The 109,628-nt window shown below is 46.4% G+C and carries 112 protein-coding genes and 3 riboswitches (1 of these 115 only partly in view); of the genes, 55 read left to right on the plus strand and 57 right to left on the minus strand.

Annotation, left to right across the window (positions count from 1 at the left end):
* Positions 1-1,020, plus strand: partial view of an SDR family oxidoreductase gene (locus Q9R23_RS09595; protein WP_251138013.1) — the 3' portion only. Its footprint begins 45 nt before the window's first position; the window shows 1,020 of its 1,065 coding nt (coding positions 46-1,065); its start codon lies off the left edge, out of view; the stop codon is at positions 1,018-1,020.
* Positions 1,021-1,071: 51 nt separating this feature from the next.
* Here the strand turns inward: Q9R23_RS09595 and Q9R23_RS09600 are convergent, their stop codons facing one another.
* On the minus strand, positions 1,072-2,463 hold the full coding sequence (locus tag Q9R23_RS09600) for a TrkH family potassium uptake protein (RefSeq protein WP_290755368.1): 1,392 nt from the start codon (positions 2,461-2,463) through the stop codon (positions 1,072-1,074).
* Between the two features lie 159 nt (positions 2,464-2,622).
* Here Q9R23_RS09600 and Q9R23_RS09605 point away from each other — a divergent pair, with 159 nt between their 5' ends.
* From Q9R23_RS09605 to Q9R23_RS09615, 3 genes are all read left to right on the plus strand, one after another.
* Positions 2,623-2,862 carry a hypothetical protein gene (locus Q9R23_RS09605; protein WP_214856674.1) on the plus strand — a complete coding sequence of 80 codons (240 nt, stop codon included), beginning with the start codon at positions 2,623-2,625 and terminating at the stop codon, positions 2,860-2,862.
* 98 nt (positions 2,863-2,960) lie between these two features.
* Positions 2,961-3,746 (plus strand): flagellar motor stator protein MotA, encoded by a 786-nt coding sequence (gene motA, locus Q9R23_RS09610; protein WP_035412066.1) that lies wholly within the window; start codon positions 2,961-2,963, stop codon positions 3,744-3,746.
* Positions 3,721-4,494 (plus strand): flagellar motor protein MotB, encoded by a 774-nt coding sequence (locus Q9R23_RS09615; RefSeq protein ID WP_035412064.1) that lies wholly within the window; start codon positions 3,721-3,723, stop codon positions 4,492-4,494. The genes motA and Q9R23_RS09615 overlap by 26 nt, the downstream gene beginning before the upstream one ends.
* Positions 4,495-4,533: 39 nt before the next feature.
* Here Q9R23_RS09615 and Q9R23_RS09620 read toward each other — a convergent pair whose 3' ends face one another.
* From Q9R23_RS09620 to Q9R23_RS09645, 6 genes are all read right to left on the minus strand, one after another.
* A complete protein-coding gene (locus Q9R23_RS09620) occupies positions 4,534-5,067 on the minus strand; it encodes a DUF420 domain-containing protein (RefSeq protein ID WP_056064864.1) in 534 nt (177 codons plus the stop codon).
* Between the two features lie 3 nt (positions 5,068-5,070).
* Positions 5,071-6,498, minus strand: coding sequence for a dihydrolipoyl dehydrogenase family protein (locus tag Q9R23_RS09625; protein WP_311246962.1), 1,428 nt, complete (start codon positions 6,496-6,498; stop codon positions 5,071-5,073).
* Positions 6,495-6,872, minus strand: coding sequence for a DUF1499 domain-containing protein (locus Q9R23_RS09630; RefSeq protein WP_056064860.1), 378 nt, complete (start codon positions 6,870-6,872; stop codon positions 6,495-6,497). The genes Q9R23_RS09625 and Q9R23_RS09630 overlap by 4 nt, the downstream gene beginning before the upstream one ends.
* 93 nt (positions 6,873-6,965) lie before the next feature.
* The gene (locus Q9R23_RS09635; protein WP_311246963.1) at positions 6,966-8,351 is read right to left on the minus strand and encodes a sensor histidine kinase; all 1,386 of its coding nucleotides are present in this window, start codon (positions 8,349-8,351) and stop codon (positions 6,966-6,968) included.
* Positions 8,348-9,040, minus strand: coding sequence for a response regulator transcription factor (locus Q9R23_RS09640; RefSeq protein WP_035412051.1), 693 nt, complete (start codon positions 9,038-9,040; stop codon positions 8,348-8,350). The genes Q9R23_RS09635 and Q9R23_RS09640 overlap by 4 nt, the downstream gene beginning before the upstream one ends.
* 20 nt (positions 9,041-9,060) lie before the next feature.
* Positions 9,061-10,266, minus strand: coding sequence for a hypothetical protein (locus Q9R23_RS09645; RefSeq protein WP_311246964.1), 1,206 nt, complete (start codon positions 10,264-10,266; stop codon positions 9,061-9,063).
* Between the two features lie 178 nt (positions 10,267-10,444).
* Between Q9R23_RS09645 and Q9R23_RS09650 the strand changes: the two genes are divergently transcribed.
* Entirely contained in the window at positions 10,445-11,275 is an 831-nt protein-coding gene (locus Q9R23_RS09650; RefSeq protein WP_290755363.1) for a Cof-type HAD-IIB family hydrolase, read from the plus strand.
* A 49-nt stretch (positions 11,276-11,324) separates the two neighbouring features.
* On the opposite strand, the gene ung is transcribed toward Q9R23_RS09650, so the two are convergent.
* Positions 11,325-11,984 (minus strand): uracil-DNA glycosylase, encoded by a 660-nt coding sequence (ung, locus tag Q9R23_RS09655; protein WP_197026245.1) that lies wholly within the window; start codon positions 11,982-11,984, stop codon positions 11,325-11,327.
* A gap of 80 nt (positions 11,985-12,064) precedes the next feature.
* Between ung and Q9R23_RS09660 the strand changes: the two genes are divergently transcribed.
* Positions 12,065-12,790 (plus strand): WecB/TagA/CpsF family glycosyltransferase, encoded by a 726-nt coding sequence (locus tag Q9R23_RS09660; RefSeq protein WP_214856679.1) that lies wholly within the window; start codon positions 12,065-12,067, stop codon positions 12,788-12,790.
* 55 nt (positions 12,791-12,845) lie between these two features.
* Here Q9R23_RS09660 and Q9R23_RS09665 read toward each other — a convergent pair whose 3' ends face one another.
* Both Q9R23_RS09665 and Q9R23_RS09670 read right to left on the minus strand, forming a co-directional pair.
* Positions 12,846-13,478: an NAD(P)H-dependent oxidoreductase gene (locus tag Q9R23_RS09665; protein ID WP_023469709.1), complete on the minus strand. Its 633-nt coding sequence runs from the start codon at positions 13,476-13,478 to the stop codon at positions 12,846-12,848.
* Positions 13,479-13,624: 146 nt separating this feature from the next.
* The gene (locus tag Q9R23_RS09670; protein ID WP_029342913.1) at positions 13,625-14,083 is read right to left on the minus strand and encodes a MarR family winged helix-turn-helix transcriptional regulator; all 459 of its coding nucleotides are present in this window, start codon (positions 14,081-14,083) and stop codon (positions 13,625-13,627) included.
* Between the two features lie 171 nt (positions 14,084-14,254).
* On the opposite strand from Q9R23_RS09670, the gene Q9R23_RS09675 reads away from it, so the two are divergent.
* Both Q9R23_RS09675 and Q9R23_RS09680 read left to right on the plus strand, forming a co-directional pair.
* On the plus strand, positions 14,255-14,515 hold the full coding sequence (locus tag Q9R23_RS09675) for a hypothetical protein (protein WP_035412036.1): 261 nt from the start codon (positions 14,255-14,257) through the stop codon (positions 14,513-14,515).
* A gap of 14 nt (positions 14,516-14,529) precedes the next feature.
* Positions 14,530-15,483, plus strand: coding sequence for a LacI family DNA-binding transcriptional regulator (locus tag Q9R23_RS09680; RefSeq protein WP_214856680.1), 954 nt, complete (start codon positions 14,530-14,532; stop codon positions 15,481-15,483).
* A gap of 54 nt (positions 15,484-15,537) precedes the next feature.
* Here Q9R23_RS09680 and Q9R23_RS09685 read toward each other — a convergent pair whose 3' ends face one another.
* The 5 genes from Q9R23_RS09685 to cbpA form a co-directional block, all read right to left on the minus strand.
* Positions 15,538-16,191 carry a C40 family peptidase gene (locus Q9R23_RS09685; RefSeq protein ID WP_214856681.1) on the minus strand — a complete coding sequence of 218 codons (654 nt, stop codon included), beginning with the start codon at positions 16,189-16,191 and terminating at the stop codon, positions 15,538-15,540.
* Between the two features lie 220 nt (positions 16,192-16,411).
* Positions 16,412-19,609, minus strand: coding sequence for an efflux RND transporter permease subunit (locus Q9R23_RS09690; protein ID WP_311246965.1), 3,198 nt, complete (start codon positions 19,607-19,609; stop codon positions 16,412-16,414).
* Between the two features lie 14 nt (positions 19,610-19,623).
* On the minus strand, positions 19,624-20,181 hold the full coding sequence (locus tag Q9R23_RS09695; RefSeq protein WP_290755353.1) for a TetR/AcrR family transcriptional regulator: 558 nt from the start codon (positions 20,179-20,181) through the stop codon (positions 19,624-19,626).
* A 171-nt stretch (positions 20,182-20,352) separates the two neighbouring features.
* Positions 20,353-21,123, minus strand: a complete 771-nt coding sequence (locus tag Q9R23_RS09700) for a pyrroline-5-carboxylate reductase family protein (RefSeq protein WP_290755351.1) — start codon at positions 21,121-21,123, stop codon at positions 20,353-20,355.
* 59 nt (positions 21,124-21,182) lie between these two features.
* The gene (gene cbpA / locus Q9R23_RS09705) at positions 21,183-21,821 is read right to left on the minus strand and encodes a cyclic di-AMP binding protein CbpA (protein ID WP_023469717.1); all 639 of its coding nucleotides are present in this window, start codon (positions 21,819-21,821) and stop codon (positions 21,183-21,185) included.
* Between the two features lie 341 nt (positions 21,822-22,162).
* Between cbpA and Q9R23_RS09710 the strand changes: the two genes are divergently transcribed.
* The 9 genes from Q9R23_RS09710 (at position 22,163) to queF (ending at position 28,320) form a co-directional block, all read left to right on the plus strand.
* The gene (locus Q9R23_RS09710) at positions 22,163-22,780 is read left to right on the plus strand and encodes a DUF47 domain-containing protein (protein WP_035412018.1); all 618 of its coding nucleotides are present in this window, start codon (positions 22,163-22,165) and stop codon (positions 22,778-22,780) included.
* Between the two features lie 16 nt (positions 22,781-22,796).
* Positions 22,797-23,801, plus strand: coding sequence for an inorganic phosphate transporter (locus Q9R23_RS09715; protein WP_035412015.1), 1,005 nt, complete (start codon positions 22,797-22,799; stop codon positions 23,799-23,801).
* A gap of 131 nt (positions 23,802-23,932) precedes the next feature.
* Positions 23,933-24,748 (plus strand): pyridoxine/pyridoxal/pyridoxamine kinase, encoded by an 816-nt coding sequence (gene pdxK / locus Q9R23_RS09720; protein WP_311246966.1) that lies wholly within the window; start codon positions 23,933-23,935, stop codon positions 24,746-24,748.
* Between the two features lie 61 nt (positions 24,749-24,809).
* Positions 24,810-25,178 carry a YojF family protein gene (locus Q9R23_RS09725; protein WP_035412012.1) on the plus strand — a complete coding sequence of 123 codons (369 nt, stop codon included), beginning with the start codon at positions 24,810-24,812 and terminating at the stop codon, positions 25,176-25,178.
* A complete protein-coding gene (bshB2, locus tag Q9R23_RS09730) occupies positions 25,175-25,825 on the plus strand; it encodes a bacillithiol biosynthesis deacetylase BshB2 (protein ID WP_214856686.1) in 651 nt (216 codons plus the stop codon). Before Q9R23_RS09725 ends, bshB2 begins: the two co-directional genes overlap by 4 nt.
* A gap of 171 nt (positions 25,826-25,996) precedes the next feature.
* Positions 25,997-26,653, plus strand: coding sequence for a 7-cyano-7-deazaguanine synthase QueC (gene queC, locus Q9R23_RS09735; protein ID WP_053452086.1), 657 nt, complete (start codon positions 25,997-25,999; stop codon positions 26,651-26,653).
* Positions 26,650-27,105 (plus strand): 6-carboxytetrahydropterin synthase QueD, encoded by a 456-nt coding sequence (gene queD / locus Q9R23_RS09740; protein WP_023469724.1) that lies wholly within the window; start codon positions 26,650-26,652, stop codon positions 27,103-27,105. Before queC ends, queD begins: the two co-directional genes overlap by 4 nt.
* Complete coding sequence (queE, locus tag Q9R23_RS09745) at positions 27,102-27,818, plus strand: 7-carboxy-7-deazaguanine synthase QueE (protein ID WP_214856687.1); 717 nt, start codon at positions 27,102-27,104, stop codon at positions 27,816-27,818. The genes queD and queE overlap by 4 nt, the downstream gene beginning before the upstream one ends.
* Positions 27,819-27,831: 13 nt before the next feature.
* Positions 27,832-28,320 carry a preQ(1) synthase gene (gene queF / locus Q9R23_RS09750; protein ID WP_035412002.1) on the plus strand — a complete coding sequence of 163 codons (489 nt, stop codon included), beginning with the start codon at positions 27,832-27,834 and terminating at the stop codon, positions 28,318-28,320.
* A 53-nt stretch (positions 28,321-28,373) separates the two neighbouring features.
* Here the strand turns inward: queF and Q9R23_RS09755 are convergent, their stop codons facing one another.
* Positions 28,374-28,661 carry a helix-turn-helix domain-containing protein gene (locus Q9R23_RS09755; RefSeq protein ID WP_214856688.1) on the minus strand — a complete coding sequence of 96 codons (288 nt, stop codon included), beginning with the start codon at positions 28,659-28,661 and terminating at the stop codon, positions 28,374-28,376.
* A gap of 251 nt (positions 28,662-28,912) precedes the next feature.
* Between Q9R23_RS09755 and Q9R23_RS09760 the strand changes: the two genes are divergently transcribed.
* The 5 genes from Q9R23_RS09760 to Q9R23_RS09780 all read left to right on the plus strand — a co-directional run bounded on the left by Q9R23_RS09760 (position 28,913) and on the right by Q9R23_RS09780 (position 34,943).
* Entirely contained in the window at positions 28,913-30,580 is a 1,668-nt protein-coding gene (locus Q9R23_RS09760) for a PTS transporter subunit IIBC (RefSeq protein WP_311246967.1), read from the plus strand.
* An 86-nt stretch (positions 30,581-30,666) separates the two neighbouring features.
* Positions 30,667-31,470 (plus strand): endonuclease/exonuclease/phosphatase family protein, encoded by an 804-nt coding sequence (locus tag Q9R23_RS09765; protein ID WP_214856691.1) that lies wholly within the window; start codon positions 30,667-30,669, stop codon positions 31,468-31,470.
* A gap of 169 nt (positions 31,471-31,639) precedes the next feature.
* Positions 31,640-33,052 carry a sucrose-specific PTS transporter subunit IIBC gene (locus tag Q9R23_RS09770; protein WP_214856692.1) on the plus strand — a complete coding sequence of 471 codons (1,413 nt, stop codon included), beginning with the start codon at positions 31,640-31,642 and terminating at the stop codon, positions 33,050-33,052.
* 126 nt (positions 33,053-33,178) lie between these two features.
* Positions 33,179-34,021: a PRD domain-containing protein gene (locus Q9R23_RS09775; RefSeq protein ID WP_231681717.1), complete on the plus strand. Its 843-nt coding sequence runs from the start codon at positions 33,179-33,181 to the stop codon at positions 34,019-34,021.
* Complete coding sequence (locus tag Q9R23_RS09780; RefSeq protein WP_214856693.1) at positions 34,008-34,943, plus strand: carbohydrate kinase family protein; 936 nt, start codon at positions 34,008-34,010, stop codon at positions 34,941-34,943. The genes Q9R23_RS09775 and Q9R23_RS09780 overlap by 14 nt, the downstream gene beginning before the upstream one ends.
* Before the next feature lie 87 nt (positions 34,944-35,030).
* On the opposite strand, the gene Q9R23_RS09785 is transcribed toward Q9R23_RS09780, so the two are convergent.
* Positions 35,031-35,726 carry an alpha/beta hydrolase gene (locus Q9R23_RS09785; protein ID WP_311246968.1) on the minus strand — a complete coding sequence of 232 codons (696 nt, stop codon included), beginning with the start codon at positions 35,724-35,726 and terminating at the stop codon, positions 35,031-35,033.
* A 158-nt stretch (positions 35,727-35,884) separates the two neighbouring features.
* Here Q9R23_RS09785 and Q9R23_RS09790 point away from each other — a divergent pair, with 158 nt between their 5' ends.
* Complete coding sequence (locus Q9R23_RS09790) at positions 35,885-37,156, plus strand: purine/pyrimidine permease (protein WP_023469734.1); 1,272 nt, start codon at positions 35,885-35,887, stop codon at positions 37,154-37,156.
* 44 nt (positions 37,157-37,200) lie between these two features.
* Here Q9R23_RS09790 and Q9R23_RS09795 read toward each other — a convergent pair whose 3' ends face one another.
* The 4 genes from Q9R23_RS09795 to Q9R23_RS09810 form a co-directional block, all read right to left on the minus strand.
* Positions 37,201-38,694, minus strand: coding sequence for a peptide MFS transporter (locus Q9R23_RS09795; RefSeq protein ID WP_023469735.1), 1,494 nt, complete (start codon positions 38,692-38,694; stop codon positions 37,201-37,203).
* Between the two features lie 239 nt (positions 38,695-38,933).
* On the minus strand, positions 38,934-39,569 hold the full coding sequence (locus Q9R23_RS09800) for a Rossmann-fold NAD(P)-binding domain-containing protein (protein ID WP_058704374.1): 636 nt from the start codon (positions 39,567-39,569) through the stop codon (positions 38,934-38,936).
* A 20-nt stretch (positions 39,570-39,589) separates the two neighbouring features.
* The gene (locus Q9R23_RS09805; protein WP_214856695.1) at positions 39,590-40,789 is read right to left on the minus strand and encodes a glutathionylspermidine synthase family protein; all 1,200 of its coding nucleotides are present in this window, start codon (positions 40,787-40,789) and stop codon (positions 39,590-39,592) included.
* Entirely contained in the window at positions 40,786-41,115 is a 330-nt protein-coding gene (locus tag Q9R23_RS09810) for a hypothetical protein (protein ID WP_035395686.1), read from the minus strand. Before Q9R23_RS09810 ends, Q9R23_RS09805 begins: the two co-directional genes overlap by 4 nt.
* A 147-nt stretch (positions 41,116-41,262) precedes the next feature.
* Here Q9R23_RS09810 and Q9R23_RS09815 point away from each other — a divergent pair, with 147 nt between their 5' ends.
* The 4 genes from Q9R23_RS09815 to Q9R23_RS09830 all read left to right on the plus strand — a co-directional run bounded on the left by Q9R23_RS09815 (position 41,263) and on the right by Q9R23_RS09830 (position 44,472).
* Positions 41,263-41,706 carry a hypothetical protein gene (locus Q9R23_RS09815; RefSeq protein WP_214856696.1) on the plus strand — a complete coding sequence of 148 codons (444 nt, stop codon included), beginning with the start codon at positions 41,263-41,265 and terminating at the stop codon, positions 41,704-41,706.
* 86 nt (positions 41,707-41,792) lie between these two features.
* On the plus strand, positions 41,793-41,966 hold the full coding sequence (locus Q9R23_RS09820) for a hypothetical protein (protein WP_023469740.1): 174 nt from the start codon (positions 41,793-41,795) through the stop codon (positions 41,964-41,966).
* A 31-nt stretch (positions 41,967-41,997) separates the two neighbouring features.
* A complete protein-coding gene (locus Q9R23_RS09825; RefSeq protein ID WP_023469741.1) occupies positions 41,998-43,554 on the plus strand; it encodes an ABC-F family ATP-binding cassette domain-containing protein in 1,557 nt (518 codons plus the stop codon).
* Between the two features lie 132 nt (positions 43,555-43,686).
* Positions 43,687-44,472 carry an alpha/beta hydrolase family protein gene (locus Q9R23_RS09830; RefSeq protein WP_311246969.1) on the plus strand — a complete coding sequence of 262 codons (786 nt, stop codon included), beginning with the start codon at positions 43,687-43,689 and terminating at the stop codon, positions 44,470-44,472.
* Positions 44,473-44,481: 9 nt separating this feature from the next.
* Here the strand turns inward: Q9R23_RS09830 and Q9R23_RS09835 are convergent, their stop codons facing one another.
* From Q9R23_RS09835 to Q9R23_RS09845, 3 genes are read right to left on the minus strand one after another with little or no spacing between them, the layout of a single operon-like run.
* Complete coding sequence (locus tag Q9R23_RS09835) at positions 44,482-45,060, minus strand: ferric reductase-like transmembrane domain-containing protein (RefSeq protein WP_290755328.1); 579 nt, start codon at positions 45,058-45,060, stop codon at positions 44,482-44,484.
* Positions 45,048-45,938 (minus strand): FAD:protein FMN transferase, encoded by an 891-nt coding sequence (locus Q9R23_RS09840; RefSeq protein WP_311246970.1) that lies wholly within the window; start codon positions 45,936-45,938, stop codon positions 45,048-45,050. Before Q9R23_RS09840 ends, Q9R23_RS09835 begins: the two co-directional genes overlap by 13 nt.
* Positions 45,939-45,949: 11 nt before the next feature.
* Complete coding sequence (locus tag Q9R23_RS09845; RefSeq protein ID WP_214856701.1) at positions 45,950-46,255, minus strand: hypothetical protein; 306 nt, start codon at positions 46,253-46,255, stop codon at positions 45,950-45,952.
* A 101-nt stretch (positions 46,256-46,356) separates the two neighbouring features.
* Between Q9R23_RS09845 and Q9R23_RS09850 the strand changes: the two genes are divergently transcribed.
* From Q9R23_RS09850 to Q9R23_RS09860, 3 genes are all read left to right on the plus strand, one after another.
* Positions 46,357-47,034: a response regulator transcription factor gene (locus tag Q9R23_RS09850; protein WP_290755321.1), complete on the plus strand. Its 678-nt coding sequence runs from the start codon at positions 46,357-46,359 to the stop codon at positions 47,032-47,034.
* Complete coding sequence (locus tag Q9R23_RS09855) at positions 47,027-48,196, plus strand: sensor histidine kinase (RefSeq protein WP_311246971.1); 1,170 nt, start codon at positions 47,027-47,029, stop codon at positions 48,194-48,196. Before Q9R23_RS09850 ends, Q9R23_RS09855 begins: the two co-directional genes overlap by 8 nt.
* Before the next feature lie 79 nt (positions 48,197-48,275).
* On the plus strand, positions 48,276-48,689 hold the full coding sequence (locus tag Q9R23_RS09860) for a DUF2231 domain-containing protein (RefSeq protein WP_311246972.1): 414 nt from the start codon (positions 48,276-48,278) through the stop codon (positions 48,687-48,689).
* 66 nt (positions 48,690-48,755) lie between these two features.
* Here Q9R23_RS09860 and Q9R23_RS09865 read toward each other — a convergent pair whose 3' ends face one another.
* The 5 genes from Q9R23_RS09865 to Q9R23_RS09885 form a co-directional block, all read right to left on the minus strand.
* The gene (locus Q9R23_RS09865; RefSeq protein WP_311246973.1) at positions 48,756-49,988 is read right to left on the minus strand and encodes a DEAD/DEAH box helicase; all 1,233 of its coding nucleotides are present in this window, start codon (positions 49,986-49,988) and stop codon (positions 48,756-48,758) included.
* A 104-nt stretch (positions 49,989-50,092) separates the two neighbouring features.
* Positions 50,093-50,392, minus strand: coding sequence for a DUF3817 domain-containing protein (locus Q9R23_RS09870; protein WP_035411945.1), 300 nt, complete (start codon positions 50,390-50,392; stop codon positions 50,093-50,095).
* Between the two features lie 78 nt (positions 50,393-50,470).
* The gene (locus Q9R23_RS09875; RefSeq protein WP_311246974.1) at positions 50,471-51,436 is read right to left on the minus strand and encodes a ring-cleaving dioxygenase; all 966 of its coding nucleotides are present in this window, start codon (positions 51,434-51,436) and stop codon (positions 50,471-50,473) included.
* A 119-nt stretch (positions 51,437-51,555) separates the two neighbouring features.
* On the minus strand, positions 51,556-51,756 hold the full coding sequence (locus tag Q9R23_RS09880; protein WP_023469752.1) for a cold-shock protein: 201 nt from the start codon (positions 51,754-51,756) through the stop codon (positions 51,556-51,558).
* Positions 51,757-52,031: 275 nt separating this feature from the next.
* Entirely contained in the window at positions 52,032-54,419 is a 2,388-nt protein-coding gene (locus Q9R23_RS09885) for an immune inhibitor A domain-containing protein (protein ID WP_290782983.1), read from the minus strand.
* A 255-nt stretch (positions 54,420-54,674) separates the two neighbouring features.
* Between Q9R23_RS09885 and Q9R23_RS09890 the strand changes: the two genes are divergently transcribed.
* From Q9R23_RS09890 to Q9R23_RS09900, 3 genes are all read left to right on the plus strand, one after another.
* Positions 54,675-56,162 (plus strand): HD domain-containing phosphohydrolase, encoded by a 1,488-nt coding sequence (locus Q9R23_RS09890; RefSeq protein WP_311246975.1) that lies wholly within the window; start codon positions 54,675-54,677, stop codon positions 56,160-56,162.
* Positions 56,163-56,181: 19 nt separating this feature from the next.
* Entirely contained in the window at positions 56,182-56,613 is a 432-nt protein-coding gene (locus Q9R23_RS09895) for a GyrI-like domain-containing protein (RefSeq protein ID WP_214856605.1), read from the plus strand.
* A gap of 173 nt (positions 56,614-56,786) precedes the next feature.
* Positions 56,787-58,322: a M4 family metallopeptidase gene (locus Q9R23_RS09900; protein WP_311246976.1), complete on the plus strand. Its 1,536-nt coding sequence runs from the start codon at positions 56,787-56,789 to the stop codon at positions 58,320-58,322.
* A 106-nt stretch (positions 58,323-58,428) separates the two neighbouring features.
* Here the strand turns inward: Q9R23_RS09900 and Q9R23_RS09905 are convergent, their stop codons facing one another.
* From Q9R23_RS09905 to Q9R23_RS09920, 4 genes are all read right to left on the minus strand, one after another.
* A complete protein-coding gene (locus tag Q9R23_RS09905; protein WP_311246977.1) occupies positions 58,429-59,289 on the minus strand; it encodes a hypothetical protein in 861 nt (286 codons plus the stop codon).
* Positions 59,290-59,356: 67 nt separating this feature from the next.
* Entirely contained in the window at positions 59,357-60,340 is a 984-nt protein-coding gene (locus Q9R23_RS09910) for a YhdH/YhfP family quinone oxidoreductase (RefSeq protein ID WP_311246978.1), read from the minus strand.
* 254 nt (positions 60,341-60,594) lie between these two features.
* Positions 60,595-61,101, minus strand: coding sequence for a hypothetical protein (locus Q9R23_RS09915; protein ID WP_214856617.1), 507 nt, complete (start codon positions 61,099-61,101; stop codon positions 60,595-60,597).
* A 49-nt stretch (positions 61,102-61,150) separates the two neighbouring features.
* Positions 61,151-61,918, minus strand: coding sequence for a hypothetical protein (locus Q9R23_RS09920; protein ID WP_311246979.1), 768 nt, complete (start codon positions 61,916-61,918; stop codon positions 61,151-61,153).
* Between the two features lie 141 nt (positions 61,919-62,059).
* Here Q9R23_RS09920 and Q9R23_RS09925 point away from each other — a divergent pair, with 141 nt between their 5' ends.
* Positions 62,060-63,697 (plus strand): glycosyl hydrolase family 28-related protein, encoded by a 1,638-nt coding sequence (locus Q9R23_RS09925; RefSeq protein ID WP_311246980.1) that lies wholly within the window; start codon positions 62,060-62,062, stop codon positions 63,695-63,697.
* A 39-nt stretch (positions 63,698-63,736) separates the two neighbouring features.
* Here Q9R23_RS09925 and Q9R23_RS09930 read toward each other — a convergent pair whose 3' ends face one another.
* From Q9R23_RS09930 to Q9R23_RS09940, 3 genes are all read right to left on the minus strand, one after another.
* On the minus strand, positions 63,737-64,558 hold the full coding sequence (locus Q9R23_RS09930) for a DUF1028 domain-containing protein (RefSeq protein WP_214856598.1): 822 nt from the start codon (positions 64,556-64,558) through the stop codon (positions 63,737-63,739).
* A gap of 99 nt (positions 64,559-64,657) precedes the next feature.
* Entirely contained in the window at positions 64,658-66,061 is a 1,404-nt protein-coding gene (locus Q9R23_RS09935; RefSeq protein WP_069940101.1) for a YfcC family protein, read from the minus strand.
* Positions 66,062-66,292: 231 nt separating this feature from the next.
* Positions 66,293-66,574, minus strand: coding sequence for a putative quinol monooxygenase (locus Q9R23_RS09940; protein WP_029342949.1), 282 nt, complete (start codon positions 66,572-66,574; stop codon positions 66,293-66,295).
* 156 nt (positions 66,575-66,730) lie between these two features.
* Here Q9R23_RS09940 and Q9R23_RS09945 point away from each other — a divergent pair, with 156 nt between their 5' ends.
* The 5 genes from Q9R23_RS09945 to Q9R23_RS09965 all read left to right on the plus strand — a co-directional run bounded on the left by Q9R23_RS09945 (position 66,731) and on the right by Q9R23_RS09965 (position 72,963).
* A complete protein-coding gene (locus Q9R23_RS09945) occupies positions 66,731-67,216 on the plus strand; it encodes a cupin domain-containing protein (RefSeq protein WP_023469764.1) in 486 nt (161 codons plus the stop codon).
* 86 nt (positions 67,217-67,302) lie between these two features.
* On the plus strand, positions 67,303-68,193 hold the full coding sequence (locus Q9R23_RS09950; protein ID WP_311246981.1) for an aldo/keto reductase: 891 nt from the start codon (positions 67,303-67,305) through the stop codon (positions 68,191-68,193).
* A 13-nt stretch (positions 68,194-68,206) separates the two neighbouring features.
* Entirely contained in the window at positions 68,207-69,139 is a 933-nt protein-coding gene (locus tag Q9R23_RS09955) for an aldo/keto reductase (RefSeq protein ID WP_133208435.1), read from the plus strand.
* Between the two features lie 80 nt (positions 69,140-69,219).
* Entirely contained in the window at positions 69,220-69,672 is a 453-nt protein-coding gene (locus Q9R23_RS09960; protein ID WP_133208492.1) for an OsmC family protein, read from the plus strand.
* A 126-nt stretch (positions 69,673-69,798) separates the two neighbouring features.
* Positions 69,799-72,963, plus strand: coding sequence for a DEAD/DEAH box helicase (locus Q9R23_RS09965; RefSeq protein WP_311246982.1), 3,165 nt, complete (start codon positions 69,799-69,801; stop codon positions 72,961-72,963).
* Here the strand turns inward: Q9R23_RS09965 and mutT are convergent.
* Positions 72,938-73,342 carry an 8-oxo-dGTP diphosphatase MutT gene (mutT, locus tag Q9R23_RS09970; protein WP_064300723.1) on the minus strand — a complete coding sequence of 135 codons (405 nt, stop codon included), beginning with the start codon at positions 73,340-73,342 and terminating at the stop codon, positions 72,938-72,940. The two genes, Q9R23_RS09965 and mutT, sit on opposite strands and share 26 nt — an antisense overlap.
* A 186-nt stretch (positions 73,343-73,528) precedes the next feature.
* On the opposite strand from mutT, the gene Q9R23_RS09975 reads away from it, so the two are divergent.
* On the plus strand, positions 73,529-74,713 hold the full coding sequence (locus tag Q9R23_RS09975; protein ID WP_064300724.1) for a class I SAM-dependent rRNA methyltransferase: 1,185 nt from the start codon (positions 73,529-73,531) through the stop codon (positions 74,711-74,713).
* Between the two features lie 84 nt (positions 74,714-74,797).
* Here Q9R23_RS09975 and Q9R23_RS09980 read toward each other — a convergent pair whose 3' ends face one another.
* Positions 74,798-75,796: a zinc-binding dehydrogenase gene (locus Q9R23_RS09980; RefSeq protein WP_311246983.1), complete on the minus strand. Its 999-nt coding sequence runs from the start codon at positions 75,794-75,796 to the stop codon at positions 74,798-74,800.
* Positions 75,797-75,905: 109 nt separating this feature from the next.
* Between Q9R23_RS09980 and pepT the strand changes: the two genes are divergently transcribed.
* Positions 75,906-77,141 carry a peptidase T gene (gene pepT / locus Q9R23_RS09985; protein ID WP_311246984.1) on the plus strand — a complete coding sequence of 412 codons (1,236 nt, stop codon included), beginning with the start codon at positions 75,906-75,908 and terminating at the stop codon, positions 77,139-77,141.
* Between the two features lie 89 nt (positions 77,142-77,230).
* Here the strand turns inward: pepT and Q9R23_RS09990 are convergent, their stop codons facing one another.
* Positions 77,231-78,100, minus strand: coding sequence for a prohibitin family protein (locus tag Q9R23_RS09990; protein WP_058713675.1), 870 nt, complete (start codon positions 78,098-78,100; stop codon positions 77,231-77,233).
* Positions 78,101-78,399: 299 nt separating this feature from the next.
* Between Q9R23_RS09990 and Q9R23_RS09995 the strand changes: the two genes are divergently transcribed.
* Together Q9R23_RS09995 and Q9R23_RS10000 are read left to right on the plus strand one after the other, a co-directional pair.
* Positions 78,400-80,022, plus strand: a complete 1,623-nt coding sequence (locus Q9R23_RS09995) for an ABC-F family ATP-binding cassette domain-containing protein (RefSeq protein WP_023469778.1) — start codon at positions 78,400-78,402, stop codon at positions 80,020-80,022.
* A 66-nt stretch (positions 80,023-80,088) separates the two neighbouring features.
* Complete coding sequence (locus Q9R23_RS10000; protein ID WP_311246985.1) at positions 80,089-80,469, plus strand: NUDIX domain-containing protein; 381 nt, start codon at positions 80,089-80,091, stop codon at positions 80,467-80,469.
* Between the two features lie 226 nt (positions 80,470-80,695).
* Here the strand turns inward: Q9R23_RS10000 and Q9R23_RS10005 are convergent, their stop codons facing one another.
* From Q9R23_RS10005 to Q9R23_RS10025, 5 genes are all read right to left on the minus strand, one after another.
* Positions 80,696-81,163, minus strand: a complete 468-nt coding sequence (locus tag Q9R23_RS10005; protein WP_214748837.1) for an SRPBCC family protein — start codon at positions 81,161-81,163, stop codon at positions 80,696-80,698.
* 76 nt (positions 81,164-81,239) lie between these two features.
* The gene (locus Q9R23_RS10010; RefSeq protein ID WP_290756043.1) at positions 81,240-82,187 is read right to left on the minus strand and encodes an ATP-grasp domain-containing protein; all 948 of its coding nucleotides are present in this window, start codon (positions 82,185-82,187) and stop codon (positions 81,240-81,242) included.
* The gene (locus Q9R23_RS10015; RefSeq protein ID WP_311246986.1) at positions 82,184-83,242 is read right to left on the minus strand and encodes an LLM class flavin-dependent oxidoreductase; all 1,059 of its coding nucleotides are present in this window, start codon (positions 83,240-83,242) and stop codon (positions 82,184-82,186) included. Before Q9R23_RS10015 ends, Q9R23_RS10010 begins: the two co-directional genes overlap by 4 nt.
* 74 nt (positions 83,243-83,316) lie before the next feature.
* A riboswitch (SAM riboswitch) is annotated at positions 83,317-83,419 on the minus strand.
* 109 nt (positions 83,420-83,528) lie between these two features.
* Positions 83,529-84,167, minus strand: coding sequence for a DUF975 family protein (locus Q9R23_RS10020; protein ID WP_311246987.1), 639 nt, complete (start codon positions 84,165-84,167; stop codon positions 83,529-83,531).
* Positions 84,168-84,360: 193 nt separating this feature from the next.
* Complete coding sequence (locus Q9R23_RS10025) at positions 84,361-85,146, minus strand: DUF817 domain-containing protein (RefSeq protein WP_214856585.1); 786 nt, start codon at positions 85,144-85,146, stop codon at positions 84,361-84,363.
* A gap of 153 nt (positions 85,147-85,299) precedes the next feature.
* Here Q9R23_RS10025 and Q9R23_RS10030 point away from each other — a divergent pair, with 153 nt between their 5' ends.
* The 5 genes from Q9R23_RS10030 to Q9R23_RS10050 all read left to right on the plus strand — a co-directional run bounded on the left by Q9R23_RS10030 (position 85,300) and on the right by Q9R23_RS10050 (position 89,294).
* Positions 85,300-85,965, plus strand: a complete 666-nt coding sequence (locus Q9R23_RS10030; protein ID WP_290780672.1) for a YczE/YyaS/YitT family protein — start codon at positions 85,300-85,302, stop codon at positions 85,963-85,965.
* A 154-nt stretch (positions 85,966-86,119) separates the two neighbouring features.
* On the plus strand, positions 86,120-86,575 hold the full coding sequence (locus Q9R23_RS10035) for a MarR family winged helix-turn-helix transcriptional regulator (RefSeq protein WP_214856583.1): 456 nt from the start codon (positions 86,120-86,122) through the stop codon (positions 86,573-86,575).
* Position 86,576: 1 nt separating this feature from the next.
* Positions 86,577-87,212: a nitroreductase family protein gene (locus Q9R23_RS10040; protein WP_023469789.1), complete on the plus strand. Its 636-nt coding sequence runs from the start codon at positions 86,577-86,579 to the stop codon at positions 87,210-87,212.
* A gap of 53 nt (positions 87,213-87,265) precedes the next feature.
* A complete protein-coding gene (locus Q9R23_RS10045) occupies positions 87,266-87,901 on the plus strand; it encodes a nitroreductase family protein (protein ID WP_023469790.1) in 636 nt (211 codons plus the stop codon).
* Between the two features lie 76 nt (positions 87,902-87,977).
* Positions 87,978-89,294: an NAD(P)/FAD-dependent oxidoreductase gene (locus Q9R23_RS10050; protein ID WP_311246988.1), complete on the plus strand. Its 1,317-nt coding sequence runs from the start codon at positions 87,978-87,980 to the stop codon at positions 89,292-89,294.
* 21 nt (positions 89,295-89,315) lie between these two features.
* Here Q9R23_RS10050 and Q9R23_RS10055 read toward each other — a convergent pair whose 3' ends face one another.
* From Q9R23_RS10055 to Q9R23_RS10075, 5 genes are all read right to left on the minus strand, one after another.
* The gene (locus Q9R23_RS10055) at positions 89,316-90,752 is read right to left on the minus strand and encodes a DEAD/DEAH box helicase (RefSeq protein ID WP_311246989.1); all 1,437 of its coding nucleotides are present in this window, start codon (positions 90,750-90,752) and stop codon (positions 89,316-89,318) included.
* 63 nt (positions 90,753-90,815) lie between these two features.
* Positions 90,816-91,889, minus strand: coding sequence for a dual-specificity RNA methyltransferase RlmN (rlmN, locus tag Q9R23_RS10060; RefSeq protein ID WP_023469793.1), 1,074 nt, complete (start codon positions 91,887-91,889; stop codon positions 90,816-90,818).
* A gap of 124 nt (positions 91,890-92,013) precedes the next feature.
* Entirely contained in the window at positions 92,014-92,820 is an 807-nt protein-coding gene (locus tag Q9R23_RS10065; protein ID WP_311246990.1) for an ABC transporter permease subunit, read from the minus strand.
* Positions 92,817-93,698, minus strand: coding sequence for an ABC transporter ATP-binding protein (locus tag Q9R23_RS10070; RefSeq protein ID WP_290780660.1), 882 nt, complete (start codon positions 93,696-93,698; stop codon positions 92,817-92,819). The genes Q9R23_RS10065 and Q9R23_RS10070 overlap by 4 nt, the downstream gene beginning before the upstream one ends.
* Before the next feature lie 12 nt (positions 93,699-93,710).
* A complete protein-coding gene (locus Q9R23_RS10075) occupies positions 93,711-94,370 on the minus strand; it encodes a methyltransferase (protein ID WP_290782962.1) in 660 nt (219 codons plus the stop codon).
* Between the two features lie 88 nt (positions 94,371-94,458).
* On the opposite strand from Q9R23_RS10075, the gene Q9R23_RS10080 reads away from it, so the two are divergent.
* From Q9R23_RS10080 to Q9R23_RS10090, 3 genes are all read left to right on the plus strand, one after another.
* Complete coding sequence (locus tag Q9R23_RS10080) at positions 94,459-94,779, plus strand: heme oxygenase (RefSeq protein ID WP_023469797.1); 321 nt, start codon at positions 94,459-94,461, stop codon at positions 94,777-94,779.
* Positions 94,780-94,903: 124 nt separating this feature from the next.
* Positions 94,904-95,641 carry a hypothetical protein gene (locus Q9R23_RS10085; protein WP_311246991.1) on the plus strand — a complete coding sequence of 246 codons (738 nt, stop codon included), beginning with the start codon at positions 94,904-94,906 and terminating at the stop codon, positions 95,639-95,641.
* 92 nt (positions 95,642-95,733) lie between these two features.
* A riboswitch (Lysine riboswitch) is annotated at positions 95,734-95,912 on the plus strand.
* Between the two features lie 111 nt (positions 95,913-96,023).
* A complete protein-coding gene (locus tag Q9R23_RS10090) occupies positions 96,024-97,607 on the plus strand; it encodes a Na+/H+ antiporter NhaC family protein (protein WP_311246992.1) in 1,584 nt (527 codons plus the stop codon).
* Positions 97,608-97,672: 65 nt separating this feature from the next.
* Here Q9R23_RS10090 and htpG read toward each other — a convergent pair whose 3' ends face one another.
* Positions 97,673-99,535, minus strand: a complete 1,863-nt coding sequence (htpG, locus tag Q9R23_RS10095) for a molecular chaperone HtpG (RefSeq protein WP_133208455.1) — start codon at positions 99,533-99,535, stop codon at positions 97,673-97,675.
* Positions 99,536-99,618: 83 nt separating this feature from the next.
* A complete protein-coding gene (locus tag Q9R23_RS10100) occupies positions 99,619-100,488 on the minus strand; it encodes a PDZ domain-containing protein (RefSeq protein WP_311246993.1) in 870 nt (289 codons plus the stop codon).
* Positions 100,489-100,623: 135 nt separating this feature from the next.
* Between Q9R23_RS10100 and Q9R23_RS10105 the strand changes: the two genes are divergently transcribed.
* Positions 100,624-101,454 (plus strand): SDR family oxidoreductase, encoded by an 831-nt coding sequence (locus Q9R23_RS10105; protein ID WP_035411826.1) that lies wholly within the window; start codon positions 100,624-100,626, stop codon positions 101,452-101,454.
* A gap of 140 nt (positions 101,455-101,594) precedes the next feature.
* A complete protein-coding gene (locus Q9R23_RS10110; protein ID WP_290756019.1) occupies positions 101,595-102,797 on the plus strand; it encodes a M20 family metallopeptidase in 1,203 nt (400 codons plus the stop codon).
* A 47-nt stretch (positions 102,798-102,844) separates the two neighbouring features.
* Here Q9R23_RS10110 and Q9R23_RS10115 read toward each other — a convergent pair whose 3' ends face one another.
* Complete coding sequence (locus Q9R23_RS10115; protein ID WP_290756017.1) at positions 102,845-103,192, minus strand: hypothetical protein; 348 nt, start codon at positions 103,190-103,192, stop codon at positions 102,845-102,847.
* Positions 103,193-103,277: 85 nt separating this feature from the next.
* On the opposite strand from Q9R23_RS10115, the gene Q9R23_RS10120 reads away from it, so the two are divergent.
* Positions 103,278-103,703, plus strand: a complete 426-nt coding sequence (locus Q9R23_RS10120; RefSeq protein WP_290756015.1) for a DUF1801 domain-containing protein — start codon at positions 103,278-103,280, stop codon at positions 103,701-103,703.
* A gap of 52 nt (positions 103,704-103,755) precedes the next feature.
* On the opposite strand, the gene Q9R23_RS10125 is transcribed toward Q9R23_RS10120, so the two are convergent.
* Together Q9R23_RS10125 and Q9R23_RS10130 are read right to left on the minus strand one after the other, a co-directional pair.
* Positions 103,756-104,994 (minus strand): MFS transporter, encoded by a 1,239-nt coding sequence (locus tag Q9R23_RS10125; protein ID WP_290780645.1) that lies wholly within the window; start codon positions 104,992-104,994, stop codon positions 103,756-103,758.
* A 26-nt stretch (positions 104,995-105,020) separates the two neighbouring features.
* Positions 105,021-105,476: a CBS domain-containing protein gene (locus tag Q9R23_RS10130; protein ID WP_035395501.1), complete on the minus strand. Its 456-nt coding sequence runs from the start codon at positions 105,474-105,476 to the stop codon at positions 105,021-105,023.
* A gap of 182 nt (positions 105,477-105,658) precedes the next feature.
* Between Q9R23_RS10130 and Q9R23_RS10135 the strand changes: the two genes are divergently transcribed.
* Positions 105,659-106,081, plus strand: a complete 423-nt coding sequence (locus tag Q9R23_RS10135; protein ID WP_035411811.1) for a MarR family winged helix-turn-helix transcriptional regulator — start codon at positions 105,659-105,661, stop codon at positions 106,079-106,081.
* A gap of 71 nt (positions 106,082-106,152) precedes the next feature.
* Here Q9R23_RS10135 and mmuM read toward each other — a convergent pair whose 3' ends face one another.
* The 3 genes from mmuM to Q9R23_RS10150 form a co-directional block, all read right to left on the minus strand.
* Positions 106,153-107,088, minus strand: a complete 936-nt coding sequence (gene mmuM / locus Q9R23_RS10140; RefSeq protein WP_311246994.1) for a homocysteine S-methyltransferase — start codon at positions 107,086-107,088, stop codon at positions 106,153-106,155.
* Positions 107,063-108,466 carry an amino acid permease gene (locus Q9R23_RS10145; protein WP_290780639.1) on the minus strand — a complete coding sequence of 468 codons (1,404 nt, stop codon included), beginning with the start codon at positions 108,464-108,466 and terminating at the stop codon, positions 107,063-107,065. The genes mmuM and Q9R23_RS10145 overlap by 26 nt, the downstream gene beginning before the upstream one ends.
* 77 nt (positions 108,467-108,543) lie before the next feature.
* Positions 108,544-108,645, minus strand: a riboswitch (SAM riboswitch).
* A gap of 117 nt (positions 108,646-108,762) precedes the next feature.
* Positions 108,763-109,628: IS3 family transposase (locus tag Q9R23_RS10150; protein ID WP_311246995.1), on the minus strand; the 866-nt coding region annotated here is incomplete at its 5' end.

The raw sequence follows: 109,628 nt of genomic DNA on the forward strand, positions 1-109,628 counted from the left end.
AAACTAATCGAACAACTAGCACGAATTCCAAATCAAATCGCTTGTTTTCATGTGCTTCATTTATCGTCAGAACGAAACGCAGCTGTTAAGCGACGCGATGACCTTTTAGAACGCACATCTTTACGACCCGAGCAACTCGTGTTGCACGAAGGCGATATCACGGTCGAACAACTTGCTTTATCGTCTGATATACGGATGATCCTGCAACAAGAGGTCACACATATTTTTCATCTTGCTGCGCTATACGATTTAGCTACGGCATATGAACCTGCCTTTCGGATCAATGTCATCGGTACCGCGAACGTGACACAGTTTGCCCACACGTGCCGTGCTTTAGAACGCTACATCTACTTCAGTACAGCGTATGTCTCCGGTCTGCGCTCCGGCACGATTCTCGAAGAGGAATTACAGGCAAGTCGCTTTAAAAATGCTTACGAAGAAACAAAATACCTTGCTGAAGTGCGCTTACGCAAAGAACTCGGAACGATTCCCTATACAATCATCCGCCCCGGCATCGTCGTCGGACATTCTGAAACAGGTGAAACACCGAAATGGGATGGTGTTTATTTTGTTTTGAACGCGATGCGTTTCCTGCAATCCTTTGCTCCTCTTCCGTATCCTGGTCGAGCAAACGCGCTCGTCAATCTCGTGCCATATGATTATGTCATTGAAGCGACTGCTTATCTCAGTCATGCACCCGTCGGAAAAAATAAGACATATCATCTGACGGATCCATTTCCACATGGCGCACGCGCGATTTTCGAGATGTTACATGTCGCCTATTATGGACGTTACCCGCGTGGTATCGTACCATTTCGGCTCATCAGTACAGCGTTGACACCCACCGTCGCAAAACGACTCCAGATGCAACGTCAGACACTCGATTATTTCATCCATCCCGTTCAATACGATACAACACAGGTCTTACGTGATTTACGAGATACCGGAATCATTTGTCCGGACCTAACAGAAACGATGCCTCGGCTCGTCCATTATTACCAAACACACGCGACACACTAAAAAAGTCCAATCGTTCTTCCTCAAGGGAAGTCGATTGGACTTTTTCATCGGTTACCCGATCAACATATTCTCTTTTGGATAACGAATCGTTCGATCTCGTTGCGTCGCGAACGTGAACAGAATCGTTAAGGAGCCGACACGTCCGAGTAACATCATGAACATGATCAAAAACTTCCCAAAGCTGTTTAACTCTGGTGTCACATTCAATGATAGACCGACCGTCCCGAATGCGGAGACGGTCTCAAAGAATAGACCGATGAACGAGAGGTTCGGCTGAGTCAACGCCAGGAACGTCGTAATTAAAGCAATGAACAGTAAACTGAAGACAGCAATCGCGTACGCTTTTTGGATTGCCTGTGCTTGCACCGTCCGTCGCATCAGCACAGTCTCACGCTGTCCGCGTAGATACGTCCAGACATTCTTTAAGATAACTGCCGCCGTCGTGACCTTGATCCCGGAGCCTGTCGACGCGGAACCTGCTCCGATGTACATCAAGACCATCATCAAGCCGATCGAGAGCGGCACCATCGTCGTTAAGTCGATTGTCTGGAAACCAGCCGTCCGTGTCGTGACGACTTGGAAGAATACGATATGAAGTGCATGAAAGAACGACTCGTCGCGTAATGAACCTAAGTGAGACACCCATTCATAGAGCATCATCGCTAAGACACCCAGTCCATTGATGACGAATAACGACAGCACCATCAATTTCGAGTGCAGAGAGATTTTTTTGAAGCTTCGTTTTCCCGCGATGTCAGCAATGACCGTAAAGCCTAATCCACCAATCATCAAGAGCGCCGCGATCGTCAGGATGAACGTCGTATCTTGTTGGAAACCAATCAAGTTATCGCCCCAAAGTGCGAATCCTGCATTGTTAAAGGCAGATACGGCGTGGAACAAACCGTAGTAAAGTGCTTTCCCAAAGCTATATTTGTATTGAATGAACAAATCGAGCGCAATCAAGAACATACCAACGATTTCGACAAGGACTGTCGTGACGATGATATTTCGAACAAGACGAATCGTTCCCCCTGGGCTATCGAGGTTGAACATCTCTTGGATGATGATGCGCTGACGAATTCCGATCTTTCGCCCTGTCACGCTCAGTAAGACGAGCGCAATCGTCATGAAGCCGAGCCCTCCTACCTGAATCAAGAGCATCATGATAAGTTGCCCGAACAGATTAAAGGCTTCCGCGATATTAATCGTCGAGAGACCGGTAACGGTTCCGGCAGAAGTCGCGACGAACAAACAATCGATGAAGGAGATATCTTGCCCCTCCTGTTGCGAAATAGGCAACCACAACAAAAAACCACCTAGCAAAATCGTCAATGTGAAACCCGTCGCGATGAAGCGTGCCGGTTTATCGAACAACTGATGGTACATCAATTCACCCACACGACCAAAACGTGCCAGTGGTGAACGTCTTTTATGCGAGAACATCTTACTCCCCCTAGATTTTTTCAGACAGAATTGTCTTTATCATACTCCCTCGAATTAAGAAGTTCTATCGAAATATGCAATCGACTAAACGTTTTCTTATTTTTTTGGTAAACTAGATAAAAGTGGACGTGTAATCATTAAAGGAGGTTGAGGGAAACAGTGGACCCTAAGATGGCTGATCATTCGATTGAGGATGTCTGGCGAAGGCTGGAACGGCAATCACAATGGATGCCTGCGCAATTGTATTATCAATTTGAGGAACTCTTGTCACTACATTTGGAGCAACCGATTCTAAATGAATTGTATCAAGTGTTAAAAAAATACGACGTACTGACCGATATAGAGCGTGACGAACGAAACGAAAGCATTCAAATGCTAATCGATGAAAACGGCGCTTGATTCTCGGTTTTTGGATTTCCGAGCAGAAGAAGTGTCTTCTGCTCTTTTATTTTTCGTTCTTATACGCATTACATACAGAAAGGTGGCACACATCAATCATGGATATCGTGTCGATAATCGGGATCATACTAGGTCTTATCACATTGATCGGAGGAATGATCTTAAAAGGTGCGCCTCCAGTCGCCCTACTTAACCCTGCAGCCCTCGTCATCATCTTCGTCGGGACAGCCGCTGCCATCATGATTTCCTTCCCGAAGGAACGCCTAAAGGTACTACCGGCACTGTTTAAAGTCATCTTTTTCGAACAAAAATTAATGACGAAACAAGTCTTACTCGGACAGTTTCTGACACTTTCGACGCAAGCACGGAAAGAAGGACTGCTGTCATTAGAAGCAGCTTTAGAAGAAGTCGACAATGCGTTCATGAAGCGTGGTGTCATGATGGTCATCGATGGGCAGCCATCTGAATATGTCGAGGACGTCATGACGCGCGACCTCGAAAACATGACGGAACGGCATCATGCCAATGCAAACATCTTCACGCAAGCTGGAACTTACGCTCCGACCCTTGGGGTTCTCGGTGCCGTCGTCGGTCTTGTTGCCGCTTTATCCGATCTGTCGGATATTGAAAAATTAGGTCATGCGATCTCAGGTGCCTTCATCGCGACGCTGTTCGGGATTTTCACCGGGTATGTCCTTTGGTTCCCGTTCGCAACGAAACTGAAGCAAAAATCAGCGAGCGAGATTCAACTGTACGAGATGATGATCGAAGGCATTCTGTCGATCCAAAACGGTGAATCACCAAAAAACTTAGAAGATAAGCTACTCGTGTACCTGACACCGAAGGAGCGTGCGAACTATGAAGCGGAAAAAGAAGCCGCATGACGAACATATCTCCGAAGGCTGGTTGATTCCCTACGCCGACTTATTGACCTTACTTCTAGCACTCTTCATCGTTCTTTTTGCTTCGAGTAATGTCGATGCCGTCAAGCTAAAAGCGATGTCCCAGTCGTTTAGCTCCGTCTTCAATGGTGGTTCAGGGATGATTACGAACAGCTCGCTCTCCACTCAAGAAGAAGAGGATTCGAAAAAACTCGACGCGCGAACGAAGGCACAAAGCTATGAAATCGCAGAACTCGAGAAGATTAAAGACGAAGCAAACAAATATATCAAAAATGAACAGCTCGAAAAAGACATCAAGGTGGAAATTACAAATGAAGGACTTGTCTTCACGATTCGTGACCGAGCCCTCTTCTCGCCAGCTCAAGCAGAAGTAAGAGGACGCTCGCTTCAAATCGCAGAAGGCATGAGTGCACTACTCGTCAAGGCAGGACAACGTCAGATTCAAGTCTCCGGTCATACGGATAATATCCCAATCAATACGGCACAGTATCCATCAAACTGGGAACTCAGTGCAGACCGGGCGATCAGTTTCATGCGTGCCTTACAACGCAATCCAAAGCTCGAACCAAAACGGTTTACTGTCAGCGGTTACGGAGAGTTCCAACCGATTGCGTCCAATCAAACAGAAGCCGGTCGTAGTCAGAATCGACGTGTCGAGGTATTGATTCGACCATTGATCGACTTAAAAGCAAACGTACTCGACGAAACGAAAGTTAAGTCCGGCACGTAAAAAAAGATCCTTCGTGGTTGGTTACCACGAAGGATCTTTTCAATAATACGGACGAATCATGATATAGACGATGACGCCAGTGAAGCTGACGTATAACCAAAGCGGCATCGTAAAGCGTGTCCATTTTTTATGCTTCTCGAAATTTTGATTCACAGCATGCGCGAGTGACATCAAGACGAGCGGGACGATGACTGCAGCTAGAATGATGTGCGTAATCAAGATGAAGAAATAGATCGGACGAACAAATCCTTCTCCACCGAACTTCGTCGATTCACTGACTGCATGGTACGTGACGTATGAAATCAAGAATAGCGTTGTCGTCGTCATCGCACCACCAATGAAGCGGCGATGATTCACACGGTTACCGCGACGAATCGAAATCCATGCCCCGAGCAACAGCATGAAGGTAAAACTATTAAAGATGGCGTTCAAAAAAGGAAGTAACGTCCAATCGAATCCTGAGTCGACTTGTACAGGTGGCGCAAAAAATAAGAGAGCCACGAGTAGGTTGATGACAAGAGTCAACAGGATGACGAGTGGGACAAAATTCCGTTTAGTAGCAGGTTGTTGCATGAATCATTCTCCTTGTTTCCAGTCGAAATAACGTTTCAACCATTTTGGGATCGGACCAGCGAATAAACGCTCACGCCAGTAGACATCAGCAGCACGCTGAACGGCAGCACCACGAATCGGATACGGATGCACGACACGTGACAGTTGACCGACCTTATCTTTACGTGCCATTGCATAGACGACTTCTTGCATCCACTCGCCGGCTTGTTCTCCGATCGCATGTGCCCCGATCAATTTCCCGCGTTTATCGGCGATGAGCTTGACGCGCCCTTCCGTCTGACCATTGATGACGAAACGATCCACTTCATCGAGACCCGTCTGGTAGACTTTGATGTCACCGTGTTTCTTACGTGCTTCTTCTTCTGTCAAACCGAGATGGAACAATTCAGGCGTTGTGAATGTTACCCACGGGACCGCTCGATAATTAGGTTTCGTCCGTAAACCAAACAAAGCATTTGTGACGACGGTTTTTCCTTCTAGTCCTGCGACGTGCGTAAACGGTAAGGAATCAATCGTATCTCCGACGGCAAAGATATGCCGCTGACTTGTCCGGAGCGAACCGTCGACTTGAACGAATCCTTTTTCGACATGAACACCAGCCCGATCAAGACGTAACGCCTCGATGCGTGGCTTACGACCGACCGCGACAAGAACGGCATCCGTTTCGATGACACGTGATTCCCCATTTGCTTCGACCGTCACTTCGATGCCTCCAGCTGACTTGCGGACATGCGTGACCTTCGTATCGAGATGCAACGTCAATTCTTGCTCGAGCTGACGTTGAATGACTTCGACCATATCACGATCTTCTTTTCCGAGCAGCGTCTTCATGCCCTCGATAACTGTGACTTCCGTTCCGAGGTGCGCGTAAGCTTGCGACAGCTCAAGACCGATCGCCCCACCACCAATAACGAGCAGCCGCTCAGGACGCTCTGTTAATTCAAAGATCGTCTCGTTCGTTAAATAATCGATCGTATCTAGCCCATCAATCGGTGGAATGATCGGTTGGGATCCTGTTGAGATCGCAAACTTTTCACCAACGACAAGCTGTCCCGCTACTTCGACTTCATGTGCACTAAGGAATGTCGCTTCTCCGATATAGACATCGACACCAAGATCTTCAAATCGTTTCGTTCCATCATGGGATTGAATGATGTTACGCGCACGATCAACGCTTGCTTTCGTTTTAGAATAGACCGCGTCTCCGTTCAGCGTCACGTTGTATTTTTCAGCCGTCCGCTTCATGACGTGCACGTCGTGTGCGGCTTCAATCAAAGCCTTTGAAGGAACACAACCATAATGGAGACAATCTCCACCTAGATGTGCATGACGTTCAATCAGGGCAACATGTGCACCAAGACTTGCTGCACCGGCAGCAATCGTCATTCCGGCTGCACCACCACCGATGACAACTAATTGATAGGTCTTCATCGCAAACCCTCCTCATACCGACGTGTGATGTCTTCCATCCGTTTACGGTTGACGCCCCAGTCAGAGTATCCGACACGTGATGCCGAACGGAAATGAATCACTTGTGCGGCTTCATCGAAGTAAAATTCGACGTCATCCTTGAAGCGAAAGACTTTACTCGTGAAGATGGCATGGATGTATGTTCCTTCCTCCTTAACGATTTTGACTCGGTCGAGGCTTTGTAGAATACGTAAGAGGTGGAACTTCGAATCCGCAAGCGTTCCTTTGAACGGGAGCGGACGCATTTTCATATCCTGTAGATCGGTTTGAGTAGATACCGCATTCGGTTTTCCGGAGAGCGGTTGAAGCGTACCATTTGAAACACCAAGTGCCATGACTGATTCCTCCGTTTCCTATCATCTGATCCATTTCGTACTATAATCCACTTTACTTTACCAGTTTCTGTTTCACTCTGCCTGTCTGAGTGTTTACGCTTTCGTGACAGGGAGCAGAATCGTCGCGATGACGCCGCCTTCTGGCTGATTGTCGATGAATAGCTTGCCTTCATGTGCTTCAACAAGCTCTCGACAAATCGATAGCCCGAGTCCCGTTCCGCCCTTTCCTTTTTGCACTTGATAAAACTTTTCCGTGACATGACGTAGGTGTTCTTTCGGAATACCAGGTCCTTCGTCACTGAAAGAAAGGAATAACACACGCTCGGAACGAACGAGTCGAACCGTAATCGCTCCTCCAATTGGTGAAAAACGGATTGCATTATCAAGCAGGTTCAAGAAGACTTGTTTCAATCGGTTTTCGTCGTATAGACCAATGACTTGCGCCGGTAACTTTTGCACGATCTGAACATTTTTCTCTTCCAGCTTTTGACGTAGTTGCGCTGCGACGGTCTCGATGATTTCCGTTAAGTTGACTTCCTGACGGTATAGGACGAGACGACTCGTCTCGAGTTTTGAGAAATCGAGTAACTGTTCAACGAGCGAAATCAAACGCTCCGTCTCTGAATGAATGATGCCCATCCCAAGCGACGCCTCTTCCGGCAACTGATCCTGTTCGACGAGTAACGTCTCACTCCAGCCTTTGATCGATGTCAACGGTGTCCGTAACTCGTGGGAGATACCCGAAATGAATTCATCTTTCAATGTTTCCTGTTGTTTGATCTGTTGCCCCATATAATTGATCGTCCGTGCTAGTTCTCCAAGTTCGAACGAATACTCCTCGTTCACCTTAACGTCGTAATGTTGTTTCGCGATTTGGTCCGACGCACCGATGACCTCTTGGATAGGTCGAACGATCGAAGACACCAGACGTGAGGAATAAATGAAGGCAAGTCCCCAAACTACTGTACCCAAGAGGACGATTGCTAAACAAATTTCAATCACACGTCGGTCGATTCGTTCAAGCGATGTCGTATAACGGAGCGCTCCCGTCGTCTGACCGAATGACACGACAGGTTCCGTCACTTCCAGCAAATGCTCTCCCGTCGCCTCATCGTCATATCGTTTCGTGACGGTTTGACCCGCTCTTACTTGATTGACTGCCTCTCGCGTCAATTTACGTTGCGAAATGAACCCTGTCGAGGAATAACGCGGAATGCCTGTCGCATCCAACACTTCGATTTCTGCATCTGGATAGGCATAAGAATCGAGTACATCATGAATCGTCGCTTCTGAATCCGTGTAATCATAAGCGAGACCACTATTTGCAAACAACACCGCACTCGCATTCGCATGACGTTTCAAGACATCCGTCGCCGTCACGTAATAATAGTTATAGGTCACGAATGAGAGAATCCCGATGACAAGTAGGACCGTCACCGTGATGATCGTCATGAATCGAATCAATATCTGGCGCTTCATTCTTCGTTACGCCACTTGTATCCATGTCCCCACAGTGTCTCGATGAACTTCGGTTCCGCTGGATTTTCTTCGATTTTTTGACGAAGACGGCGAATGTTGACATCGACTGTCTTTCGATCGCCGAAATAGTTCTCGCCCCATACCGCATCGAGTAGTTCATCTCGCGACATGACTTGATCCTCATTTTTAATGAAATGACAAAGTAAATCATATTCAGTCGGCGTCACTTCGACGTCAATGCCGTCTTTTTGAACACGCTTCGCTCCTAAATCAATTCGGAACGGTCCAGAAACAAGTTCACGCGGCTGTTTTCTGCGGCGTAATGTCTCTACCCGTCGCAGGAGCGACTGGATACGTGCGAGTAATTCTGCTGGACTGAACGGCTTCGCGATGTAGTCATCCGCCCCTACGCTTAGTCCCATGACTTTATCTTCTTCTCGCGTCCGTGCCGTCAGCATGATAATCCCGACCACTTCATCCTTCGCCCGCGCCTGTTCACAGACAGCGAAACCATCGACTTCCGGCATCATGATATCCAGTAACAGAATATCAAAGGTTTGTTGATCAAATTGCGCGAGTGCCTCTTTTCCGTTTTCTGCTTCAATGACGTCATAGCCTGCCCGTTTCAAATTGATGACGATGAAACTGCGAATCGCGTGTTCATCCTCGGCTACTAGTATTTTGGTCATTCTTTTCTCCCCCTGATTCTTTATTCCACGAGTGTGACACGATTGACGAACATTTCATAATCCTTCGTCGCATCGATCACATAGACATAATCGATGCCCTCTTTAATTTTTCGTTTTTGGTCACTAGCAATGTATTGATTCTTTGGAATGATCTCTAATTCAAAATCAACCTGCTTCGTATCCCGATTGATGAAACGAACGCGATTTTCACGTTTTTCGATCGTTTCCCGTGTCGCCCAATTGGCCGGGAAACGCATAACGAAATTGTATTCCTGATCAATGTACTGCTCTTCCCGTAGTTCGAATCCACTCTCAAGAAATGGCGGATTGTCCGATCCATTCCATGTGTAGTACGCGGTAATACGTGGTTTCGGCTCACCTTCACGCCCTTCACTACCGCCCGGCGTATATTGATGACCGAACTCGACGATTCCGTCTTGATCGACATCCTTCGGAAACGTATACATTGGTTCAACGATCTCATCGACTTGACCGAAGCGCACTTGTTCCAACGTATCGTTCGCTAAACGGAATAATGCGATGTGCATCTTAGCATCACGTGTATAAGAGACAATCAAGCCTTTATTGCGCGCAGCATTGATCGTATCGACTTCAAATAAATCATGTTCTGCGAATAAATCGCCATCTTTTGTCGCTAGCGTCGTCTCTTGACGCTTTTCCGACAAGATATCCTTATAATAGATCAAACGAGATGGACTTCCCTTTTGTAGAAGCACCATATCTCGCTCGCGATCTTGATTCAAATCATTCACCGACAGGCGGTCATACCGATCCACCTTCGTGACATCTCGTTGCTTCGACAACAGCTGTTCAATGATATATAACGTGTTTTCACCATGACTGGTAATCCCGATGACTAAATGGTTTTGTTTATGTTGCGCGTCAGATACGACTTCGAGTCGATCGATGGCTCGCCCATCAGCAACTGTCTGCCGTGTCACAAGTCGCCATTTTTCACCTTGTCGTTCATGAACGAGAAGATGAATCGTGAAACGTCCATCCTGCTCACTACGGTAGAAGGTGATCGCCTCATCCTTACCGTTTCGATCTAAATCAACGAGTTCGTATAGACGGGATACTGCTTGATTTCGTGGCGCCACGATTTCTGCCTGTTTCGGCAAATCGCGGTCAATCCGCTCTTTCAACGACTGCTCCCATGCCGGAAGGGACGGATGTTCGAGTAGAGAGGCGGGATGCGGAAACATCGTACTGCATCCTGCTAATAATAGACTTGATATGATCATGAAGAGATATTTCATAAAGTTGGAATCCTTTCCGTACGGGCTCTGTTTCCACTTTATCATACTCTCTCAATGGAGAGTATATTGTCGAATGGGACACAAGTTGTTACGATATACAGATAATTGAAAGGGGTTTGAATGTATGACGTACAAAATGATTGTTCTCGATTTAGATGATACCTTGTTGACAAGTGATCATACGATTTCACCACGTACGAAAGAAGCCTTACTTGCTGCGCAACGTCGCGGGAAGAAAGTCGTTCTTGCAAGCGGTCGTCCGACATATGCGATGCTTGATCTTGCAGAAGAACTAGAACTCGCACGATACGGAAGCTACATCCTGAGCTTCAACGGAGCTTCGATCATCGATTGCAAAACGAACGAATCACTTTTCCTCAGTACCCTCTCTCCGGAGACGGTCCATCGTCTTTATGATGTAAGTAAACGGGAGGATGTCTACATTCACACGTATGTCGGACATGAGATTCTGACAGAACAACCGAACGAGTATACGACACTCGAAGGACAATTGACTGGTATGGACGTCATTCCCGTCGCTGATTTTAAAACAGCGATTCAAACACCTGTCGTCAAGTGTTTAATGATGGCAGAAGAGACACACCTCGCGCGGGTCGAGCAGACGCTTCAACAAGAGCTTGCAGGGGAACTCGCGGTTGCTCGCTCAAAGCCATTTTTCCTTGAATTCACGGAAGACGGTGTCACAAAAGGCACAAGCCTTGCCTTACTGTCTGAGAAGCTTGGTATCGCTCAGGAAGAAGTCATTGCTTGTGGAGACGGCAACAACGATCTATCGATGATCGAATGGGCAGGTCTTGGCGTCGCGATGGCGAATGCAGCCGATACCGTTAAAGAAAAAGCCCAGTATATGACCGCTTCGAATGATGAAGATGGTGTCGCCCTCGTCGTCGAAAAGTTCATGATGGATGAAGAACCGACTATCTCAAGTCACTGAGTAAATCAAAAGCGTGTGTTCCGCATTCAACGGAACACACGCTTTTGATTTACGATAAACACCAGTCAATTGGCTCTCTTCCCTGCTCTTTCAGCCAAGCATTCGTTTGCGAATAAGGTTTGCTACCGAAAAATCCTCGGCTCGCTGATAAGGGACTTGGATGAACGGCTTCGAGAACAAGATGACGATTCGTATCAATCAGCACCTTTTTACTCTTCGCGTGATTTCCCCATAGGATGAACACGATCGGTTGTGTCTGTGTTCCTAGGACTTCAATGACCCGATCCGTGAATGATGCCCAGCCTTTTTTAGCATGCGATCCCGCTTTTCCTTCTTCAACCGTGAGCGACGTATTCAGTAAAAAGACACCTTGTCGTGACCAAGCTTCGAGATTTCCGGATGTCGGAGCCGGACAACCGATATCCGCGACGAGTTCCTTATACATGTTTCGAAGGGACGGCGGGATCGGAACTCCGTCATGGACAGAAAAGCTGAGTCCGTTCGCTTGTCGTGGACCATGGTAGGGATCTTGTCCTAAAATGACGCACCGGACGTCTTCCGGTGCGACCGCATCAAACGCATGAAAGATCCGCTCTTTCGGAGGATAGACGGTCGTCGTTTGATAGGCTTCCTTCAAAAAAGCCCACAGCTCCTGAAAATAAGGTTTTTCCTTTTCTTCTTTTAACACCGTTTGCCAAGATGGATGCACGTGGATCCGCTCCTTTTTCAGTCTCAAGTCGCTGTTCGTACGTCTTGATTCTGCTATGATGGATGATGAGGTGGGAAACTATGATTCAGACAAAACAATTATTTGGACTACCATTCGTCGATGCGACACCTTCGCAATGGTATACCCATATTAAAACAATCTTACACGACCGCGGAAAAGCCTTTCTTGTCACGGCGAATCCTGAGCTCGTGTTGCGTGCATTGCGCGAACCTTCTTACGAAGCCATTTTGCGGCAGGCGACGTTTATCACACCAGATGGTATTGGTGTGACCGCTGCCAGTAAACGAATGGGAGCGCCCCTCACTGCGACATTGCCAGGGATCGAGACGGCACGTGAACTATTGCGGACGGCAGATGCACTGAAGAAGCGTGTCTTTTTGCTTGGTGGACGCCCGGAAGTTATGAAATCGTTGATCCATCAGTTATCGATTCGTTTTCCGAACATCCGCTTCGTCGGTACGTTTCACGGTTTTGGAAAGACAGAGGAAGCAACGCGAGCGATCGCAGAAGTACAAGCTGATCTTATCCTCGTCGCACTCGGTGCGCCAAAACAGGAGGAATGGATCGCTTCTGTTTATGATCAAGTCGATCACGGCATCTTCATCGGTGTCGGTGGTGCATTCGATGTCTGGTCCGGACATAGTAAGCGTGCTCCAAAATTATTCCGTCGCCTCAAGCTAGAGTGGCTCTATCGTATCTCGACGCATCCCCGCGGCTTTGAGAAATTAAAAGATTTGTTGCTCTTCCTGACGCTTGTGCTTCGCAAAAAATCAACGCTCTCTTAACTCAATACAAATACAAAAAGGCTCCCGACACGGCGGGAGCCTTTTTACGCTTATCTTATGCGTTGACAGTCGAGAATGAACGACCGAGTTCTTTCGCTTTTGCGATTGCTGCTTCTTTGATTTCTTCTGCTTTTTCTGGGTTCATCGCCATACCTTCGATGAAGAGGGCATCGTAGTCTGTTACACCAGTGAAAGCAAGTGCTTGACGGAGGTAGTCATCACCGAAGTTAAGACCAGATCCTGTGTACACGCCACCTGTCGCTTGGATGTGGAGTGCTTTTTTGCCTTCCATCAAACCTTTAGGACCTTCTGCAGTGTAAGCGAATGTTTTACCTGCAAGAAGTACGCTGTCGATGTACATTTTGAGACGTGCTGGGAAAGAGAAGTTCCACATTGGTGTGACGAAGACATACTCATCTGCTTCCATGTATTGTTCGAGATGTTTTGTCATCGTACCAACTTTTGCGATCTCCACTTCTGTTAATTCTTCGCCTGTTGCGAATTTGCCCCATGCGCTTAACACGTCTGTGTCGATTTCTTGGACTGTTTCGTTATATAGGTCAAGAACTTCTACTTCAGCTGAAGGATTCGCTGCTTTGTAGCTTTCGAGGAATGCTTCACCGACTTGAAGGCTGAAAGAGTGTTCTGTAGCTTTCGGGTTAACAGTTACATAAAGTAATTTAGTCATTATTATTTCTCCCTTTTATTTAAAGTAAATTCTGTAACTAAACATACCAACCACCTTTTCGTTTGTCAATTAGTTTGACTTCCAAACGAACAAAAAAAAGCTCAAGTCTATGACTCGAGCTTTCTTGATCTTATGAGTGCTAATCCTTATACATTTTCGAGCGGCGTGTAATGTTCGGCTCGTAAACCGATTCGTTTCAATTGATCAATCAACTGTTCCTTTTCAGAAACCGACAAATCCTTGAACAAGTCTGCTAAAAAAGCTTCGTGTTTCGGGAATGTTTCTTCCATCAGTTCGCGTCCAGCTTCCGTTAGAGTTCCAAACGTGACACGACGATCCGTCGCACATGATTTTCGCGCAATCAATCCACGCTTTTCGAGTTTATCGACGACATACGTCACACTGCCGCTCGTTAACAGAATTTTATCGCCAATCTGTTGTAAAGGCGTATCCCCTTTGTGGTAAAGCAATTCAAGAACTCCGAATTCCGATAAATTCAACTGATGTGTTTTGATGTCTGCCTTCACTTGCTCCGTCACCGCATGCATCGTCCGAGATAGAACAACGAGCATTTTTAATGCCAGCTTCGAGTCTGTCGATTCCATTTTACGTTCGCCCCTCTTTGTGTTGTATCGTCACAATCATAGACTTCTTTGTCTACTCGGTCAATTCTTGCTGAATTTTCTCAATCAATCCGTTGCTCAAAAATAGTTCTTGCCGTGAAACGCGTTTCATAGCCTATCGTCTTGATATACACTAAAAAGGAGGTAATCATCATGTCGATCCATACTCGGTTAACCCAGCTATTCAAGCGGAATGTTGCTTTTGAATGGGCGATTGAACAATTGCACACACCAGCAGGCTATTATTTGTGTCAACACACGTTGGTTGATCAATATCCTGATTTATCTCCTCAAGAAAAAACACGACTGCTCTCAAAAATCAATGAATTGGCTGAACAGACATCTCCATTCTCGGCTCCCGTCTCGCGACAGGATTGGCGCCGACTTGAACAACGATTATCTCGCCAGACCTAAAGGAGGGATGCGCGATGACGAACATCCGAGACTTGGCACGTGAAGCAAACGTGTCCGTCACGACAGTCTCACGTGTACTAAATGATCACCCTTACGTTGCTAACGAGAAGCGACAAGCTGTCCGAGAAGCGATAGTAAAACTTGGCTATATCCGTAATCAAACCGCTGTCCATCTTTCGACGGGCATGACGAAGACGGTCGGTGTCATGCTCCCATTCGTTGATCATCCATATCACGCCGCCATTCTCCAAGGCATCGCACAAGCTGCCTTTGACGCCAGTTATCGTTTCTTGACGTGGCAAACGAATTATGTGGAAACGCATGAGCAACTCGCTCTTGATGCGCTAGCGCAACAGGAGATCGACGCACTCATCGTCGTGTCGCACAGCCTTCCGTTATCAGCGATTTTATCGTATGAACGTTATGGACCGATTGTCTTTTGTGAACACCACGAAGACGTCGCTGCTGTCTATATCGATCACTATACGGCCTTTCAACAGGGACTTGCACATCTTCGTCAACAAGGACATACAAGTATCGGCATCTGTCTTGGGCGACCTGACAGCACAAATAGCTTGGCGCGTAAACATGCGTATCAAGAGGTCGTACGTGACGAGTTCGTCTACGAACAGACCTTAACGATCGAAGATGGTGCGACCGTCGCAAGGCGCTGGATGCAACAAAAACAACGTCCGACCGCCATCTTGACTGCCAGTGATCACGTGGCGGCAGGTCTGATCTTGGAACTACGAAAACAAGGCTATCAGGTCCCGGGAGATCTCTCTGTCATTGGCTTTGATGGAAGTGAACTCGCTGAAGTCTTAGCGATGACGACGATCGCGATTCCATATGCTACGATCGGACAACATGCTTTTCAATTGACCGTCCGCGAAGATCTCGTTGCTCGTCCACAAATTGAAGTGCCCTCGGCGTTCATTGCTGGAACGACCGTTCTTCCTTATACCTGAATCCATATAAAAAAGCGACGAGTTCACCGATTTGAATTCGCCGCTTCATTTCGTTTAAAGTGCCCCTGCTGCTACATACCGTGATCCCCAGTAACCGCCACGGAACGATTCTTTGACGACTCTTCCATAATACGAGTTCGCATTGATCATCGTACCACCATCGACAGCGATTCCAACGTGTTGAATCCCACTTCCATGTGTAAAGAAGACGAGATCACCAGCGCCTGGTGCCGTACGTTTTGTTGCTGAGTATTGAGCCGCTGCCGTACGTGGGAGTGATTTTCCTAGTGCTTGATAAACGTAACGCGTAAATCCTGAGCAATCAAAGCTAACAGGACCTGTCGCACCAAAAACATAAGGACGTCCTTTAAGACCTTCTGCTACCGAAACGATCGTTGATCCTGTTTTACTAAGACCTTTCGTCGCTTTAGCGTTATATGCTTTCGTATATGTAGAGGCGATGTATGCTGATTTCCCCTGATGACGGATTTGATACCATTCTTTGAGTTGACCTACGACGGTTACAGCTTGTCCAAGTTTTAATTGCCCGACTCGTTTACTCGATACAGCAGCTTTTGCACGAATATTCAACACATCCACTGATACTACTACTTTTTTACTTGTTGCAGCTTGCGTTGATGCTGGGACGAGTGTCCAACTACTGATAAGTAACGTTAAGGTTAACAAAACACGAGTGACAGCTTTCATCGATTCATTCTCCTCTTATGTATGAATGTATTGTACGTCTGAATTGTCAGATAATTTCTGTATTTATCCTATCATGTTCCAGATTTTCATCATGTTACAGTTATTTAACGCGAATTCTTTATTGTAATATTTTTGTAACAAAACAAAAAAACAGATATGCAGAATGGCTTATTCTCGCCATTTCTGCATATCTGTCCGTTTTAGTGATTTAATCGTTTTTTCAAGAATCAATTGACTTCTTTTTACGGAAACGTGCTAAGAATTCATAGACGATCGGCACGATAAGGAGTGTCAACAATGTCGAACTTGTAAGTCCACCGATGACCGTCACGCCTAATCCTTTTGAAATTAATGCGCCGCCTTCGAGTCCAAGCGCGAGTGGTGCAAGGGCACCGATCGTCGCAAGGGCTGTCATCAAGATTGGACGTAAACGTGTACCTGCTGCATCGAGTAGTGCTTGACGCGTCGATAAACCTTCTGCTTCTTTATGAATGACACGGTCGATCAAGACGATCGCATTTGTCACGACGATCCCAATCAACATCAAGGCACCGATTAAGGACGATACAGAAATCGTCTCGCCTGTAATCAGAAGTGCAACCAGTCCACCGATGATTGCGAATGGAAGTGAGAACAAGATGACGAGTGGTGTCAATGCTCCTCCAAACGTAATGACGAGGACAAGATAGACGATCGCTACAGCTGCTGCCATTGCTAGACCAAGTTGTGTGAACGACTCTTGGATCTGCTCTGTGACTCCGCCTTGCTCATACGAGACGCCTGTCGGACGATCAATGTTTTTAACTGACTTTTCAATCGCTTGAGAAGCCTCTGTTGCTTTATCCGTTTTTAGTTCTGCTGTCACCGTAGCAACGAGTTTTCCATCGCGTTCGTTGAGTGAGTCAGGTGTCGTTCCTTTTTTCACTTCAACAAAATCGGACAGTTTACGAACACCAAGTGGTGTCACGACATCTGTCTCTTCCAAGTCTCGTATCGAATCATATGTCGTTTGTTCGTTTGGAACGATGACATCGAGTTCCTTCCCATCCACCTTAATAGTAGAAAGTGGTTTTTCCTCACCTTGGACATTCGCGATACCTTGTGCGAGTTGTGCTGTTGAAACACCGAACTCAGCCGCTTTTTGCTGATCGACTTCGAACGTATATTGCGTATACGCTTCTTTTAAATCTGTCGTTACTTTTCGAACATATTTCGTTTCGCCTTCGATCGCATCGACGAATTTCGGTGTAACTTTTTCTAAATCTTCAATATTATTCGCGAAGATCGAATACGAGACACCTGACGAAGCTGCGCCACCACTAAAGTCTTGCTCTTTCCATTCTCCTGTCGGAATGTCAGCATTCAGCTGTTTGATGGCTGTCTGTTTAACATCTGCGAAATCTTCCGTGTCTGGATCGTATTGGACGATGAAGACACCTTGTTTCGTATTCCCTGGATTCAATGGATTTTCTCCACCGACGGTAAACTGAAGATTATCGATATTTTTTTGTTTGTTGAAATAATCTTCTGCTTGATCAGCTGCTTTTAACGAATCATCCAACGTTTGACCTGGTTTTGGATTGTACGTGACGTAGAGTGTCTTTTCTCCTTCTTGATTCAAGAAGTTGACACCAATCGTTGGTACAAGAGCAAAACTACCGATCAAAAGCAAGACTGAAAGACCAAAGACGATGAGTTTATGATTAAGAGACCAATTCAGCATACGGCGATACCCATTCGCCAACTTTCCGCCCTCTTCTTTTTCCGGTTTTGGTGCTTTACCACGCTTAAAGAGCGAATCCGCGAACATCGGAACGACCGTAACCGCAACGATCAAGGACGCGAACAGTGCAAAGACGACTGTCAAAGCGAATGGTAAGAACAGCTCACCAACGAATCCCGTAACGAATCCGAGTGGTAAGAAGACCGCGATCGTAACGATTGTCGACGAAGCGATTGGAATGAAGACCTCTCGTGTTGCACTGATGATCAGTTCTTTTCCTTTTAACTTTTCCGTCGGATCCGTCAAACGACGATAAATATTTTCGATGACGACGATGGAATCATCAACGACTCGACCAATCGCGACCGTCATCGCTCCGAGTGTCATGATGTTCAAGGAAATATCCATTTGCTTCAAGACAAGAATTGCCATCAGAAGGGATAACGGAATCGAAATAACAGCAATGATCGTTGATTTAATGTTTCGTAAGAACAGCAAGATGATGACAATCGCAAATAACGCACCAATCAATGCTTTACTGATCATCGTCGAAACGGATTCCTCAATTGGTTTACCTTGATCAAGTGTCACAGATGCATTGACCGAACCGTTTTCTTTTTCGAAGTCTTTGATCGTCTGCTTGACTGCATTGACGACATCGACTGTATTCGCATCTTGCGACTTTGTTACTTGAACACCAATCGATCGTTCACCATTCGAACGCGAGATCGATTCCTCGATCCCTTTATCCTCAATCGTCGCAACTTGCGACAACGTGACAGTTGGTACTTGCGTTGGCGCCGTCTGTGTTGCCTGACTGGACGTTGCGCCTGTCGCTGTTGTCGTTTGGGATGCCGCAGGGGCTGACGATGGAGCTTGTCCTGCTTGTCCTGCTTGTCCTGCTTGTCCTGCTTGTCCTGCTTGTCCTGCTTCAGGAGTATTCGATACTGGCGGCGTATATGGAAGACGAAGATCTTTTAATTCCTTGACCGTCGTTGCTTTTCCATCTAATACGACTGCTTGTTCCTTATCTCCCAACTCGTACAAGCCAAGCGCTAAACGGGAATCATTAGCTTGAATTAATTGTTTCGCATTCTCTTCGGTTAGACCGTAACGTTCGAGTTTTTTCTCATCGAAGCGAATTTCGATCCGGCGAATCTCTTGACCCGCGACTTGAACCGTCTGCGCCCCTTCGATTCCTTCAAGCTTTGGTTGAAGTTCGTTTTCAACGAGTTTCGTCAATTCAGATAGGGATCGTTCCTTGTCTGAGACAGCGAATCCGATGACTGGAAATGCATCAAAGGAAATCCGTGATACTTGTGGATCCTGAACACCTTCTGGTAGTTCTACGTTTGAAAGAGCTTCTTTTACTTTTTGCTCGGCTTCTTCCATATTCGTACTGAAGTTATAGTCGATTTGTAGGTTCGATGCATTTTGGAAGGACGTCGAACGTACAGTATCGACTCCTGACAAATTTTCGACCTTACTTTCAAGTTCTCGACTGACTTCATCTAGGACTTGTTCTGGTGTAGCACCTGGATAAATCGTCGTCACCGACACGGTCGGTGTCGTGATGTCTGGCAATGTCTCGAGCTTCATCGATGTTCCCGCATAAATACCGGCAACCGTGATGATGATCGTCATGAGCCAGAGGGCAAACTTATTGTTCACCGAAAACTGGATGATCTTTTTCATCGTATGATTCTCCCTCACTCTTCAATTTGTTTATCTAGTCGTCGTGCACGTTCTATTAATTGCTGAATTAATCGTTGTCGCACATCTGGAGACGGTGCGCCAAACTGAAAATGCTCCGACAATTTCAAACCGTCTAATATAAAGCGAATCGATAACACTTCAACCGGATCCATCTGTTCTGTCAGTTGGCGGAAGAACTGCTCCGCTTGTCGCTTTCGTTCCTCGACGAACGTCGCATGATCCTTTAATAAGGACAACAAGTAAAGAAGCGCATCCATGTCGAGATGGAACTCCTCTTGTTGCTGGATTTGCAACGTCACGAACGCTTCCATCGGTCCCATCGTCAACAGATGCTGTTCATATAGTTCAAATTGTCGTGCTTCTTGCGCCTCGATGACCCCCATTAATAATGCTTCCTTCGAAGCAAAATGATACAATAGTCCACCTTTTGAGACATTTGCTTGTTTCGCTACTTCTTCAAGCGTCAATTGGGTGAATCCTTGTTGCAAAATAATCGTCGTCGTTGCTTCAAGAATCCGACGACGAGTCTCTTGCGCTTTTGCACTAGCCAAAAGCCTCCCCCTTTTCCTATCTATTTTACTGTACCGTCTGGACGGTTTCTTTTTATAGTGTACGGATTCTCATTTCGAGATGCAATCGCTTTGCTTATGTTTCACGTGAAACTTTCGTGAACGAAAAAAAACGCTTACGCATTTTATTATACGTAAGCGTTCTGAAGTGGATTATTCGTTTGCTTCACGTGCACTCTCTCGTAGCGCCGCTTGCATCGTTTCGAACAGGTGCCGCTCCCGTAACACTTGGACACCACGATCCGTCGGTCCACCAGGTGCTGCAACGTCAGCAATGAGACGATCTGTGCTCTCATTAGAACGCATGAGAATCTCTGCTGAACCTTTCATCGCTTGAGCAACGATTCGACGTGCATTTCCCTCTTCAAAACCGGCATCCGTCAAAACTGGTACCATACCAGCTACGATTTCATAGAAGAATGCTGGACTACATCCAGCTGCCGCCATGAACGCTGGCATCGTCGATTCATTTGCCTCCGCGATTTCTCCGACACGTCCAAATAATGCCTCGACTACACTTCGGATCTCTTCGTTCACGCGTGAGCCGAACCATAGTCCAGTCATTCCTAATCGATGGGCAACGGGTGTATTCGGCATGACAGCAACTGTCGGACGTTCTGTTAACCGTTCGATTTCGTCCGGTGTAATGTGAGCCGCAATCGAAACGATCGTTTGATGCGTCCATTGTTGGTTTGCTACGTAGGCAAGTACACCATCGGGTTGCATGCCAAGAATGACGACATCATATAAGGAGACATCTTCTTGCTCGACCGTTTGAATGCCGTGTCGCGCCGCGACTTCCGTCAAGCGTGCTCCACCACTGCGATTCGTCATCGTAATGTCCTCACGCTTAAATCCAGAAGCGACCCACCCTTGAACGAGCGCCTCACTCATCGCACCTGCTCCTACTACTAATAGTTTCATCGTCTATCCTTCCTTTCCCTCAAAAAAAGACCAGTCATGACTGGTCTTATGCGGGTCCATTATACACGAACAGCTAAATCTTCAACAGCGACGACACGAAGACCCTTGTCGTCAAGTTTCTTCACGATTTTTTTCTTCGTCTTCTCGTCACAATCCGTTGGTAACGTAATTAATACGCGACGCATGACACTACTCTTTGCATCGAGAGTCATCAGACTCGCCACCGTTGAATATTTGTTAACGATCTTCGAAATCTTCTCAAGTGCCCCTTTTTGTTCACTTAGGGCTACCGTCAAGACGTAACTCCCAGAGTCACGGTTCCACGCTTCTTCAAGCATTCCAAGCATTTTTCCGTGCGGTAGGATGCCGAAGAAATGACCATCGTCATTTAAGACAGCGATATACGGTAATTCCTTGATTGAGAAGAAGACTTCAAAGAAATTACTTCCTGTATAGATGTATTTGGATGTATTCTTAATCAGCGACATGACGTTGTCGTCTAAGCTGCCACCATTCATCCCATGCCGATAGATGTGCATCTTATAGATGTTCCCCTTGAAGTCCTGTCCTGATTGGTCAAGGACCGGGACACATCGGTATCCGGTTTTTTCAAGCGTGTCAAGCGCTTCACGGATCGTCGCTGTTTCGGAAATCGTGACACATTGGTGCTTCGGGATACATAAACTTTGAACGAGCATAATAAAATCCTCCTCTTTTACCTAATTACGCAGACTTAATCATATCATTCGATTTTCATACGCCATATCCTCTTTTCCCACTTCTGATGCGCTTTTATTCTTACAATCACAAGACATTCGCTTGTAATCACAACGCAATCCAACCTATTTCAATTAAGTAAACATGTAATCTCCTATTGTCAGATAATTTATTAAATCTACAATCACCTTCACATTAAGATTTATTAAGATTTCGTAAAGACGCTTCATAAATGTATTCTTTTACAATACCGTCTGCTACAATCGAACTCGTGAAGTTGCTTCACTATTCTATTCTTGTTCTTAATATGGAGGCAGAAGAAATGTTTAGTAAAAAACAAGATCCATTCGCAGTTAAATTATCAGAAATCGCAGGACACTTAAAAACGACTTCGCAATTCTTCGTTGACTTTAAAATCAACGGCATCGCGGATGTAAAAGAATTTGCACATAAAGTAAAAGACTTCGAAACAGCTGGGGACGATTTGATGCATCAGTTGATCATCGACTTGAACAACGCGTTCATCACGCCAATCGATCGCGAAGACTTACTCGCACTCGCTAACGCACTCGATGACGTCTTAGATGGCTTTGAAGAATGTTCCGCTATTTTCGAAATCTACAATATCGTTCAAGCAGACGAGCACATGATTAAGTTCGTTGATGAAATCAACATCGCTGTTTCAGAACTCGCAACGTCAATGGATCTTCTTGTTGCACGTAAATTGCAACCGATGCGTGAACATGTCATTAAAATCAAAGAACAAGAGACGATTTGTGACAACTTACGCCGTAAATCAATCAAAGCATTGTTCGCAACAGAAACAGATCCAATTAAAATCATTCAATACAAAGAAATCTATGAATCGCTCGAATCAATCGCGGACTACTGCCAAGACGCAGCTAACGTCATTGAAACGATCATCATGAAAAACGCTTAAGTGAGGAGCTAACGAGATGGATAGCCTGTTTATCATCACCGCCATAATCGTGATTCTCGCACTTAGCTTCGACTTCATCAATGGTTTCCACGATACAGCGAACTCAATCGCGACTGCTGTATCGACTCGCGCTTTGAAACCACGCCATGCCATCATTTTGGCTGCATCGATGAACTTCCTAGGTGCAATCACATTCACTGGAGTCGCAAAAACGATCTCTGGTGACATCGTTGACCCGTCAACACTTGAACACGGGAGCTATGTCGTCATCGCTGCCTTGATTTCAGCCATTGCCTGGAACCTTTTGACTTGGTACTTTGGTATTCCGTCAAGTTCGTCGCATACACTGATTGGTTCGATTGCTGGTGCAGCTGTTGCCTCTGTTGGATTTGGTGGCATCGAAGCAAAAGGGTTCTTGAAAATCGTTGAAGCTTTGCTGATTTCACCAGTACTCGCCTTCACACTCGGTTTCATCGTATATGCAGTCTTTAAAATCATCTTCAAAAAAGGAAATTTGGCGAAAACGAATCGTCGCTTCCGCCACGTCCAAATCGCAACTGCTGCATTACAATCGTACACACACGGTACGAATGATGCGCAAAAAGCGATGGGGATCATCACACTCGCTTTGATTTCGTCTGGTTTCCAAACGGATCACGAAGTTGCCACTTGGGTTAAACTTTCCTGTGCGATCGCAATGGGTCTCGGAACATCTGTCGGTGGATGGCGCATCATCAAAACCGTCGGTGGTCAAATCATGAAAATCCGTCCAGTCAATGGTGTAGCAGCTGACTTAACATCAGCAGCAATCATTTTTGGTGCAACGGCGATTCATCTTCCGGTTTCGACGACACACGTCATCTCATCTGCCATCTTAGGTGTAGGTACATCGCACCGTAAGAAAGGTGTCAAGTGGGGAACAGCGCAACGCATGCTTATCACATGGGTCATCACATTGCCGATTTCAATGGCTTTAGCTGCTATGATCTACTATATTCTCGACTTCTTATTCATTAAATAAGTACGCACCCCGCCTATTCAAGATAGGTGGGGTTTTGTCTACGCTAGAAGCGTCGACAGTTGTTGTTTTTCCCATAATTCGCTATGATGAAGAACAAGAAGGATTGTCTATTTCTTTAGGAGGAATGCCCCATGACAAAACGTAAAGCCTTAACGATTGCTGGTTCCGACACGAGTGGTGGAGCTGGCATTCAAGCTGATTTAAAGACGTTCCAAGAACTTGGCGTCTACGGAATGAATGCCTTGACGGTCATCGTCGCTCAAGATCCTGATCACTCTTGGCATCATGCGGTTTACCCAATCGACACAGAACTCGTCCGGACACAAATCCACACGGTCCTTGGAGGTATTGGTGTTGATGCGATGAAGACGGGAATGCTCCCGACTGTCGAAATCATTGAAGCCGTTGCCGAAAAAATCAAATCATCCGGCGTCCAAAACGTCGTCATCGATCCTGTTATGGTCTGTAAAGGCGAGGATGAGGTGCTAAACCCTGATACAGCGAACGCACTTCGTGATGTCTTGACACCACTTGCGACAGTCGTCACACCGAACGTCTTTGAAGCAGGTCAATTATCGGGTCTTGGTAAAAAGCCAGCAACGATAGACGAAATGAAACTTGCAGCAGCGCGGATTCATGAAAAAGGTGCGCAATACGTTCTTGTTAAAGGTGGCAGTAAGATTGACCATCCACAAGCAGTTGACGTGCTTTATGACGGAAAAGAGTTTATCCTGATTGAGGACGAACGAATCGAGACACCGTACACGCACGGTGCCGGCTGTACGTACTCTGCAGCAATCACGGCCGAACTCGCAAAAGGTGCATCGGTAGAAGCTGCTGTCCGTACAGCAAAATCTTTCATCACTTCCGCGATTCGTCATTCATTCCGTTTGAATGAATACGTCGGACCAACTGATCACGCTGCACATCGTACAGTCAAGTCTTGATCCGCTTAAGAAGTCCGCGATATCCGCGGACTTCTTTCTGTATAGGAGAGGAGAAAAGTTTATGCAAGCCATTGATTTACAAGAAATACAGCGTTATATCGACGAACATGCGAATACACCGTTATACGTACACGTTGAGACGACGAACGGTGCCTATGCGACGCACCAAGATCCAACTTTCCATAGCGCAGGGATGTTTTTCCGTAATGCGGAAATCACTTACGAACGTGGTCTGATCACAGGAAACGGACCTTACCGGATCGGTTTGAAACTTGCCCACGGCTGGTTATACGGTGAAGGATTGACTGACTTCGAATTTGCTGGGGATCAATTGTTGATTGCCGGTCACGATGTCGAAGGACGTCTTGCGATTGCTTTTGAACTTAGCCCGACACCATTTGCTCAAGGTGCAGAGGAGGTAGACGCATGACACACGAAGATCATTTACTCGTCGTCTTCCCTCACCCGGATGACGAAGCCTTCAGTTCTGCTGGTACGATCATCGAGCACGCAGAAAATCGTGGTCCTGTCACATATGCTTGTTTGACGCTCGGTGAGATGGGCCGTAACATGGGACGCCCTGTCTTTACGAACCGGGAACAGCTCGCAACGATTCGCAAACGTGAGTTGATCGATGCAGCTGAAAAAATGAAGATTTCGGATCTCCAAATGTGGGGACTTCGCGATAAGACCGTTGAATTCGAGGATGAAGCGGCACTTGCTGACCGTATCCTTACCTTGATTCAACAGACGCGCCCGACTCGCTTGATTTCATTTTATCCGGGTTACGCGGTCCATCCCGATCACGAAGCGACAGCTCGCGCCGTCGTTCGTGCCCTTCGGATGATGGATCCTGCCGATCGCCCTGAGTTCCTTGCGGTCGCTTTTGCGAACAATACGAAAGAAGAGCTTGGAGAAGGAACATTCATTCACGATGTCAGTGCCTATACGGATCAAAAGATCAAGGCACTCGAAGCACACGCTTCACAAACAGGTGGTTTGATGAAAGTCATCTCGGAAGACTCGAACATCCGTGACCTGCTCGTCAAAGAACGCTATTACCACTATCCGCTGTAATTTCCTATTAAGAGATGCCGATCGTCCGAGCGACAATCAGCATCTCTTTTTTGGCCTTCATTAGAAAACGTCGACTTTTTTGACGGCTTCTGCTAGTGTGAATAGTTGAGACTACGTCTCCGGAGTTCGTAACCTCCTCCGTTATAAAAACTAGGAATGGAAGTGTACATTATGAAAAAAGAACGTGCTCTTGTCGTCTTTAGTGGCGGCCAAGACTCGACGACTTGTCTGTTTCAAGCATTGAAACAGTATGAAGAAGTCGAAGTCGTGACGTTTAATTACGGACAACGTCATGCACAAGAACTCGAAGTCGCACGCGACATCGCCTCTGAGCTCGGTGTCAAACACCATGAGCTTGATCTCTCTCTTCTCAGTCAACTAACGAGTAACGCCTTGACTGACCACAGCCAAACCATCACGACGAATGAAGATGGTCTCCCTTCTACTTTCGTAGATGGACGAAACCACCTGTTTCTTTCGTTCGCAGCCGTCCTCGCGAAAGGACGCGGAATCCGTCATATCGTCACTGGCGTATGTGAAACGGACTTTTCTGGTTACCCAGACTGCCGTGATGCCTTCATCAAGTCACTGAACGTGACATTGAACCTTGCAATGGACTATCCATTCGTACTGCACACGCCACTCATGTGGCTCGACAAAAAAGAAACGTGGGCGCTTGCCGACTCGCTCGGTGCGTTTGATTTCGTTCGAAATCGCACGTTGACGTGTTACAACGGCGTCATTGGAGATGGTTGCGGCGAATGCCCGGCCTGTGAATTACGAAAAAATGGATTAGATGCATACATCAAGGAGGTTCAACACACATGACATTCAATTACGAAGCACCTGAAACGGTCGAGCGCCCGACTGGCGACTCGCTTATCTATACGAAATCTCGCGTCATGATTGTCAAAAAATTAACGTTTGACGCAGCGCACCACCTATATGATTACGATGGAAAATGCCGTGCGCTTCATGGTCATACGTACCATGTCGATATGGGCATCAGTGGTTTTCTTGATCACCGCGGTATGACACTTGATTTTGGTGATCTTAAGAAAATCTTTAAAACACATCTCGAACCACTTCTCGATCACCGTTATTTAAATGAATCATTACCATACATGAATACAACAGCTGAAAACATGGCGGCGTGGATTTTTGAGACGCTCGGTCAACACCTTCCAGACGAACGTGGACTTCGTGTCGAATTCGTCAAACTCTATGAGACGCCGACTGCTTTTGCTGAAGTCCGTCGTGAGTGGATGAACGAAGCATGAGTGCCTTAACGAAAACGCCAAAAATTCCGGTTCTCGAGATTTTCGGACCAACGTTCCAAGGGGAAGGACGATCAATCGGTCAAAAGACGATGTTCGTCCGAACCGGTGGCTGCGACTATTCCTGTTCGTGGTGTGACTCCGCCTTCACATGGGATGGTTCTGAAAAACCCGAACTCTTGACGGCAGAGACGATCATGGAACGCCTCGATGCACTCGGCTCTTACGGACATGTCACGATTTCCGGTGGGAACCCGTTACTTCATGCTTCGATCGGTACGCTGGTTGAGGCATTAAAAGAACGAAACATCACGATGTCGGTTGAGACACAAGGTTCTTACTGGCAAAATTGGTTGCTTGATATCGATGACGTCACACTCAGTCCTAAACCCCCTTCAAGTGGCATGAAGATTGATTTTGATCGTTTGGATGTTTTTTTCAAGCGTCTACCGGAACAACAGCGTGCCGTTAAAATCGTTATTTTTGATGAGGCAGATCTCGACTTCGCGGCGATGATTTCAGAGCGATATGCCTTAAAAACGCTCTATCTATCACTTGGAAATCCGGATCCGCACGAAGAAGGAACGATCGCCCCACGGATGTTACACGATCTAAAAACACTTTGGGAACGCGTCGCCCGTGATGAACGCTTTAATCACGCGCGTGTTCTACCACAATTACATGCCCTCGTTTTTGCAAACGACCGTGGCGTTTAAGGAGAAATGATTCATGCGACCTGAAGACTTAAACGATTTGTCATTACTCGGCCAAAAAGCCGTACCTTATATTTTCGAATACCAACCAGAAGTACTCGAAGCGTTTCCGAACCGCCATCCGGAAAATGATTACTTCGTGAAATTCAATGCACCAGAATTTACGAGCCTTTGCCCGATTACGAATCAACCGGACTTCGCGACGATCTACATTTCGTATATCCCGGATGAAAAACTCGTCGAATCGAAATCACTTAAATTGTATCTATTCAGCTTCCGTAATCACGGTGATTTCCACGAGAACTGCATCAACGTCATCGGGAAAGATCTCGTGAAATTGATGGAACCGCGCTACCTCGAAGTGTGGGGGAAATTTACGCCACGTGGTGGAATTTCGATTGACCCGTACTACAACTACGGAAAACCTGGTACAAAATATGAACGAATGGCAGAACATCGTCTATTCAATCACGATCTCTATCCTGAGACTGTCGATAATCGTTAAACACTCAAAAGAGGAACAGTGGACTTTTCCACCGTTCCTCTTTTTCATACCTATTAACTCGATGGGATGTCGATCAAGGTCGTACGATCGTGCTGACCGATGACTTCAGATGACCAAATATAAATATGCCGTAACAAATGATCCGAAGTAATCTGCAAAGCACGGACCAGCCGCTCAATCATCGAAAAAGACGGATCCACAATGCTATTTTCGATACATCGAATCACCTCAGGTGTCATTTTAGTCAATTCAGCTAATGTATGCTGATCTAACTGATGACGTTCTCGTAATGTACGAATCCGCTGACCGTACTGCCCGATCGGTTGAATCCCTTCTTTCATCCGCCCAACATCTTTTCTTTTTGAAACCAAACAACGTTCACTGTAGTCTTATTCCCACTTTTTTTAAATCTGAATACCTTTCCGAACTATCAATTTTTAATCAAAATAAAATTTAAATATTTTTCTTATAAAACACTAGCTTTTTAAAAAGTTATCGCTTACAATTCTATATGCAAACGGTTGCATTAATCGCTTACATTATTGCGCTGTTCTTACACACATATTAGAGAAAAAGAGATAAAAAGGAGTGAATGATCTTGAAAAATGCTATTTCGTTCGATTTTTGGCAAAAACTCGGTAAAGCCTTGATGGTCGTCATCGCGGTTATGCCTGCTGCAGGAATCATGATCTCGGTCGGGAAACTGATCGGCATGTATGGAGGCGATATCGCGTTAATGCAAACGATTGCTCGAATCGTTGAAGATTTAGGTTGGGCCATCATTACGAACCTTCACGTCTTATTCGCCGTCGCGATTGGTGGGTCATGGGCAAAAGAACGTGCTGGTGGTGCGTTCGCAGCGTTACTCGCCTTCATTTTGATCAACCGCGTCACAGGAGCTATCTTCGGCGTCAACACTGACATGATCGCGGATCCAAAAGCAACGGTCGATTCATTGCTTGGTTCTGAGCTCATCGTAAAAGATTATTTCACTTCAGTTTTAGGGGCACCGGCTCTCAACATGGGAGTATTCGTCGGAATCATCTCTGGTTTCCTTGGTGCCGTTCTCTTTAATAAATTTTATAACTTCAGTAAATTGCCAGATGCGCTTGCCTTCTTTAACGGAAAGCGTTTTGTTCCATTCGTCGTCATCGGTGGATCAGTCGTTGCAGCATTCGCCTTATCACTCGTTTGGCCGTTCGTTCAAGGCTTATTGAATGACTTCGGTCGCTGGATTGCCTCTTCACGTGATTCTGCACCGATCATTGCACCGTTCGTATACGGTACACTCGAGCGTCTATTACTTCCGTTCGGTCTTCATCACATGTTGACTGTCCCGATGAATTACACGGAACTCGGTGGAACGTACAAAATCCTGACAGGTGCTGCTCAAGGATCGACGGTTGCCGGTCAAGATCCGCTTTGGCTCGCTTGGATCACTGACCTTGTTAACTTAAAACAAGCCGGTAACACACAAGGATACAATGATTTGATCAACAGTGTCGTGCCTGCTCGTTTTAAAGAAGGACAAGTCGTCACATCACTTGCTTCATTGATCGGTATTGCTGTCGCAATGTATATGTCAGTTGATGAAGATAAGAAGAAAGCATACAAACCGGTCTTCTTATCTGCTGGACTTGCAGTCTTCTTGACAGGTGTCACGGAGCCAATCGAATTCATGTTCATGTTCATCGCTCCTGTTCTTTACGTCATCTATGCTGTACTAACCGGTGTTGCTTTTGCACTAGCAGATGTCATGCATCTTCGGATTCACGCATTCGGTGCGATCGAACTCTTGACGCGGATTCCATTGATTGCAAAAGCTGGTTTGATTGGTGATTTAATTCGCTTCATCGGTGTCTGTGTGTTCTTCTTCTTCTTGAACTTCTTCACGTTCCGTTTCGTCATCAAGAAGTTCAACTATGCGACACCAGGTCGTAACGGGAACTATCTGGACGACATCAACGTATCGACAACTGAAGCTTCAGGTGAGGCTGCTGCGACATCATCTCCTGCCGACGGTTCGCAAGCTTCACAAATCATCGATTTGCTTGGTGGACAGCAAAACATCGAGGACGTCGATGCCTGTATGACACGTCTTCGTGTCACTGTCAAAGATCCAGCGCTTGTCGCAAAAGAAGCAGACTGGAAAGCAAACGGTGCACTTGGTCTGATCCTTAAGAACAATGGCGTGCAAGCCATCTACGGTCCAAAAGCCGATATCTTAAAATCAGATATCCAAGACCGGATCGGCGCATAAACCTGCGAGATTAGGGAACTACCTAAAGGTGAAGCTCTTTTATAAGAGTTTCACCTTTCTTATTTGAAAAATCAGGAGGACCACTCATGCGTCTACTCACACTAAACTGTCATTCATGGCAGGAAGAACAGCCACTCGAAAAATTAAACCAGATCGTTCAACAAATTCTCGCTCAAGATTATGATGTCATCGCACTACAAGAAGTGAGTCAATTGATGGACACACCGATCGTCTATGACGATGTGCGCAACGATAACTTTGCCTATTTGATCCAGCAAGCGCTAAAAGAACAAGGTCAAACCTACTCCCTCGTCTGGGATTTTGCTCATATCGGCTATGATAAGTATGAAGAAGGACTCGCTCTTTTGACGAAACATCCAATCTTAAAATCGGACAGTTATTATGTCAGCCGTAGTCAAGATACATTCGATTGGAAATCGCGAAAAATCGTCCGCGCGACGATCCAAGTCGACGGTACACCGATTACGTTCAATACATGCCATCTTGGCTGGTGGGCAGATGAAGTCGAGCCGTTCCAGGAACAATTCAACCACTTGATGGCTCGGATGGACCCACTCGAATGGACATTCTTCCTCGGTGATTTCAACAACGATGCCTTAGAACGAAATACAGGTTATGACTTTATGATGCAACGAGGATTGCACGACGTCTTCCTACTAGCTAAGGAAACGGTCGGAATTGAGACGATCAATGGCAACATCGATGGATGGGAAGACAATCAACAAGGATTGCGGATTGATCTCGTCTTATCGAATCGGAAAATTGACGTTGAACGCGTCGGTGTCGTGTTTGATGGGATTCACGGTCCCGTCGTTTCCGATCACTACGGTGTTGAGGTCGATATTCAGATTCAAAAAAATGAATATTAAGTATTGACAACGCTTTCTTTTCTCCTTTAAGATGAAATCAAATCAATAGTGCGGATTGTGACAGTACGGCTGGCAAGACCGAAATGACACCTCGTTAGGAGAGGTGTTGTTCGGTCTTGCCTTTTTTTGTCTCATTCAGCACGTTTCATGAAAAAGGAGGACTTTTCCGATGGATTATCAACAAACTGCTAAACGTGTGCTCGAACTCGTCGGCGGACGTGAGAACATCATCACTGCCGCTCACTGTGCGACACGCTTACGCCTTGTCTTGCATGACGAATCAAAGGTTGATCAAGCAGCACTTGAAGACTTAGATGGTGTCAGCGGCGCCTTCTCGAGCTCTGGTCAATATCAAATCATCTTCGGTACTGGTACCGTCAACAAGGTATTTGCTGCGTTTGCACCACTCGCTGGTGTGAAAGTCGATGGCGAGGAACCACTCGACGTTAAGAAGGCCGCCTCTCAAAAATTAAATCCGTTCGCCCGTCTTGCCCGTTCGCTCTCGAACGTCTTCGTGCCACTCATTCCAGCAATCGTCGCTGCCGGTCTCTTGATGGGATTACTCGGCATGATCAAAGCATTCGGTTGGGTTCAAGGCGATTCGCCGATCGTTCAGCTACTCGACATGTTCTCATCTTCAGCCTTCATCATCTTACCGATTCTGATCGGTTTCTCGGCAGCTCGTGAATTCGGTGCAAATCCGTATCTCGGTGCCGTCATCGGGGGAATCATGACACACCCGTCCCTCTTGAATCCATGGACACTTGGGAACAGTGATCCTGAAGTCATGAAATTCCTCGGAATGAACATCGAGTTAATCGGATACCAAGGAACGGTCTTCCCGGTTCTCTTAACTGTCTGGGTCATGGCAAAGATTGAACAACAAGTCCGGAAACGAACACCCGAGACGCTCGACTTACTCGTCACACCATTCGTTACGGTCCTCGTCACTGGTTTCCTGGCGTTGATCGTCATCGGTCCAATCGGAACGTTGCTCGGGAAAGGAATCTCATTCGTACTCGTCTTCTTCTACGAACAGTTCTCAGTCGTCGCTGGTCTCCTCTTTGGTGGACTTTACTCGACGATTGTCATCACTGGGATGCATCACAGTTTCCATGCAATCGAAGCAGGGTTACTTGCCGATAAAAGTATCGGAAAGAACTTCCTTTTACCGATCTGGTCGATGGCGAACGTCGCTCAAGGCGGTGCCGGACTTGCCGTCTACTTCTTGACAAAGAACGTCAAACTCAAAGCACTTGCCCTACCGTCTGCGTTCTCAGCCTTTCTCGGTATCACGGAACCTGTCATCTACGGCGTCAACTTACGTCTTGGAAAACCATTCATCGGCGGTGCAATCGGTGGTGCGATTGGTGGCGGTTATGTCGTCTTGACGCAAGTCGCGGCGAACGCCTACGGACTAACTGGAATCCCGATGATCGCGATCGTCGCCCCGCTCGGTGCAACGAATTTGATCAACTACCTCGTTGGATTCGTGATTGCGGTCGTCACTGCTTTTGTTTCGACTGTCGTCTTGATGCGTCTTGATGCACGTAAACAAAAAGAAACAGACATTGCTGCTTAATCCTTCATGCGACCAAACCGGGTCCACTGACTCGGTGGTCGCATTTGTCGGTTCGCAAAGCGTCTACGTTCGCTTTATAATAAAGAAAAGACTGGAAAGGAGGACGTCAGGCTGATTATTCATAAAATCCTCAACAACAATGCAGTTGTCGTTAAAGAAAATGGACAAGAACGCATCGTCATGGGACCCGGTATCGCCTTTGGAAAAAAGAAAAAAGATCCGATCCAAGCGACGAAGATCGAAAAAATGTTCATCCCTTCGTTTGAAAATGCGGAACAGTTCAAAGAGATTCTGACGACGACACCACTTGAGATCATCGACTTATCCGAACGCATCATCTCGCATGCAGAAGGTGAACTTCAGACGCCGTTTCATGACTATATTCATGTCAGTCTGACGGATCACCTCGCTCATGCCGTACGGCTAGCACGTGAACAACTCGTCGTGCATAATCGACTAGCGGAAGAGATTCGTCTTTTATATGGACCGGAGTATGCGATCGGAGAATGGGCAGTCCTTGAAATCGAACGCGCGTTACAGGTCACCCTCCCTAAAGAAGAAGCAGCGAACATCGCGCTTCACTTATATAATGCACGCCAGACTCATCCGAACATGGCAACTGCTTTGCAGACGGTGACGTTACTCAATGAACTGCGCGAACAGATTGAAGTCTTTTTTGGACAAACGATCGAGACCTCATCGATGACGTATTATCGTTTCTTCACGCATATGAAATTGGTCCTCGCCCGAATTGAACAAGGAGAAACCTTACACGACATGGATGATGTGATTTTATCTGCCGTCAAAACACGTTATGCCGAGGCTTATGCCTGTGCGAGTCAAATGGGCAATTGGCTGACTGTCGAACTCGATACACGTGTACCTGAATCAGAAATCGGCTATATGGCTTTACACATCGAACGGATTCGTCCGGATCTTGAAAGGAGTTCTACGTATGAAAATCTTTAGTTTGGGGGAAGCATTGATTGATTTGATTCCTCTTGATGCTGAAAACATGACGTTTCAAAAAAATCCTGGGGGTGCTCCTGCCAATGTCTCTGTCGGACTCGCTCGATTAGGCGCTGATAGTTATTTTCTTGGAGCTGTCGGTGATGATTCGATGGGGCACTTCTTGAAAGATACGTTACATCATTACGGTGTTCGTACCGATCATCTCGTCCATGATTCAACACAAAAGACAGGTCTTGTCCTCGTCACGAATGGGCAGGATGGCGAGCGGTCATTTGAGTTCATCAATGCGGAACGCGCTGATATGCAATTCCACGAAACACATGTCCCGGAGGATTTCACATCCGTCGATTTATTACACATCGGTTCGATCTCTTTAATCACTGGAGAATCCGTCAACGCGACACGAAAAGCCATCGCACGTGCAAAAGCACACCAAGTACCGGTTTCTTACGATCCGAACTTACGAGAGTCGTTATGGCCGAATCTTGACGAAGCACGGACGACGATTCGGTCTGTCCTACCGGATGCACAAATCGTCAAACTTGCTGAGGAAGAATTGACGTTTCTAACTGGACAAACGAATCTTGATGACGGGGCTGCTGAATTGTTAGCTGAATATCCGATTCGTCTTCTTGCCATCACGCGAGGAAGTGAAGGATCGATTCTCTATACGGATCGTGCGATGGCTGTCATCGATGCGATTACGGTCGACGCAATCGATACGACAGGAGCTGGAGATGCCTTCATGTCCGGTTTACTCTACCAGTGTGCGTTACGCGATTTTTCATTTGATTGGTCTGAAGATGAACTTCACGACATCGGTCGATTCGCTGCGATTTCAGGCGGACTTGCTGCTTCCGTCAAAGGCGCGATGGCTGCTCTGCCAACGCTCGACGAAGTCGCTCATCGCTTGAGTTGAATCGATGACTCAGTAAAAATAAGGATGGAGAGATTCCGGACTCAGTGCCGAAATCTCTCCATCCTTTTCGTTTGATTGATGAATCGATTAAGGTGTATCGATAAATCGTTTGATTTCATCTAATGACTCATCCTGTTGTTCTTTTGACGTTAACGAGCTGCTATTGTCCCCTTTTTGTCGACCGTACATACCAAAGTTCGCATGGTTCCCTTGCTTGATTTCATGGAATACCGCATCTTTTCGAACGTCCTGTTTACTTTTTTCGATATCAGCGACTGGTAAGACACCATCTCGTCCACCATAAATCGTCAACGAGGGCACATCAATCGAATCAATCGGATAGGACGCGAGGAAAATGATCCCCTTAATTTTTGGATGTTGTTCAACGATCGTGGAAGCTGCGCTTCCACCGAGCGAATGCCCGATCAGATACCATTTTTTGATTTGCGGATATTCCTCGATGATATCGAGTCCTTCGTTTGAGTCAAGCAACGCAATCCGAAACGGTAGCTTCGGGATGACGACGAAGTGCCCGTCTTTCGCTAGTTGCTTACCGTAATAACTGTAGGCCGCTGCATCGACTTTTGCCCCTTGATAAAAGATGAATCCGACATCACTCGTCTTCTTTCCAAATGTCAGTTCACGGGGTGTATCTGTCTCCACGTAAGACTTCGCTTGCGTAGAAGCATCATAGTCGAATTGTGCCCAAATCATGAAGGCAAATACGAGCAGTGCCAACAGCGCAGCAATCGTTCCAATGATTCTTATACTCCATTTTTTCATCTCATTCCCTCCCGTTACCGTTATACTCCATATTATGTGTTAAATCACATATGAAAACAAATATTAGAATTTTCAGTCATTGTAAGCATCCCTATCTCTTTTTCATGAATTGGTTTAAGATGAAACCAATATTGTTTTTTCGAAAGGAGATTCACGTTTTGCCGCGTACCCTTGTGTCTACGATTCAATGGTTTTTATTCATCATCTGTACTAACATTGCCCCGCCCCTTGCCATCGCAGCATCGTTTGAACTCTCGGGTGCCGAGACGCTTTCCTTCTTATCTCGTTGTCTATTCGTATTTGCCATCTTAAGTCTCTTTCAAGTCCTGCTCGGACACCGTCTACCAATCATGGAAGGTCCTGCTGGAATTTGGTGGGGTGTATTTGCCCTTTATTCGTCGATTGGTGTCACATTGTACGGCAGTTATTCAAACACTTTACAGTCGCTTGGATTCTTACTCCTACTCAGCGGTATCATCTGTATCGTATTGACGATGACGGGTGTCTTACGGCGCTTAGTCCCTCTTTTTACACCGCAAGTCATCGGTGTCTACATGCTACTGCTGTCGGCACAACTGTCCGGATCCGTCATGAAAGGATTGCTCAATATCGAGGATGGACGAATTCAAGTATTACCTGCCGTCATCTCGATTCTGACGGTCTTGATCTCGCTTTATTTAGAACGAAGTGATCGCTTACGCCAGTACGCTTTATTAATCACGCTACTCGTCGGTTGGAGCATGTTTGCATTGATCGGTCGTGCCGAGATGCCAAGTTTCGATGGTCCACTGTTCACTTTACCGAGTTTATTGCCGTTCGGCGGTATTCATGTCGACTGGAGCTTATTACCGACAGCTCTCATCATCTCGTTGTTGTTAATGACGAACGTCTTAGCGAACATCAAGGTCATCGAACGGATCATCAGTGCCAAGCGTGGTGAAACCGTCAAAGGACAAGTCGGAACAGCTGGTATCACGGCTGGTATCGGACAACTCTTCGCTGGTCTGTTCGGTACGGTGGGGCCTGTCGCCATTTCCGGAACGGCTGGGTTCATTGCTTCAACAGATAACACGGACCGCAAAGCGTTCGTCTATGCGAACATCACGTGTCTCTTCCTCAGTATCGTGACACCATTCGTCGGATTGATCGCTAAAATCCCCGTCGCTGTCGGTTATGCGATGGTCGCACCGATCGTTGCCGGGATGGCGATCATCGGCGTCACGGAAGCAGCCCGCGACTTGAATCGTCAAACGGCGATGATCACGGTCGGTCTCCCGGTCCTCGTCGGCATCGGTGCGTTGTTACTACCGAAAGGAGCAACGGCCGATTTACCGCCACTCGTGACGACCCTGATGTCAAACGGTCTCGTCCTCGGAACATTGGTCGCCTTGCTCGCAGAAGGGTTACGCCATATCCGGACGAATGATTAATAAAAAGACGCTTTCTCGATCGAGAAAGCGTCTTTTTTCATGCATCAGCGAATACCGCGCATGTATTTTTGAAGTTTTGGTGCGAAAGCGAACAAAAGCAATCCGAAGATGACGGCAACGATACCCGTGATACCGAAGTACAAAATCTCCGTGTCATTCGTGTAGTATTTAACGATTTGTGCGTTGACCGCTTGACCCGTCGCGTTCGTCAAGAACCACAGACTCATCGTTTGCGCTGAGAAGGCAGCCGGCGCCAGTTTTGTTGTTGCTGATAGACCGACTGGTGACAAGAAGAGCTCACCGATGACGACGAGGAAGAAGCTCAGTGCAAGCCAGAGTGGACTAACTGACGTCTCCACACCGAACAGGATACCTGGTAGTGTCATGACGATGAACGAAAGTCCAGCGAACAGAAGACCAAACGAGAACTTTTGCATCGTCGTTGGTTGACGGTCACCGAGTTTGACCCAGAAGCTCGCAAAAACAGGTGCTAACACGATGATGAAGAGCGGATTCAACGATTGGAAGAATGCCGGTTGAATCTCAAATCCTAAGAATGAAAGGTTCGTCCGTTCACTTGCGAAGATGGAGAGGACATATGAACCTTGTTCTTGGATTGCCCAGAAAATCGCTGCTGCGATGAACAACGGAATATACGCAATCAAACGTGAGCGCTCATCATCCGTGATCTTTGGACTACGAAGCATGACTGTGAAGTAAGCGATCGGAATCAAGATCCCGAGAATCGTGACCATTAGAGTAAAACGAGAAATCGTCAACAGTCCTGTCATCGATGCAACGACACCGAGTACCGCAACGACGACAACAACGATTGATGCGATCGTGATGAAGCGTTTTTTCTCGTCCCCTTTTAATGGGTTCAAGACGTACGTACCCGCTTGACCAAGGTTTTTCTTTTTCGTCAAGACGAAGACGACAAGTCCTGCGAACATCCCGATGGCAGCGAGTGCGAAACCAGCGTGATATCCACCACGGTCAGCCACTTCACCAACGACGAGTGGTGAGAGGAATGCCCCAGCGTTGATCCCCATGTAGAAGATACTAAAACCAGCATCGCGGCGGTTATCCGTCTTGCTGTACAAATCACCGACGATATTCGATACGTTCGGTTTCAAGAAACCAGTACCGATGACGATGAGTCCCATCGAGATGAAGAGGGCTGTAATGCCTGCTGGTAAAGCAAGGACGATATGTCCTAACATGATCAAGATACCACCATAGAAGACGGTCCGTGACGTACCGAGTAAACGGTCAGCTACCCATCCCCCAATGATCCCTGACATGTAGACGAGCGAACCATAAACGGCCATGATTGACGCAGCTGTCGTCTTATCGATACCTAGACCACCGTTGGCAACTGAATCGTACATGTAGAAGATAAGGATGGCACGCATGCCATAGTAGGAGAAACGCTCCCAAAACTCAGTGAAGAAGAGGGTGAACAACCCTTTCGGATTCCCGAAGAATCCTTTTTGCGGAACGGTCTTATAGACCTGATCGCGATCAAACTCTGCCATATGATCGGCTCCTTTCATCAATCCTAAATAAGTGCATAATCCATCATCTTTTCCCGCTTTCCCCAAACGATAAGCGTGACGAAACAGATAGGATACGAATACACTGTTTTGCCTGAATTGTCTCACTTCTTTTTTTATATATGAGACAGCACTTTACCATTCAACCGCAAATCATTTGACGAGTCAAATATTATTTACGTTACAAGAATAACAAAAAGAGCAGTCGACTACTCGACTGCTCAGGATTGCATCTGTTTCGATTCGATGATTGTAATTCCAGGCGGTGCATGTAATGTTTCACGTATCATCGCCGCAGCGACTTGACCAGCTTCGATTGGAGCAATGGCGCTCCGCTTCAACAAGGGGCGTAAAACCGTCGAAATTTTCGCAGCCGCTTGTTCGCCTAAGCGGAATTCATCTCGATCCCCTAATAACAAGGATGGTCTAAAAATCAATAACGCGTCATACCCCAGTACACGTAATCCGTTTTCTGTGTCCCCTTTTACACGATTATAGAAGGTTTTGGCATTCGGATGGGCACCGAGCGCCGAAATTAAGGCAAATCGTGTCGCCCCGAGGTCTAACAATTCACGGCCAAGTTCAATCGGATATGTGTAGTCAACCAAACGAAATGCCTCTTGCGATCCTGCTTGTTTGATCGTCGTGCCCAGTGCACAATAGACATGGTCGACGACAGGTAATTCGATTTCTGTCACACGATCAAAATCAATCACCCATTCTTCAAGTTTCGGATGAAAACGGCGCATCGGGCGGCGAACGAGAACATGTACCTCGCTATATGCATCTTCTGCCAACAAACGATCCACGAGTTCTTGTCCGACTAGACCAGATGCTCCTAAAATTGCTGCTCTCATACGTTTCTCCCTCCTTCATGCTATCGACCAATTGGTACGAAATAAGAACGGTTTCCAGTGATCCGTTCTCCGGCACGTACACCAATCGCACTTGGTCTTCCTCCTAAAATAAAGACACCGTACATATACGCGACTTCTCCCTCTTCCTGAAGTGAGTACGTCGGTAGTTCTTGATACGCTTGATAAACAGCCGGTTGATCACGAAACGTATGCTGTTCGTTCTTTAACATGATATTTCCGTGTCCATCATGGACCGTCACGGTATCTCCCTCACGCCCGAAAATCGGTTTTTTAACGAATGATCGCTGGCTTGAAATGAATGGATCAGCGGATAAGTACGTCGGTAAAAAATAACGCGCAATCGTCATGTGGTCCGTTTCGCTCAAGTACGGATGATTGGCTTCATGCAACATCCAGATCAATGCAAGAACCGACTTAGCTTGCATTAAAAAGGCAGACGGCGGGTTGATGATTTCGAGTCGACCCGTCTCGACGAGTTGCAGGAGTAATTGTCCTAAATTTCTTCCGTCCTCATCCCGGTCAAGTAAGGCCATCTCGATCGGAAAGGTTTGACGATATAAGATATCGATTCTTTTACCAGCCTCATCGTACAGACCTTCTTCCGGACGAATCTCTAATGCATGAAGTGGACAATAGGTCGCATCACTCCAAAACGACTGCAAATACTCAGCCGTCAATCGATCCTCGATGTGGTCACCATGTGAGGTGAAGACGACATGCGGATGCTGTTTCGTCCGATGTATCGCGGCTTCGATCGCACGACAGACAGTTGCCTTCAGCCATTTGTTTTCCCCATCGTTGACCCGTTCAAAACCTTGTTTTTCCGCTACGACATCATTGACTTCAAATACTTCTTTAATGAAAGTCGGCGTATCCGCGTTCCATTCCATGAGTGAGATACGATCTGCCGTCGCAATGAAATCAAAGCGTCCGATGACGGTCAACGGTCGCATCGTCTCGAGTCGTAAAAAAGCGAGACTCTCAGACGGGAAGCCAAGCTCTAGCAGTGCCTCATCATCCATCGATCGAAGAATCGGAAGTACTTTTTCAAATATCTTGTAAACTTCTTGCGCCGCGATATGCAGTTGGTCGATTCGTTCTTCCGAGATGGGCATGATTTCCGTCACAGCGTACGGTTCCCCGTCTAGCACATCCCAAAAACGATCGATGTCTCCGTAAAAGGTTTGTCGTCTACTCATCCGCCGAAAAAGCCGGAAGATGAGCCTGTTCCGAATCCCTTTGTCTTCGTGTTATAACTCTTTACTTCTTTTGATTTCGGCGTATACCCTTTTGTTCGCATCGCACTATGCATCAAGGCACGTGATGCGAAATAACTACCACCCCAGTAATAGTATCCTGAATGGGTTGATGAACTATCATCACAGTACCAAACGCCTTCATCATTATCATACTCATAGTCATCACAATCCGGATCATCTGGTCGTTCCGCTCGTGCATCATCCGATCCACACCCACTCAGTGTCGTTCCGATCAACAGTGTTGCAGCTAGTGTCGCTTGTTTCATCCAATTCACCGTCTCAGTCCCCTTTCCTTTTACTCTCTTTATGGATAGTATACGCTTTTTTGGAGAGAAAAGTTTCTTTGTTCTGCCGGAACTTTTTTTCCTTGAAGGTGGTAATAGTATCTATAGAATGAAAAGGAGGATTTACGCATGTCACTTGCCTACTATGTTGAAGAAAATGGTGAATTCCAGCCGATCTATCAATATGATCGCTATGCGATCGAACCGGAAGAGATCATCGCCCACCAACTCTGTGAATTCCATATCATCGAAGGACATCAATACGAGCTTCGTTCCAATGAGATGGCAGGTGATTACGATCAATTGATCGTCGATCATATCAAGGCATCACCGCGTGCGACAGAAGAACGCGTTTATCCACCGCACCAAATTCATATCGAGTTCAGACAGTATTTGTCCGACAGCGCTCAACCGCTCCTAAAGACATCAACGGTTCCGAATCACATCCAAGCGATGCGTTTTTTGATCAAAGACAAGATCGAAGTCGAAGGCCACGGTATTTTTGAGCGTGACAGCTGTGAAATCGATATCGACCGGAATTGTTACGTCGTCTATCTCGCCGATACACTTTGAGATGTAAAATCAGGTCTCTTCATTTCCAAGAGACGTTTTTTTTGGCATACTAGAAAGTAAGAACGAATCAATCGAGGTGAACGAACATGAGTGAACAACCAAAAAAACTATCGTTGCAAGAGGCAATGATCGAACGCTTGAAAGCAAAAAAACAAGCGCAAACAAAACGTCCGACTGGCTTACAAGGAACACAAACGAAACAATTGACGAGCCAACAGACGAAAAAAGCAAACAACCAGAAAAAACGGACAGGCGTCTAAGTCACAGGAATTCATGAAATAAGGAGTAATTATGAGTATTTTAACGGTATCTAACTTAAGTCACGGATTCGGTGACCGCGCCATTTTCGAAAATGTCTCCTTCCGCCTGTTAAAAGGCGAGCACATCGGTCTCGTCGGTGCGAACGGTGAAGGAAAATCGACGTTCATGAACATCATTACGTCGCAACTTGAGCCAGATGAAGGAAAAGTCGAATGGGCGAAGCATGTGCGCGTCGGCTATTTAGACCAGCACGCTGTCCTTGAAAAAGGATTAACCATCCGCGATGCACTTAAAGGTGCATTCCAGTACATGTTCGACATCGAACAGGAAATCAATGATTTGTACGGTAAAATGGGCGAAGTCGAGCCAGAAGAACTTGAAAAGATGCTCGAAGAAGTTGGCGTCTTGCAGGACATTCTGACGAATAACGACTTCTATACGATCGATGCAAAAGTCGAAGAAATCGCGCGCGGTCTTGGTCTTGATGAAATCGGACTCGATCGGGATGTACAAGAGCTCAGTGGTGGACAGCGGACGAAAATCCTGCTCGCCAAACTCCTTCTTGAAAAACCAGACATTCTCTTACTTGATGAGCCGACCAACTATCTCGATGTCCAGCATATCGAATGGTTGAAACGCTACTTGAATGAATATGAGAATGCGTTCATCTTGATTTCGCACGACATTCCATTCCTCAATAGCGTCATCAACTTGATTTATCATATGGAAAATCAAGAATTGAATCGTTATGTCGGTGATTACGACAACTTCGTTACGATCCATGAAGCGAAGAAAAAGCAACTCGAGTCTGCGTTCAAGCGTCAACAGCAGGAAATCTCTGAGTTGAAGGACTTCGTTGCTCGGAACAAGGCACGTGTCTCGACACGGAACATGGCGATGTCACGTCAGAAGAAGCTCGATAAGATGGATGTCATCGAACTTGCGCAAGAGCGTCCAAAACCAGAGTTCCACTTCCTCCAAGCACGGACACCAAGTAAATTGATGTTCGAAGCAAAAGGTCTCGTCATCGGATACGATGAGCCACTTTCGCGCCCTCTTGATCTGACGATCGAACGTGGGCAGAAGATTGCGTTGCACGGTGCGAACGGAATCGGGAAATCGACGTTGCTCAAGAGTTTGCTCGGTGAAATTCCAGCTGTCTCGGGTGTCGTTGAGCGAGGCGAGAACTTGCATATCGGGTACTTCGAACAAGAAGTCAAAGAGAAGAACTCGAATACGTGTATCGAAGAGATCTGGAATACGTTCCCGTCTCTGACACAACAGCAAGTCCGCGCCATGCTCGCGAAGTGTGGTTTGATGACGAAACACATCGAATCGAAAATCGAAGTACTCAGCGGTGGAGAAAAAGCGAAAGTCCGTCTTTGTAAATTGATGAACACGGAATCGAACATCCTCGTACTCGATGAGCCGACGAACCACTTGGACGTCGAAGCAAAAGAAGAATTAAAACGTGCGTTACAAGAGTACAAAGGAACCGTCCTCTTAATCTCACACGAACCAGAATTCTATGAAGCTGTTGCAACAGACTTATGGAACTGTGAATCATGGACGACAAAAGTATTCTAAGCCATGCTTTACAAAAGATGGGATGCCCAGAAGGGTATCCCATCTTTTTAGTTCACACACTTAATCATTGCATGATCGTGCATCTTCACGCACACTAAGACTTAGAAAATGATTATGAAGGAGCGTGTTTTTTTGGAAACGATCACGAAAAAGGCAACACTATCCTATCTCCATGTTCCAAGCGGTGGTTCAGAACAGTTGATTGCCCGTCTCTATTCACCTGAACACACAGCGGATGCTCCATTAATTGTCCTCTTTCACGGATTTCCCGGGAAACAGTTAAACATGGACTGGGCAGTACAACTTCAAAGCGCAGGATACCATGTGCTTGTCACGTCATATCGTGGAACGATCGGAAGTCCCGGAACCTTCCGATTCCAACATGTTCTGGAAGACGCAACGGCAACTTTACGTTACGTCTGCTCCAAGTCTTTCACTACTGAACACGGTATCAAGGCTGATCAGATTACCGTTGTCGGTCATAGCATGGGTGGGTTCGCCGGTCTTCATGCTTTTGCTGAGACACCGGAGGCTGCACATTATGTCGGGATTTCTCCGTTTAATTTTGGACTCGTCGGTCAGCTCGTCCTCGAACATCCGGAATATGAGCCTGTGCTTCATGGTATTCTCGAGCGAGGAGCTGCTTTCCTAAATGACGCCACTGCTGACGCGTTACTTGACGAGTTAAAGCGCCATCATACGACCTGGAACTTACTGACGCTAAAAGAACGTCTAGCCGATCGCTCGATGTTGCTCATGACGTCCGAACGAGACGAAACATCGATCAAAGCGCTCCATCATGACTTATTGCTACCCGACAGTCCGTTTGAGGAAGCGATCGTCGATAGTGATCACAACTATATTGAGAATCGGGATGCTGCCTTTAACGAATGGACAGCTTGGCTCGCCCGACAATGAAAAGAGCGCTCAGTGTACGACTGAGCGCTCTTTTGCTGAAGTTCGAGTCCGTTGCATAGGACGGATCCGCATCCGGTATAGGACGAGCGTAAACATCGTCAGTGTTGAGACAGCGTACCAAATCGTCGTAAATAGTGTTCCGGTATCCGTACCGATGAATAGACCGTGTGCCGTCATTAATAGCCAAGCAGGTAAGACGAGCCAATGTGTCAATTTCCAAAGCGTCTTGCCTAACGTCTCCTTTAAGAAATCCGAAGTCACGAGAACGAACCCGAATAAGTAGAGACTAATCGTTCCTAGCGCATTCCAGAGTGGTTCATAAGAAGCTTGGCCCGGAATCAGGACTTCAAAGATCGTCAGTGGTGCGTATGAATCGACGATGATGAGCGTCGCATGAAGGACGATTGCGAGCAAACCTGCCCAGCCACTATATAAATGCACGTGATGCAGTCGTGCTTTTTGTTTTTTGAATGCCGGGTAGGAACCGAGCAATCCCGCTAAGACAGAAATCGTCATGAAGAAGTGCCCACTTAATCCACTCAACCGGATCATCGTCCATGTTGAGAACAACCATTTCATCCAGTCCATGTCTCACTCACTCCTTTCTGTTCACTTCGCCATTCCCCAGCAGTATCCAAAATCAATAATCGCCCTTTTGGAAACCAACGAAACAGCTTTTCTTGACGTTCTGTCTCTGTCATCTGAAAGGCAAGTTTCGTCATGACTTCCGCTTCATAGAGTTGTGGCGCAGATGCGGTCACTTGAAGAATCGGACTTTTCGTCGGACGTCCTGTTCGTCCATCCAATAAATGATGATGCGTCTGTCCGTCCGTCTTCCACGATCGATAGACACGGTTCGATGTCGCGACCGCGCCTTGTCGCAACTGCACATCAGCGACGCGTTGTTCGGTCTCGGGATGCGTGATCGTGATATTCCATGGTTCCTCATCAGACCAGACGATGACGTCGCCTCCCGCTTCAATCAATCCACGATTCCAGCTTTTTCGTAGTCGTTGCGCTGCAATCATCGCGGCAGCTCCTTTTCCGATGCCACCTAGGTCGATAAAACCGCCTCCGACTCGAGTCACGTCACATCCTTCAATGATGAATGGAGCGATTTCTGGTGGAGCAACCTCTTCATAAGCGACAGCTTGTATGAAGGGAAATGATTGTCGATAGCCATTGGCTTGTTGTTGCGCCAGCAGGAATGGGGAAAAATAACGTTCGGTCTGCTCGAAATATCGTGTAGCGCGGGCAAGCAAGCGGGCTAACGATAAGGACACCGATAACGTGTCGCCGATCCGTAAGCGATTCAATCGACTGACTTCACTTTGCTCATCAAAGCGTGACCACTGCCGATCCACATAATGAAAGAATCGGACAAGCTCCTCCCATTCTGCTTCATCGATCGGCTGATCCGTCACGAACCGCACCTGATTATGCATCGCATACAATTGTCGCTCCATCTTCCTCCTCCTTACCTCGAATGGCTAGACTGACCGTCACTCGATCCACCGGGTTGACTGAAGCCAGATGATTCATCACCTTGCCATTGATCATCATCGTCTTCGTAATATCCATCATCCCCTTCGTATTCGCCTTCATCATCGCTATACTGATTCCCTTGAGATGGTAATGTCGTATCGTTCGAATACGTATCGCCTGTCGAAACAGGTGTCGTCGAGGAATCGTTCGAACTGACACTCAACTGACCAATCGCAAGTCCGATGAAAACGGAACTACTAAGCCCGACGAGCCATTTCGCAAATGGTTTGGGTTTCATCTGTTTCCTCTCCCTTCTTGTTACGTTTACTGTATCGAAAAAAACTGACAACTAACTGACGGTAACTATGGGATAATGAGAAAAAAAGAGGAGCGATGTGCATGCGCGTTTTGGTAGCAGAAGATGATCAGCGTCTTGCAAAGATGTTACGCCTCCATTTGGAGCGGGCAGGATATCAGGTAGATGTTGCGCAGGATGGAGTGGAAGCGCTCCTCCAATGTCAGACGTATCGCTATGACTTACTCGTTCTCGATTGGATGATGCCTCGTAAGAGCGGAGTCGAAGTCGCCGCTACCTTACGGAAAGAACAGTTCGAAGGCGGCATCTTGATGCTGACTGCTCGTGATACGGAAATCGATCTCGTTCATGGTCTCGATAGTGGAGCCGATGACTATCTCGTTAAACCGTTTCAATCGAATGAATTACTGGCACGACTGCGCGCGCTCAGTCGTCGTCAACAAAAGGCATTCGTGTCGACGGTCTCTTTCAATGGACTAGTCCTCGATCTGTCCTCACAAACGATTTCCTACGAGCGACATCCAATCGATTTAACACGACGTGAATTTGAATTCCTTTCTTTGCTCTTAAGACGACCTGAACAGGTGATGAGTCGTGAATTGATCATCGAAGTCGTATGGGGAATCGGAGCGGATATTACGGATAACGCGCTCGATGCGCTCGTCCGACTCGTTCGGAAAAAATTAGATGCGGTCGGAGCTCCTAATTTGATTCGGACAGTTCGCGGATTCGGTTATCGTTTAGGTGATCCGCATGCTTGAATCGATTCGAAAACGACTAACCTTGTTATTCAGTGGTTCGTTTTTTCTTGTACTAGTCCTCATCCTGATCGGAGTGTATGTCACAAACGCCCAATTGCTGAATCGGATGGAATTGAATCAATTGAAGAGCGTATCTGATCGAGATATCTTCGAACGGATCGAGCATGGGGAAGATCAATTCATTCGAAATCCGATCTACTTCCAGTTACTCGATGGTTCAGGAAACGAACGCTATGCAAGTCTGCCGCCAGACGTCGAGTCTAAAACACTGCACCGTTTTTTAAGCTCGAATGATACGACGCAACAAGTGGAATGGGATGATCGACACTTCTTACTGTATCAACGGAGTACCGAAGAAGGACGACTATTGCTGATGAAGGATATCTCTCCGACAGAAGATACCTTACAGCGATTGATTGCCGTTCTTGCGGGGATTGCGGTTCTCGCAACGATCGTCCTGACACTAGTCGGATACATTCTTGCTGGTCGAGCCGTCATTCCGGTGCAACAAGCATTCGATCGCCAACGTCGTTTTACGTCCGATGCTTCACATGAACTACGGACACCTCTGACAATCGTCTATAGCGGAATTGAATTGCTAGAAGCGGAATCACTTTCGAATGAAGGGCGTACGATTCTAGAGGACATTAAAGCAGAAACGGCAGGCATGCAGTATTTAGTCTCTGATTTATTATTACTTGCGCGAGAAGGACAAACTTCACCGAAACAGGAAGTTGATCTTAGTTCACTCGTCCAAAAGACTGTCGAACGTTTTCAGCATGCCTACTCGGATCGTGTCATCCATGCTTCGATTGCGCCTAACTTACGCATGAAAGGGGATGCCCATCAATTGAACCGCTTATTGACGGTCTTTCTTGAAAATGCTCTTGTCTACAGCAATAAAGTCATTGATGTCTCCCTCGAAGAAACTAGTATAGAACGTCAGTTGACGATACAGGACCGTGGAATCGGTATCGCTTCCGATCAACAAACTAAAATATTCGAGCGTTTTTACCGGGGGGATCATTCACGACACGGAACAGGTACGGGCCTCGGCTTATCGATTGCTCAATCGATTGTCGATCAACATGGCGGTACGATTTCTATTGATTCAACATTAGGTGAAGGCACACGCTTCATCATTCATTTCCCAACTCTTTAAAACGGTGTCAGTTAGCTGTCAGATAAGCAGGGTAAAGTGAAATTATTCTTTATCATACTTATCTAAGGAGGTCTTTGATATGTTAGGGAACGTACCGCTTCATCCACTTCTTGTCCATGCACCGATCGCACTTTTATTATTCGCAACGTTATTGTTACTCGTCAGTCTGAAATGGACGCAATTCAAATTGTTCGCGCTCTTTACGCTAGTCGTTGGTCTGACTTCTGGGGTCGCCGCCTATTTGTCGGGAGACGGAGCAGAAGAGTATGCGGAAGCGAACTTAAGTAGCGTTACCCATGCTGTTATCGAAAATCATGAGCATTTCGCGTTGTTCAGTCTTGTTGCCTTTGGTGTCTCACTGTTATTTCTTTTGTTGGGTTACCGCTCGAACAAAAAAATGTTTTTATTACTCAGTTTTGTCGTTGCCATCGTCGGTAGCGGATTACTTGCTTATACCGGTCATCTTGGTGGTCAGATGGTATATGCTAAATAAAAAAGAGCCGGTCCATTTTCTCTTTTTATCAGAGAAGATGGACCGGCTCTTTTATCTTGTTTCTGTTTATTTACGATGTGCGCGTCCCGGGCGACGATTATTCGAACGACGTGTGTTTCCACGTCCTTCTGTCGTCTTCCGTGATCCTTTACTCTGGTCGTGCTGTGCGCGAATCGCCTCTTCAGACAATTCGACGACGATTGGCGTGACCGAGATGTTCAATTCACGTTCCATATCACGGAACGTCCGACCATCTTTCGGTGTCACGATCGAGATGGCAATTCCATCGTTCCCAGCACGTCCTGTCCGACCGATCCGGTGAACATAACTTTCGGCATCGTCCGGTAAATCGTAGTTGAAGACGTGTGTCACACCTGTCACATCGAGTCCACGGGAAGCGACGTCTGTTGCAATCAGGAATTGTGTTTTTCCTTGATAGAACTTCGCCATTGCCTTTTCCCGTTTCCCTTGCGTCAACCCACCATGCAGTTCATCCGTCGGATACCCTTGCATCTGCATTTCTTCGTTTAATTTACTGACACGACGTTGCGTACGGCAGAAAATGATGGCTGCGTATGGACGCATCTCGTCAAGCATCGTCCGTAGTGTCGCCTGCTTGCGACGATCCGTCGTCTCGACGACGAACTGCTCGATCGCTTCTACAGTGATGCTTTCCGCTTCTACCTGCACTTCGACTGGGTTACGCAAATACGTTTTCGCCAGTTCCTCTACTTTAGGTGGCATCGTTGCTGATAACATGACGAACTGGCGATCAACAGGTGCTGCCTCGATGATATCTTCAATTTCTGGCAAGAAACCGATTTGAAGCATTTGGTCCGCCTCATCTAAGACGAGTGTACGTAATTCGCTTAAGTCTAGTGTGCCGCGACCGACATGATCGAGAATCCGTCCTGGTGTTCCGATGATGATTTGTGGCATCCGTCCGAGTCGTTGAATCTGTTTAAAGACGTCTTGTCCGCCATATACTGCGAGAGCACGGTACTGTTCCGTATTGCGAATCAGCTTATGGGTCTCATCTGCGATTTGACGCGCGAGTTCGCGAGTCGGTGCGACGATCAATGCTTGGACCGTTTGCGATTCGACATCGATTTGCTCAAGAATCGGTAAGAGGAACGCTAGTGTCTTTCCTGTTCCGGTTTGCGCCTGTCCAATCAAGTCGCGTCCGTCAAGTAATGATGGAATCGCCTGTTCTTGAATCGGTGTCGGCTCCTTAATGCCTTGTTTTTGTAATTTTTTTATCCACAGATCACTGATGTGTAATGTTTCAAATGTTGACATAATATATCCTCCTAAAAATTATCCACAGAAAAAAGCTGTGGATAACCTGCTTCGCATAGACAAAAACAGTTATCCACAGCCGTGCTCTATTCAGTATACACAATTTACGCGTTTGTTGCTTCCTGTTTTAACTTCCGATCGAGTATGAACGTGCCGAACGGGATGAATGATGCGATGAACGCAATACCCGCCTTGATGATCGACCAATCGTATTTGAATTTCACAACGGCGAGCCAGATCGCGTACATGACGAATAAGACACCGTGAAGTGCACCAACGACCGAAACTGCTTGTGGAATGTCCGCCATATATTTCAACGGCATCGCAATCAACAGTAAGACTAAAAACGAAATTCCTTCTAATATCGCAATCATCCGGAATTGCCCAAGCGTAGTTCTTAACATCCCGTCACTCCTTTTTCCTGATTCCTGCTCTTAGTATACGGGATGGACGATCCATCTGTGACCTGTGTCACAGGATTGTCAGATTTCGAGTGGTCGTAACCGAGCTTCGATGGCAGCTCGTTTTGGCTCAAGAAACGGAGGTAACGCAAGTGTCTCCCCTAATGTTTCAACCGACTCATCCGTCGCAAATCCTGGTGTATCTGTCGAGAGTTCAAATAAGATATGATTCGGTTCCCGGAAGTAAAGGGCTTGGAAATAGTGACGATCGACTTTACCGGAGTTCGGTAAGTGATAAGCATTCAGACGTTCGACCCACTTCTCGTACTCCTCACTATTCGGTACACGGAACGCGACATGGTGCACACCACCACGACCTAAACGTTCCCGATCAAGGTCTGGACGCGCTTCGACGTGGACTTCTGCTCCGATTCCCCCTTCTCCTGTCGCATAGACTTCGATTGGAGCAAAGTCACCTGCTAGTGAAGGATAGCGACCAACGTTCCGGAAACCCATCACTTCCGTCAGCACGCGGACCGTTAGTGTCGGATCGTTGACCGTTAATGTGACAGCTCCCAGTCCAACGATGGCATGCTCCGATGGAATCTCTTCTTGCGGCCATGGTACACCACCTGCGACACCTGCCTCACCATCTTCCGCGACGAGAATCAAGCGTGTTCCTTCCTGATCACGAAAGGCTAGTGTTTGACGCCCTGCTCGCTCGACGATTTCATCGTGATCCACACCTTTCGCTTCAAAACGTTGTTTCCAAAAATGAAGTGCAGCCGTTGTTTTGACACGAAGCGATGTCGAAGAGATACTCGATGCTCCCGGTACGCCCGTTCCAAGATGCGGAATATCAAAAAACGTCAAGTCCGTTCCTGGATTCCCTTCCGCATCTCCATAAAACAAATGATACGATGTCGTGTCATCTTGATTGACAGTCTTTTTGATCAGACGCATGCCAAGTATTTGTGTGTAGAATTGATAATTGCGTTCTGCCATGCCTGTTAAGATCGATACATGATGAATTCCGAGTAATTCCATCTTCCTCACTCCTTGTCAATGATTTGGTAATTGGAGTATATCTCATATTTATCTTGAATTAAAGATATTAATCTAATAAAAAACCGCCCCTCCGAAAAGGGACGATTGAATAGTTGAAATTAAAGTTTTACGACGTTAGCAGCTTGTGCTCCACGTGCGCCTTCAGTGATTTCGAACTCAACTTCTTGACCTTCGTCAAGTGTTTTGAAGCCTTCACCAGTGATTGCTGAGAAATGTACGAATACGTCTTCTCCGCCTTCAACTTCGATGAAACCGAAACCTTTTTCTGCGTTAAACCATTTTACTTTACCTGTGTTCATGGGAACAACCTCCAAAAATAAATTACTTAATACATATGCTGAGCATATGAAAGGAATTCATTATTGTCCCGAAATACATGGAGCAACGAAAAGATTGTTCGTGACACGATGTGAATCCGTAATGACAATAACAATATTAAGCTAACGTAAGTATAGAATGGATGCGCTTTAAAAGTCAAGTTGTCAGACCAATGTTTTTCCAATTGATTCCACTTCTTCTACATAACTAAAATAAAAAAACAGGTTCAGCCGAAACTGAACCTGTTCTCCTGTTTTTAACGGTGGATCCAGACTGCTCCAGCAGAGTTGTCTTTCGCTTCACCGATGACTTGAATCTTCAGCCCGTTGTTCGGAAGCAATTTTCCTGCGTCCGGAATCAACTGGTTGATGTAAGATTTTGAATCATCAAACTTCGTCACACCTGGGAGACCTTTGTAGTCGTATGTTCCACGTGATGGCGAATCGATGAGCCATGCAGGTGCTTTATCGTAGCTGAACGCAGCATCTGCGATTTGGTAACGTGTGCTTCCTGTCGTGACCGGCTTACCGTTAAGTGTTCCAACGATTGCTTCAGGGTGCGAGTCAACGACTCCGAGGAATCCTTCACCTGGGTGTACACCAACCCAGTTATCGTTGAAGCTTGAATCACCATACCAGACGACAAGACCTGTGTTGTACTTAACGCCGCGTGCATGCTCGAGTGCTTTATCCGAGCCTGCATAGTTACGCCATTCGAGGTAATACGCGTTATCCGCATAAGAGAAACCGTCTGAAGCAACGAAACCATCTAGAGTGAACTTAGGAGTACCCTCTGCATCATCTTCAAAGACGACTTTACCGTCAACTGTCAACTTCGCGTTATCAAGTGCAAATCCGTCTAGTGCAAGTCCACCATCTGTCACGTATTCAAATTTCAACGTGACTTTTTTACCAGCAAATTCGCTCAGGTCATATGATTTATCGACCCATGCGCCTTTTGTTGATTCAGCACGTTGATCACCATCTGTATCTTGATCGCCAATCGTGTCAATGACTTTCGATTGACCGTCAGCAGTAGCTGTGACTGTCAAGTAATCGTAGTTGAATTCAACATCGTAAAAGGCTTTGAAGTCGAACTTCGCTTCTTTTGCATTCGTCAAATCGAACTCTGGTGAAGTCATTGACGTATGAAGATCATCACCTTTCGTACTGTAGTAATACTTCTTACCGTAAGCCGGCGTGATACCTTTCACCGGTTTTTTCGGTAGATTTACTTTGATGATTCCTGGATTTTTTGATTTCGTTACGCTTTGGTCGAGGTACGATGCCGTCCCCGCCTTAGTGAGCGAATCAAAATCAATCTGTTGGATGTTTGCCCAGTTTCCACCCATCACGTTTTGGAAGAACTCTTTGTTTTGTGGCGAGAAACTTGTTGGTTCTGTTCCAGCAACTTTACCATTCCAGCTACCACCACTCATGATGGACCATGAAGCGACCGGTTCACCTTGACCTGTGTACTGTGTATCGTACTCATCAGGAAGTCCAAGATCATGACCAAATTCGTGCGCGAAGACGCCGACTGCGCCATCTTCTGGTTGAACCGTGTAATCATAAGCAGCCATTTTTCCGCCCCAGTAATTGACGCTTGCCGTCGTATCCGCTACAGGATATACGCTACCAAGTGTCCAGCGGTGTGACCAGATCGCGTCGTCACCGAGCTTACCGCCACCTGCTTCTTGTCCTGTACCCGCATGAATGATCATCAAGTGATCGACGAGACCGTCTGGCTCATTCAAGTTGCCATCGCCGTCCATATCGTACTGGTCGAACTTATCGTAATCTGCTAAATTAATGCCGGCTTTAACAGCAGCATTCAGGGAATCCTTGACGAGACCACGTGGTCCTTTTGCGCCAGGAAGGTTATCATTCCCACTCACAGGACTGTCAGCACCATAATCTTTAGCTGTTCCTGGAACAGTCAACCAATTGGACACCGTACCATCTACCGAATAACTACCACCTGATTGTTCTTCATAGAACTGTTTGAACGTTTTTACTTTGTCTCCGTTGAAGAGTTCGAACTCTTGATCACCAAACATTAAGTCTTGATAATGTTTTTGGTTGAAGTCATTCGAATACATATATCCAGGCTCCTGCACGACGTTATTATGCTTGAAGTCGCTATATTCGACGAGAAGAACGAGGACTTTATCCGTCCGTGTTGCTCCGTTATAGGCAGCCTGTTTCGCTTTATCAACTTTGACGAAGCCATTCGGATTGCCTTTTTTATAGTTGTCATGCTTTTTCTTTAATTGTTTAGCCAATTGATCTTTCTGTTTCGATAAGAAATCTTTTGTTTTCTTATCGAATGCGGCTTCTTTACTTGATTCATGATGATCATGATCGGCTGCCGGTTTCCCATTCGCCTTTTTATCAAGATACTTTTGAACGGCTTGTTGCTTCGTCGCGGCTGAAGCTGCTTTTGAAATGACCCCACGTTTTTCAAGCACTTTGACTAAACGATCCTGATCGACCGTATTTAAGTCCATTGGTGCACCAGAGGCTGCTTTTTCTGCTGCTTGTACGGATTTTACCTGCCCACCAGGTAAGACCGGACCGACAGCAAAAGCAGCTGCCGTAATTCCAGACAGTACGGCTAAGCTAAGCTGTTTCTTTTTTCCCACGTGAATTGACCCCCTATGTAGTAGTGAAAAGTAAAAGATTAATATACTTTTCTGAATATTCAAATCTTAGTTTATTTTACTTCCTTAATCAATCTTTTCTAAGATAATTAGTGCTTTATGACCATACCTATTTTTGAGTATTAATTTCAAAAGTTTTTCAAAAGATTCTTTCACCTTTTTTTCAAAAAAACATCCTTCCACCGTTTTAGAAAACGGTACGCTGAAAGCACTCTAACTCACTAAAAGGAGGATATAATGAGCGCTTTACAACGTTTTGAACGCCACTTACTAAGAAACTATCTGCTCGGTTCATTCATCGCGGTGTTCGGCGTCGGGTGTCTGTTTATTTTTGAGACCCTTACCTTCACGAGGAATGAACAGTTGATTTTAATGGGTATCATGGGTTTATCTGTCAGTCTGATGTTCTTACTCGAATATATGATTTATTCTCGGCACATCGGTGCCTTACGACGCTTCTTCCAAAACGAGATTCCTTCACTCGCCTCTTTCCAAGAGGCTTATCAAACGACCCATCACTTTCCGGTTCTGACTGTTCAACGCATCATGGGACCACACTTCTTAGGTCTCTCAGTTCCCGCATCACTCCTGACAGCACTCGCAATCTCTCAAGAGTGGTTAAAGATGCCGTACTACTTGATTGGTCTCGCCTGTTTTGGTGCTGTTCTCGTCGCGATTTTACACGGTCTGATTGAATTTTTTCTAACCTACCGCGTTACGGAGCATATGCTCCTCACGTTAGAGAAGTATGCCTTCGAACATGGCTTTGATGTTCCAAGAAAAACGACGGTCGTCACGTTAAAGCAAAAAATGCTGATCAGCACATTGATTATCGGTGTTTTTCCGATCATGCTGTTCGTGCTCGCCTCAGCCGTTCAATTAACGGAAAATGAAAGCCTCCGCTCTTATTGGAGCTGGTCGACGCTTATTTTAATCGTCATCTTATCCGTCGCGACGTTTTGTAGTCTTCTTCTTTATGAGAACATTCGAAAACCGATTGCGATTCTTCAACAAGGCATTCAAGATGTTGAAAACAATCGTCTCGTCTCGTTACCGAATCCGTATTCTGATGAATTCTCGCACCTCGTCTCTGGTTTTAACCTGATGATGGAAGGAATCAAAAAACGCGATGAACAAAATGAGCAATTGCTGGACAGTCTGTTTACGTTATTTGCCGCAACACTTGATGCCCGCGATCCTTATACGGCAGGACACTCGCTTCGTGTCGCTGCTTATTCAGTGGAAATCGCTACGGCTGCCAACCTGCCGTATGAACAAATCGAGCTATTACGCAAATCAGCACTATTGCACGATATCGGAAAAATCGGCATTCGCGACGATGTGTTATTAAAAGAAGGTCGCCTGACTGACGAAGAATTCCAGATCATTCAGCAACACCCCGTCATCGGTGTGCATATTCTATCCCAAGTTCAGCTCCCAAAGACGTTACAACCAATTCTTCCTGGGGTAAAGTACCATCACGAACGCTATGACGGAAAGGGGTATCCGGAAGGACTCGCAGGAGAGGACATTCCACTCTTCGGTCGGATCATGGCGATTGCTGATGCCTATGATGCGATGACATCCGACCGTCCTTATCGTAAGGGAATGCCAGTGGAAAAAGCTTTATCCATCTTAGAAGAGGGCATGGGTACGCAATGGGACGCCACCTTTACGCATCTTTTTCTAGACTTGAAACGTTCGCCGATTGAAGACGTGTCGTAAATACGGAAAGGAGTTTCTCATGCATCCTAAAATCGTGGAACGTCATGAATTTTATTTTGTTGGTCTTGGACTGACATGTGAAGAAAACGAACTGCATACGTTGATGCCGGAACTCTGGCGTGAATTTTCAAGACGCTCACATGAGATTCCTGCAAAACCAGATAGCTATCCGCTCGATATCTCACTCGAACGAAACGGAACCAAATACTCGCAATGTGTCGGATATCCTGTCTCGTCACTTGACGATATTCCAAAAGGAATGAAAGGTCACCGGATTCCTGCTGCTCGTTATGTCTTTTGGAAACATGAAGGACCGGATATTGAAATTTGGAAGTCCTTCGAAAAAATTCAGCGCTTTGCCTCGAAACAAGGGATTGAACTTGATCCTAATGACTTTAAGATTGATGAGACTCGGGACGATGTCCACCATCTCTACCAACGGATTCGTTGAACCATTCGCTTGAATGGTTCTTTTTTTGCGTTGAAATATCTTTCATACTTAATAATTCAGTACAGGTACTACGGACTATATTCAGAAAATTCGATTTAATTCGAATGACTTATTCTCGCTTTTTTAATTCTTTGGCATAGTTAGACTCAACCCAAACAAGGAGGCGATTTATTTTGAAAAAGTTTCTCGCTACATCGCTTGTCGCAAGTGTACTTGTCGTTCCTACGGTCGTAGGTGCAGAAGGTCTTCAAGCTGGTAAACTCACGAAAGCTTCGTCAGAACCAGCTGCAACGATCGTTAAAGATTTCGTGAACAAAAAAGGTGACTTTGCTGTTCAGAACGTCGAAAAAGACGGATCTTCACAGATCGTACGTCTCCAACAAGAAGTGGATGGCGTCCCTGTCTTTGGTAGTGTCGTCGTCGGGAACGTCGCGAAAGACGGTACTTTGAAAGCAGTCGTAAACGATGCGATCAACGTCAAAGGAAAACCAGGTCTCGCGAAAAAAGCAACGCTCTCTGAAAAGAAAGCCATCAAACTTTATCAAAAAGCAATCAAGGCTTCTGAATTCGAAGTCGCTCCAAAAGCAGAACTCGTCATCTATCCAGTAAAAGATGATGCTGTCTATGCATACAAAGTCACATCGACAGTTCTCGCTGGTAAAGAACCATCACGCTGGACATATTTCATCGATGCAAACTCAGGTAAAGTACTTAATAAGTTCGACCAACTGGCACATGCGAAGCCAGTCAACACAGTTACGGGAACAAATGCAGTCGGTACAGGAACAACAGTTCTTGGCACGAGCGCATCATTTAATACAGTGAAGAGTGGCTCGTACTACTATCTTCAAGATTCAACTCGCGGTAAAGGCATCTACACATATGATGCGAAGAACCGCAACACACTTCCAGGAACACTCTGGTCTGACCTCGATAACAAGTTCAATACGACATATGACCGCGCAGCTGTCAGTGCGCACGTCAACGCTGCTAAAACATATGACTTCTACAAGAACACATATGGTCGCAACAGTTACGACAATGCAGGTGCTGCTCTGAACTCAACGGTTCACTATTCAACGAGCTACAACAATGCATTCTGGGATGGCACGAAGATGGTATACGGTGACGGTGATGGTTCAACGTTCACATACCTCTCTGGCGCACTCGACGTCGTTGCACACGAATTGACGCACGCTGTCACAGAATACACAGCTGGTCTCGTATACCAAAACGAATCTGGTGCAATCAACGAAGCAGTTTCAGATATCATGGGTACGGTTGCTGAATACTCAGTCGGATCGAACTTCGACTGGCTCGTAGGAGAAGACATCTACACACCAGGAGTCAGCGGTGACGCACTCCGCTCGATGTCGAACCCAGCAGCTTACGGTGATCCAGATCACTACTCTAAACGTTACACAGGTACACAAGATAACGGTGGTGTCCACATCAACTCTGGTATCATCAACAAAGCCGCTTACCTCCTCGGTAACGGTGGAACGTTCTACAACGTATCTGTCACAGGAATCGGCGTGCCGAAACTCGGTGCGATCTACTACCGTGCTCTCAACGTGTACTTGACTCCGAACTCGAACTTCAGCTCACTCCGTGCAGCAGTCGTTCAATCGGCGAAAGACCTTTACGGTTCAACAAGTGCAGAAGCAACAGCTGCAGCGAAATCATTTGATGCAGTAGGCGTCTACTAAGAAAATCTCCTCCCAAAGGATTTTCATATTTCCTCCCGAGTGTCGGACTCGGGAGGTTTTTTGCGCAAAAAAAGACGAATTCGCTTGAAGCAAATCCGCCGTTCATTCATTCTTGTCCAGGATCACGCGCAAGACGTAAACGCATCTTTCCGTTATCCGGGAACACTTTTAGTTGTAAAGATTCTCCCTCGTACCACGTACCATAGCTCGTATCGACGACGGGTTCACCCAGTGTCGATAATCCACCAGTCGAAGCATTCGTCCAGTCAATCGCTTCAATGATTCCATCCGAGACGACGAGCAGATATCCAGCATTCGAGAAGTAATACGTATTGACCGCGTCCTGTTGCGTATTACCAACAGCACCATATTTTGCTTCGAAGTCAGCAATTGGTTTTCCGAGATACTGCTCCGGCTTATCAATCGGTTGGTTGGCAACTGCTTGCGAGAGTGCCGTAAGGACTGCTTTATCTGATGTTCCTTTTGGTGCTTCTAATCGGACATCGGTCTCAGGCAAATACCCTTCGATACTATCGTTGAGTTGCAAGTGGACCATTCCGTCTTTTGCATCCAATACCTCATAGACATCACCTAAATCTGCTTTATAAATGACACTACTTCGGCTTGCATCGCGATAGACGTTCGCGAACGGACGTGTCACCCAAGCTGCTTGCGCATACTCTGCCGCCTTTTTCTTTGATTTCTTCTTCTCTTTTTTCGCTTCTTTTGGATCCTTTGTCGAGGCTGCCTCTTTCTTCGACTTTTCGTTTTTCGTTGCTTGATCCGTCGTTTTCGGCTTCTCAAGCGTCGATGTTGCTTGAGAGGCATCGTTATTCGTCAACATATACAACCAGCCACCTACGATGAATAGCGTTGCTAAAATACCGCCAAACGCAATCCCTCGGCGATTGCGTTTCTGTCTCCGTCGTTCTTGTCGAGACTGTCGTTCTTGTTGGTGTTCACTCATGTATGGTTCCTCCTGAAAAGTCGACACAGTTTTTCCCCACTATACCACCAATGTTTACTCGAAATATTTAAATTTCGATGACAGTTCGACCACGATGACGAGAAGTCAGCAGAGCTTCTGCGATTTTAGGTAAGTCGTTCAGTGTTTTGACGTCGACTTCTGGTTCAAGATCGACGCGCCACTCATCCGCCAGCCGTTGCCATAAGATCTCTCGATATGCAATTGGTGTTTGTACCGCATCGATTCCAATCAAACGAATGCCACGCAGGATGAAGGGATAGACTGTCAGCGTCATCTCTGCCCCACCGACGTTACCACACGTCGTCACGACACCACCATACTGTACGAAGCGAATGACGGATGCGAGCAATGGACCCCCTACCGTATCAATGACACCTGCATACGTTCCTTTTTTTAATGGACGGTCTGTTTCTTCTAAGAACGTAGTGCGGTCTAATACCTCCGCCACACCTTTTTTAAGTAATCGTTCTTGTTCTACTCGTTTCCCGGTTACGGCGTGTACTGTATAGCCTAATCGAATCAGTAAGGCGATCGCAATCGTACCGACACCTCCTGTCGCTCCAGTCACAAGGATGGGGCCTGTCTCCTTTGAGACAATTCGTGATAGTTCATCGACTGATTGCGCTGCTGTCAATCCTGCCGTTCCATGTCGCATCGCTTCTAATGGGCGAATGGATTCTGGAAGTGGCGTCACCCAATCGGCTGGTACGCGTATGTATTCTTGAAATCCGCCCGAGGTATTCATTCCAAAATCAAAGCCATTGACGACGACCGCTTGACCGCTTTTAAACCGTTCATCTGTCGTTTGTTCGATATATCCTGCTGCGTCAACGCCTGGTGTATGCGGATAGGATTTCGTCACCCCTCGATTACCCGACATCGATAAGGCATCCTTATAATTGACACAGGAATGCGTGACACGAATTAAGACGTCTCCTTCCGGTAAATCATCGACTTGTTTCGCCTCAACCTTCCCTTCATAGTTCCCATCCACCTCTCGTACGACGAATGCTGAAAAAGTGTGTTTCATGATGTCTCTCCTTTCTCTTGTGCTTCTCTATACCCTGTTGTTTCCATCGACACACTAAAAATCCCTGTCGTTTCTCAAAGAAACGACAGGGAACGGGGACGGAAAAAACATCAGCGTTCCATAGGTGGTCAAAGGTAACAGGTCAGTCTGTCAATGGTTCATGGTCATCGGTTTGCCGTCGCCATCTCTTCTCCACAGAGGAAAATTGAGGTCCGTCCCCTCTCCTTGACGTGGAGTCTCACCACGTCAAGGAGTTACATATAACGTCCACCATCAAAGTCAATTGTCGTTTGATAGTTCGCGGCATTGATCGCATTCGATACTTTGTGTGCTTGCCGTTCCACTTCCTCCGCTTTTAAGCGATAGGCATCTGGATCGAATAAGGCATGACGAATGATCGTCGTCCCTTCAAATCCGTATTGGAACTCGCGTTTTGGTCGACTTGCGAGCATCTGATAATTTTGTGCCTTTGCCCGCAATTGGGTCGCCCACTCGATTGCTTCGACGAGCGGCATTTCTCCTTCATCCGTCACGATGACAGTTTCTAGATTCGCCGCGTAGACGAGACGATCCAAGACTCGCATATCATGACGCACGATGTCCATGGCGGATTCGACGTCGGTTAAGCTCCGGCCTTGTTGTGCGGGGAGTGCTTCTCCCTTTTCTAAATCAATGAACGCTACGCGCTCCATCTCTTCAATCAGCTGATCAAGCTGTTTCCTCAGAATACTCTTTAATTTCACGGCATCTGCTAGGTACATCATCAACTCCCCTTTCCTGTTCCATTTACGTCATTCCTTTCAAAAGGTTTCAATCAAACTGATGGACGAAGGCTCCAAATTCCCCCTGAATCGTTTGCTTGTCCATCTCCGATATCGTAGTAGCTCGGTCTGTATAGCGTTCTAAGAGATAGGCTTTTATTAGGACATGTGACGGTTGGAATCCGATACGCAGGCACCATTCCTGAAGTGTTTCTGTATCATGTCGCCGTAAGCGGGTCGGGAGTATCTGATTGAACTGGATGAGTTGTTTACGAATCCAGGCATTTGGTAGCTCGATCGAGTTCTCTTTTATAACAAAGTCGTTGTCTAAGGACTGTAACGGGGTGTCAGTTCTGATCGAGTCCTCATCCTGTTTCTTGGTCTTTCGACGTTTCCGCCAAACGATATAGCTTATGATGAATAGAGGTAGAACAATCAGACTCATCAGTAACATCGATGAGGACGATTCCCCTTTTTCATTTATACCTCGCTTAGCATTTTCAACCCCTACAACGATGAGCTTATTCTTTTTCGGTTTGAGGTCTTTCTGCTTTTTGGGCTTTTCATTCGTGTTCCAAACACGTACATCTTCGTCATTCTTCGTCTGCTTTTTAGGCAACCACGAAAGAAATGGAATGTTTAACAGCTTGCCGTTTTTCTTGCAGTTCGGTTTACACGATCCGTTCGTTTCGACTCCTGACATCTTTATCGCTTGTGGCTTCAATGCTTGAAAAGCCGCTTCCGTAAGCGGCTTACTGATCCCTAATATCAGCAAAATCAATCCGATACCAATTACGAGTCGTTTGCGAAGTGACATCAAAAGCCCTCCTTTTTATAAATCCATTATAATCCAACTGTATAGTTTTAGTGTATTTTTATGGATGTTATGAAACAAGGAATGATTGTTCAATTAGAGGGGAAAAGGTAGACAGACCTATTCAGAGAGGAGAACTATTTCATGTTGAAACTCGATCACACGCATGATCCGTATCAAAATGCGGCGCTGATTCAAGAATACGTTGAAACATCAAGCAACGAACAGGCTGTTCGACAAGCAGAACAACTACTACACGATAGTACATTTATTGCACCACGACGTGATCCTAACCTCAGTCGAACACTTCGTTCGATGATCTCACCGTTATTTTTGACAAACCGTGATAAACATATCCTACCGCTGACACCAGCTTTCGTAACGCCACACGATGAGATTCGACCGAGTTGGTTCGGGCGGCTCAATCATGAATTCGAACGTTTGATCAGCGATGTCGAAACCGTCGATGTCACTGACTTTGGAGCAGTCGGTGATGGACAAACGGATGATACACAAGCATTCATCGACGCACTCGGTGATGGACATCGACAAGTCCATGTCCCAACTGGTACGTACATCGTTCGGGGAATTCGTTTGCCTAGTTATACGATCTTAACAGGAGCCGGCAAAGGGAAAACGATTTTAAAGATGCACGATGACGCACCTAAAGGACGACGTCTTGTAACGAACCAAAATTATCTTCTCGGCAATCATCACCTACTCGTCGAGAAAATGACGCTTGACTGGAACATCAAACGAATCGGTGACGTGAAGAAAAGTAGCACATGGGGCAATCACTCCAGTTGTCTCACATACGCGCATGTCACCTATGGTTGGGTCTTTGATGTAGAGGCTGTCAACCCGGGACTCCACTGTTTTGATATCTCAACACCGTATTACAATTACAACGGGGACGGAGCACGAGCGAATTTAAGTAGTTCATTCATCTGGTTCGATGGATTGACTGGTTCTGGATTCGGAGACGACGGGATCACGACGCATCATAGTGACCATCTCTTCATCTCGAACTGCTTTATGCATGACCCAAGTGGACGTGCCCATGCAGAAGGTTTTTCCAATTCGAATGGGATTGAAATCGATGATGGGTCACGCGATATCTGGTTATTCAATAACGCATCAAGTCGTTGCTTCGGTGGACTTGAAATCAAGGCGCATGCGACCTCTTCTGCTGCCTCAACTGTTAAAATCGTTGGTCATTTATCAATTGATGACCACCGTGCCTTTAATTTTCGCCATATCGGGCATCATCAAGCAAGTGATCCAACGTCTCAGACGGCTTACAATATCATCGCAACACGCTTGATTGCTCAGACTCCTCAATATACGGAGCTATATACGAATTCAAAACCGCGCGCACTCGTCGTTTCCGCTTATCGTAATGTCGTCATTCATGATTTCACGGTGCTAGGTGATCCGTATTATGACTACCAAGAACAGCCAATGATCGGAATACAATATAAGGCGCGCAACGTTACGATCAGTCAGTTAAAAATGAGTGGATTTCGCCACGCAAAAACGGATATTCAAATCTTTGGTGGAGAAAACGGAGCTGAGGATGTACGCCTTCGGGATATCCGGATCGAGGATTCTGCCAAACACGGGATTACGATCGGTCCTGACATCAATCGCGTTAAGTTAACGAATGTGGCACTAAAAGGAGATGGGACGGTTGGCTTGAATGCTAAATCGGAACCGGAAACGGAACGGTTCATCGCGACCGGATTTAAAGTACCGATTCGTGCTCAGTCGACGCAAGCATGAACAAAACGACAGGATGGACTGTGGTCCATCCTGTCGTTTTCATTGGGATCGAATGTACGCGAGGACACGTGTATCAATCGCACGATCCGCTTGTTCGCGCATCTCAAAGTTTTCCGTATGAAGATATGTCCGGAGCGCTTCTTCGAAATCACCGCGATAGCCAAGTGTCAATAATTTATCCATCAACTCCGACTCTAACGCATCATCGATGGGCTTGATTTCTTCCGGCTTACTCGGTTGTAGGTAAAGTGTGTGCAATTGATAGATGCGTTCGAGTTCTTCAATTGGATTCGGGTGATCATCAACACGTAGATCAATATAGCGATCGTTGAATCCACCGTACCCGCCACCTTCCTTGACGACGAGCAGTGCTGCTGATTGCATTCCACGTGAGTCCCCGCCTGCTGCTTGCCCCGCAGCCAACGCACGCAACAACCGTTCTGCGAGTGGCCCTTGCGTCGATTCAAAGACACGTGCCATCTCTTTGACCGTATTGCCATCTACAAGAATATTCCCTTGCGCCGCAAAATGTTTCCCCGCAATTCCGCCTGCCCAGTCGTTACATCTCTCTCCCGTAAAAGTCGCACTTTTGCCATTCGCATCGATGATCCCGACCTGGCGATCCGCTCGTCCTTCATCTGCTTCCGTCAATCGACGGAGCACTTCGTCCGCTGAAGCGCCTTGTTCAATCATCCGCAATCCTTCAGGACCATACGTCGTGTTTGCAAACGACTGTGTCGCTACCGCACCCACTCCTGCCTTCGCAAACGGAACAGCACTCCCGACCGCTAAAAACTTCGACTGAACGGCAACGCCCCATGCTTGTTCTTTTTCACAATACCCAACGATTGAATATGTCACTTCAGTTCCCCCTTTAGTCATTACCTATTCCGTTCGTGATAACGCTTCCCGATTCCTGCAACTGAAAAACCTTCCAGACACATGTCCGGAAGGTCGACTTCATTGAATACCAAGTGTCACAGCGAGTAATAAGGCAGCACATGCCAAGGCAATCCAAATCGCGAAGAGTTTCCAAACGAAGCGTAACCATTTCTCATACGGAATGCCTGCAATCGCGAGAAACGCCATCAAATGTGCGCTCGTCGGGAAAATCATGTTCGTCAATCCATCCCCATATTGGAATGCCAAGACAGCCACTTGACGCTCGATTCCTAATAAATCGGACAATGGTGCCATGATGGGCATCGTCGTCGCCGCTTGTCCACTTCCCGATGGAATGAAGAAATTCGTAATCAATTGCACGGCGTACATCCCGATGACGGCAAAGAACGTCGGTAAATGTCCTACGGCATTCGATAAGCCGTAAATGACCGTGTCAATGACACGACCTTCTTCAAGAATGACGACAATCGCACGAGCAAAGCCAACGATCAATGCACCGAACGTCACGGCTTTCGCCCCGTCAATCAAACTCTCGAACGTACCGTTCACACCAAGCGTAACGATTCCCGCAATCATCCCGATGATCAAGAAGGATGCGGTTAATTCCGTCAAATACCAGCCCCACTCAAAGATTCCGATCACATTGAGCGTGATCCCACCGATTAAAACCAGTAAGACGAAAGCATGACGTTTCGAAAAGCGCGAAATTGTCGTCGCTGCTTCTTCCGAACGACGTTGTTCGAGATCATAAACAAGACTGCGCGCCGGATCATGTTTGACTTTCCGTGCGTAGTTCATGACATAAAGAATTGTCACCGCTAAAAATACGATATACACAGCCGTTCGATACCCGAGACCACTAAAGAGCGGTACTTCCGCAATTGATTGAGCGACACCTACCGTAAACGGATTCAGCATCCCGCCAGCAAAACCAACCGCCGCTCCTAAACTAACGATTGCAGCTCCTGTCATCGCATCATATCCAAGGGCACGCGCTAACATGATCCCAATCGGCACGAAGATGATCGTTTCCTCTGCCATACCAATCGTTGCTCCGGCAATCGAAAAGACGAACATCGTCATCGGAATCATGATGTGCCCTTTTTGACCAAATCGACGGATTAATTGATTGATTCCCGCTTCAATAGCACCGGTTTGACGAATGATACCGAAGACACCGCCAACTAAGAAAATGTAAAAAATGATCGCAGCACCCGCTTCCATGCCTTGCGGAATTGCTTCAAATAAACCAAAGAGATTGACAGGCGCAGACTCTACCGCGCGATATGTACCATCGATGACGACAGTCTGTCCGTCTTGCTTTTCACGATCGAATTGTCCTGCTGGAAGTGTATACGTCAAGATGACTGAGATGATGAGAATTGCCATGATAATGGCGTAAGTATGAGGCATCTTGAAGAATGATCGCTTCGACCCTGGTGCATTCGTTCGTTCATTCATGATAAAAGCCTCCTTTTTGTGTCTTTATAAGAATAATGCCCTAATCAGGGAAAAACTAACAGTTTCAATGAAATGTCATATGATTGTAAAAGAAAAGTGGAATACTGCTAACTTAAAGTTTCGTTAAAAGTAGAGGCTTTGATCAACCGTGTCGCATGAAACAAAAAAGGAAGGTATTCTAGGCCATGAACCCCGAATACCTTCCTTATGTGTTACGTCAATCTCTTATGATTATGCTTGGAACGATTGAACGTCTAATGGTTTAGCAAGAGCCGTTTGTGCAAACGCAACGAATTGTCCGAAATGAGCACTCGTGTTGTGTGCTTCGATTGCAGCTTGGTCTTCCCATTTTTCAATCATCATGAAGACATTTTCGTCTTCTGTGCTTTGGAATAAGTCATAGCTGATGTTTCCTGCTTCAGCACGTGATCCTGCAACTAGTGTTTTAGTTGCTTCTAAAAATTCTTCTCGTTTCGCGGGTTGTACTTCTAATTTTGCTTCGATGGCGATCATCGGAAAGCCTCCTTTGTAATTTCGTTAACTTAAGCATCTTAGCACCTCCGAATTCGTTACGCCATAAAGATGCTCGGACGATTGATGATATTTAATTACGGGTAATTACAGATGTAATTATTACTTTGTGCCACACCAGAGAAAGGAGCAACGAAGATGCGCGTTGAGGTATTTTATTTTGAGGATGACGGGCACATTCCGAACAACCCGACATTCCCCGTGTTGATTTATCGGCACGCATTTGCAGAGCCATCACACATCGAACAGACCTTCCATGCACATGACTGGCGTAACAGCTGGGTGGATGGGATTTTTGACTTTCATCATTATCATAGTATCGCTCATGAAGTGATCGGGATTCTTGAAGGGCATGCAACCGTTCAGCTGGGTGGTCCGCTCGGTAAGACCTTCACTTTGACGAGTGGAGATATTCTTTTACTTCCTGCAGGTACGGGACATAAAGCACTTGATACAAGTCGACACTTTCGAGTAATCGGTGCCTATCCGGATGGTCAAGATTACGATACGCTGACAGGTCAAACAAGTGAACGCCCGGAAAATCTTCAACGTATTCGTCAGGTGATGCGCCCAACTCAAGATCCTGTATTCGGTGATCACGGTCCCTTGTTTGAGCATTGGTGACGTCTCCTTCTATTGAAGAAGACGTTTTTGTTCGGAGTTCGCGTGGTAAACCCTACTATTGTCTCTCTACTAAAGGAGGAAGAACGATGAACGCAACAGAAAAGACGTTGATACTTGCTGCATTAAAGCAAAAAACGGTGACGTTTCCCGATCAGACGCATGTTCGGGCACTCGGACAAGGTACGTGGCGGATGGGAGAAGAGTCGGAGAAGCACGAAGCAGAAATCGAAGCACTCCGTGTCGGTCTTGATAGCGGAATGGAACTCATCGATACGGCAGAGATGTACGGAGAAGGTGCTTCTGAAGAATTGATTCGCGACGCAATCGCAGATCGACGAGAGGAAGTCTTTCTCGTTTCGAAAGTCTATCCGCATCATGCTGGTGGGAAAGCATTGAAGCAGGCTTGTTCCAACACACTTGAACGTCTTGGTACCGATTACCTTGATTTGTACCTTCTGCACTGGCGTGGCGACATTCCACTGAAAGAAACCGTCGAAGGACTGGAAGCTTTAAAACAAGAAGGAAAGATTCGCCGTTGGGGTGTATCGAACTTTGACGTATCAGACATGAAAGAACTGTTGGCACTGCCAAATGGTGATCAATGCGCTGTCAATCAGGTACTCTATCACCTTGGATCACGCGGAATCGAGTATGAACTATTACCGTTACTACGTGAGCATGGTATACCAGTGATGGCGTATTGCCCACTAGCAGAAGGTGGTTCATTACGTGATCAACTTCTGAATCATCCGACCGTCGAGGAACTCGCTGAGACACATGGCGTTGAACCGGCACAGATTCTACTCGCATGGGCGATTCGTGAAGGTGACGTCATCGCGATTCCTAAGGCTGGTCAGGCACATCATGTCGAAGCCAATGGTCGCGCTGCGCTTCTGAATTTAACAGAGGAAGAGCTCGCTGCACTTGATCAAGCGTTCCCAGCACCAACGAAAAAAGAACCACTCGATATCGTTTAAGGAGGTCATTTTCATGACAAAACATGTTCAACTCGGTCAATCTAACTTATTCGTTCACCCCATCGGTCTCGGTACGAATGCTGTCGGTGGACACAACTTGTATCCGAATCTCGATGAGCAAGCCGGACGCGATCTCGTTCGTGTCGCTTTGAAGCAAGGAATCAATTTCCTTGACACAGCTTTTATCTACGGACCAGAACGTTCGGAGGAACTCGTCGGTGAGGTCTGGAACGATACGGTCGCTCGAGAAGATGTCGTCCTCGCGACGAAAGGTGCGCATCAGTTCGTTGACGGAAACGTCGTCATGAACAATTCACCAGACTTTCTCCGTCAATCGGTCGAAGAGAGTTTAAAACGTCTTCAGACAGACTATATCGATTTGTATTACATTCATTTTCCGGATGAATCGACACCAAAGGATGAAGCGGTCGCAGCACTCGCTGAACTGAAAAAAGAAGGAAAGATTCGCGCAATCGGTGTCTCGAATTTCTCACTCGAACAACTGAAGGAAGCGAACAAAGACGGACATGTCGACGTTTATCAAGGGGAATACAACCTATTCAAACGGGATGCGGAAAAAGAATTACTCCCGTATATCGTTGAGAACGGTATGTCCTTCGTCCCGTACTTCCCACTCGCTGCTGGATTATTGGCAGGGAAATATACGAAAGAGACGACGTTTGATGATCTACGAAAAAATGATCCCTTGTTCCAAAAAGATGTCTTCGAACAAAATCTCGCAAAAGTCGATCAACTACGTCCGATCGCAGAAGCACACGATGCGGAAGTCGCACACGTCGTACTCGCGTGGTATTTGGCACAGGACGGCATCGATGCCATCATTCCTGGTGCCAAACGACCAGATCAGGTGACGGATACGTTGCGTACGTTAGACGTTCAGTTGTCGCAAGAGGATATCAAAAAAATCGACCAAATTTTTAGCTAATCGGTCTCTTCCTATGCACATGAGCAGAATAGGCGAAAAATCATACTAAACTTCGTATGATGGAGGCATGGAGGCGATTGATCATGAAGCACCATTTTCATTTAACCGCAGACTGGCCGGGCAATCGCAATGATGTCGGTCAGATCGAGACGGGTGAACTAAAAACAAAAATCTCAATTCCGGACGCCATGGATGGTCCAGGGGTTGGTACGAATCCAGACGAGATGTTACTCGGGGCTGCTGCTACGTGCTATATCATCACGCTTGCCGCGATGCTTGAGCGTAGTCACATTCCAAAAGTCTCGTTAACGATGGAATCTGAAGGCATCGTCGATGTCACGAACGGTGTCTTCACATACGACGCGATCATTCATCGTCCGAAACTCTTATTGCCATCTGATCTGTCGGATCGTGATGTGGAGAAGGCACAACGTCTTGCTGAAAAAGCGGAAGGTTCGTGTATGATTACGCGGGCGCTAGCTGGTAATGTTAAAGTATCGCTTGAGGCTGTTGTGGAGCGAATATCAAATTAACAAACAAAAATCATCGCTTAACTTTTTAGTTAAATGATGATTTTTTACTTTATTTATCTATTTATTGGTATATTATTGATGATTTACTCATTGTAAATACCATTTACTATCATTCGGAGGATAACCATGTCTTATTATGAAACACTACGTTCTTCAACTGAAACTAACTCACAATCCGATACAACAAGTGTCTCTGTACCAGCACATGACTACACAACAGAATTACTTACACACCTCAATCAAGTACTATATCAATCTTTAGACCATTTACAAAAACAAGATGAACCTGATCAAATGGTTGAAACAGTCAATGAATGGCTCCTGCATTTAAATCAACCTCCGATCGACTCGCCACTTCATCGTGAACTCTCTACTAGCACAACTCATGCTTTACCTACACAATATAAAAATTCTTTGCGTGCTTGGGAACTCATCGCTCCTGGCCAACCCGAACAAGAACAGTTATTGCATCATATCAATCAAGAATTATGGACAGCATCTGCTGCTGATTGGATGGTGAGTTTTACACGACATTCTGGAATCCAAACGCTTGTACCAGCTTTAAAAGAAGCAGAAGCTCAAAACAAACCAATTCGCATTTTGACTTCATTTTATATGAATATTACAGAAGCGAAGGCTATCCGGCAGTTGATGGAATTCAGCAATATCGAAGTAAAAATTTATGAACCGATTAAAAAAAATCATGCGTTCCATCCGAAAGCATATTTATTTTCTCGTCCTGATCAGTTAGATAGTGCTATTGTTGGCTCCTCTAATTTATCAAAGTCGGCTTTAACACACGGTATGGAATGGAATATTCGTATACCTTCTACACCCGTCACAACATTAGTCACTCAAGCGAAAAGCTTGTTTGAACAGCTTTGGAACAGCCATGAAGCGACTATATGTACAGAAGAATTATTACTTCAATACGAACAGTACCAACAAGAAACACCACCTATAAAATCATTTTCTATCCGCGATACAATTGCCGAACCCGCTGTCGATTACACCGTTATTGAACCAAACCTCATGCAGATTCCGGCTTTAGAAGAACTGGATCGTTTGCGCGAGCGAAAAGAAACAAAAGCAATGGTCATTGCGGCAACAGGAACGGGGAAAACGTACTTAGCAGCATTTGATGTCCGTCAAGCTCAGGCTAAAAAAGTGTTATTTGTTGCACATCGCGGAAAATTACTATCACAAGCTGAGCATACATTTAGACAAGTTTTTTCAAATGAAAGTTATACATTTGGTAGATATTCACGATCACAACAAATTCAAGATGCACAATTTATCTTCGCTACCGTTCAAACACTTTCAAAAGAGGTTCATCTTAATCAATTTTTACAGGATACGTTTGACTACATCATTATTGATGAATTCCATCACGCTTCATCTGCTTCTTACCAAAACATTCTTAACTACTTTACGCCGAAATTTTTGCTTGGCGTAACGGCAACACCAGAACGAATGGATGGTCAAAATATCTTCCAGCTTGTTGACTATAATGTCGCTTACGAAGTTCGTCTGTATGATGCCTTAGCACAAGATTTACTTTCACCATTCCATTATTTTGGTATTCAAGATGATGAATCGATTGATTATTCTCTTATTCCTCAACAAAACGGCTTTTATGTAGAACAAGATCTTGTTGTTGCACTCGAACGCTCAACACGAACAGATTATATTGTTGAAATGATTCGTAAATTTGGATTCAGTGGTAATCAGGCTGTTGGATTAGGATTCTGCGTCAATATCAATCATGCAGAGTTTATGGAGCAAGAATTTAAACGACATCAAATTGAAGCAATGGCTGTTACAAGTAAACAGTCTGAAGAAGAACGCGAAGAAGCCATTCGCCGACTAGAGGACGATCAAGATCCACTACAATATATTTTTACAGTTGACTTGTTTAACGAAGGAGTCGATATTCCAAAAGTCAATCTCATGCTATTTTTACGTCCTACGGAGTCTCCTACTATTTTTATTCAACAATTGGGGAGAGGCTTACGTAAACATAGCTCAAAAGAATTTGTTACGATTTTAGATTTTATCGGAAATAGTCAAAAGGCTTTTGTTGCACCGCTTGTGTTGTCTGGTCAACAATCGTTTCATTCTATTGATCGTTATAAAATTGCTACTGCTGTAAAACAGCATTTTCCGATTTTACCGGAAGGATCTTTAGCCATTCTAGATTCAATTACAGAAAGATTTATTATTGAACAAATGAAAAAAATAGAGTTTTCAGCTAGCAAACAGCTCCGTGAAAGTTATCAAAGGCTGACACGTATGATCGGAAATCCTCCGAGTTTAAATGATTTAGTTACGCATAAAGACGCACCAGCTATTGAAAGTATTGTTCAGCAATGGAGAAGTACATTACGTCTTAAACAACTTGAAAAACATGCTACCGATGAAGAACTACGTTTATTGCTCGATGACACAACACGCAAAATTGTTGAACAGCTCGAAGGGCTATTCCCAATTCGTGAGCCCTTCAGCTTACTGATTTTAAAACATTTACTGCATCATCCTTCTGCTTCAGTACAAGATATTGAACAAGAAGTTTTCAAAGAATTCGCCTTATCGACGAATCACTCTTTTTCAAAGCGACCTATTATTCATCATCTTTTTAAACGCTGGTCTACTGCGTTTAAAAATGACCGTATTCAATTGCTAGATGCTGTATCAGAAGAGCGCTATCGCTTTTCAAATACAGTCGTCCAAGCACTTCAACAATCAACTGAATTACGTTCATATATGATGCATTTTATCCAAGCAGGTCTACTTGCATTTCATCAACTACCAGATCGAATTAACTGGTTGATCGAAGACCAGGCGTTTCTATTACATCAAACATACAATCGTTCTGTTATCCAACGTCTTCTTTGTTCACCAAGTCAGGAAGGTTCTTGGCGTGAAGGCGTAGCTCAAGCTGGTGACGATTACATTTTATTCGTGAATTTACACAAAGATGAAGCCATTGATGAGCAACTAAAATATAACGATTATTTCTTAGATCAATATCGTTTCCACTGGCAGTCTCAAAGTAATGCAACTGCTACAGGTAAAGCCGGTACTTTATATCAAAACCATGAGAGCGAAGGAATTCGTATTCATTTGTTTATGCGTAAAGCAGATAAAGAACAAGGAAAAACGCTACCGTTCACATACTTTGGCCAGTTAAAGCATCTTCAAAGTACAGGTTCTAAACCGATTAGTGTGACTTGGTCACTTCATTCTCCACTATCAATTGAACTGTTTAAAGAGTGGCAAACTCTTTCTTAATGTACTCAACTGCAGGAATATCGGCAGGAGCCCATTCAAGCTGATCAAGATCTGAAACAGATACCCAGCGAAGCTCTGCATGTTCTACGGCAATCGGTTCTCCTGTTACGATTTCAGCTTCAAACGTATGCAGTGTAACAATAATAGCATCGTACTCGTACGTCGTTTTTTCAATTGGTTGTTTGACCTTAATGTTACATTTTAATTCTTCATTGATCTCGCGAACTAAAGACTGCGAAGGCGTTTCATGTAGCTCAATTTTTCCACCAGGAAACTCCCATAAGTTGGGCAATGACATTTGGCTACTACGAAGTGCACACAATATTTCATTATGATCGTTGCGAATGACAGCCCCTACGACTTGAACATGTTTTTTCATTTTTTATGTTTCACTCCAAATCATTATAGATTTTTCAGTTCTCTGCTTATCATAACAAAAAACCGTTATTCCTTTGACTTATGCAAAGAATAGCGGTTTTATTTATATCCAGTTATCCACATGTGGATAACCCCATTTATGGTATACTTATGCCACTTATCCACAAGTAGAAATGAGGAAACTAACATGTCCCGTGAACTTTATCCAGTTGTCGTCAAACCAGAATGGATTGAATCGATTCAAAGCGGGTATCCCGCGTTACGCAAGGAAATGTTCGAAGCTTTGCACCATGTCAAAGAGGCAGGCGGACTGCTTCATCTGATGACAGAACATAAAGAATACCTCGCGACCGGTTATTTTGGCAAGCAGGAAAAAGGTGTCGGTTGGACTCTCTCAATGGACGAGCAAGAAGCGATTGATGTCGCCTTCTTCAAACAACTTTTTGAAAAAGCGTTAGACAAACGAAATGAATTTTTTGAAGAGTATTCAGAAGCATTCCGTATCTTTAACGGTGCTGGAGATGGTATTGGTGGTTTGACGATCGACTGTTATGATCATCATTACCTCATTACATTCGAAAATGAAGGCATCTATACATTCCGCCCACTGATTCTTGAGGCTCTTGAATCACTACTGAATTATAGAAGCATTTATGAAAAACGAGATTTCCTCGTCGATCTTCAACCGGTCAAAGGCGACGACTTTTTGAAGGGGGAACGAGGCGATTTTCCTGAAGTCGCACAAGAATATGGTGTGTTGTATGAGTATGACTTGGATGCTGGCATGCGGACTGGTTTTGACATTGCCCAACGTGAACTACGCCGAATCCTTCTCGATTCCGTCGAACGAAAGACCGTACTTAACCTCTTTTCCGATACAGGAACGTTAACGGTAGCTGCCCTTTATGGTGAAGCTGCCCGAACGACAAGCGTTGATTTCTCGACACGTAGTCGAAATAAGACAAAAGATAATCTGATGTTGAACAGTTTTACTCCCGAAAAACAGAAGATTATAGTTCAGGATGCGTTCGACTACATCGAACAAGCGGATAAGAAGACTCGTTTTGACGTCGTCTTATTCCATCCGCCCGTACAAGTTAATACACGGACGCGTCAGTTTCGGACGGAACAGGATCTCGCCCTTTGGATCCAAAAAGTCATTCATCTGACGAATCGTGGAGGACTGCTTGCGATTACGACAGATAGTCCTGCTCTTGATGCCTCACAATTGAAAAAAGCTGTCGAGCAGGCATTCAACAAGTTGCGTCAAAAATTCGAAGTCGTATGGGAGCAACCGGAGCAGAAAGATTTCCCGACTCCTCCTTCCATGCCACAACTCGCTCCAAAAAGCATTCTTGTTCGCCGTAAATGATCTGTTATTTAAAAAATCCGCTACCGAATTTTTCAGTAGCGGATTTTTTATATTTTTAACAGGAAATGTAAAATGAATGGAGAATCATTTTTTATGGGTTGGATATACACTCACCTTACCAAAGTGTGATGTTTGATCAAATCGTTGATAGAGATCGTTTAACGCATCGCGTTCATAAGGAATCTGCTCTTCAATCCGAATCTCGACGACACCCTCTTCCACTAAATGAACGAGTTCTGATAAGTGACGTTGCTGTTGTTTCATCTCATCTACTTTTCCTTTCAGTAACGGAAGCGCGACGAACACAGCTTCAAGGGACAAGGCTTTACTATGCATCATCGTTAAATCTTGTGTCGTCCGCGTCGCGATCGAAATGATGCGTCCCCGCTCTTTTGCGAGTATGAACGATTCTTGTAAATGGTCACCACCCACTGTATCAATGATGACGTCGAATCCGTCCAGATCAAGTCGGTTTAATAACGCTTCAGCTGATTCTTCCTTGTACCGATGAACGCGAATCCCTTTCGCTTCTAGCCAAGCTGCCTTCTCGTCAGAAGAGGCGCTCGCTGTGACGTCGCATCCATAATGACGCGCGAGTTGCACGGTAAGATGTCCTACTCCACCCGTTCCACCTGCTACATAAACACGGATGCCTGGGGTAATCGCGATTCGCTCTCTTAAAATTTCCATCGCCGTCAACCCAATCACCGGTAAACAACCAGCAACCTCAGCCGAGACCCCTTCCGGTCGTAAGACTGCCATTTGTTCAGGCACAAGCATTTCTTCCGCTAACGCACCGGCGCGTTTTCCAAGTCCACCGCCGAATGCGACGATGCGATCGCCGACAGAAAAAGACGTCACCCCCTCCCCGATTTCAATCACTTTCCCCGTTACATCACCCTGGAGAATTCCAGTCGTTGAAGCCGCCGCCACATGTCCGAAAAACATCTTCGTATCAAGTGGATTGATGCTTGACCCCTCGATTTGAACCCGTAATTCGTACTTCTCCGCTTTTTCGGGTGTGACGTCTTTTTCTGTAAGTGATGCATTTTTTCCGTACTGATCGACTACGAATGCTCTCATGAAGAATTCCCCCTTTTTCAATATTAGTCTATCATGATTCAGAATTCTCTCACATTAGTCGTTCATGCTATGATGAAGATATCTTATGACGAGAAGGGACGTTTTTGATTTGAAACAAGAATTGATTGATCGTCTAACTACATACGTGAAAGTCGATACACAGTCGAACTATGAGAGTATGACTGTTCCAACGACAGAAGGGCAATGGACACTAGCTCGTTTGCTCGTAGAAGAATTAAAGACAATTGGCATGGAAGAAGTCACCGTTGATGATAATGGTTATGTCATGGCGACATTATCTGCCAATACAGATGCAGACATTCCAACAATCGGTTTTCTCGCTCATCTCGATACAGCGACAGACTTCACAGGTACGAATGTCCGTCCACAACTCGTGGAAGCGTATGACGGACATCCCATCACGTTAAGTGAAGTGCCATCCGTCATTCTATCGCCAACTGATTTTCCTGCACTGCACAACTACGTCGGTCACACCTTGATGACGACAGATGGGACGACATTACTCGGAGCCGATAATAAAGCCGGAATCGCAGAAATCATGACAGCCATGCATCATTTGATTTCACATCCGGAAATTAAGCATGGTCGCATTCGTGTTGCCTTCACACCTGACGAAGAGATTGGTCGTGGACCACATCACTTTAATGTCGAAGCGTTCGATGCCACGTATGCTTATACGGTCGACGGCGGTCCGCTTGGTGAGCTTGAATACGAGAGCTTTAATGCGGCGGCGGCTAAAATCGTCTTCCACGGAACAAATGTCCATCCGGGAACAGCAAAAGATAAGATGGTCAATTCGCAGAAACATGCGATGGCGTTCCACGATCGTCTTCCCGGAGAAGAGTCTCCTGAATTCACGGATGGTTTTGAAGGATTCTTCCATCTGATTTCATTTGACGGTTCGGTCGAAAAAACGACGCTCGACTACATCATTCGTGATTTTGATCGTGAAGCCTTCGAGGGACGGAAACACTTCTTGTCTGCCCTTGTCGATGAGTGGAACAAAAAGTATGGTGCTGGTAGTGTGGAAATCGACTTACACGATCAGTACTACAACATGCGTGAAAAAATCGAGCCCCACATGCACATCGTCGATATCGCTCATGCAGCGATGGAGTCGCTTGACATCACACCGATCATTAAGCCGATCCGTGGTGGAACGGATGGCTCACAACTTTCATACATGGGTCTTCCGACACCGAACATCTTTACCGGTGGCGAGAACTACCACGGCAAGTTTGAATTCATTTCGGTCGATAATATGGTCAAAGCAACACAAGTGATCATTGTCATCGCTCAAGGATTTGAACAAGCTTCGCGCTAATCAAAAAGCAGATTCTCAGCGCTGAGAATCTGCTTTTTTTCATGTCTGGCGTTGTGGTCTTTATGCGGTTTATCTTAGACATATTTCAATTAGTTTTTTTCTTGTGTCGTACCGTCAGGAATCGGTAGTTGAACCATACTCCCTGATCCACTGACGAGTGGTGATTTCCCGTCCCACTTCTTGACGGCTTCGTATTGAATCATTTCTTTCGTCAACGTCTTCTGTAATTCTTTTTGTGCTTTTGCCAATCCTTGAGCTTCGATCAAACGCGCATCGGCTGCTCCTTTTGCTTCTACGCGAAGACGTTCTGCCTCTGCTTTAGCGATTTCAAGATCCGTTTTCTTTTTATCGAGTTCCTGCGACGCTTTGACACGCGCATCGATTGCTTCCTGTGTCTTTTCATCTGGTTTTGGTGCACCGAGTGCGACATCCTCGATGATGAACCCGATGTCCTTGACGTCTTCTGCAAACTGCGTCTGAATGCTCGTCGAGACGTTTCCTGATTTTTCACCGAACAGTTCAAGGACGGTAACTTTCGAGATTTGCTCACGAGATGCATCATAGAGTCGTTGTTTCAAGTAACCTTTGGCAATCTCATCGATTTCGATTGGTCCGAACTTGTTGAAGACTTTTGTCACCTTATCCGGCGAAACGGAGAAGCTGTATGTAAAGTCGACGACGATGTTCTTTCCGTCTTTAGTCGCAAGTGTCATGTTATCAAGCGATTTCGTCTGTGTACGGATCGGATACTCCGTCACCCGTGTGATCGGTGAAACGACATGCCAGCCTTGCGATAACGTCTCATCTTTGACACCGCTTGACGGGGTATAAACGACACCAACTTGTCCGGGTTCGATTTGTTCGACGACGAACGGCGTTGTAGCCAGCAGGGCTAATACAAGTACACCGGCGATGATCATCGATGGACGAATTTTTTTCTTCGGTTTGATTTCTCTCATTCTGAATCTCCTTTATCAATCTTTTCTTGGATATAGCGATAGAGTTCCATGCCAAGCAAAACGATGAGGGCGAAAAACAATAACGTGAAAAAGATGGCCATCTAACCCCTCCTCTAGCGAATTCCTTACTTTCTTCTACGCATCCATCTGGAAAATGTTTCATTATTTTAAATGTCCGGTTGCTTATTTTTAATTTCTGTCCTAATATGGAAAGAACTTTGCCTGCTCTACGACAGATCACGATTTGTGGTACACTCGAATGAGCACATCACTTACTAGAAACGAGGGTTCATCTCTATATGATTACAGTACAAAACGTCGGTCTTCGCTTTGCGGACCGAAAATTATTCGAAGACGTCAACATCAAGTTCACGCCAGGTAACTGTTACGGTCTGATCGGTGCGAACGGCGCTGGTAAGTCGACATTCCTGAAAATTCTCGCTGGTGACATCGAAGCACAACAAGGCGATGTCATCATCACACCAGGCGAACGCTTAGGCGTCCTTCGCCAGAACCATTATGAATACGAAGAATTCCAAGTCATCGAAACAGTCATGATGGGACACAAACGTCTCTATGAAGTCATGAAAGAAAAAGATGCCATCTATATGAAAGAAGATTTCTCAGACGAGGACGGCATGCGTGCTGCTGAACTCGAAGGTGAATTCGCTGAGATGAACGGTTGGGAAGCGGAGTCGGAAGCAGCGATGCTTCTTCAAGGACTCGGCATCAAGGAAGACCTTCACTCGAAAACGATGGCTGAGCTGACAGGATCTGAAAAAGTTAAAGTCTTGCTTGCGCAAGCGTTGTTCGGTAAACCAGACATTCTCTTACTCGATGAGCCGACGAACGGACTCGACCTGAAAGCTGTCAAATGGCTTGAAGAATTCTTGATCGGATTCGAGAACACGGTCATCGTCATTTCCCACGACCGTCACTTCTTGAACAACGTCTGTACGCACATGGCGGATCTTGATTACGGTAAGATCCAACTGTATATCGGAAACTATGATTTCTGGTATGAATCAAGTCAGCTTGCTTCGCGTATGGCAAGTGACCAAAACAAGAAAAAAGAAGAGAAGATTAAAGAACTTCAAGCCTTCATCGCACGTTTCAGCTCAAACGCCTCAAAAGCGAAACAAGCGACGTCACGGAAGAAATTGCTTGATAAAATCACACTCGACGACATTCGTCCATCGTCACGCCGTTATCCGTTCGTCGGCTTCACACCGGAACGTGAAATCGGAAATGATCTCTTGATGGTCGACGGCATCTCGAAGACGATCGATGGCGTCAAAGTCCTTGATAACGTCCGCTTCTCGTTGAACAAGACGGATAAAGTCGCGTTCATCAGCCAAAGCGATATCGCGATCACGACACTATTCAAAATCCTTATGGGTGAGATGGAACCGGATAGCGGTACGTTCAAATGGGGCGTCACGACTTCCCAGTCATACTTGCCGAAAGATAACTCGGAATTCTTCGAAGGCTCGGATAAGACGATCCTCGATTGGCTCCGTCAGTATTCACCGGCAGATGAGAGTGATACGTTCCTCCGTGGATTCCTCGGTCGGATGCTCTTCTCTGGAGAAGAAGTCATGAAAAAAGCATCTGTCTTATCCGGGGGCGAAAAAGTCCGTTGTATGCTTTCAAAAGCGATGCTCAGTGGTGCTAACGTCCTTGTACTCGACGATCCAACGAACCACTTGGATCTCGAATCGATCACAGCACTCAACGATGGTTTGATCGCTTATAAAGGCGCAATGCTCTTCAGCTCGCATGACCACCAGTTCGTCGAAACGATCGCGAACCGCATCATCGAGTTGACGCCAAACGGTATCGTCGATAAAGAAACGACATACGATGAGTATTTGAACAACGATACGATTCAACAGCAATTAACAGCGTTATACGCACAATGATTTTAAAAGAGACCGGAACTGTCGTTTCGGTCTTTTTTTTTGAACCTGTTGAAGGAGGAATGCGATATGCGACATCGGGTATGCGCTGCGTTGATTGAAGAGCAACAGATCCTAATGGTCGAATTACATACCCCTTCCCGGACATTTTGGACGTTACCCGGCGGAGGTGTCGCGAATGGTGAAATAAAAGAGCAAGCCATCATGCGAGAAGTGTTAGAAGAAACGCATCTTCACGTCACGGTCGAACGGAAACTTTACGAGATTTCAATGGATCAAGGAACAGAGACATGTTTTCTCGTTCGCCGTGCCTTAGATAGTCCTGGACCTCGACTCGGGATCGATCCTGAACTATCGCTTAATCAACAAGAATTACGAGCTGTTCGGTTTCGACCACTGAATGAGATGCAAAATGATTCACAGATTTCTCGTTTGCGTCTACTATCGTAACGATATAATCTTTGGATTGAATGAAAATTTAATAACCGTATTTATACTTAAAAATAGTAGTTGGTAACTAAGCATTTTGATAATCCAAAATCGCTCGATCCAGCGATAGAAAACGAGAACGTTATCAAGGTGTCGACTGCCTATCCGTTTTACCGAGTGATCATAAATCGTATACGAATCGATAAGATATGAAAAAACGGATTTCCCAGTGCGGGAATACGTTTTTTCATGCATTGTTCTTCTTTTGTTTCGCTGCCTCTTCTTCGACACGTTGCAACAAGCCTTGAACAATTTTCTCGTTTTCTCGTTCGCCACCGAGTGACAAGAGACTTTTCCCAACGAAGTTCACTCCTTCATTTTTTCCTGTATAAATCAACAGACAACGATCGTGTCCAAGTGGTTTGAGCGTAAACGTCATCTCGATCTTGAATATTTTAGCCAATGTGAATCCAATCGTATTTTGCTTGAAGTCAGGCTCGTTCGTATAGGCTAAATCGGTCACGATATAGGTTTCGAGTCGATTACCCTGCATGTATGTTTGACGATACGTCGAACCGACGACACCCGGTTTTCGTTCAATCACCTCGTGCTGGACGACGTTTGGAATCAAACGCTGCAATCGCGTGTGATCAAACAAGTGCCATGCTTCCTCAATCGGGATATCGAGCTGTCGTTCTTCTCTCCACGTAATCATAGATCCGCCCCCTTTTCTATAGAAATACCCTGTCATCCGGTCTTGTAACGTCCGGTGACAGGGCGGGAGCAGATTCTTATTTTACTGTGCTTGTTTCAAGGGCTGCACCGAGGAACTTCGCTAGTTCGAGCATGCCGTAGCGTCCTGCAGCTGCCTCGGCATCCGAATTATAGTTCGTATTCGTATTGACGTCATACGTATAGATCGTACCTGACGCATCCTTAATGAACTCGATGCCTGCGACCGCGATTTGGTTCGCTTGGAGGAATGCTTCATACTTTTGGATGATCGGGTCATCGAAGCCTTCAACGATTTGGAACTTCATCGGTGTTTGTGGCGCTTCTTCACCAACTGGGCAGAACAAGTCGTCGATCACACATGCATCCGCTGGGCAAAGCTCAAAACCTTCTGATGTATCGACTCGAACCGCGTAGACGAACTTTCCACCTACGAACTCACAACGTGTGATGTACGGTTCTGGTGCTTGAATATACTCTTGAATCAACGTGATGCCATCGACTGGTTCGTCGAATGTCGGACCGTCGAGATAAGCTTCAAGTGCTTCAATCGAATGGAATAACTGGACGCCGAGACCTTTCCCTGCACGGTTGTGTTTCGTGATGAATGACGAAACACCGATCTCTTTTGCTGCTTGTACGATTTGATCGCGTCCGACGGCAGCCGTCGTCTTCGGTACACGAATCCCAGCCTTCCGCAACGCCGTGTATTGATTGACTTTGCTGACTTCAAGACGAAGCGCACGCGTTCCGTTAAAGACGGTCCGGTCATGCTCTTCTAACCAAGCGAGGACCCCTTCCGTCAACTCCGGCGCGTAACGATGCCCCCGCGTATGCGAAGACGCACTCATACGACTGTAAAAGACACCTTCTGGCGGCAGTTCATCTAACGGTACGATTCCTTCATTTAAGTGCCACTGCTCGTACGGCAACTTGAGTTCTTCGAGACGTTTGATGAGATGATCCGTCCATTCTTGGTTTTCGTGGAGAATATGAATTTTTGTCATGATTGTTGACCTACCTTTCGTTTCGCTTCGACCAGTGGCATTACGTCACGGGCAAAGCGTTCCATTTCTTCAAGTTGTGGTGAGAATTGTAACAAGAGCAAAGTGACACCAACGGCTTCGAACGCTAGAATCCGTTCGGCAATCTGTTCTGGTGTTCCGATCAAGTTCGGTCGCAGACCACGGTTCGAGACGGAATAATCATTTCGTTCGACCTGTTGTTCGAGTTGCGATTTACTGATGAAATCTTGATAACCGGCATAACCGGCGCTGTCTTCCTTAACGTCCGTGATGCGTTGCCACTCAAGAAGCGCTTCTTCTTCCGTATCCCGACAAATGATGTAGGCAGCAAGACCGAAGCTCTCAAGCGGTGCGTGTCCCGTCGCTTCCCGGCGTACTTTCATATCATTGATTTTATGAGCTACTTCTTCAACAGTGCCTCCATGCATGACGTAGGCATCACAATGTTCGACGATCGTCCGTTTTCCGGCTTCACTCTCTCCACCAGCGTAGAGCTTAATCCCCTGACGCTGGACGGGTTTCGGATGGAGTTCTGCCTGTTCGATCGTGTAGTGATGACCGAAGAAGCTGTACGGTGACGCATCTGCCCATAGTCCTTTCATGACCGTGACGAACTCTTCCGTCCGGGCATAGCGCTCATCATGTGCAGTAAAAATACCGTTGTATTGTTTTGCTTCTTCTGCCCACCAGGCTGAGACGACATTGAGCGTAAATCGCCCTCCACTCAACTGATCGATGTTTGCCGCCATCTTCGCCGTCGTCGCTGGATTATGGAACCCGGGACGAACCGCTGTCATGATCTCAAGGCGTTCTGTTGTTGCAGCAATCGCCGCTGCCGTTGTCCATGCCTCAAGACTCGGTTCCTTGATGCCTTTGATATCGTTCAAGTTCAATTCCGCAATCAACGTCGTCGAGAAGCCGATGCGTTCAGCTGTTTGTGCGACTTGTTTCGCATAATCGAATGTTGCTGGCATCTGTTCATCCTCGACGTTACGTAACCATCCCCCAAAAATCGGTAACCAAAAACCATACTCCACTCCATCGTCCCCCTTATCATAAAAAAACGCTCTTTTCGAAGTTCGAAAAGAGCGACGGTATCTTGTCCTGTCCGCTCTTATCTTCAGAAGGTATTCCTTCCTGGAAGTAGCACCTTCCGCCATAGCGGGGTTGCTGAAGTGTCTTCGGGCCAGTCCCTCGACTTCTCTAGATAAGATGTGTTGCATTCATCGTACAGAATTCATTGAACTAAAGCAACCATTAAACCGTCTTTTCCTATCGGATTTATTTCAAAGAAAAATCCCGACGTAGTGTCGGGATTCCGGATTAATATGGTGCGACGAAATCTGATGTTGGCTCTGGTGCTTGCTCCCCACGAATACGATCGTAGAATTTGGCAAGCGTGACACTGAAGTATGGTCCGACCCATAGGACAGCAAGACCAAGTGTAACGATTACAAGTAATGCCCAACCAATGAATGATAGGAAGAGTAAGAATGCTTCCATCTTGTGACCATCCATGAGTTGGCGTGAACGCGTGATGGCCTCGAGGATACCGATCGATGGTTCATCTCGAAGGATGTAGAACGTCAACAAGTAAGAGAATGACTTGATGATACCAGGGATGATTAAGAGTAACGTCCAGAGCGCGATAAAGATGAACTGAACAATGGCCAGCCCCACCACTTTCAGGAACATACCATATGGCTCAAACAAATCCGTCACTTTCGTTTCTTCGCCACGAGCAATCGACATGGCAATCCATGTCCAACCGACTCCTACTGGAATCAATAAAATCGACACCAATGATACAACGAGATCTATACTACTAGACGGCTCATCGATATCCGATCCAAATAAATTAGGAACACCCTGAATAATACTAAACAGCAGAAAAGCTAGGACTGCAAATCCCCAACGACCGCTGAGCGACTCCTTCGCTGCTTTCTTTAATTGAGATGACATGAGTAAGGTCCTCCTTGAAAAATAAGTTCTCACCTTACTCTACGGCTTAAAATTTCTAATGTTTCACTCTTTTTTCAATAATTTCCCGTCTCGTTGCTGGTTGAGCCAAGCACGCTCAAGTTGTCGTCCACATGTTAGAACGAACGTTGAACATCGAAGCGCTTCATCGCAAACGAAATGTCATGTTTTTCGTCTATGTACGCTGATATATCTCCACAGCCGGATCCTGACGCTTGTATTTCGCGACGATGACGATCAAAACCGTGATGATCACAAGCAGGAACCAAGAAGACAATTTTCCAAGATCAACGACTGCCCAGCCTCCTTCCTGATGCGGATAGACCCAGCCTTTAAAGAACGTCACGATGTTCTCCGCGATCCAAATGAAAAAGGCAATCAGTAAAAAGGATAGGACGAGCGGCATCCGGTAGATCGTCTGCTCGATCGTAAAATGAACCCATGACTTATAGAAGACAAGGACGACGAGGACCATCAATAGCCAGCGTGCATCGAAGATCCAATGGTGGGTGAAGAAGTTGAGATAGACGAGACTGCCTACGCTGATCGCAAGCCAAGGCGGTGGAAATGCTGTGAAGCGTAAATGAAATCTTCGGAACGCTTGACAGACATAACTTGCGACACTTGCATACATGAATCCTGCATACAAGGGAACACCAGCCACTTTCGTTAGAGCCTGTTCCGGATAACTCCAAGACCCAACGTTCACTTTGAACAGTTCAAGTGCTAGACCAATCACGTGAAAGAGTAAGATCAGTTTGAACTCTTCCAGCGTTTCATAACGCGTGACAAGTAAGACGATTTGGACGAGAAGACACCATAGCAACAGGAGATCGTATCGCGCGATCGGTTCAGCAGGAAGATAACGTGAAAGAGCAAGCGCTGCGAAAATCATGACGGGAAAGACGCAACAGACGGCTTCTATGTATGTAAAACGAATCAGGTGCCGGATCGCTTTCATCCTGTCATCTCCTTTTTTCTTCAGTATACGTTTCTCTTTCGACCTTCCCCTCCTTCTTAAGATGGAAAAAACGGAAAATTTCGTCTTTCTTCTTCTACTTTCCTCATGATACAGTTAACGAATCAATTATTTTTAAGAAATGAGGTGTTAGACATGACGCGTCATCGTGCTTCCTGGTTATTACGCGCTACGTTAAAGTGGGGACTCTTCCTACTCGGTTTATTTTTACTCGCTCTCGGCTCATCGATGATGATCACGGCTGAACTCGGTGTCTCGACGTGGGATGTATTACATCTTGGTCTCCAAAAGAAGACGCCGCTATCCGTCGGAACGATCATCTTGCTTGTCGGTCTATTACTCGTTTTCGTGAAGTACGCGTTAGACCGCGTCACACCGCAAATCGGAACGCTCGTCAACGCGATTTTCGTCGGTGTCTTCATGAATCTTGTTCTTGGTTCTCATCTCTTACCTTCTTTTGAGTCGATCTGGTTGAATACGCTCTGGCTGATTTTCGGTATCTTCATCATTGGGATGGGCGCTGGTCTGTATGTCGCTATTGGATACGGGGCCGGTCCACGTGATGGGTTGACGCTGACACTTGCAGAGCGCTTCGGAACGTCAATTCGTCTGATGCGGACGATCATGGAAGTCACGGCATGCGGCATCGGTTGGTTGCTTGGAGGACCTGTTTTCTTCGGTACGATCCTCTCGATTTTCCTGATCGGACCGTTCCTGCAATTTTGGTTGTTCTATTTCCGCCGGATCATTGCAGCAATTGATGCAAAAGGACTTCCAGCGTCTGAACGCCAAATTAGCTAAGTCGCCTGACTCGATATCATTCCGCGTGAATGATATCTTTTTTTATGTCAGAAGCAGATAAGTTGCGTCATCAAAATAAACACGTTATATTCGTTTACATATCAATCTTTGATACGTCAAAGGTTTCTTCGAACGAAGGGAAGGATGTGATGGATTGAGTATTTCCTGCACCGAAAAAGGACGTTTGATCTATGCACTCGTCTCCGTCAATAAGACGATTGCTCAAAAATTCGATCTCTGTACGGATGGTTTCAGTCAGACGCGAATGGACCTACTTGCTCAACTACAAGTCGATCAAACGATCAGTCAAAAAGAATTGCAAAAACGCGTCAATGTCGATCACGCGGCGGTGACCCGTCACCTCAAACACCTGGAATCGACAGGGATGATTGCTCGCGAGCGTTCAGCCGCTGACAATCGGGTGATTCTTGTTTCCTTAACGGAACAAGGGGCGACGCGCATTGCACGATTACGCGAACAAAAAGAGGAGTTCCTCGAGAACTTACTCGAAGGATTCTCTGCTGAAGAACAACGGACGTTAGCTGAGATGATTCAACGCATCGAAGCGAACGCCGAAACATTACCTAAATTAAAAGAGGAGTCGCTTTAATATGGCAACGCAAACTCAAACAGACTTCATGGAAATCGTCAAAGGACGCCGTTCGATTCGTAACTACGATACAGACGTGAAGATCTCAAAAGAAGAAATGACACAAATTCTTGAAGAAGCAACACTCGCACCTTCTTCTGTCAACATGCAACCATGGCGTTTCCTCGTCATCGATAGCGAAGAAGGCAAAGCGACACTTGCACCACTCGCGAAATTCAACCAAGTCCAAGTCGAAACGTCTTCTGCTGTCATCGCCGTCTTCGGTGACATGAACGCTGTTGATCAACTCGAGAACATCTACGATACAGCTGTCGCAAAAGGGCTCATGCCACAAGAAGTACGCGATCGCCAAGTACCAGCGATCCAAGGGATGTACAGCAGCGTATCAGCAAACGACTTGAAAGACAGCATCTTGATTGACTCGGGTCTCGTCTCGATGCAATTGATGCTCGTCGCTCGTGCACACGGTTATGATACAAACCCAATCGGTGGTTACGAGAAAGATCAAATCGCGGAAGCATTCGGTCTTGAAAAAGATCGTTATGTACCGGTCATGTTGCTATCGATCGGTAAAGCGGTGGACGCTGGATATCCATCAGTTCGCCTACCAATCAACGACATCGCAGACTGGAAATAAGTTTTTTTTACACTATAAAAAAAGAAAACACACACAAGGGAGATTGAATAATTATGACTACTCAAACAACAACGGACTTCATGGAAATCGTCAAAGGACGCCGCTCGATTCGTAACTACGACACGAACGTAAAAATTTCAAAAGAAGAAATGACACAAATCCTTGAAGAAGCAACACTTGCTCCATCTTCAGTTAACATGCAACCATGGCGTTTCCTCGTCATCGATAGCGAAGAAGGTAAAGCGACACTCGCACCACTCGCAAAATTCAACCAAGTTCAAGTCGAGACATCTTCTGCTGTCATCGCTGTCTTCGGTGACATGAACGCGGTCGACAGCATCGAGACAATCTACGACATGGCTGTTGAAAAAGGTCTTATGCCACAAGAAGTACGTGATCGCCAAGTACCAGCCATCAAAGGTTTCTACCGTCCAGAAGACGTTGAAACATTACGTGATAGCATCTTGATCGACTCAGGTCTCGTTTCAATGCAATTGATGCTCGTCGCTCGTGCACACGGTTACGATACAAACCCAATCGGTGGTTACGAAAAAGACCAAATCGCAGAAGCATTCGGTCTTGAAAAAGAGCGTTACCTCCCAGTCATGTTGCTTTCAATCGGTAAAGCCGTGGACGCAGGATACCCATCGGTTCGTCTACCAATCGCTGACATCGCAGAGTGGAAATAAGCGATCTCACTCAGTCCGGATTCCTTTCATAGGAATCCGGCTTTTTTATATACTCAAAGAAAAGGAGGCGTCAGTAATGTATGATGTGACGATTATCGGAGCCGGTGTGGCAGGAATTTTCCTCGCCCATCAGCTTGTTGAAGACGGGCAACGCGTCTTACTGCTCGATGCCGGAAAACCAATCCGTGAACGAACGACAGAAGATGCGTATCTTGGATTCGCAGGGCTTGGCAAATCAGAAGGAAAGTTCAATTATGCGACAGGATTCGGCGGGGAACTCGTCTCAAAAATCGGTGAAGAGACGACACGACGACTGTTCCAAGAAGTCGATGATCTTTTATGTACATATGGTGGAGGTACAGTTGAGACCTACTCGACGCATTCCTCTACTGTAGCGTCTCGTGCCCGTCGCGCCGGTCTACATTCGGTCGAGACGACCGTCCGTCATTTAGGCACAGTACGGACAGCTGCTGTCTTCACGGCGTTTGAGGACGCCTTATTACCACGTCTCGGTGCCCGGTTCGAAACGACAATCGAGCAGATCACGAAATCAGAGCCGTTTACGATCAAAACAGCGGACGAGATCTTCGTCAGTCAACGGATCGTGTTCGCGACAGGTCGTTCAGGTGCAGACTTTACGTTGCAAAAGTTAGCGACGCTTGGTGTCACCCCACAGCGGACTCGACTTGATCTCGGGGTGCGAATCGAGACGGATGAGGCGCTATTTCGGACATTGTTACAGGAGACGTTCGAGACGAAGCTCGGTTACGACTCGCCTTACGGTCAAGCCGTCACCTATTGCATGAATCCGCGCGGACGGATCATCCGCAAATATCAAGAAGGACTCGTCATGCCGGACGGACAAAACGTCCACGAGACGGCAGACGGCTCGACGAATCTGAACTTTACACTATTTCTCCCGCGTTATTTTTCGACGCTAGCGAAAGCGAATGCGTATGCCGCACGCATCATTGGCGGAATCAACCAAGGTGGTGATCGCATCCTCGTTCAGCGACTCAGTGATTTCCGAGCATCGCGAGCGACGGCAAACGATCAACTGAGTCGTAACACCATTGTCCCTTCCCTAACCGCGTCCCCCGGTAATTTGCATGCAGAAGTGCCTACAGAAGACCTGCTCGTCTTAGAAGGGTTTTTAGAGCGCCTTGAGCAACTCCTTGAAGTGGAACTTCCGGGAGATACGTTGCTTTACGGATTAGATGGCAAGTTTTACGCACCGATGCTTGAGACGTCAGAGACGTTTGAGACGACATGTCCCGGTGTCTATGCGATCGGGGATTGTTCCGGTGCCACACACTCGCTTGCCCAAGCAGCTGCTAGCGGACTCCATCTTGGACATGCCTTGACGCAAAACAGCCGGTCCCTCTTCGCTTAAGCGGAGAATGACCGGCTTGTCTTATTTCTTGAATGCTTCGTACACTTTCAATTGTTTCCCTTTGACCTTCGTCGTCTTCATCGCCCGGAGGACAAGCGGACCTTTCCCGTTGAGGATATCGACATACGTCAACGTATCCTGAATCGAGATGATGCCGATGTCGTCTGCTGTGACGCCTTCAATCTTCGCAATCGTTCCAACGAAGTCGACGGCACGGAGTTTTTTCTTCTTCCCACCGTTAAAGAACAATTTCATGATGTCCGCATCAAGCTGTTCCGTTTTCGAAGAACGCGTATCTTCCGTCGCCATTTTCTCTTCGAATGCATCCGCTGTTCGCATCAAGTCCTTTTCCGTTGGTGCTTGGCGACGTGTCAGTTTCCCGTGATACTGCTCGATTTCCTTTAGGCGACGTTCGTCTGCCGGTGTGACGAGACTGATTGCTTGTCCGGCTGCTCCTGCCCGCCCCGTCCGACCGGTCCGGTGAACGTAGCTTTCTCGTTCGACAGGGAGATCATACTGGATGACGTGCGTGATGTTCTCGATATCGATGCCGCGTGCTGCGACATCTGTTGCGACAAGAATTCGGAACTTCCCGGCACGGAAGGCTTTCATCGCATCGAGTCGATCGTCTTGTTCCATCCCACCGTGAATTGCTTCAACTGGATAGTCATGGGCGCGTAGACCATTCGCGACGAAATCAACGTGTTCTTTCGTCCGACAGAAGATCATGCAACGATCCGGGTTTTCAGCGACGAGGACATCTTTTAAAATGGCGAACTTCGTCTTGTCCGTCACCGGAATATAACTATGCGTAATCGTTGAGACGACGGTCTCGCCCGCTTCGATTCGTTTTGGTGCCTCCATGTAACGATCACTCAACTGTTCGATGTCTTCTGGGAAGGTCGCAGAGAATAAGAGTGTCATCCGATCTTTTGGTAACTCGGACAAGATAGCGTCGACTTGATCGAGGAAGCCCATATTCAGCATTTCATCGGCTTCATCCAAGACGACGTAACGGATTTTCTCAAGCGATAGCGTGCCCCGCTCGATATGATCGCGTACACGTCCCGGTGTACCGACGACGACGTGTGTCTTTTGTTTGAGTTCCGTGACTTGTCCACGGAACGGTTGCTTGCCGAAGACGGCCGTCGATTTGATCCGCTTATAGCGTCCGATGTTCATGATGTCTTCTTTGACCTGCAAGGCCAGCTCACGTGTTGGCGTCAAGACTAAGACTTGTGGTTTGTTTTCTTCCCACTCGACGAGTTCACACAGTGGGATCGCAAACGATGCCGTCTTTCCGCTCCCCGTCCGTGATTTGACGATGACGTCTTTTCCGGATAATACGACGGGGATGACCGATTGTTGGACTTCGGTTGGTGTCGTGTAACCGAGTTGCTCGATCGAATCGAGAATCGGTGTGCTTAAGTTAAAATCATTGAATCGTGTACGTGTCATAGAATGTCCTCATTTCTTATCGTAAAAAAAGCTTCCCACCGAAACGATGAGAAGCCCAACGAATTATTTGGATGCTACTTTATCTTTTTTGATTTGCTTACTACGTAATTGACCACATGCCGCATCGATGTCTGTTCCGTGCTCGAGACGAACACCACAGTTCAAGCCGTTCTTTTTCAACGTATCGTAGAACGTCGTGATATCTTCAGACGTACTGCGCTGATATTGACCGTGCTCATCGACTGGATTGTACGGAATCAAGTTGACATACGTCAGGTGACGTTTGTCTTCGAACAGTTTTGCTAGTTCGACTGCGTGTTCTTTTTGGTCGTTGACGCCACGAAGCAAGATGTACTCGATCGTGATTTTACGGTTCGTCGTTTGAACGTAATAATCGATCGCTGGCATCAATTTCTCAAGCGGGATCGCCCGGTTGATTTTCATGATTTGCGTACGCAATTCATTGTTTGGTGCGTGAAGCGAGATGGCTAAGTTGACTTGGAGTTTCAAGTCAGCGAACTTGTAGATCTTGTCTGCCAAACCACTTGTTGAAACCGTGATGTGACGTGCACCGATCGCAAGACCATTGTGGTCCTTGATGACGTTCAAGAAGTCAACCATGTTGTCGAAGTTATCGAACGGTTCACCGATACCCATGACGACGACGTGGCTGACACGTTCTTCGTTACCGACTGCATCGAGGTGATGTTGGACGTTCATGATTTGCTCAACGATTTCGCCTGCTGACAAGTCGCGGCTCTTCTTGATCAGACCACTTGCACAGAAGCTACAGCCGATGTTACAGCCGACCTGTGTCGTAACACAGACAGAAAGACCGTACTTATGACGCATCAGAACCGTTTCAATCAAGTTGCCATCATATAATTTGAAAAGGAACTTGATTGTTCCGTCTGCTGATTCTTGCTTGACCGCTTCTGTCATCGAGTCAATCGTAAAACTCTGATCTAACAACTCAAGGCAATCCTTGTTGACATTCGTCATTTCCGCGAAAGTCGTGACACGTTTACGGTAGAGCCAATCCCATACTTGTTTGGCACGGAATGGTTTGTGCCCTTGATTCGATAACCATTCTGTCATCTGCTCAAGCGTTAATCCATAAATGGATGGTTTATTCATTTCGAAAGACCTCATTTCTTTTTCCAGAACTACAACATTCCTTTATCTTAGTAAAAATCAGCGCGTGACGCAACGTTCAAATCCTAAATGTTCACTTTCTGTAAAGTTTTTGCGCCACTTTCGATCAAATCGACAGACTCCGACGTCCGAATTGAACGACTGCTCCAGTCAAGAACACGAGACAGAGGACAAGTAAAAGAATGGAATGAAGAAGAAAATGATTCGTTCCTTCTAGTAATTGCGTCGTATTGAATAAGGAGAAGACGGATAGATAACGGAGCCACTCCGTCTTGTCACTTAGCTCCGACAGAATCGTCAAGACGATCGATAGAACCAGCACACTACCGGCAAGCGAAAAAGCACGACGTTCTTCGTCAAATAACGTCGCAACGAATAACGTAAAGGCGCCGATCGCCAAGAGTAACAATAGCGCATTGAGCTGAATCCGCCATAAGATGACGTCATTGATCGAAATATCTGTCATCCACCAGTCGGATACCATCAAGACAAGTCCATTCAGTCCTACGAGAACCATACTTGCGATACCCATGACGATCGCGACAGCAAACGTATACGCATTCCGGGTGATCGGGGCTGCGAGATAGACGATCAGCTCTCCGTTGTCGATCGGTCGCGCAACGAGGCGCGCTGCTAATGAGAGCAAGAATAGACTCGCAATGACTTGAAAGATCAATCCATAATAGTTCCCTCCGAGCAGATCCAGTACATTATCGAATCCCGTCACCTTATCGTATTGAAATGCTTTTAAGACTTCTGGAGGTAACGCTTCTAGTTTTGTTTCTAGTAAACCAGTCTTCATCATCGATGGATAAAGCAACGCAAGCATCAATAAGTAGAGACTCGTTCCAATCGCATAAGCAAGCACGGGCTTTCTGACCTGCTTGAATAAAGAGCGGATCAACAATATCACGACGATTCCTCCTCTCCATAATAATGCAAGAAGACCTGTTCTAAATCATCTGCTGACGGACGAATCAGCCGTACATCGTACTGGGTTAAATAAGCGATCGCCTGATTCAAGCTCAGCGTCTCATCCGTTTGAAAACTGACTTCCAGCCGCTTCGGTTCAACACCGACTTGCATCGCGAACTGTGCTGCTTCCACCTCCGTTCGGAAGACGATCGTATACGTCTTTCGACTCGATCGAACCAACTCATGAATATCCGATTCGACGATGATGCGCCCTGCTTTGATTAAAGCCGCTCGATCGCACGATTTTTCCATCTCCGGAAAGTGGTGTGAACTCATCAGAATCGCTTTTCCAGCATGCTTCTCCTGTTCGATCCACTCTAAAAAACGCTCTTGCATCAAAGGATCAAGTCCACTGGTTGGCTCATCAAGTAGATAGACCGGTGCATCTTTCATGAAGCAACCGACAAGTGCCAGTTTTTGTTTCATCCCTTTTGACATCTTGCGGATTTTCGTCTTCGTCTCAAAAGGAAATCGTTTCAACAACAGTTGTCGCCGTGCCGGATTGCTACCGTGTAGTCGTTGCATCAAATCCAGCATGTCTGCTCCCGTCATGTCTCCAGGTAAACTAATCTCCCCCGGCAAATAACCGACCAACTGCTTCACCTCTTTACTTTGCTTCCAGCAATCAAAGCCACCGATCGTCGCCCTTCCATCGTCCGCAACCATTAGTCCCATCAAATGTCGGAGTGTCGTTGATTTTCCAGATCCGTTTGGTCCGATGAAACCGAATATCGTACCCGGATCAACTGTAAAACTGACATCGAATATTCCACGCCCCGGCGCAAATTCCTTCGTCACATGCTCCAAACGGATCATCATCCGACCTCCCTATTTTTTATTTCTTTCCTCACTGTATTCATACCCGTTTTGAAGCAGTTTGTTCGGATCAAAGCGATAGATGACGAACCGCTCGTCATGATTTTTTTCATAGAGGTCTCGTAATCGAATCTCATCGATTTGCTCGAATACGGTATGGCGCTCCAGGTACTCCCGGTATTCATCGGTCGGGTAATACAAGATGAGATCAACCGAACGCGGGGAACGTTCGACCGAACTTAAAATGTGATCGATCACTTTCATGAAAATTTGTGAAGAGAATGGATTAAAGAAATAAAACTTATTCGCCTCATCCGGAATGGTATACTGCTCGGCATACGTCTGTTCGAATCGCAAACTTCCGGAACGCCGCTTCCTTCGACTTTGGTATTTCGCCATATTCCGAAGTGCGTCCTCGTAAAATTGTCCATTCATCTCGATTCCGATGACGGAACAGTCGAATCGGTCATGTAAGTAAAAGTTTAAACGCCCTTTCCCACACCCGAAATCGATGACAGTATCCTCTTTTTGAAACGGATAGGTTTCGCATAATTCGCCGAGTGCCGCATAAGGCGTCGGTTCATAGCGATTGTAGTGACTAAACACACCATAAAGGTGTTGCATCTCAATGGTCTCAATTCGTAATCGTTGATCATATTCCTGTTCATTCATCTCTTTTGTTCCTTCTTTCCGGCATTCTTTCCCTCATCGTACTATACTGAAGAAGTACGTTACTCGTTTTTTGAAAGGGGATTTTATGATGATCGTCGTTACGAACCGGATTAAAGTCAAAAAGGGGATGGCTGCAGCTCTCGCTCCTCGTTTTACGCGTCCAAGTGGACTTGATACGATGGACGGATTCATCCGTGTTGAGGTCTTATTGACGCAAAACATCGAAGAACACGATGAAATGAACGTCAACATGTACTGGGAAGATATGAAGAGTTTTCAAGCGTGGCGGGAAAGTGACGATTTCAAAGCGTCACATAGTCGACCTGCGAGTAGTGAGGCAGGAGAATCGCCAATGCTCGGCAGCGAGATTCTGACATATGAAGTCGCTTCGGTCAAAGAACGCGCATGATGCACGAAAAGGACTCGTATCGAGTCCTTTTTTATATACCTATATACAAATAGTGAAAGGGTCGAATTGTCACAAATGGTATTATTTGTTATCATAGTGCCATTACAGAGAGAGAGGGTCCTTCATGAATTCATTAACTATATTTGAACAAGCCATTCGTAGCTTACCTGACGATCGTACGTTACGACGTGATGAATTATGGACGGACGATTTTTTATTGCAACAGGAGAACGAGCTGACCGTCTATTACTCTCCGATTGGCGAATACGTCAATACTGAAGCAAAAGTCGTCATCATCGGGATCACACCAGGTTTTGAACAGATGCGAATCGCTTTCGAAGAAGCGACAGATGCCCTTCACCATGGTGTTTCATTAGAAGAGACGGAACGCCTCGTCAAATATACAGCAAGCTTTGCCGGAACGATGCGACGTAATCTCGTCCAGATGCTCGATACACTTGAACTTCCAGCATTGCTCGGAATCGAGACGACGGCTAGCTTATTTCATCAACACCAGGAATTGTTACATCCGACGTCACTGTTAAAGCAACCCGTCTTTTATCGCGAAAAAAATTACTCGGGTCATCAACCGAAGATCAATCGTAGCCCTTTATTGAGGCACTACGCGGAAGAACACTTCGTCGCTGAGATCAATCAGTTACAAAAAACAGCGTTATTAATTCCACTCGGTCGGGTCGTCGAGACGCAAGTCCGTGGATTGATTCATGATGGACGAATCGAACAGCATCAGCTTCTTTCCGGATTCCCCCACCCATCTGGCGCGAACGGTCATCGAAAAAAACAATTCGAGGAAAACCAAGCCTATTTGATGAAACAGCTCATTCAACATTTTGCTGAATAAACAACTTTATCTTAAATTATCAGAATATATGGTTGAATCGCTTCTGAAATACATGATAAAGTGTCCATAAGAACAGAATATGACTATTCTATCGATGAGGTAGAGGCGCGATTTCAATCAGTACTTGGTCCGAGGATGACAACGAAGACGACTACAGGAAAGGTGACATCGCCGAAATGACAGTATGTGTCGAGCATATCGTCGTTGGTCGATTCGGGAAACACCCGATCGATTGCCATACATAACAATTGTATGGAGCGCTCCAATTCGGCTAAGAAAGACGCATCCAGCGAGGGTGTCGGCTTTGTTGCCGGTGCCCTTGCTTTTTTTGTGCCGCGGGGTCTCATCTTTAAGCTATTTATTAAAGAGGAGGATATTTTTCATGGTCAACTATTCAGATTCCATTATTGCCCTTGTACCTGCTTTACTAGCTATCTTATTAGCCATCTTTACCCGAAAGGTCGTTCTTTCGTTAGGTGTCGGCATTCTCGTCGGTGCCCTGTTACTCCACCGTTTTAACCCGATCGATACGGTAACCTATCTCGGCAAGAACATCTTCAGTCTCTTTTGGGCAGACGGTGCCTTGAACGAGTGGAACGTCTTATTGCTTGTCTTCTTGTTATTGCTCGGCGTCCTTTCCACGCTCATTCAGACATCAGGTGGCGCTCGTGCCTTCGGTGAATGGGCTTCTACTCACGTCAAGACAGCGCGTGGTGCACGCTTAGTCGCCTTCGGACTCGGTATCTTGATTTTCATCGATGATTACTTCAACAGTCTCGCTGTCGGCAACGTCAGTCGTCCGTTAACGGATCGCCGCGGTGTCTCACGAGCAAAGCTTGCCTATCTGATTGACTCAACGGCTGCACCTGTTTGTGTCATCAGTCCGCTTTCGAGTTGGGGTGCATTCATCATCTCCATCATCGCCGGTATCTTAACGACGCACTCGATTACGGATTACTCAGCGTTTAGCGCCTTCATGATGATCGTTCCAATGAACTTCTATGCGATTTTTGCGTTACTTTTAACACTTTACATCGCTTACTCTGGCGTCTCTGTCGGACCGATGAAACAACATGAACACCGTGCCGCGAAAGGTGAACTTTTTGATGCGTCAAAAGGAACACCGATGGGGATGGCAAAAGAGGTCAACGAACAGACGAACGGAAAAGTACGGGATCTCGTCGTTCCAATCGTCGTTCTCGTCATTGCTACGATCAGTGCGTTGCTCGGAACAGGTGCTCAGGCACTTGCAGCCGACAATCGCCCGTTTACTTTAATTGGAGCATTTGAGGCAACAGACGTCACACGTTCACTCGTCGCAGGTGTCGTCATCAGTTTAATCGTTGCTTTCCTGATGCTGATCGGACGGAAAATTCCGGGCCGCGATTACCGTGCAAGCATCGTTGCTGGTATGCGTTCGATGTGGCCAGCAGTCGTGATTCTGTTATTTGCTTGGACGATCATTGCTGTTATCGGTGATATGAAAACAGGCGATTATCTCGCAAGCTTCATCAGCAACTCGATTTCTGCTTCGTACTTGCCGTTCTTATTATTCTTGATTGCCGGCTTGATGGCATTCTCGACAGGAACAAGTTGGGGCACATTCGGGATCATGTTGCCCATCGGTGCGGATCTCGTCATGGCTGTCGATGCTTCACTCTTGTTACCGACGCTTGCTGCTGTTCTTGCTGGATCTGTCTTCGGTGACCATTGTTCACCGATTTCCGATACGACGATCCTCAGTTCGACAGGGGCTGGATCCCATCATATCGATCACGTCACGACACAGTTACCGTATGCGTTAGTCGGTGCCGTCACTGCGGCAGTCGGTTATTTAGTCATCGGTTTCACGGAGTCTTCGGTCTTCGGTTTCATCGGAGCTCTTGTCACATTCGTACTCTTCGTCGTCGTCTTGAACGTTCTCTCGAAAAAAGGAGAAACCGCTTCGGATTTACAGACGGATTAATGTAATTCTTTACGAAAAAAGGCATTGGATGCGCGCATCCAATGCCTTTTTTATATCTATTCGTTTCACACCATCAATAAACACACATCATTCGCGAACGCTACTGGATCCTCGAGTGGAAGTCCTTCGACAAGTAATGCTTGTTGATACATTAGTTTGGTATAGCGCTCGAATTTTGAACGATCGTTTTGATACGCCGTTTCAAGAGACTCGAACACTGCGTGTGACGGATTCAATTCAAGAATCTTGACCGCTTCTACCCCTTCATTATTCGGCATCGCCTTCAGAATTTTCTCCATCTCGATCGAGACAGCGCCGTCCGTCGCAAAGCAGACAGGATGCGATTTTAGACGTGTTGAGGCTTTGACTTCCTTGACTTGCCCACTTAGCACTTCCTGCATGGCTTGGAACATCTCTGCTTGTGCGTCCGTCGTCTCCGCTTCCTCCGCTTCAATCCCTAAATCGCTACTCGTGACCGACTTGAACGTCTTCTCGTTGTACGTCACGAGCATCTGGATCGCGAACTCATCGATCTCTTCCGTGAAGTACAAGATATCATACCCTTTATCACGGACGAGCTCGGATTGTGGTAATTTATCCAGACGATTCGTACTCTCACCAGCGGCGTAGTAAATATGTGCCTGATCTTCCGGCATCGCTGCGACGTATTCTGCGAGTGTGATCAACTTCTTTTCCTTCGCCGAGTAGAAGAGGACCAGATCCTGCACCTGTTCTTTATGCATGCCATAATCATTATACATACCGAACTTCAGCTGGCGTCCGAACGCTTGATAGAATGTTTCGTACTTCGTGCGATCCTCGCGCAGGAGGGCTTCGAGTTGTGTCTTGATCTTACTTTGGATATTTTTCGCGATCAATTTCAATTGACGATCGTGTTGCAGTAACTCGCGCGAGATGTTGAGCGATAAGTCTTCCGAGTCAACCATCCCTTTGACGAAACTGAAGTGATCCGGCAACAAGTCGCTGCATTTTTCCATGATCAAGACACCGTTGGCATAGAGTTCAAGACCCTTTTCAAATTCCTTCGAATAATAATCGTACGGTGCCTGCTCTGGAATGAATAAGATCGATTGATAACGAACAGCGCCGTCGACACTGATATGAATGTGTTTCGCTGGTGTGTCGAAACCATAACGCTTCTCTTGGTAGAAGTTCGTATAGTCCTCGTCTGTCAATTCCCGTTTGTTCTTCCGCCAGATCGGCACCATGCTGTTGATCGTCTTGACGACTTCGACCTCTTCCGTCTCGTCACTGCCTTCGATCGGCTGACGTTCGAGTTCCTTCATCTCGATCGGATAACGAATGAAATCTGAGTATTTTTTGATGATACTGCGCAAACGATACGTCTCGAGGTATTCGTCATACGATTCTTCTTCCTCGTTCGCCTTGATGTGGAGTGTAATCTCCGTTCCGACGGTTTCCTTGTCGACTTCCTCGATCGTATAACCTTCGACACCACGCGATTCCCATTTATAAGCGACTGCACTGCCGAACGGTTTCGTAACGACAGTGACGACGTCTGCGACCATGAAGGCAGAATAGAATCCGACACCGAATTGTCCGATGATATCATGACCATCTTGTGCTTCATTCTCTGCCTTGAAGGCAAGCGATCCACTTTTTGCGATCGTACCGAGATTCTCTTCTAGTTCTTCCTTCGTCATTCCGATTCCCGTATCACGAATAATGAGTTGACGCGCTTCTTTATTTGGTTCGATCGTAATTTTGTAGTGTTCCTTTTCGAACGAAATCGTCTCGTCCGTCAATGCTTTGTAGTACATCTTATCCATGGCGTCACTTGCATTCGAGATCAATTCGCGCAGGAAAATCTCCTTATGCGTATAGATGGAATGAATCATCATCTCCAGCAATCGTTTTGATTCCGCCTTAAATTGTTTCGTTTCCATGCTCATTCTGCCTCCTCTTTTTTAGCACTCATTCGTATAGAGTGCTAATTCATCTCCTATTATTAGGGAGTTCTAAATATCTGTCAATCTTCTTTCCCGCTATTTTTTACGACTTTTTCACGGACGATTTTTCCGATTTGACGTAAGTGTTCTGCTGACCCGTAGGTGCCATGGCTAACGCCGTTTTCATCCTTTCGATTACCGAGACCGATGAACTGCTCACTCGGTTTGAAGTGGAGTCCGACGACGGGTACCTGAAATCGTGACGAGAAGCCAACTTGAAAAATCGCGTCTGGATAATCCGTTGGTCGATAGGTTGTCCAATCGATATCTGGTTCGAGCTTCGCAAATCGTCCCGTGTGCTCCTTACCGAGCAGGATGATTCCTTTTATCGAAAACAGTTCAAGCAGGCGTAACAAAAATGTCTGACCGAACGGACTATCTTCCAACACGCTGCGTTCTTTGATCGCTCCCATGTAGTGGTGCGTCGGAAACGGAAAAAAATCCAAGTGAATGACTGGATCAAACGTCTTTTCGTAAAACGACGCACCGAGTCCGTTCAAGAATCCTTCGAGCTTACCCCCACCTGGTCGACCGAACCAGGTCCGGTACACATTTGGTTGTTTAAAGTAACGATTGAAGCGCCGGATTGAATCTGTCAGCGTCTCCTCCTGCAGATAATCCTCCCATGACATCGACTTCGGACGAATAAAGAGCGGACCGGTCTCGTCGAATCGTAATGCGCCCGTCCGGTCTAAAAACTGCGTTCGGGATGGGTTCGTCGCGATCGTCACCCAACTGCTACGCGTCGCATCACCAAACCAAAGGACAGGTGTCGTTTGATCAATCAGTTGATCTGCGAACGCACTTTTCTCGAGCGTCATTTGATACTCGACAGCTTCCTGTAATAATTTTTTAGCAAGTTGCCATTGATCGGATGTCAGCGTTCTCATCTCCCTTTTTACAGCGATTATGCTGTTGTAGATGTACCCCTTATCTTCTATTACTAGACGCATCGATGGGTTTAATCTCCATTTCTCCGGGAATGTTTCATAAGGTGAACGATACGACTTAGGAGGGATTTAGCAATGGGTAGACTGGATCAAAAAATAGCTGTCATTACCGGCTCGGCAACAGGGATTGGACAAGCGACTGCGCTTGTATTCGCAGAACAAGGAGCAACGGTCGTTTGTGCCGATGTCTCACTTGAAAAAGCAAAACAAACAGTAGAACAGATTACACAACAAGGCGGGAAAGCGGAAGCCGTCCATGTCGACGTCTCAGACGTCGAGAGTGTTGAGCAACTTGCGAAGCATGTCAAAGAGACATACGGTACGGTCGACGTCCTCTTCAACAATGCCGGAATCGATGAACAAGGTGGGAAAGTCCACGAGTATCCAATCGATCTCTTCGACCGGATCATCGCTGTCGATTTACGCGGTACATTCCTCGTCAGTAAATTCTTGATTCCACTCATGCTGGATAACGGTGGTTCGATCATCAACACGTCATCGATGTCGGGTCGCGCAGCTGACTTGAACCGGTCTGGTTATAACGCGGCGAAAGGCGGGATCGCGAACTTCACTCGCGCGATGGCAATCGATTACGCGCGTCATGGTATTCGTGTCAATTCGTTATCGCCAGGAACGATTGAAACACCACTCATCGATACACTCGTCGGTGAAAAAGAAAAAGAACAAGGCAAACAGTTCCGAGATGCGAACGCCTGGATCACACCACTCGGTCGACTCGGTAAACCACGCGAGATGGCAACGGTCGCCCTCTTCCTTGCTTCTGACGACAGCTCATATGTCACAGGTGAGGACATCACGGCGGATGGCGGCATCATGGCTTATACATGGCCGGGAGAGATGTTAATCGATTCGAAGTGGAAAGACGAAGCAGAAAAAAGTGAATGAGCAATGCGCGGTGTAACCCTTTAGTTGCACCGCTTTTCTTTTACCTCAAGACGTTCAGTACCGTAAATTATTTTCTGAATTAGTTTACCTCCCTGAAGTATTTTTATCAGGGTACACTACAGGTAAAGGGGGAAAAATTCATGCAAACAGCGATTACTTACTTACAACGGTGTCTTCAAATTCCAAGTGTCAATCCGATGGACGGAGAAGAAGCCGTCGCACGTTACGTATACGATGTACTGGTCGACCATCAGATCTCGACAGAATGGATTGAAGTTTCACCAAAACGAATTTGTCTCGTCGCGACCGTTCCTGCGAGCGAAGATGTTTCACGTCCTGCCGTCCTCGGTCTATCTGGTCATCTCGATACGGTTCCAGTTCAAGGAGACGGCTGGACGAAAGATCCATACGGCGGCGAAATCGAAAACGGCCGCATCTATGGTCGTGGGGCTTCTGATATGAAATCAGGTGTCATGGCAATGGTGCAAGCACTGATTCAATATAGAGAACGTCAAGACCGACCAAACACTATCAAACTTCTGATTACATCCGATGAGGAGAATGGAATGACGGGTGCTCGTCATTTGACCGAACAAGGACACGCGGATGATTTAGACGCTTTACTGATTACAGAACCAACAAGCGGAATGATCGGTTATGCACAAAAAGGTGTCGTTGGGATCGAAGTGACATGTCGTGGGAAAAGTGCACACAGCTCTGCCCCTCAACTCGGACGTAATGCGATCGATGACGTCTATCGCGTCATCCAGGAAGTGAAGTCGGAACGCTTCTCGATTACGGCGAATCATCATCCGGCGCTTGGTCCGGTCGTCGCGTCAATCACATCCATAAAAGGAGGCGAAGGACCGAACGTCGTTCCGAGTCAGGCTTCGTTTTATATGGATATTCGGACGATTCCCGGGTTCGATCGAGCGGACGTTCTTGCTGCCTTTACAGCTATCGAACGTCGTCTTGTAGCAGAAGATTCCGAGTTTGATATGAACGTGACCGTCATCAAGGATATTCCTTCTTGTGAAACCGATGAACAGGCACCTTTCTTGCAACAGGTCGCGGATACGATGGAGCAGGTTAGCGGCGTGACACCACGAAAAATCGCTATTCCAGGTGGAACGGATGGTGCGATGTTCAGCCAAGCGAAAAAGTCATTTCCAATCGCAATCGCTTCATTCCATGATTTCCGTCTCGCACACCAAGTGGATGAATCGATTCCGTTATCCGAATATGAAAAAACGATTGCGTTTTGCTTCAACTTGATCAACACACCATTACATCAATCGCCCCCATCACATAAAAAAAAGAAGGAACGACATTCGATATTGTAACCGAATGTCGTCCCTTCTTTTTGTGTTAGCGCCTTTCATCAGCTGATTCAGTAGACGCCAAGTTGTGCTAACGCCTCACTTAAATAACTTTGATCACTGCGAAACTGGTGACTCGTTTGTCCGTCAGACCAACTGATGAAGACACGACCAAGTCGGTCATAGCGTAAGTGGAGACGAATTACTCCCTGCTCGAATACGACTTCACCGTGTAACGACTCATGGACGTGAGCAAAGTTACGGATGAACGCATCATATTGATTGAATGTAACTGAAAACTGGTGTTCACTATTCCGCCCTACCATCTGAATCGTTAGTTCTTCTTGCGTTGGATGTACGTGTAAGATTTCCCATAGTACACTGCTTTCTTCTCCTCGAAACACGATACGATGCTTCATTCGATTTCCACCTCTGAGCCACAGGATATTTACTAGTACTTCTCGAAAGTAACCCATATCTTCTTCATCCGAAAGGAGTCTGCTTATGCCTGATACGCCAAAGACAGGTCCTACCGAACAGTCCGTTGATGCCTTTCTGGCACAAGTCGAACCGCCGCAACGTCAAGCAGATGGTATCACACTACGTCAGTTCTTCGAAGATGTCACGGGATATGAAGCCGTCCTTTGGGGTTCATCCTTGATTGGTTTTGGTTCCTACCATTACCGCTATGCCTCCGGCCGAGAGGGCGATAGCTTTTATGTCGGCTTTTCTCCGCGGAAGACGAACCTCGTCCTTTATCTCGCACTTGGTGAAGACGCAGTCTCAGAACGACTGCTTGCCAGTCTCGGTACGTATCGACGCGGTAAGTCCTGCATCTACGTCAAACGACTGACTGACATCGACTTAGGCATACTTCGGGAAATGATCGAGCACTCGATCCGCACGTTAAAAACCATGTACCCCTCTTGATTTCAATCAAAAACAGCCGAAGCGAATGCGCTTCGGCTGTCTTGTTATCGAATTAATGTCCGCCTTCCGTCCGATCGATATGGCGAATGTGTTTGAGATTGACCCCGATGATGATGACGGATAAGAGGACGAAGCCACTTCCGACATAAAACGGTAGATTTGCGTTGAAGATTTCAGCCAATTTACCGGCCATGAATGGCGCAATGGCTGCCCCGAGAAAACGTAGGAAACTGTATGCCGCAGATGCTGTCGAACGTTCGACAGGTGCTGCATCCATGACAGCTGTCGTGATGAGCGTGTTGTTATTCCCAAGCACAGCTCCCGCCAAGATGACACAGACGATGACGACGGCTGGAGTTTCCGTGAAGATCCCCATCAACAGAAGCAAGATCGCGAATGTGATCAACATCATGATCATCGCTTTGATCGTTCCGAACCATTGTTTCAGTTTCGGAGCCGTTAAGACTGATGTGATCGCAAGCAACATCCCCCAACCGAGGAAGACGAATCCGAGTCCTTTCGCTGGTAGTTTCATGACGAATGGTGCATAAGCCATGATCGTAAAGAAACCAACGTTATAAAGCGCTGCAACGATTCCGAGTGTCAGTAATGAACGATGTTTCATCGCTTGGAACGGTGCTTTTAATGATAACTTCTGTTTCGGTGCAGCAGATGCTGCTTGTTTTGGCATCAAGAAAAGTAAGACAAGAAACGCGATGATCATGATCGTCGCAACACCCATGAATGGGGCGCGCCATGTGATCGAACCGAGCGTTCCGCCTAATAGCGGTCCGATCGAAATCCCAAGACCAACGGCTGCTTCATATAAAATAATCGCTTTTGCTGTTCCGCCTGATGACAGCGAAACAATCGCAGCAAGTGCTGTTGCGACGAATAAGGCGTTCCCAAGTCCCCATCCACCGCGTAACGCGACGAGCGTCCAAATGCTGTCTGCTTGTGAAGCAAAACCAGCAACAGTTGCGATGACGGCAATCCCGAGCATCAATGTTCCTTTTTGACCAATCCGTGATGAGATCGCGCCTGTAATTAACATCGCGAATGCCATGACGGCGTTATAACTTGTAAATAAGAGCGTTACTTCACTTTTGGACGCTTCTAAATTCTCAGCAATCGTCGGTAAGACGGGATTGACGAGCCCCATTCCCATGAATGCTGTGATACTGGCGAAAAAGACTGCCCAAACAGCAACCGGTTGATGGAATAATCCATGTTTGCTTTCCGCTAATACCGTTTCCGGCTCAAGCGTCGTTGTTTTTTCAGCAAGTGCCATAGTGTCCCTTCTTTCTATTGGATGTGTTACATGAACTGTTTAAACGAATGGCGGATGACGTCACCTCGACTAATGATCCCAACAAGACGTCCTGCCTTGAGGATTGGAAGCTTTTTGATCCGTTTTGCGCCGAGTGTCGCTGCAATCTCTTCCATTTCTGTGTCAGCGTCCGCTGTTACGACTTTCCGGCGTGCAAGTTCCATGACAGGTCGATTCAAGATATGACGAATTCGATCTTCATAATCTTCTTCGTCTCCTTTGATGACATCTACATATAAGAATGTATCGACGATGATGTCCTTGTGTTTTCCGATCGCTCGCATGATATCTCCGTCACTGATATAACCAACGACCTCTTGCTCGGCATTGATGACAGGTACGCCGCTAATACCAGATTGAATGAATCGTTCGATGACCGTACGAATCAGATCTGTATCGTTTACCGTGATGACCTCTTGTTTCATCGACTCATAAGCTTTCATCTGAATTCTCCTTTGTCGTTCGTTTCTCATCTACTAAAGTTGTATGATACAATTAAAAGAACAAAAATGATTGTATAATACAACTACAACTCTGTCAAGCCTCCTGCTTTTCGCATTGACAGCTTATCCACATTGGGTAATCATGAGGGACAGAGAGACTTTTTTGAAAGGGGAGATACCCGATGTCTCAACAATCACTCGAAACCATTGAACTCGAGTTAGCGATCCTGATCCGGCGCTTAACGACGGCGACGGCAGACAATCGTAATTTGGACCGTGCTTCTTATCTCTTACTGCGACAATTAGCGGATTCCGGCAACGTCGGTGTTAAAACACTTGCCCGTGAACTTCAGCTCGATGTCTCGACCGTCAGTCGCCAAGCAGCGGCACTCGATCAGAAGCAACTCGTTGAAAAAGTAAAAGATCCGACAGATGGGCGAGCCTTTTTCTATCATATTACAGATAAAGGACAACAAGAACTCACCATCTACCGAACCGCACGTCTCGCAAGCATCGAACGTCTACTGACAGACTGGCCAGCGGATGATGCAGAAGATTTCGGACGCCTATTGCAACAATTCAATCGCGCCTTGCGCGAACGGTAATGGAATTACACCATAAAAAAAAACGGACGCGAAATCGATTGATTTCGTGTCCGTTTTTTCGTCATCCTTCATCACGTATGAGAAACATGGCAAACCGAACGAATTTGCGCGATATGTTCCGGTGAAGTTCTACAACAACCGCCAATCAATCGTGCTCCAGCTTCATACCATGTCTTTGCGATGGCTTGGAACGACGTACACTGATTATTCGTACCTGACCATGTTTTTGCGACCGGATCATAGACCTCACCAGAGTTCGGATAGACGATGATTGGCACATCCGTCAACGCCTTGACGTGACGGATAAAATCGGTCGCGTAAGATGCTGGAAAACAATTTGCACCGATTGCTGCGAGCTGTGGATGTTGTCCGACCGTTTCAATACACGTCGCAAGTGCCGTTCCTTCACTAATGTGCGTCGCATCTTGAAGCGAGAACGTCAGCCAAGCAGATACTTCCGGGAACGCTTCGAGAATCCCGAACAACACGACAGCTTCCTCAAGCGACGGAATTGTCTCGAATGCCAGCAGATCAGCCCCCGCTTCAATCAATGCTTCGATGCGTGGTCTGTGGAAGGCTTCTAGCACATCTGCTGACACACCATAATGACCGCGATACTCAGAACCATCTGCTAAGTAGGCACCATAAGGACCAACTGATCCCGCGATCAATGCGGCACTCTTTCCGCTACGCGTCCGTGCATCTTGCGCTAAGGTAACCGTTTGTCGAATTAACGCTTGTGCTTCCTCGGTCGTGATGTGACGTTGCTTGAATCCTTCGATACTTGCTTGATAGCTTGAGGTGATCGCAACATCGGCGCCCACTTCAAAGTAATCGTGATGGACACGCTCAATCTGTTCCGGTGCTTCAATTAAGAGGCGTGCCGACCAAAGTGGATCGTTCAGGTCGAATCCCTTTTGTTCGAGTTCGGTCGCAAGGGCACCATCTAAAATAAGAAAAGGAACTTCCTGTAATCGTTGGTCAACTGGATTTTTGATTCGGGACATCTTCAACACTCCGTTTCTGAGAAGAATTCGTGAACGCATGAACGACATAACAGATCACGATGAATGGGATACCGCAATACAAGGCGACTCGTTGCGTCGGATCAAATCCGATACCAATCAGGGAAATCAAACAGACGACGAAAGCGGCGATCGGTACCAATGGAAAGAGTGGTGTACGATAGACCAATTCGTCGACCATGTGCCCTTCGCGGAGGAATTGTTTCCGGAAGCGATACTGCGCAACGCTGATACTCATCCAGACGACGACAACAGCAAGACCGGAAATCGAGACGAGCGCGATATAGACACTTCCTGCTGCATAGATGCTAGAAAGCAAAGCAAGTCCTCCGCCAAGCATGCTGAACAATACAGCTCGAAGTGGAACCCCACTTGGTGTCACCTGGGCGAAGAAGCGCGGAATCATGCGTTCGTTCGCAAGCGACCAAAGCATCCGGGAGGCAGCGTAAAGCCCAGAGTTCGCTGCCGATAAGATCGCTGTCAGAATGACGAAGTTCATCACATCTGCTGCATACGGAATCCCGATTCGTTCAAACACCGCAACGAATGGACTTTCGAGCACGCCCTTCCCTTCCGTTGGCAATAAGACGGCTAATACGATGATCGTACCGACGAAAAAGAGGACGAGTCGCAAAATCGTTGTTCGGATCGCAAGCGGAATCGTCCGCTTCGGATCGACCGCTTCACCCGCTGCGACGCCGATCAATTCCGTTCCTGAGTAAGCAAAGTTCACGGCAAGCATCGTCATGAAGATCGCAAATGCCCCATTTGGAAACAATCCTCCTTCCGTTAAGGAAGAAAAGAATGGTGCCGGGCTACCATCTTGTAATGGGATGAAGCCAACGATGGCTCCCGCACCAAGTAAAATGAAAGCAATGATCGTTACGACCTTAATGGCGGAGAACCAAAACTCGACTTCAGCAAATACGCGGACCTTCAAGACGTTGATACCAAGGATCATCGCAGCGAATAATGCACTGAACACCCAGACTGGAATCGATGGGAACCAACGTTGCATTAAAATGCCTGCTGCCGTGAATTCTGAACCAAGGGCGACCGTCCACGTCAGCCAGTAGAGCCAGGCCACCGTATAACCGGTACCGGGTCCGATATACTTTGTTGCGTACTTATGGAATGATCCGGTTTCCGGCATGTGTACAGCGAGTTCGCCAAGACTTAACATGACTAAGTAGACGACGACGGCTCCGATTAAATACGACAAAATCGTTCCGACACGTCCCGCTTGTTCCAACGTATAACCTGTACTTAAAAATAATCCTGTTCCAATGACGCCACCTAACGACAGCATGATCAGATGACGTGATTCCATCTTGCGTCGAAACGCTCCGCTCGTTTTCATGAATCCATTTCCTCCTCGTTCCACCTATTTCAAACAAAAAACGCATCCTCACGGATGCGTCGGTCGACAATTCGGAAATCTTATCGATCGGGTGCAACACCCGCAGGAATTAGCACAGTATCTTTCGACCTGTTGCTGAGGTTTCATAGGGCCAGTCCCTCCACCTCTCTGGATAAGTATGTAATTGTTCCTAACCCTATCAAGCCTTTTCCGAATTGTCAACACAATTCAGAATACTTCCATCAAAAAAATGAACTGCTCCCTGTCAAGTAGACAGGACAAATAATAAAAATCCTTTAAACGGCTTGCGCTCTGTATTCTAATGGAGCCAAGCCGTTTAATCGTTGTTGATATCGTTCTTCATTGTAGAAGTAAATATATTTCTGGATTGCGAGTCGGGGTTCGTCGAACTCCGCAAACTTATGTAGATAATAACTTTCGCACTTCAACGCTCCCCAAAAGGATTCCATCGGTCCGTTATCAATACATCTTCCAACCCGAGACATACTTTGTGTAATGCCTGCCACGCGTGTCATATGACGAAACGCATGAGAAGTATATTGAAATCCTCGATCACTATGAAGCAAGGGACGACTTCCGGATGCGCCCTGTAGGGCGTGTTCAAGAGTATCGAACACAAGCTGATTATTATTGGAATGGCCAAGAACGAAGGCACGGATGGATCCATCATATAGGTCCAGAATGGCGCTCAAATACGCCTTCTGAGAGGCGCCATACTTCAGTTCCGTGACATCCGTCACCCATTTTTGGTTCGGTCCTGCGGCGTTGAAATCACGGTTCAGAATGTTCTCTGCAGTCTGTTGAGGAGGATTACGAATATACAAAGGACGTTTCCGGCGTATGACGCAATGAATACCGGCGACATGTATCAGGCGACGGACACGCTTCGCGTTGACGTCTCTTCCGAAACGACGTTTCAGGTTCAATGTCATCCGTCGGTAGCCATAGATTCCGTTCACCTCAAGGTGGATCTCGTTCATCTCTTCGATGATTTTCATGTTCTCCGTCTCATGAGTCTGTGGTATACCAATCCGGCGTAACCACTTGTAGTAGGAAGCGCGCGAGACTCCAGCGAGGTGACACAGGGCGATGATCGGGTAACCAAATTGCTCTACCGATGATTGAATGGCTTCATATTTAC

The organism is Exiguobacterium sp. BRG2, from assembly GCF_031844245.1.
Classification (GTDB): domain Bacteria; phylum Bacillota; class Bacilli; order Exiguobacteriales; family Exiguobacteriaceae; genus Exiguobacterium_A.

Excerpts from the sequence above, each read along its gene's own strand:
- Q9R23_RS09600 (WP_290755368.1), bottom strand. The coding sequence starts at position 2,463 with ATGTTCTCGCATAAAAGACGTTCACCACTGGCACGTTTTGGTCGTGTG.
- motA (WP_035412066.1), top strand. The coding sequence starts at position 2,961 with ATGGATATCGTGTCGATAATCGGGATCATACTAGGTCTTATCACATTG.
- Q9R23_RS09615 (WP_035412064.1), top strand. The coding sequence starts at position 3,721 with ATGAAGCGGAAAAAGAAGCCGCATGACGAACATATCTCCGAAGGCTGG.
- Q9R23_RS09620 (WP_056064864.1), bottom strand. The coding sequence starts at position 5,067 with ATGCAACAACCTGCTACTAAACGGAATTTTGTCCCACTCGTCATCCTG.
- Q9R23_RS09625 (WP_311246962.1), bottom strand. The coding sequence starts at position 6,498 with ATGAAGACCTATCAATTAGTTGTCATCGGTGGTGGTGCAGCCGGAATG.
- Q9R23_RS09630 (WP_056064860.1), bottom strand. The coding sequence starts at position 6,872 with ATGGCACTTGGTGTTTCAAATGGTACGCTTCAACCGCTCTCCGGAAAA.
- Q9R23_RS09635 (WP_311246963.1), bottom strand. The coding sequence starts at position 8,351 with ATGAAGCGCCAGATATTGATTCGATTCATGACGATCATCACGGTGACG.
- Q9R23_RS09640 (WP_035412051.1), bottom strand. The coding sequence starts at position 9,040 with ATGACCAAAATACTAGTAGCCGAGGATGAACACGCGATTCGCAGTTTC.
- Q9R23_RS09645 (WP_311246964.1), bottom strand. The coding sequence starts at position 10,266 with ATGTTTCCGCATCCCGCCTCTCTACTCGAACATCCGTCCCTTCCGGCA.
- Q9R23_RS09650 (WP_290755363.1), top strand. The coding sequence starts at position 10,445 with ATGACGTACAAAATGATTGTTCTCGATTTAGATGATACCTTGTTGACA.
- Q9R23_RS09660 (WP_214856679.1), top strand. The coding sequence starts at position 12,065 with ATGATTCAGACAAAACAATTATTTGGACTACCATTCGTCGATGCGACA.
- Q9R23_RS09665 (WP_023469709.1), bottom strand. The coding sequence starts at position 13,478 with ATGACTAAATTACTTTATGTAACTGTTAACCCGAAAGCTACAGAACAC.
- Q9R23_RS09670 (WP_029342913.1), bottom strand. The coding sequence starts at position 14,083 with ATGGAATCGACAGACTCGAAGCTGGCATTAAAAATGCTCGTTGTTCTA.
- Q9R23_RS09675 (WP_035412036.1), top strand. The coding sequence starts at position 14,255 with ATGTCGATCCATACTCGGTTAACCCAGCTATTCAAGCGGAATGTTGCT.
- Q9R23_RS09680 (WP_214856680.1), top strand. The coding sequence starts at position 14,530 with ATGACGAACATCCGAGACTTGGCACGTGAAGCAAACGTGTCCGTCACG.
- Q9R23_RS09685 (WP_214856681.1), bottom strand. The coding sequence starts at position 16,191 with ATGAAAGCTGTCACTCGTGTTTTGTTAACCTTAACGTTACTTATCAGT.
- Q9R23_RS09690 (WP_311246965.1), bottom strand. The coding sequence starts at position 19,609 with ATGAAAAAGATCATCCAGTTTTCGGTGAACAATAAGTTTGCCCTCTGG.
- Q9R23_RS09700 (WP_290755351.1), bottom strand. The coding sequence starts at position 21,123 with ATGAAACTATTAGTAGTAGGAGCAGGTGCGATGAGTGAGGCGCTCGTT.
- cbpA (WP_023469717.1), bottom strand. The coding sequence starts at position 21,821 with ATGCTCGTTCAAAGTTTATGTATCCCGAAGCACCAATGTGTCACGATT.
- Q9R23_RS09710 (WP_035412018.1), top strand. The coding sequence starts at position 22,163 with ATGTTTAGTAAAAAACAAGATCCATTCGCAGTTAAATTATCAGAAATC.
- Q9R23_RS09715 (WP_035412015.1), top strand. The coding sequence starts at position 22,797 with ATGGATAGCCTGTTTATCATCACCGCCATAATCGTGATTCTCGCACTT.
- pdxK (WP_311246966.1), top strand. The coding sequence starts at position 23,933 with ATGACAAAACGTAAAGCCTTAACGATTGCTGGTTCCGACACGAGTGGT.
- Q9R23_RS09725 (WP_035412012.1), top strand. The coding sequence starts at position 24,810 with ATGCAAGCCATTGATTTACAAGAAATACAGCGTTATATCGACGAACAT.
- bshB2 (WP_214856686.1), top strand. The coding sequence starts at position 25,175 with ATGACACACGAAGATCATTTACTCGTCGTCTTCCCTCACCCGGATGAC.
- queC (WP_053452086.1), top strand. The coding sequence starts at position 25,997 with ATGAAAAAAGAACGTGCTCTTGTCGTCTTTAGTGGCGGCCAAGACTCG.
- queD (WP_023469724.1), top strand. The coding sequence starts at position 26,650 with ATGACATTCAATTACGAAGCACCTGAAACGGTCGAGCGCCCGACTGGC.
- queE (WP_214856687.1), top strand. The coding sequence starts at position 27,102 with ATGAGTGCCTTAACGAAAACGCCAAAAATTCCGGTTCTCGAGATTTTC.
- queF (WP_035412002.1), top strand. The coding sequence starts at position 27,832 with ATGCGACCTGAAGACTTAAACGATTTGTCATTACTCGGCCAAAAAGCC.
- Q9R23_RS09755 (WP_214856688.1), bottom strand. The coding sequence starts at position 28,661 with ATGAAAGAAGGGATTCAACCGATCGGGCAGTACGGTCAGCGGATTCGT.
- Q9R23_RS09760 (WP_311246967.1), top strand. The coding sequence starts at position 28,913 with ATGATCTTGAAAAATGCTATTTCGTTCGATTTTTGGCAAAAACTCGGT.
- Q9R23_RS09765 (WP_214856691.1), top strand. The coding sequence starts at position 30,667 with ATGCGTCTACTCACACTAAACTGTCATTCATGGCAGGAAGAACAGCCA.
- Q9R23_RS09770 (WP_214856692.1), top strand. The coding sequence starts at position 31,640 with ATGGATTATCAACAAACTGCTAAACGTGTGCTCGAACTCGTCGGCGGA.
- Q9R23_RS09780 (WP_214856693.1), top strand. The coding sequence starts at position 34,008 with ATGAAAATCTTTAGTTTGGGGGAAGCATTGATTGATTTGATTCCTCTT.
- Q9R23_RS09785 (WP_311246968.1), bottom strand. The coding sequence starts at position 35,726 with ATGAAAAAATGGAGTATAAGAATCATTGGAACGATTGCTGCGCTGTTG.
- Q9R23_RS09795 (WP_023469735.1), bottom strand. The coding sequence starts at position 38,694 with ATGGCAGAGTTTGATCGCGATCAGGTCTATAAGACCGTTCCGCAAAAA.
- Q9R23_RS09800 (WP_058704374.1), bottom strand. The coding sequence starts at position 39,569 with ATGAGAGCAGCAATTTTAGGAGCATCTGGTCTAGTCGGACAAGAACTC.
- Q9R23_RS09805 (WP_214856695.1), bottom strand. The coding sequence starts at position 40,789 with ATGAGTAGACGACAAACCTTTTACGGAGACATCGATCGTTTTTGGGAT.
- Q9R23_RS09810 (WP_035395686.1), bottom strand. The coding sequence starts at position 41,115 with ATGAAACAAGCGACACTAGCTGCAACACTGTTGATCGGAACGACACTG.
- Q9R23_RS09815 (WP_214856696.1), top strand. The coding sequence starts at position 41,263 with ATGTCACTTGCCTACTATGTTGAAGAAAATGGTGAATTCCAGCCGATC.
- Q9R23_RS09820 (WP_023469740.1), top strand. The coding sequence starts at position 41,793 with ATGAGTGAACAACCAAAAAAACTATCGTTGCAAGAGGCAATGATCGAA.
- Q9R23_RS09825 (WP_023469741.1), top strand. The coding sequence starts at position 41,998 with ATGAGTATTTTAACGGTATCTAACTTAAGTCACGGATTCGGTGACCGC.
- Q9R23_RS09835 (WP_290755328.1), bottom strand. The coding sequence starts at position 45,060 with ATGGACTGGATGAAATGGTTGTTCTCAACATGGACGATGATCCGGTTG.
- Q9R23_RS09840 (WP_311246970.1), bottom strand. The coding sequence starts at position 45,938 with ATGGAGCGACAATTGTATGCGATGCATAATCAGGTGCGGTTCGTGACG.
- Q9R23_RS09845 (WP_214856701.1), bottom strand. The coding sequence starts at position 46,255 with ATGAAACCCAAACCATTTGCGAAATGGCTCGTCGGGCTTAGTAGTTCC.
- Q9R23_RS09850 (WP_290755321.1), top strand. The coding sequence starts at position 46,357 with ATGCGCGTTTTGGTAGCAGAAGATGATCAGCGTCTTGCAAAGATGTTA.
- Q9R23_RS09855 (WP_311246971.1), top strand. The coding sequence starts at position 47,027 with ATGCTTGAATCGATTCGAAAACGACTAACCTTGTTATTCAGTGGTTCG.
- Q9R23_RS09860 (WP_311246972.1), top strand. The coding sequence starts at position 48,276 with ATGTTAGGGAACGTACCGCTTCATCCACTTCTTGTCCATGCACCGATC.
- Q9R23_RS09865 (WP_311246973.1), bottom strand. The coding sequence starts at position 49,988 with ATGTCAACATTTGAAACATTACACATCAGTGATCTGTGGATAAAAAAA.
- Q9R23_RS09870 (WP_035411945.1), bottom strand. The coding sequence starts at position 50,392 with ATGTTAAGAACTACGCTTGGGCAATTCCGGATGATTGCGATATTAGAA.
- Q9R23_RS09875 (WP_311246974.1), bottom strand. The coding sequence starts at position 51,436 with ATGGAATTACTCGGAATTCATCATGTATCGATCTTAACAGGCATGGCA.
- Q9R23_RS09880 (WP_023469752.1), bottom strand. The coding sequence starts at position 51,756 with ATGAACACAGGTAAAGTAAAATGGTTTAACGCAGAAAAAGGTTTCGGT.
- Q9R23_RS09890 (WP_311246975.1), top strand. The coding sequence starts at position 54,675 with ATGAGCGCTTTACAACGTTTTGAACGCCACTTACTAAGAAACTATCTG.
- Q9R23_RS09895 (WP_214856605.1), top strand. The coding sequence starts at position 56,182 with ATGCATCCTAAAATCGTGGAACGTCATGAATTTTATTTTGTTGGTCTT.
- Q9R23_RS09905 (WP_311246977.1), bottom strand. The coding sequence starts at position 59,289 with ATGAGTGAACACCAACAAGAACGACAGTCTCGACAAGAACGACGGAGA.
- Q9R23_RS09910 (WP_311246978.1), bottom strand. The coding sequence starts at position 60,340 with ATGAAACACACTTTTTCAGCATTCGTCGTACGAGAGGTGGATGGGAAC.
- Q9R23_RS09915 (WP_214856617.1), bottom strand. The coding sequence starts at position 61,101 with ATGTACCTAGCAGATGCCGTGAAATTAAAGAGTATTCTGAGGAAACAG.
- Q9R23_RS09920 (WP_311246979.1), bottom strand. The coding sequence starts at position 61,918 with ATGTCACTTCGCAAACGACTCGTAATTGGTATCGGATTGATTTTGCTG.
- Q9R23_RS09925 (WP_311246980.1), top strand. The coding sequence starts at position 62,060 with ATGTTGAAACTCGATCACACGCATGATCCGTATCAAAATGCGGCGCTG.
- Q9R23_RS09935 (WP_069940101.1), bottom strand. The coding sequence starts at position 66,061 with ATGAATGAACGAACGAATGCACCAGGGTCGAAGCGATCATTCTTCAAG.
- Q9R23_RS09940 (WP_029342949.1), bottom strand. The coding sequence starts at position 66,574 with ATGATCGCCATCGAAGCAAAATTAGAAGTACAACCCGCGAAACGAGAA.
- Q9R23_RS09945 (WP_023469764.1), top strand. The coding sequence starts at position 66,731 with ATGCGCGTTGAGGTATTTTATTTTGAGGATGACGGGCACATTCCGAAC.
- Q9R23_RS09950 (WP_311246981.1), top strand. The coding sequence starts at position 67,303 with ATGAACGCAACAGAAAAGACGTTGATACTTGCTGCATTAAAGCAAAAA.
- Q9R23_RS09955 (WP_133208435.1), top strand. The coding sequence starts at position 68,207 with ATGACAAAACATGTTCAACTCGGTCAATCTAACTTATTCGTTCACCCC.
- Q9R23_RS09965 (WP_311246982.1), top strand. The coding sequence starts at position 69,799 with ATGTCTTATTATGAAACACTACGTTCTTCAACTGAAACTAACTCACAA.
- mutT (WP_064300723.1), bottom strand. The coding sequence starts at position 73,342 with ATGAAAAAACATGTTCAAGTCGTAGGGGCTGTCATTCGCAACGATCAT.
- Q9R23_RS09975 (WP_064300724.1), top strand. The coding sequence starts at position 73,529 with ATGTCCCGTGAACTTTATCCAGTTGTCGTCAAACCAGAATGGATTGAA.
- Q9R23_RS09980 (WP_311246983.1), bottom strand. The coding sequence starts at position 75,796 with ATGAGAGCATTCGTAGTCGATCAGTACGGAAAAAATGCATCACTTACA.
- Q9R23_RS09990 (WP_058713675.1), bottom strand. The coding sequence starts at position 78,100 with ATGAGAGAAATCAAACCGAAGAAAAAAATTCGTCCATCGATGATCATC.
- Q9R23_RS09995 (WP_023469778.1), top strand. The coding sequence starts at position 78,400 with ATGATTACAGTACAAAACGTCGGTCTTCGCTTTGCGGACCGAAAATTA.
- Q9R23_RS10000 (WP_311246985.1), top strand. The coding sequence starts at position 80,089 with ATGCGACATCGGGTATGCGCTGCGTTGATTGAAGAGCAACAGATCCTA.
- Q9R23_RS10005 (WP_214748837.1), bottom strand. The coding sequence starts at position 81,163 with ATGATTACGTGGAGAGAAGAACGACAGCTCGATATCCCGATTGAGGAA.
- Q9R23_RS10010 (WP_290756043.1), bottom strand. The coding sequence starts at position 82,187 with ATGACAAAAATTCATATTCTCCACGAAAACCAAGAATGGACGGATCAT.
- Q9R23_RS10020 (WP_311246987.1), bottom strand. The coding sequence starts at position 84,167 with ATGTCATCTCAATTAAAGAAAGCAGCGAAGGAGTCGCTCAGCGGTCGT.
- Q9R23_RS10025 (WP_214856585.1), bottom strand. The coding sequence starts at position 85,146 with ATGAAAGCGATCCGGCACCTGATTCGTTTTACATACATAGAAGCCGTC.
- Q9R23_RS10030 (WP_290780672.1), top strand. The coding sequence starts at position 85,300 with ATGACGCGTCATCGTGCTTCCTGGTTATTACGCGCTACGTTAAAGTGG.
- Q9R23_RS10040 (WP_023469789.1), top strand. The coding sequence starts at position 86,577 with ATGGCAACGCAAACTCAAACAGACTTCATGGAAATCGTCAAAGGACGC.
- Q9R23_RS10045 (WP_023469790.1), top strand. The coding sequence starts at position 87,266 with ATGACTACTCAAACAACAACGGACTTCATGGAAATCGTCAAAGGACGC.
- Q9R23_RS10050 (WP_311246988.1), top strand. The coding sequence starts at position 87,978 with ATGTATGATGTGACGATTATCGGAGCCGGTGTGGCAGGAATTTTCCTC.
- Q9R23_RS10055 (WP_311246989.1), bottom strand. The coding sequence starts at position 90,752 with ATGACACGTACACGATTCAATGATTTTAACTTAAGCACACCGATTCTC.
- rlmN (WP_023469793.1), bottom strand. The coding sequence starts at position 91,889 with ATGAATAAACCATCCATTTATGGATTAACGCTTGAGCAGATGACAGAA.
- Q9R23_RS10070 (WP_290780660.1), bottom strand. The coding sequence starts at position 93,698 with ATGATCCGTTTGGAGCATGTGACGAAGGAATTTGCGCCGGGGCGTGGA.
- Q9R23_RS10075 (WP_290782962.1), bottom strand. The coding sequence starts at position 94,370 with ATGAATGAACAGGAATATGATCAACGATTACGAATTGAGACCATTGAG.
- Q9R23_RS10080 (WP_023469797.1), top strand. The coding sequence starts at position 94,459 with ATGATCGTCGTTACGAACCGGATTAAAGTCAAAAAGGGGATGGCTGCA.
- Q9R23_RS10085 (WP_311246991.1), top strand. The coding sequence starts at position 94,904 with ATGAATTCATTAACTATATTTGAACAAGCCATTCGTAGCTTACCTGAC.
- Q9R23_RS10090 (WP_311246992.1), top strand. The coding sequence starts at position 96,024 with ATGGTCAACTATTCAGATTCCATTATTGCCCTTGTACCTGCTTTACTA.
- htpG (WP_133208455.1), bottom strand. The coding sequence starts at position 99,535 with ATGGAAACGAAACAATTTAAGGCGGAATCAAAACGATTGCTGGAGATG.
- Q9R23_RS10100 (WP_311246993.1), bottom strand. The coding sequence starts at position 100,488 with ATGAGAACGCTGACATCCGATCAATGGCAACTTGCTAAAAAATTATTA.
- Q9R23_RS10105 (WP_035411826.1), top strand. The coding sequence starts at position 100,624 with ATGGGTAGACTGGATCAAAAAATAGCTGTCATTACCGGCTCGGCAACA.
- Q9R23_RS10110 (WP_290756019.1), top strand. The coding sequence starts at position 101,595 with ATGCAAACAGCGATTACTTACTTACAACGGTGTCTTCAAATTCCAAGT.
- Q9R23_RS10115 (WP_290756017.1), bottom strand. The coding sequence starts at position 103,192 with ATGAAGCATCGTATCGTGTTTCGAGGAGAAGAAAGCAGTGTACTATGG.
- Q9R23_RS10120 (WP_290756015.1), top strand. The coding sequence starts at position 103,278 with ATGCCTGATACGCCAAAGACAGGTCCTACCGAACAGTCCGTTGATGCC.
- Q9R23_RS10125 (WP_290780645.1), bottom strand. The coding sequence starts at position 104,994 with ATGGCACTTGCTGAAAAAACAACGACGCTTGAGCCGGAAACGGTATTA.
- Q9R23_RS10130 (WP_035395501.1), bottom strand. The coding sequence starts at position 105,476 with ATGAAAGCTTATGAGTCGATGAAACAAGAGGTCATCACGGTAAACGAT.
- Q9R23_RS10135 (WP_035411811.1), top strand. The coding sequence starts at position 105,659 with ATGTCTCAACAATCACTCGAAACCATTGAACTCGAGTTAGCGATCCTG.
- mmuM (WP_311246994.1), bottom strand. The coding sequence starts at position 107,088 with ATGTCCCGAATCAAAAATCCAGTTGACCAACGATTACAGGAAGTTCCT.
- Q9R23_RS10145 (WP_290780639.1), bottom strand. The coding sequence starts at position 108,466 with ATGAAAACGAGCGGAGCGTTTCGACGCAAGATGGAATCACGTCATCTG.